General features: G+C 34.0%; 105 protein-coding genes, 8 tRNA genes and 1 pseudogene (1 of these 114 running past the window's edge). 58 read left to right on the top strand and 56 right to left on the bottom strand.

Annotation, left to right across the window (positions count from 1 at the left end; genetic code table 11):
- Nucleotides 1-1,091: the 5' portion of a carboxy terminal-processing peptidase gene (locus F0460_RS07005; RefSeq protein ID WP_150011636.1), read on the bottom strand. It extends 1,054 nt beyond the left edge of the window; only the first 1,091 of its 2,145 coding nucleotides appear in the window; it begins with the start codon at nucleotides 1,089-1,091; its stop codon lies off the left edge, out of view.
- 147 nt (nucleotides 1,092-1,238) lie between these two features.
- Here F0460_RS07005 and surE point away from each other — a divergent pair, with 147 nt between their 5' ends.
- The 5 genes from surE (at nucleotide 1,239) to F0460_RS06980 (ending at nucleotide 6,133) form a co-directional block, all read left to right on the top strand.
- Nucleotides 1,239-2,006: a 5'/3'-nucleotidase SurE gene (gene surE, locus F0460_RS07000; RefSeq protein WP_150011634.1), complete on the top strand. Its 768-nt coding sequence runs from the start codon at nucleotides 1,239-1,241 to the stop codon at nucleotides 2,004-2,006.
- Nucleotides 1,994-2,281 (top strand): hypothetical protein, encoded by a 288-nt coding sequence (locus F0460_RS06995; protein ID WP_190304113.1) that lies wholly within the window; start codon nucleotides 1,994-1,996, stop codon nucleotides 2,279-2,281. Before surE ends, F0460_RS06995 begins: the two co-directional genes overlap by 13 nt.
- Nucleotides 2,281-3,399 carry a lipid-A-disaccharide synthase gene (gene lpxB, locus F0460_RS06990; protein ID WP_150011630.1) on the top strand — a complete coding sequence of 373 codons (1,119 nt, stop codon included), beginning with the start codon at nucleotides 2,281-2,283 and terminating at the stop codon, nucleotides 3,397-3,399. Before F0460_RS06995 ends, lpxB begins: the two co-directional genes overlap by 1 nt.
- 82 nt (nucleotides 3,400-3,481) lie before the next feature.
- A complete protein-coding gene (locus tag F0460_RS06985) occupies nucleotides 3,482-4,093 on the top strand; it encodes a C40 family peptidase (RefSeq protein WP_150011628.1) in 612 nt (203 codons plus the stop codon).
- Nucleotides 4,094-4,144: 51 nt separating this feature from the next.
- Entirely contained in the window at nucleotides 4,145-6,133 is a 1,989-nt protein-coding gene (locus tag F0460_RS06980) for a ComEC/Rec2 family competence protein (RefSeq protein WP_190304112.1), read from the top strand.
- Here the strand turns inward: F0460_RS06980 and F0460_RS06975 are convergent.
- The 6 genes from F0460_RS06975 to F0460_RS06950 all read right to left on the bottom strand — a co-directional run bounded on the left by F0460_RS06975 (nucleotide 6,112) and on the right by F0460_RS06950 (nucleotide 15,682).
- Nucleotides 6,112-6,567, bottom strand: coding sequence for a thioredoxin family protein (locus F0460_RS06975; RefSeq protein WP_150011624.1), 456 nt, complete (start codon nucleotides 6,565-6,567; stop codon nucleotides 6,112-6,114). The genes F0460_RS06980 and F0460_RS06975 overlap by 22 nt on opposite strands.
- 79 nt (nucleotides 6,568-6,646) lie before the next feature.
- Complete coding sequence (locus F0460_RS06970) at nucleotides 6,647-8,413, bottom strand: peptide MFS transporter (protein WP_150011622.1); 1,767 nt, start codon at nucleotides 8,411-8,413, stop codon at nucleotides 6,647-6,649.
- A gap of 40 nt (nucleotides 8,414-8,453) precedes the next feature.
- A complete protein-coding gene (locus F0460_RS06965) occupies nucleotides 8,454-10,202 on the bottom strand; it encodes a peptide MFS transporter (RefSeq protein ID WP_150011620.1) in 1,749 nt (582 codons plus the stop codon).
- Nucleotides 10,203-10,210: 8 nt separating this feature from the next.
- Entirely contained in the window at nucleotides 10,211-11,863 is a 1,653-nt protein-coding gene (locus tag F0460_RS06960) for an MFS transporter (protein ID WP_150011618.1), read from the bottom strand.
- 102 nt (nucleotides 11,864-11,965) lie between these two features.
- Complete coding sequence (locus tag F0460_RS06955) at nucleotides 11,966-13,456, bottom strand: peptide MFS transporter (protein WP_150011616.1); 1,491 nt, start codon at nucleotides 13,454-13,456, stop codon at nucleotides 11,966-11,968.
- 54 nt (nucleotides 13,457-13,510) lie between these two features.
- The gene (locus F0460_RS06950) at nucleotides 13,511-15,682 is read right to left on the bottom strand and encodes a S9 family peptidase (RefSeq protein ID WP_150011614.1); all 2,172 of its coding nucleotides are present in this window, start codon (nucleotides 15,680-15,682) and stop codon (nucleotides 13,511-13,513) included.
- A 940-nt stretch (nucleotides 15,683-16,622) separates the two neighbouring features.
- Here F0460_RS06950 and F0460_RS06945 point away from each other — a divergent pair.
- Both F0460_RS06945 and F0460_RS06940 read left to right on the top strand, forming a co-directional pair.
- Nucleotides 16,623-17,939, top strand: a complete 1,317-nt coding sequence (locus F0460_RS06945; RefSeq protein WP_150011612.1) for a hydroxymethylglutaryl-CoA reductase, degradative — start codon at nucleotides 16,623-16,625, stop codon at nucleotides 17,937-17,939.
- A gap of 2 nt (nucleotides 17,940-17,941) precedes the next feature.
- Nucleotides 17,942-18,844 carry a GYDIA family GHMP kinase gene (locus F0460_RS06940; protein WP_317132140.1) on the top strand — a complete coding sequence of 301 codons (903 nt, stop codon included), beginning with the start codon at nucleotides 17,942-17,944 and terminating at the stop codon, nucleotides 18,842-18,844.
- Nucleotides 18,845-18,910: 66 nt separating this feature from the next.
- Here the strand turns inward: F0460_RS06940 and F0460_RS06935 are convergent, their stop codons facing one another.
- Nucleotides 18,911-19,441, bottom strand: a complete 531-nt coding sequence (locus F0460_RS06935) for a hypothetical protein (protein WP_150011608.1) — start codon at nucleotides 19,439-19,441, stop codon at nucleotides 18,911-18,913.
- Nucleotides 19,442-19,599: 158 nt separating this feature from the next.
- Here F0460_RS06935 and F0460_RS06930 point away from each other — a divergent pair, with 158 nt between their 5' ends.
- Genes F0460_RS06930 through F0460_RS06915 form a run of 4 tightly spaced genes read left to right on the top strand, consistent with a single transcriptional unit; the run spans nucleotide 19,600 to nucleotide 22,866 of the window.
- Nucleotides 19,600-20,820 carry a BaiN/RdsA family NAD(P)/FAD-dependent oxidoreductase gene (locus F0460_RS06930; RefSeq protein WP_150011606.1) on the top strand — a complete coding sequence of 407 codons (1,221 nt, stop codon included), beginning with the start codon at nucleotides 19,600-19,602 and terminating at the stop codon, nucleotides 20,818-20,820.
- 3 nt (nucleotides 20,821-20,823) lie between these two features.
- The gene (locus tag F0460_RS06925; RefSeq protein WP_150011604.1) at nucleotides 20,824-21,906 is read left to right on the top strand and encodes a diphosphomevalonate/mevalonate 3,5-bisphosphate decarboxylase family protein; all 1,083 of its coding nucleotides are present in this window, start codon (nucleotides 20,824-20,826) and stop codon (nucleotides 21,904-21,906) included.
- Nucleotides 21,907-21,921: 15 nt separating this feature from the next.
- Nucleotides 21,922-22,266: a cysteine-rich CWC family protein gene (locus tag F0460_RS06920; protein WP_150011602.1), complete on the top strand. Its 345-nt coding sequence runs from the start codon at nucleotides 21,922-21,924 to the stop codon at nucleotides 22,264-22,266.
- 12 nt (nucleotides 22,267-22,278) lie between these two features.
- Nucleotides 22,279-22,866, top strand: coding sequence for a Crp/Fnr family transcriptional regulator (locus tag F0460_RS06915; RefSeq protein WP_150011600.1), 588 nt, complete (start codon nucleotides 22,279-22,281; stop codon nucleotides 22,864-22,866).
- Nucleotides 22,867-22,922: 56 nt separating this feature from the next.
- On the opposite strand, the gene azu is transcribed toward F0460_RS06915, so the two are convergent.
- Nucleotides 22,923-23,435: an azurin gene (gene azu, locus F0460_RS06910; protein ID WP_150011598.1), complete on the bottom strand. Its 513-nt coding sequence runs from the start codon at nucleotides 23,433-23,435 to the stop codon at nucleotides 22,923-22,925.
- Between the two features lie 120 nt (nucleotides 23,436-23,555).
- Here azu and F0460_RS06905 point away from each other — a divergent pair, with 120 nt between their 5' ends.
- From F0460_RS06905 to F0460_RS06895, 3 genes are all read left to right on the top strand, one after another.
- Nucleotides 23,556-23,933, top strand: a complete 378-nt coding sequence (locus tag F0460_RS06905) for a group III truncated hemoglobin (RefSeq protein ID WP_150011596.1) — start codon at nucleotides 23,556-23,558, stop codon at nucleotides 23,931-23,933.
- Between the two features lie 117 nt (nucleotides 23,934-24,050).
- On the top strand, nucleotides 24,051-24,989 hold the full coding sequence (locus F0460_RS06900; protein WP_150011594.1) for a mevalonate kinase family protein: 939 nt from the start codon (nucleotides 24,051-24,053) through the stop codon (nucleotides 24,987-24,989).
- A 3-nt stretch (nucleotides 24,990-24,992) separates the two neighbouring features.
- On the top strand, nucleotides 24,993-25,919 hold the full coding sequence (locus F0460_RS06895) for a geranylgeranylglycerol-phosphate geranylgeranyltransferase (RefSeq protein WP_150011592.1): 927 nt from the start codon (nucleotides 24,993-24,995) through the stop codon (nucleotides 25,917-25,919).
- On the opposite strand, the gene F0460_RS06890 is transcribed toward F0460_RS06895, so the two are convergent.
- Both F0460_RS06890 and F0460_RS06885 read right to left on the bottom strand, forming a co-directional pair.
- Nucleotides 25,910-26,281 (bottom strand): hypothetical protein, encoded by a 372-nt coding sequence (locus F0460_RS06890; RefSeq protein ID WP_150011590.1) that lies wholly within the window; start codon nucleotides 26,279-26,281, stop codon nucleotides 25,910-25,912. The genes F0460_RS06895 and F0460_RS06890 overlap by 10 nt on opposite strands.
- Before the next feature lie 55 nt (nucleotides 26,282-26,336).
- Nucleotides 26,337-26,810 (bottom strand): hypothetical protein, encoded by a 474-nt coding sequence (locus tag F0460_RS06885; protein WP_150011588.1) that lies wholly within the window; start codon nucleotides 26,808-26,810, stop codon nucleotides 26,337-26,339.
- Nucleotides 26,811-26,881: 71 nt separating this feature from the next.
- On the opposite strand from F0460_RS06885, the gene F0460_RS06880 reads away from it, so the two are divergent.
- From F0460_RS06880 to F0460_RS06870, 3 genes are all read left to right on the top strand, one after another.
- Nucleotides 26,882-27,805 carry a pseudouridine synthase gene (locus F0460_RS06880; protein WP_150011586.1) on the top strand — a complete coding sequence of 308 codons (924 nt, stop codon included), beginning with the start codon at nucleotides 26,882-26,884 and terminating at the stop codon, nucleotides 27,803-27,805.
- A gap of 258 nt (nucleotides 27,806-28,063) precedes the next feature.
- On the top strand, nucleotides 28,064-28,297 hold the full coding sequence (locus F0460_RS06875; RefSeq protein ID WP_150011584.1) for a hypothetical protein: 234 nt from the start codon (nucleotides 28,064-28,066) through the stop codon (nucleotides 28,295-28,297).
- Nucleotides 28,298-28,312: 15 nt separating this feature from the next.
- A complete protein-coding gene (locus F0460_RS06870; protein WP_150011582.1) occupies nucleotides 28,313-28,660 on the top strand; it encodes an FEKKY domain-containing protein in 348 nt (115 codons plus the stop codon).
- 51 nt (nucleotides 28,661-28,711) lie between these two features.
- Here F0460_RS06870 and F0460_RS06865 read toward each other — a convergent pair whose 3' ends face one another.
- The 4 genes from F0460_RS06865 to F0460_RS06850 form a co-directional block, all read right to left on the bottom strand.
- Nucleotides 28,712-30,835: a M3 family metallopeptidase gene (locus F0460_RS06865; RefSeq protein WP_223810781.1), complete on the bottom strand. Its 2,124-nt coding sequence runs from the start codon at nucleotides 30,833-30,835 to the stop codon at nucleotides 28,712-28,714.
- Nucleotides 30,836-30,956: 121 nt separating this feature from the next.
- Nucleotides 30,957-31,478 (bottom strand): YceI family protein, encoded by a 522-nt coding sequence (locus tag F0460_RS06860; protein ID WP_150011578.1) that lies wholly within the window; start codon nucleotides 31,476-31,478, stop codon nucleotides 30,957-30,959.
- A 17-nt stretch (nucleotides 31,479-31,495) separates the two neighbouring features.
- Nucleotides 31,496-32,212, bottom strand: a complete 717-nt coding sequence (locus tag F0460_RS06855; protein WP_150011576.1) for a pirin family protein — start codon at nucleotides 32,210-32,212, stop codon at nucleotides 31,496-31,498.
- Nucleotides 32,213-32,316: 104 nt separating this feature from the next.
- Nucleotides 32,317-32,898 (bottom strand): Crp/Fnr family transcriptional regulator, encoded by a 582-nt coding sequence (locus F0460_RS06850; protein WP_150011574.1) that lies wholly within the window; start codon nucleotides 32,896-32,898, stop codon nucleotides 32,317-32,319.
- 94 nt (nucleotides 32,899-32,992) lie between these two features.
- Here F0460_RS06850 and F0460_RS06845 point away from each other — a divergent pair, with 94 nt between their 5' ends.
- Entirely contained in the window at nucleotides 32,993-33,442 is a 450-nt protein-coding gene (locus F0460_RS06845; protein WP_150011572.1) for a GNAT family N-acetyltransferase, read from the top strand.
- Between the two features lie 13 nt (nucleotides 33,443-33,455).
- A complete protein-coding gene (locus F0460_RS06840; RefSeq protein ID WP_150011570.1) occupies nucleotides 33,456-34,799 on the top strand; it encodes a L,D-transpeptidase scaffold domain-containing protein in 1,344 nt (447 codons plus the stop codon).
- Here F0460_RS06840 and F0460_RS06835 read toward each other — a convergent pair.
- Nucleotides 34,788-35,597 carry a murein L,D-transpeptidase catalytic domain family protein gene (locus F0460_RS06835; RefSeq protein WP_223810780.1) on the bottom strand — a complete coding sequence of 270 codons (810 nt, stop codon included), beginning with the start codon at nucleotides 35,595-35,597 and terminating at the stop codon, nucleotides 34,788-34,790. The two genes, F0460_RS06840 and F0460_RS06835, sit on opposite strands and share 12 nt — an antisense overlap.
- A gap of 181 nt (nucleotides 35,598-35,778) precedes the next feature.
- Here F0460_RS06835 and gpmI point away from each other — a divergent pair, with 181 nt between their 5' ends.
- The 3 genes from gpmI (at nucleotide 35,779) to F0460_RS06820 (ending at nucleotide 39,001) form a co-directional block, all read left to right on the top strand.
- The gene (gene gpmI, locus F0460_RS06830; RefSeq protein ID WP_150011568.1) at nucleotides 35,779-37,296 is read left to right on the top strand and encodes a 2,3-bisphosphoglycerate-independent phosphoglycerate mutase; all 1,518 of its coding nucleotides are present in this window, start codon (nucleotides 35,779-35,781) and stop codon (nucleotides 37,294-37,296) included.
- A gap of 115 nt (nucleotides 37,297-37,411) precedes the next feature.
- Nucleotides 37,412-38,233: a type I methionyl aminopeptidase gene (map, locus tag F0460_RS06825; RefSeq protein WP_150011566.1), complete on the top strand. Its 822-nt coding sequence runs from the start codon at nucleotides 37,412-37,414 to the stop codon at nucleotides 38,231-38,233.
- Nucleotides 38,234-38,236: 3 nt separating this feature from the next.
- Nucleotides 38,237-39,001, top strand: coding sequence for a class I SAM-dependent methyltransferase (locus tag F0460_RS06820; protein ID WP_150011878.1), 765 nt, complete (start codon nucleotides 38,237-38,239; stop codon nucleotides 38,999-39,001).
- Between the two features lie 45 nt (nucleotides 39,002-39,046).
- Here F0460_RS06820 and F0460_RS06815 read toward each other — a convergent pair whose 3' ends face one another.
- From F0460_RS06815 to F0460_RS06790, 6 genes are all read right to left on the bottom strand, one after another.
- The gene (locus tag F0460_RS06815) at nucleotides 39,047-39,916 is read right to left on the bottom strand and encodes a YitT family protein (RefSeq protein ID WP_150011564.1); all 870 of its coding nucleotides are present in this window, start codon (nucleotides 39,914-39,916) and stop codon (nucleotides 39,047-39,049) included.
- A gap of 13 nt (nucleotides 39,917-39,929) precedes the next feature.
- Entirely contained in the window at nucleotides 39,930-42,593 is a 2,664-nt protein-coding gene (locus tag F0460_RS06810; protein ID WP_150011562.1) for an adenylate/guanylate cyclase domain-containing protein, read from the bottom strand.
- A 1-nt stretch (nucleotide 42,594) separates the two neighbouring features.
- Nucleotides 42,595-44,637, bottom strand: coding sequence for an adenylate/guanylate cyclase domain-containing protein (locus F0460_RS06805; RefSeq protein ID WP_150011560.1), 2,043 nt, complete (start codon nucleotides 44,635-44,637; stop codon nucleotides 42,595-42,597).
- A gap of 1 nt (nucleotide 44,638) precedes the next feature.
- Complete coding sequence (locus tag F0460_RS06800) at nucleotides 44,639-46,888, bottom strand: adenylate/guanylate cyclase domain-containing protein (protein ID WP_150011558.1); 2,250 nt, start codon at nucleotides 46,886-46,888, stop codon at nucleotides 44,639-44,641.
- Between the two features lie 225 nt (nucleotides 46,889-47,113).
- Nucleotides 47,114-49,927: a M16 family metallopeptidase gene (locus tag F0460_RS06795; protein ID WP_150011556.1), complete on the bottom strand. Its 2,814-nt coding sequence runs from the start codon at nucleotides 49,925-49,927 to the stop codon at nucleotides 47,114-47,116.
- Nucleotides 49,928-50,048: 121 nt separating this feature from the next.
- Complete coding sequence (locus F0460_RS06790) at nucleotides 50,049-51,782, bottom strand: aromatic amino acid hydroxylase (protein WP_150011554.1); 1,734 nt, start codon at nucleotides 51,780-51,782, stop codon at nucleotides 50,049-50,051.
- Nucleotides 51,783-51,971: 189 nt separating this feature from the next.
- On the opposite strand from F0460_RS06790, the gene F0460_RS06785 reads away from it, so the two are divergent.
- Nucleotides 51,972-52,667, top strand: a complete 696-nt coding sequence (locus F0460_RS06785) for a hypothetical protein (protein ID WP_150011552.1) — start codon at nucleotides 51,972-51,974, stop codon at nucleotides 52,665-52,667.
- A gap of 70 nt (nucleotides 52,668-52,737) precedes the next feature.
- Here F0460_RS06785 and F0460_RS06780 read toward each other — a convergent pair whose 3' ends face one another.
- The gene (locus F0460_RS06780) at nucleotides 52,738-53,247 is read right to left on the bottom strand and encodes a hypothetical protein (protein ID WP_150011550.1); all 510 of its coding nucleotides are present in this window, start codon (nucleotides 53,245-53,247) and stop codon (nucleotides 52,738-52,740) included.
- A 135-nt stretch (nucleotides 53,248-53,382) separates the two neighbouring features.
- On the opposite strand from F0460_RS06780, the gene F0460_RS06775 reads away from it, so the two are divergent.
- The 4 genes from F0460_RS06775 to F0460_RS06760 all read left to right on the top strand — a co-directional run bounded on the left by F0460_RS06775 (nucleotide 53,383) and on the right by F0460_RS06760 (nucleotide 57,303).
- Nucleotides 53,383-54,618 (top strand): type IX secretion system plug protein, encoded by a 1,236-nt coding sequence (locus F0460_RS06775; RefSeq protein WP_190304111.1) that lies wholly within the window; start codon nucleotides 53,383-53,385, stop codon nucleotides 54,616-54,618.
- A 34-nt stretch (nucleotides 54,619-54,652) separates the two neighbouring features.
- On the top strand, nucleotides 54,653-55,039 hold the full coding sequence (apaG, locus tag F0460_RS06770) for a Co2+/Mg2+ efflux protein ApaG (RefSeq protein WP_150011546.1): 387 nt from the start codon (nucleotides 54,653-54,655) through the stop codon (nucleotides 55,037-55,039).
- 14 nt (nucleotides 55,040-55,053) lie between these two features.
- Complete coding sequence (gene pruA / locus F0460_RS06765) at nucleotides 55,054-56,679, top strand: L-glutamate gamma-semialdehyde dehydrogenase (protein ID WP_150011544.1); 1,626 nt, start codon at nucleotides 55,054-55,056, stop codon at nucleotides 56,677-56,679.
- 183 nt (nucleotides 56,680-56,862) lie between these two features.
- Entirely contained in the window at nucleotides 56,863-57,303 is a 441-nt protein-coding gene (locus F0460_RS06760) for a hypothetical protein (protein ID WP_150011542.1), read from the top strand.
- Nucleotides 57,304-57,353: 50 nt separating this feature from the next.
- On the opposite strand, the gene F0460_RS06755 is transcribed toward F0460_RS06760, so the two are convergent.
- The 6 genes from F0460_RS06755 to F0460_RS06730 all read right to left on the bottom strand — a co-directional run bounded on the left by F0460_RS06755 (nucleotide 57,354) and on the right by F0460_RS06730 (nucleotide 64,685).
- Nucleotides 57,354-58,046 (bottom strand): AIM24 family protein, encoded by a 693-nt coding sequence (locus tag F0460_RS06755; protein WP_150011540.1) that lies wholly within the window; start codon nucleotides 58,044-58,046, stop codon nucleotides 57,354-57,356.
- 110 nt (nucleotides 58,047-58,156) lie between these two features.
- Nucleotides 58,157-58,363: a CsbD family protein gene (locus F0460_RS06750; protein WP_150011538.1), complete on the bottom strand. Its 207-nt coding sequence runs from the start codon at nucleotides 58,361-58,363 to the stop codon at nucleotides 58,157-58,159.
- A 117-nt stretch (nucleotides 58,364-58,480) separates the two neighbouring features.
- Nucleotides 58,481-61,657 carry an efflux RND transporter permease subunit gene (locus F0460_RS06745; protein WP_150011536.1) on the bottom strand — a complete coding sequence of 1,059 codons (3,177 nt, stop codon included), beginning with the start codon at nucleotides 61,655-61,657 and terminating at the stop codon, nucleotides 58,481-58,483.
- A 16-nt stretch (nucleotides 61,658-61,673) separates the two neighbouring features.
- Nucleotides 61,674-62,732 carry an efflux RND transporter periplasmic adaptor subunit gene (locus F0460_RS06740; protein WP_150011534.1) on the bottom strand — a complete coding sequence of 353 codons (1,059 nt, stop codon included), beginning with the start codon at nucleotides 62,730-62,732 and terminating at the stop codon, nucleotides 61,674-61,676.
- Nucleotides 62,733-62,750: 18 nt separating this feature from the next.
- A complete protein-coding gene (locus F0460_RS06735) occupies nucleotides 62,751-64,070 on the bottom strand; it encodes a TolC family protein (RefSeq protein ID WP_150011532.1) in 1,320 nt (439 codons plus the stop codon).
- A gap of 6 nt (nucleotides 64,071-64,076) precedes the next feature.
- Nucleotides 64,077-64,685 carry a TetR/AcrR family transcriptional regulator gene (locus F0460_RS06730; RefSeq protein ID WP_150011530.1) on the bottom strand — a complete coding sequence of 203 codons (609 nt, stop codon included), beginning with the start codon at nucleotides 64,683-64,685 and terminating at the stop codon, nucleotides 64,077-64,079.
- Nucleotides 64,686-64,819: 134 nt separating this feature from the next.
- Between F0460_RS06730 and F0460_RS06725 the strand changes: the two genes are divergently transcribed.
- Nucleotides 64,820-65,791, top strand: a complete 972-nt coding sequence (locus F0460_RS06725) for a polyprenyl synthetase family protein (protein ID WP_150011528.1) — start codon at nucleotides 64,820-64,822, stop codon at nucleotides 65,789-65,791.
- Between the two features lie 54 nt (nucleotides 65,792-65,845).
- On the opposite strand, the gene F0460_RS06720 is transcribed toward F0460_RS06725, so the two are convergent.
- Nucleotides 65,846-66,385, bottom strand: coding sequence for a hypothetical protein (locus F0460_RS06720; RefSeq protein WP_150011526.1), 540 nt, complete (start codon nucleotides 66,383-66,385; stop codon nucleotides 65,846-65,848).
- 333 nt (nucleotides 66,386-66,718) lie between these two features.
- Here F0460_RS06720 and F0460_RS06715 point away from each other — a divergent pair, with 333 nt between their 5' ends.
- Together F0460_RS06715 and odhB are read left to right on the top strand one after the other, a co-directional pair.
- Nucleotides 66,719-69,484, top strand: a complete 2,766-nt coding sequence (locus tag F0460_RS06715) for a 2-oxoglutarate dehydrogenase E1 component (protein ID WP_150011524.1) — start codon at nucleotides 66,719-66,721, stop codon at nucleotides 69,482-69,484.
- Nucleotides 69,485-69,529: 45 nt separating this feature from the next.
- Nucleotides 69,530-70,756 carry a 2-oxoglutarate dehydrogenase complex dihydrolipoyllysine-residue succinyltransferase gene (gene odhB / locus F0460_RS06710; protein WP_150011522.1) on the top strand — a complete coding sequence of 409 codons (1,227 nt, stop codon included), beginning with the start codon at nucleotides 69,530-69,532 and terminating at the stop codon, nucleotides 70,754-70,756.
- 53 nt (nucleotides 70,757-70,809) lie between these two features.
- Here the strand turns inward: odhB and F0460_RS06705 are convergent, their stop codons facing one another.
- On the bottom strand, nucleotides 70,810-71,274 hold the full coding sequence (locus F0460_RS06705) for a hypothetical protein (protein ID WP_150011520.1): 465 nt from the start codon (nucleotides 71,272-71,274) through the stop codon (nucleotides 70,810-70,812).
- Between the two features lie 80 nt (nucleotides 71,275-71,354).
- On the opposite strand from F0460_RS06705, the gene F0460_RS06700 reads away from it, so the two are divergent.
- Genes F0460_RS06700 through dgt form a run of 3 tightly spaced genes read left to right on the top strand, consistent with a single transcriptional unit; the run spans nucleotide 71,355 to nucleotide 74,618 of the window.
- Nucleotides 71,355-72,572: a TCR/Tet family MFS transporter gene (locus tag F0460_RS06700; RefSeq protein WP_150011518.1), complete on the top strand. Its 1,218-nt coding sequence runs from the start codon at nucleotides 71,355-71,357 to the stop codon at nucleotides 72,570-72,572.
- Nucleotide 72,573: 1 nt separating this feature from the next.
- The gene (locus F0460_RS06695) at nucleotides 72,574-73,269 is read left to right on the top strand and encodes an AAA family ATPase (protein WP_150011516.1); all 696 of its coding nucleotides are present in this window, start codon (nucleotides 72,574-72,576) and stop codon (nucleotides 73,267-73,269) included.
- 17 nt (nucleotides 73,270-73,286) lie between these two features.
- Nucleotides 73,287-74,618, top strand: coding sequence for a dGTP triphosphohydrolase (gene dgt, locus F0460_RS06690; RefSeq protein ID WP_190304121.1), 1,332 nt, complete (start codon nucleotides 73,287-73,289; stop codon nucleotides 74,616-74,618).
- A gap of 71 nt (nucleotides 74,619-74,689) precedes the next feature.
- Here the strand turns inward: dgt and rpmA are convergent, their stop codons facing one another.
- Together rpmA and rplU are read right to left on the bottom strand one after the other, a co-directional pair.
- A complete protein-coding gene (rpmA, locus tag F0460_RS06685; RefSeq protein WP_091522933.1) occupies nucleotides 74,690-74,950 on the bottom strand; it encodes a 50S ribosomal protein L27 in 261 nt (86 codons plus the stop codon).
- Nucleotides 74,951-74,992: 42 nt separating this feature from the next.
- Nucleotides 74,993-75,304 carry a 50S ribosomal protein L21 gene (rplU, locus tag F0460_RS06680; protein ID WP_124899332.1) on the bottom strand — a complete coding sequence of 104 codons (312 nt, stop codon included), beginning with the start codon at nucleotides 75,302-75,304 and terminating at the stop codon, nucleotides 74,993-74,995.
- Between the two features lie 190 nt (nucleotides 75,305-75,494).
- On the opposite strand from rplU, the gene F0460_RS06675 reads away from it, so the two are divergent.
- Together F0460_RS06675 and F0460_RS06670 are read left to right on the top strand one after the other, a co-directional pair.
- Nucleotides 75,495-76,820 (top strand): M16 family metallopeptidase, encoded by a 1,326-nt coding sequence (locus tag F0460_RS06675; RefSeq protein ID WP_150011514.1) that lies wholly within the window; start codon nucleotides 75,495-75,497, stop codon nucleotides 76,818-76,820.
- Between the two features lie 13 nt (nucleotides 76,821-76,833).
- Nucleotides 76,834-78,888, top strand: coding sequence for a M16 family metallopeptidase (locus F0460_RS06670; protein WP_150011512.1), 2,055 nt, complete (start codon nucleotides 76,834-76,836; stop codon nucleotides 78,886-78,888).
- A 75-nt stretch (nucleotides 78,889-78,963) separates the two neighbouring features.
- On the opposite strand, the gene F0460_RS06665 is transcribed toward F0460_RS06670, so the two are convergent.
- Genes F0460_RS06665 through rbfA form a run of 3 tightly spaced genes read right to left on the bottom strand, consistent with a single transcriptional unit; the run spans nucleotide 78,964 to nucleotide 80,993 of the window.
- Nucleotides 78,964-79,344, bottom strand: coding sequence for a hypothetical protein (locus tag F0460_RS06665; protein WP_150011510.1), 381 nt, complete (start codon nucleotides 79,342-79,344; stop codon nucleotides 78,964-78,966).
- A gap of 54 nt (nucleotides 79,345-79,398) precedes the next feature.
- A complete protein-coding gene (locus F0460_RS06660; RefSeq protein ID WP_150011508.1) occupies nucleotides 79,399-80,598 on the bottom strand; it encodes an ABC transporter permease in 1,200 nt (399 codons plus the stop codon).
- A gap of 2 nt (nucleotides 80,599-80,600) precedes the next feature.
- Nucleotides 80,601-80,993, bottom strand: coding sequence for a 30S ribosome-binding factor RbfA (gene rbfA, locus F0460_RS06655; RefSeq protein WP_150011506.1), 393 nt, complete (start codon nucleotides 80,991-80,993; stop codon nucleotides 80,601-80,603).
- A gap of 67 nt (nucleotides 80,994-81,060) precedes the next feature.
- Between rbfA and mce the strand changes: the two genes are divergently transcribed.
- The 3 genes from mce to F0460_RS06640 all read left to right on the top strand — a co-directional run bounded on the left by mce (nucleotide 81,061) and on the right by F0460_RS06640 (nucleotide 81,704).
- Nucleotides 81,061-81,462, top strand: a complete 402-nt coding sequence (gene mce / locus F0460_RS06650; protein WP_150011874.1) for a methylmalonyl-CoA epimerase — start codon at nucleotides 81,061-81,063, stop codon at nucleotides 81,460-81,462.
- A 68-nt stretch (nucleotides 81,463-81,530) separates the two neighbouring features.
- Nucleotides 81,531-81,604 (top strand) — tRNA-Ile (locus F0460_RS06645).
- Nucleotides 81,605-81,630: 26 nt separating this feature from the next.
- A tRNA-Ile gene (locus F0460_RS06640) sits at nucleotides 81,631-81,704 on the top strand.
- A 234-nt stretch (nucleotides 81,705-81,938) separates the two neighbouring features.
- On the opposite strand, the gene F0460_RS06635 is transcribed toward F0460_RS06640, so the two are convergent.
- From F0460_RS06635 to tamL, 9 genes are all read right to left on the bottom strand, one after another.
- A tRNA-Leu gene (locus tag F0460_RS06635) sits at nucleotides 81,939-82,024 on the bottom strand.
- A 43-nt stretch (nucleotides 82,025-82,067) separates the two neighbouring features.
- Nucleotides 82,068-82,153: transfer RNA gene (locus F0460_RS06630), tRNA-Leu, on the bottom strand.
- Nucleotides 82,154-82,169: 16 nt separating this feature from the next.
- Nucleotides 82,170-82,242, bottom strand: a tRNA-Gly gene (locus tag F0460_RS06625).
- 23 nt (nucleotides 82,243-82,265) lie between these two features.
- A tRNA-Leu gene (locus F0460_RS06620) sits at nucleotides 82,266-82,351 on the bottom strand.
- Nucleotides 82,352-82,367: 16 nt separating this feature from the next.
- Nucleotides 82,368-82,440 (bottom strand) — tRNA-Gly (locus F0460_RS06615).
- A 68-nt stretch (nucleotides 82,441-82,508) separates the two neighbouring features.
- Nucleotides 82,509-82,594: transfer RNA gene (locus F0460_RS06610), tRNA-Leu, on the bottom strand.
- A gap of 210 nt (nucleotides 82,595-82,804) precedes the next feature.
- Nucleotides 82,805-83,659 (bottom strand): acetyl-CoA carboxylase, carboxyltransferase subunit beta, encoded by an 855-nt coding sequence (gene accD, locus F0460_RS06605; protein WP_150011504.1) that lies wholly within the window; start codon nucleotides 83,657-83,659, stop codon nucleotides 82,805-82,807.
- Nucleotides 83,660-83,717: 58 nt separating this feature from the next.
- Nucleotides 83,718-84,785, bottom strand: coding sequence for a class II fructose-bisphosphate aldolase (fbaA, locus tag F0460_RS06600; protein ID WP_150011502.1), 1,068 nt, complete (start codon nucleotides 84,783-84,785; stop codon nucleotides 83,718-83,720).
- A gap of 58 nt (nucleotides 84,786-84,843) precedes the next feature.
- Nucleotides 84,844-87,402: a translocation and assembly module lipoprotein TamL gene (gene tamL / locus F0460_RS06595; protein ID WP_190304110.1), complete on the bottom strand. Its 2,559-nt coding sequence runs from the start codon at nucleotides 87,400-87,402 to the stop codon at nucleotides 84,844-84,846.
- Between the two features lie 36 nt (nucleotides 87,403-87,438).
- On the opposite strand from tamL, the gene F0460_RS06590 reads away from it, so the two are divergent.
- On the top strand, nucleotides 87,439-88,167 hold the full coding sequence (locus F0460_RS06590; protein ID WP_150011500.1) for a TrmH family RNA methyltransferase: 729 nt from the start codon (nucleotides 87,439-87,441) through the stop codon (nucleotides 88,165-88,167).
- Between the two features lie 30 nt (nucleotides 88,168-88,197).
- Here the strand turns inward: F0460_RS06590 and F0460_RS06585 are convergent, their stop codons facing one another.
- The 8 genes from F0460_RS06585 to F0460_RS06550 all read right to left on the bottom strand — a co-directional run bounded on the left by F0460_RS06585 (nucleotide 88,198) and on the right by F0460_RS06550 (nucleotide 96,258).
- Nucleotides 88,198-88,611: a hypothetical protein gene (locus tag F0460_RS06585; RefSeq protein WP_150011498.1), complete on the bottom strand. Its 414-nt coding sequence runs from the start codon at nucleotides 88,609-88,611 to the stop codon at nucleotides 88,198-88,200.
- A gap of 31 nt (nucleotides 88,612-88,642) precedes the next feature.
- A complete protein-coding gene (porT, locus tag F0460_RS06580; protein WP_150011496.1) occupies nucleotides 88,643-89,356 on the bottom strand; it encodes a type IX secretion/gliding motility protein PorT/SprT in 714 nt (237 codons plus the stop codon).
- A gap of 4 nt (nucleotides 89,357-89,360) precedes the next feature.
- Nucleotides 89,361-90,089 (bottom strand): bifunctional demethylmenaquinone methyltransferase/2-methoxy-6-polyprenyl-1,4-benzoquinol methylase UbiE, encoded by a 729-nt coding sequence (ubiE, locus tag F0460_RS06575; RefSeq protein WP_150011494.1) that lies wholly within the window; start codon nucleotides 90,087-90,089, stop codon nucleotides 89,361-89,363.
- A gap of 131 nt (nucleotides 90,090-90,220) precedes the next feature.
- Nucleotides 90,221-90,745, bottom strand: coding sequence for an inorganic diphosphatase (locus tag F0460_RS06570; RefSeq protein WP_150011492.1), 525 nt, complete (start codon nucleotides 90,743-90,745; stop codon nucleotides 90,221-90,223).
- 64 nt (nucleotides 90,746-90,809) lie between these two features.
- Nucleotides 90,810-93,284, bottom strand: coding sequence for a DUF5686 and carboxypeptidase-like regulatory domain-containing protein (locus tag F0460_RS06565; protein WP_150011490.1), 2,475 nt, complete (start codon nucleotides 93,282-93,284; stop codon nucleotides 90,810-90,812).
- Nucleotides 93,285-93,336: 52 nt separating this feature from the next.
- Nucleotides 93,337-94,317 (bottom strand): pyruvate dehydrogenase complex E1 component subunit beta, encoded by a 981-nt coding sequence (locus F0460_RS06560; RefSeq protein WP_150011488.1) that lies wholly within the window; start codon nucleotides 94,315-94,317, stop codon nucleotides 93,337-93,339.
- 498 nt (nucleotides 94,318-94,815) lie between these two features.
- Nucleotides 94,816-95,646: a hypothetical protein gene (locus F0460_RS06555; protein ID WP_150011486.1), complete on the bottom strand. Its 831-nt coding sequence runs from the start codon at nucleotides 95,644-95,646 to the stop codon at nucleotides 94,816-94,818.
- Between the two features lie 3 nt (nucleotides 95,647-95,649).
- Nucleotides 95,650-96,258 (bottom strand): hypothetical protein, encoded by a 609-nt coding sequence (locus F0460_RS06550; RefSeq protein WP_150011484.1) that lies wholly within the window; start codon nucleotides 96,256-96,258, stop codon nucleotides 95,650-95,652.
- Nucleotides 96,259-96,427: 169 nt separating this feature from the next.
- Here F0460_RS06550 and F0460_RS06545 point away from each other — a divergent pair, with 169 nt between their 5' ends.
- The 11 genes and pseudogenes from F0460_RS06545 (at nucleotide 96,428) to F0460_RS06495 (ending at nucleotide 105,003) form a co-directional block, all read left to right on the top strand.
- A complete protein-coding gene (locus F0460_RS06545) occupies nucleotides 96,428-97,174 on the top strand; it encodes an electron transfer flavoprotein subunit beta/FixA family protein (RefSeq protein ID WP_150011482.1) in 747 nt (248 codons plus the stop codon).
- A gap of 29 nt (nucleotides 97,175-97,203) precedes the next feature.
- On the top strand, nucleotides 97,204-98,172 hold the full coding sequence (locus F0460_RS06540) for an electron transfer flavoprotein subunit alpha/FixB family protein (protein WP_150011480.1): 969 nt from the start codon (nucleotides 97,204-97,206) through the stop codon (nucleotides 98,170-98,172).
- Between the two features lie 106 nt (nucleotides 98,173-98,278).
- Nucleotides 98,279-98,934, top strand: a pseudogene (locus F0460_RS06535) (suppressor of fused domain protein).
- Nucleotides 98,935-99,062: 128 nt separating this feature from the next.
- Nucleotides 99,063-99,440, top strand: coding sequence for a hypothetical protein (locus F0460_RS06530; protein ID WP_150011478.1), 378 nt, complete (start codon nucleotides 99,063-99,065; stop codon nucleotides 99,438-99,440).
- 103 nt (nucleotides 99,441-99,543) lie between these two features.
- Entirely contained in the window at nucleotides 99,544-100,218 is a 675-nt protein-coding gene (locus tag F0460_RS06525; protein ID WP_150011476.1) for a bifunctional nuclease family protein, read from the top strand.
- Between the two features lie 3 nt (nucleotides 100,219-100,221).
- Nucleotides 100,222-101,046, top strand: coding sequence for a thymidylate synthase (locus F0460_RS06520; protein ID WP_150011474.1), 825 nt, complete (start codon nucleotides 100,222-100,224; stop codon nucleotides 101,044-101,046).
- Nucleotides 101,046-101,537 (top strand): dihydrofolate reductase, encoded by a 492-nt coding sequence (locus F0460_RS06515; RefSeq protein WP_150011472.1) that lies wholly within the window; start codon nucleotides 101,046-101,048, stop codon nucleotides 101,535-101,537. The genes F0460_RS06520 and F0460_RS06515 overlap by 1 nt, the downstream gene beginning before the upstream one ends.
- 90 nt (nucleotides 101,538-101,627) lie before the next feature.
- Nucleotides 101,628-102,401: a hypothetical protein gene (locus F0460_RS06510; protein ID WP_150011470.1), complete on the top strand. Its 774-nt coding sequence runs from the start codon at nucleotides 101,628-101,630 to the stop codon at nucleotides 102,399-102,401.
- 6 nt (nucleotides 102,402-102,407) lie between these two features.
- The gene (locus F0460_RS06505; protein WP_150011468.1) at nucleotides 102,408-103,022 is read left to right on the top strand and encodes a deoxynucleoside kinase; all 615 of its coding nucleotides are present in this window, start codon (nucleotides 102,408-102,410) and stop codon (nucleotides 103,020-103,022) included.
- A gap of 1 nt (nucleotide 103,023) precedes the next feature.
- Nucleotides 103,024-104,124 (top strand): acyloxyacyl hydrolase, encoded by a 1,101-nt coding sequence (locus F0460_RS06500; protein WP_190304109.1) that lies wholly within the window; start codon nucleotides 103,024-103,026, stop codon nucleotides 104,122-104,124.
- A gap of 147 nt (nucleotides 104,125-104,271) precedes the next feature.
- Nucleotides 104,272-105,003: a GIN domain-containing protein gene (locus tag F0460_RS06495; RefSeq protein ID WP_150011464.1), complete on the top strand. Its 732-nt coding sequence runs from the start codon at nucleotides 104,272-104,274 to the stop codon at nucleotides 105,001-105,003.
- A 64-nt stretch (nucleotides 105,004-105,067) separates the two neighbouring features.
- Here F0460_RS06495 and gldA read toward each other — a convergent pair whose 3' ends face one another.
- Nucleotides 105,068-105,964 (bottom strand): gliding motility-associated ABC transporter ATP-binding subunit GldA, encoded by an 897-nt coding sequence (gene gldA / locus F0460_RS06490; RefSeq protein WP_150011462.1) that lies wholly within the window; start codon nucleotides 105,962-105,964, stop codon nucleotides 105,068-105,070.
- 100 nt (nucleotides 105,965-106,064) lie between these two features.
- Here gldA and F0460_RS06485 point away from each other — a divergent pair, with 100 nt between their 5' ends.
- From F0460_RS06485 to queA, 7 genes are all read left to right on the top strand, one after another.
- Nucleotides 106,065-107,147 (top strand): chorismate mutase, encoded by a 1,083-nt coding sequence (locus F0460_RS06485; RefSeq protein WP_150011460.1) that lies wholly within the window; start codon nucleotides 106,065-106,067, stop codon nucleotides 107,145-107,147.
- A gap of 6 nt (nucleotides 107,148-107,153) precedes the next feature.
- Nucleotides 107,154-108,119: a ribosome small subunit-dependent GTPase A gene (gene rsgA, locus F0460_RS06480; RefSeq protein ID WP_150011458.1), complete on the top strand. Its 966-nt coding sequence runs from the start codon at nucleotides 107,154-107,156 to the stop codon at nucleotides 108,117-108,119.
- Nucleotides 108,120-108,572, top strand: a complete 453-nt coding sequence (dtd, locus tag F0460_RS06475; protein WP_150011456.1) for a D-aminoacyl-tRNA deacylase — start codon at nucleotides 108,120-108,122, stop codon at nucleotides 108,570-108,572. It abuts the gene before it with no gap.
- Between the two features lie 206 nt (nucleotides 108,573-108,778).
- On the top strand, nucleotides 108,779-109,105 hold the full coding sequence (locus tag F0460_RS06470) for a nucleotide pyrophosphohydrolase (RefSeq protein ID WP_150011454.1): 327 nt from the start codon (nucleotides 108,779-108,781) through the stop codon (nucleotides 109,103-109,105).
- Between the two features lie 140 nt (nucleotides 109,106-109,245).
- The gene (locus F0460_RS06465; protein WP_150011452.1) at nucleotides 109,246-109,818 is read left to right on the top strand and encodes an outer membrane beta-barrel protein; all 573 of its coding nucleotides are present in this window, start codon (nucleotides 109,246-109,248) and stop codon (nucleotides 109,816-109,818) included.
- Nucleotides 109,819-109,913: 95 nt separating this feature from the next.
- Entirely contained in the window at nucleotides 109,914-111,152 is a 1,239-nt protein-coding gene (locus tag F0460_RS06460; RefSeq protein ID WP_150011450.1) for a 3-phosphoshikimate 1-carboxyvinyltransferase, read from the top strand.
- A 125-nt stretch (nucleotides 111,153-111,277) separates the two neighbouring features.
- Nucleotides 111,278-112,327: a tRNA preQ1(34) S-adenosylmethionine ribosyltransferase-isomerase QueA gene (gene queA / locus F0460_RS06455; protein WP_150011448.1), complete on the top strand. Its 1,050-nt coding sequence runs from the start codon at nucleotides 111,278-111,280 to the stop codon at nucleotides 112,325-112,327.
- Nucleotides 112,328-112,386: 59 nt separating this feature from the next.
- On the opposite strand, the gene F0460_RS06450 is transcribed toward queA, so the two are convergent.
- Both F0460_RS06450 and F0460_RS06445 read right to left on the bottom strand, forming a co-directional pair.
- A complete protein-coding gene (locus F0460_RS06450) occupies nucleotides 112,387-113,094 on the bottom strand; it encodes a DUF1003 domain-containing protein (RefSeq protein ID WP_150011446.1) in 708 nt (235 codons plus the stop codon).
- Entirely contained in the window at nucleotides 113,094-113,825 is a 732-nt protein-coding gene (locus F0460_RS06445) for an SIMPL domain-containing protein (RefSeq protein WP_150011444.1), read from the bottom strand. The genes F0460_RS06450 and F0460_RS06445 overlap by 1 nt, the downstream gene beginning before the upstream one ends.
- Before the next feature lie 45 nt (nucleotides 113,826-113,870).
- Here F0460_RS06445 and F0460_RS06440 point away from each other — a divergent pair, with 45 nt between their 5' ends.
- Nucleotides 113,871-115,199: a peptide-N-glycosidase F-related protein gene (locus tag F0460_RS06440; protein ID WP_150011442.1), complete on the top strand. Its 1,329-nt coding sequence runs from the start codon at nucleotides 113,871-113,873 to the stop codon at nucleotides 115,197-115,199.
- Nucleotides 115,200-115,343 lie beyond the last annotated feature (144 nt).

The raw sequence follows: 115,343 nt of genomic DNA, 5'->3' as shown, positions 1-115,343 counted from the left end.
GATTTTGCAAAAGTTTCTTCTATTTCGAATTTATCACGAACAATGGCAATCACCTTAACGTTTCCGTCTGCTTTTTTAACAGTCAGCTTAACGGTTGTATTTTTTTTGCCTTTAATCATTTTAACAACTTTTTCCAATCGCATTCCTGCAATATCAACTGGTTGTTCATCGCCTTGAGCTACTTTTAAAATAATATCTCCGTTTTCCAATTCGCCCTGTTTCATGGCAGGACCACCAGGAATAACTTCGGTAATTTCGGTATTCTGATCTTTTTTACGAAGCTGTGCGCCAATTCCTTCCATAGAACCCGCCATACTTTCGTCGAATTTCTGTTTATCGTCCGGTGCTAGATAATTCGTATGCGGATCAAACTGCTCTAATAGCGTATTGATGTAAACCGATAACCATTCTTCACGAGAAATCTCTTCGAAAAATTCAAAAAATTCGTTCAGTGATTTTAAAGTTGTTTCACGCGATTCTTTTTCCAATTCGGTAAAATTTTTCTTTGGTTCTTTACCAATAGAATCTTTTTCCTGAAGCTTTATTTTATCTTCGATACTCGAAAGTACGTTCAACTTCAACTGCTTGCGCCAACGTTCTTTAAGCTCTTCTTTGTTTTTCGCCCACGGTTGTTTTTCGTAATCGGTATCAATCGATTCCTTAACGGTAAAATCTATAGGTTTTGCCAAAATTTCCTTATAATACGTTTTTGCTTCCTGAATTCTGGTTTGAAACAACGGATAACTTTCGTTAAAAAAGTTGATGCGCTGTTCCTTAAACTCATCATCTAACAACGGTTTGTATTTGTTTAAAACCTCAATATCAGATTCCAGTAAATAACGTTTGTTACCATCTATAACCTTTAAATAGTTGGTATATACTTTTTCCGAAAAAGCGTCGTTTAAATCTGCCGGATGATAATGCGCATTTGTAAGCACAAAATTTAAAACACCCATTAAAAACGCTTCTTTTTCTGGATCCGGATCGGCCGATTTTTTAAATGGAATAAAACTCCATAATGCTGCAGCAAGCGCCACAACAAGTATCAATACTTTATAATTTCTCTTCATAAATTGCCAAATAGCAGTCATCAAATAATTTTCAACTAAAGTAAATAAATTCTTATTACAAAAACTATTAAAGGATAAATAAAATTTTGTTAACTGTTTTAAGCGGGTACTTGTTTTAAGGGCTTTTTTAATTAAAATGATTACTTTTACGGTAACAAAAGTTTTTTTATGAAAAAGCCATTGATTTTAGTAACGAACGACGACGGAATTACAGCTCCGGGAATTCGTACTTTAATTAGTATTATGAAAGAAATTGGTCAGGTTGTGGTTGTAGCACCTGATAGTCCGCAATCGGCAATGGGGCACGCAATTACCGTTAACAATACCTTGTTTTTAGAGCAGGTTTATATTGATAAAGACGAGATTAAAGAATTCGCCTGTTCGGGAACACCTGTAGATTGTGTAAAAATTGCAATTGATCAGATTATAAAGGCAAAACCGGATATTTGTGTTTCGGGTATTAATCACGGATCTAATTCAGCTTCAAATGTAATCTATTCAGGAACAATGTCTGCGGCGGTAGAAGCTGGTATGAGCGGAATTCCTGCAATAGGTTTTTCTTTGGCTGATTTTAGTTGGAACGCCGATTTTGAGCCGATTAAAAAATTCGTAAAAAAAATTACGTTGGAAACCCTTAAGAACGGTTTACCCGAAGGTGTTGTTTTAAATGTGAATTTTCCGAAACTGGCAGAAAAAAGCATCAAGGGTATTAAAATATGCCGACAGGCAAAAGCTACTTGGGTTGAAAAGTTTGATGAGCGCACCAATCCACACGGAAAAAAATATTACTGGTTAACCGGAACTTTTGTAAATCACGACAAAGGCGAAGATACGGATGAATGGGCACTTGCCAACGGATATATTTCTGTGGTGCCTGTACAATACGATTTAACTGCTTACCACGCAGTACATCAACTTAATACATGGGAATTGTAATGGATCGATTTTTAAAATTTTTATTGGGAACTTTTTGTGCCTTGGCAGTTTCGTTTGTATGCGGATGCGTTTTGTTTTATCTGTTTACAAAGATGAATCCTTTAGATGGCGGTTTGATCTTTAAAATGACCGATGTATCTACAAAAGCATTTTCGTTGGGATCAATCCCTAATATCGGTTTATTCTATCTGTTTTTAAACCGCGAAAATTACTTTAGTGCACGCGGTGTTATTTTCTCGTTTATACTAATTGCCTTCTACATTATTTTTAGTTAATGAAATATTACATCATAGCTGGCGAAGCTTCGGGCGATTTGCACGGAGCCAATTTAATGAAAGCCCTTTTTAAGGAAGAACCCAATGCAGAAGTGCGTTTTTGGGGAGGCGAATTAATGCAGCAGGTTGGCGGAACGCTGGTAAAACACTATAAAGATTTGGCTTTTATGGGCTTTGCAGAAGTTGCAGCCAATTTAAGAACCATTTTTAAGAATATCGATTTATGTAAGAAGGATATTAAAGCTTTTAACCCCGATGTAATTATTTTTATTGATTATCCCGGTTTTAATATGCGCATTGCCAAATGGGCAAAAAAAGAAGGTTTTGATACGCACTATTATATTTCGCCACAAATCTGGGCTTGGAAAGAAGGTAGAATTAAAGCGATAAAACGCGATGTAAACCAAATGTACACCATTCTTCCTTTTGAAAAAGATTTTTACGAAAACAAGCATAACTATCCGGTACATTATGTAGGACATCCGTTGTTGGATGCTATTGAAACATTCAAAAAAAATCAGTCGGTAGATTTTAGAGGAGTTTATGGTTTGGATGATCGCCCAATCATTGCCTTATTACCAGGAAGCCGCGAACAAGAAATTTCAAAACTGCTTACCGAAATGCTTCGTATTGTGGACTCCTATCCGCAGTTTCAATTCATTATTGCAGGTGCACCAAGTTTAAATGCCGATTTTTATAAGCCATTCATCAAACAAGAAAACGTACAGTTAATCTTAAACGATACCTATAACCTGCTGAATAATTCGTACGCAGCCATAGTAACATCGGGCACGGCAACGCTGGAAACTGCCTTGTTTAATGTACCGCAGGTGGTGGTTTACAAGGGTAACGAAATATCGTATCAAATTGCAAAGCGTGTTATTAAATTAAAGTATATTTCGCTTGTAAATTTAATAATGGATGAACAAATTGTTACCGAATTAATTCAAAAAGAGTGCAATACAGCGAACATAAAAAAAGAATTCGATAAAGTTATCAACAATTTGGATCGATCTAAAATGCTTGCAAAGTACCATGAATTAAGTGAATTGTTAGGCGGTGGTGGTGCAAGCGAACGAGTTATCAACATAATTAAGAAAACTTTAAGAACTTTTTAGGAAGTTTAAGAAAATTAAAAAACCTATATTTGTGTTATACCAAAGCAAAGATTATAAATTCTATTATTCAAAATATTAATTAATGAAAAATTTAGCTTTAACGTTAGTAACTTTGTTTACTGTATGTTTAAGCACAGAGGTTGCTGCGCAAAGCAAAAAACCTACTGTGACAACTACATCAAAGATACAGAAGGCAAAGGAAGAGGCTACAATTGCCAACATTAATAAACAAATGAACGCAATTGATGACCAGTTAGACAATAAAACGTCTAAAAAAGCTGAAAAATTAAAATACTGCTATTTAACCGAACAATTGCTTAACGTAGCAAACGATTATCAGGGAATACGTTACCAATGGGGTGGAATGTCACGCACAGGTATGGATTGTTCAGGTTTTGTTAAAAATGCATTCAATCAGTTTAATATAGAGTTACCAAGAACTTCAAAAGAAATGGCATCACGCGGTGAACGCGTATCTTCTACAGATGCTAAACCTGGTGACTTGATTTTCTTTAAAAATGGTGGTTCAAGAGTGATAAATCACGTGGGAATCGTAATTGAAGTAGACGGAGACGATATTAAGTTTATCCATTCTGCAACATCTAAAGGTGTTTCAATCAATTCAACAAAAGAAGCGTATTACAGTAAAGGGTTTGTACAAATAAACCGCGTTTACGACAGACAAGTATTATAGTTAGTTATTTAATATTCAAATTTTCATATCTTTATTCTAATGAATAAGGTAATGAAATATCCAATTTATCCCATTACATTTTCTTATGTTAGTGGGATTTTTTGTGGCTTTTATTTTAAGCTTCCAAATGCTGTTGTGCTATCGGTTGCTCTTTTATCTTTCATAGCGCTACTTTTTCTTTACATTTTACAACGAAATAAGAGCTTTAACAATAAGTTGAATCTATTTACTATTCTGGCTGTTTTTAGTGCTTTTTCTTCGCTCGGATTTCTTTCGTACAGTTTTAACAACGAACCTGTAATTATCGATAATTTAAATGAAAAGGAATTTACGATAAAAGTTACCGATGTTTTAAAATCGAACGCTTATTCGCACCGAATGTATGCTGATTTGCTATCGCAAAATCATCAGCCTAAAGTTTTGGTTACCTTTTCAAATAAATCGACAATTCCTAAAGTCGGTACGGTTTACAAATTGGTCGGAACAATTAAGAAAGTGCCCGAACCAAGAAACCTTTACGATTTTAATTATAGTGAATATTTACGACTGAAAAATATTCATTATCAGATAACATCTTACCACGAACCTTTTAAAATTACCGAAGAAAAATCTTTTCAATCGATCATTATTAGTGGCAGAAATTATCTAACCGCACAATTCTCCAGATTAGGATATTCAGAGAAAACGCAAGGCTTTATTCAGGCACTTCTCTTTGGTATTAAAACCAATTTGAATGATGAAATTCAGCAGCAGTTTAAAGATTTCGGAATTTTACATGTACTTGCAGTATCGGGAATGCACGTTGTATTATTGTTTTCAACCATTTCGTATATTTTACGAAAATTGCGTGTTTCAAAGAATGCGATAACTGTAATATTGATTGCTTTTCTGTTGATCTTCAGTTTAATGGCTGGGTTTTCAGGATCGGTAGTTCGTGCCGCATTAATGTGTTTAATGACGATTGTTGGGACTTTAACCGAAAGAAGAATTCATACAATCAATCTTTTGGTCGGTAGTATGCTGCTAATTTTGCTTTTTGATCCTAATTATTTGTTCGATGTCGGTTTTCAGTTAAGTTATCTCGCTGTGTTTGCCATTGTGTTTTGTTATCCGGTGGTTCAACATTATTTTACGTTTAAAAACTGGATTTTGAACTATTTCGGTCAGTTGGTTGGTGTATCATTAGTTGCACAGTTGTGCGTTTTGCCATTGAGTATTTATTATTTTAAACAGATTCCGCTGTTATTCTTGATAGGAAATATCATTGCGATTCCAATCACATCAGGTCTTCTCGTTGTGTGGTTTTTGCAGATGCTATTAAGTTTGGTTTCAGTTGAAGTATTGGCATTGATAACTCCAATTTTAAGCTGGATAAGTACTTTTTGCTTTGATGTTTTAGGTAGCCTTTCTGATTATTTTTCAGTGAAAACGATCGATTTTCATTTTGGGATTTTACAGACCATATTGGCTTTGTTGATGATTTTTATGATATTTTGGTTCTTCCGAAAAAAGGAACTAAACAAAGTATATATTTTCCTTTCGATGATAGTTTTGTTTCAATTGATAACCTTAAAAAATATAATTGAAAATAAAAGTAAAGAAGAAATTGTAGTAATGAGCGATGCAGATAATGTGGTCATTCTAAATAGATTAGGAGATCGTATCAATCGAGTTGGGAATGCAAATAAATATACCTTTCAAAGCCTGAAAAATTATGAACTACACACAAATTCTAAAGTAGCAACTATTGATTCTTTGGGGAATTCTTTTGTGTTGAAAGATAAAAAATGGCTGGTTATTGATAGTTTGGAAGTATATCCGAAACAGCAGTTTGATTATGTTGTATTATATCAGAATCCAAAAATAAATTTAGACCGATTGATGCACGATGTTCAACCCAAAATGATTTTACTACAAAATGGTAATTATCAGTACTTGGTTGAGGAATATGTGGAGTATTTTAAGGAAAGAAAAATCCCTTACCACGATATGCGTAATAAGGGAAGTTATGTGGTTAATTATAGTTCTGGTAATAATTGATCTGGTGTTTTGTAACCAACGATACCTTTTGTTATTTTTCCTTCCGAATCAATAACAGCCATTGTTGGATAGCCCGGAACTTGCAAGTAACTTGTGAATTGATGTATTCCGTTTCTTGAAGTTTTTCTTGCTTCCTGATAATCTGGGTTTTTGTATAATTTTCCGCCAAACTGAAACTCGTCGTTACCTTCGGCATTGAATTTTACGGCGTTGTATTTTTCGTTGATTTCTTTAACAACCTTTGCATCAGAAAATGTGTTTTTATCCAACATCTTACAAGGTCCGCACCAAACGGTGTAAATATCAATAAAAATAGGTTTTTTGTTCTTTTTTTGTGCTGTAAGGGCATCTTTCATGCTCATCCATTTAATTTCTTGAGCCTGGCTAACAAAACAAGCCATAGTAAATAATACTAATAATATGCTTTTTTTCATTGTTTAAAAATTAATACGTAAATATAAAAAAAATCCGATAGCAAAAACTATCGGATTTGTTATTTTCAAAAAGCATGCCTTATTTAACGCCATGCATTAGTTTTTTTAGCATCGGGTTTAACATCATTACCAATAATCCCGCTGCAATTGGTACAATTGTAAAGATTAAAAAGAATGTTGATAAAGAGTATTGTGCCGTAATGTTTTCGATTTCGCCACCAACAGCTGCTGCCAATTTGTTTCCAATGGCAATTGCAAGGTACCAGATACCGAACATGAAAGCAATCATACGTGCAGGTACTAATTTTGAAACGTATGATAAACCTACAGGCGATAAGAATAATTCTCCTAAAGTATGGAACAAATAAGCTAAAACCAACCAAATCATTGAAACTTTAACTCCTGTTTGGATTCCGTATGAACCGTAAGCTAATAATCCAAAACCTATTGCCATAATAATTAAACCAAGTCCGTATTTTACGGCTGCAGGCGGATTGAATTTTGAATCCCATATTTTAGAAACAGAAGAAGCTAATGCAATGATAAAGAATGAGTTTAGAATTGAAAACCAAGTAGGATCAATCTCTGAAGCAGATTTACTGAATTCGTTGTTTAACATCCAGATAGCTACACCCCAAACACCTAAAAACGTAATTGCTAATACAATGTTTGATGCCGGTGCTTTACCAAAAGTTTGCTTTGCCAATAAGAAAAGAACCCAAGAAATAATAACTAAGGGAACTACCGTTAACAATGTATTTATAATGTTGAATGTTGTTAACGATGGTCCGAATAATGTACGATCTACATTATCACGAGCGAAAATTACCAAAGATGATGCACCTTGTTCAAAACTCATCCAAAAGAAAATCGTAAAGAAGGCGAAAATGGTAACAGCGATCATTCGGTCTCTAACAACAGGTGAATATCTAACAACGCGCGATACAACTAAAATCAAGAATAAAACCAAACCTATTACAATAACTGCAATTGATCCGTCCATTCCGAATAATTTTTTAGGTAATATGTGAATGCCTCCAATTTTAGATAAAGGATCATTAAAAGCATATAAAAGTCCAATTATTGTTGATAAAGCAATTAAAACATAATCAAAAACAGTAAACGGATTTGCTTTGTCTTCTTCGCCTTCTTTTAATTCTGCTTTTGCAGCTTCAGCCTTTGCTAAAGTTGCTTCTTTTGTTGGTACTTCACCAATGTTTCCAAATAATGGTTTTGCCAACCAGAACTGTAATGTTCCCAATAACATGAAAATACCAGCCAAACCAAAACCGTAATGCCAGCCTAAATTGTTTGCCAAATATCCGCAAAGCATCATTCCGAAGAAAGCACCAGCATTAACACCCATGTAGAAAATAGTGTAAGCACCGTCTTTCTTTTCAGGAAACGATTTGTACATTTCAGATAATATCGAAGTCATGTTTGGTTTAAAGAAACCTGTTCCTATCACTAAACAAGCTAACCCTAAGTACATAAAAATAGGAGTATCAAAAGCCATAAACGCGTGACCTAAAGTCATAATGATCGATCCTATTACAACTGCCCAACGATAACCAATGTATTTATCTGCTATGATTCCACCAAAAATAGGCGTAATGTATAACAACATAGCATACGTACCATACAATGCACCTGCGTTTTCGGCATTCCAACCCCAACCAGGATTGTTGCCTGTAATGGCTGCCGTTAAAAATAGAATTAATAAAACACGCATTCCGTAGAATGAAAAACGTTCCCACATTTCGGTAAAGAAAAGAACGAATAATCCGGAAGGATGACCTAAAACTTTCGATTTAAAAAAATCGGGATTAGCTGTTTCTGCTGACATTCAATATAATTTTAATTTTCAATCTTGAAAGATAACCAATTTATTTAATTCCGTGCATTAATTTTTTAATTAATGGATTTAGCACCATTACCAATATCGCAGCTGCTGCCGGAATTGCCGTGAATAAGAAAAAGAAATGACTTAACGAATATTCTTCTTGAATGGTTTCTACCTGACCACCTAAAACTGCTGCAACTTTCTGTGCTATAGCAATTGCCAGATACCAGATACCAAACATAAATGCCAACATACGTGCAGGAACTAATTTAGAAACGTATGATAAACCAACTGGCGATATAAACAATTCGCCTAACGTGTGGAATAAGTATGTTAATACTAAAAAGGCCATCGAAATTTTAACACCTTCACCAATTTCCGATGCTCCTAATCCTAAAACAAGGAAGCCGATTGCGACAAGTAATAATCCGAAACCGTATTTAAATGCAGCTGAAGGATTGTATTTTGATTCCCATAATTTAGAAACAGTTGATGCCAACGCAATAATAAAGAACGAGTTTAATGTTGAAAACCACGAAACGGTAATTTCTGATGCTTCTTTAGAAAATTCATTTTTAAGCATCCATAAAGCGGCTCCCCAAATTAATACGAAACATGAAATTAGTACAATGTTTGATAAAGCAATTTTTTTCCAAGTAGCTAAAGCAAGCTTCACCAATACCCATGAAATAATTGCTAACGGAACAATGGTTAACAATCCGTTTACGATATTAAATGTGGTTAAAGCTGTTCCTGTTAAACTTCTGTCGATATAATCACGAGCTACCAAAACTAAAGATGTTGCTCCTTGTTCAAAACTCATGAAGAAGAAAATTAAGAAAAATGCCAATAAAACAACGGCAAACATTCTATCGCGTACAACTTTATCATATCTTAAAATACGTGAAACCAACATGTAGATAAATAAAGCCAATGCAATAAATATCATGATATACTGCCCACGTAAAACAGGAGTATCTAAAAAGGCAAACATATCTATGATTCCGTTTTTCGACAATGGATCATTAAAAGCGTATAAGAAACCAATGATCCCAACAACGGTCATTAAAATATAATCTAACGATGTGAATGGATTTCGTTTATCCGTATCGGCAGCATTTTTCGCAGCAACAGCTTCTTCAGACTTATCTAAAATACCTAAATTACCCATTAACGGTTTTGCAAAAGCAAACTGAAGTGTTCCTAATAACATGAAAATTCCTGCTAGACCAAAGCCCCAATGCCAACCTTGCGTTTCTGCAATGTATCCGCACAACATCATTCCAAAGAACGCACCAGCATTTACACCCATATAAAAAATAGTATAAGCACCGTCTTTCTTTTGAGGCAAATCTTTATACATTTCTCCTAAAATCGATGGCATATTTGGTTTGAAAAAACCGGTTCCAATTACTAAACACGCCAAACCAATGAAGAACATTACCGGAGTATCAAAAGCCATTGCAGCATGCCCAATGGTCATAATAATGGCACCGATGATTACCGCCATACGCGATCCTATATATTTATCTGCAATTACACCACCAAAAATAGGTGTTAGGTAAAGCATCATTGCATACGTTCCATATAATGCGCCAGCTTGTTCTGCGCTCCATGCCCAACCCGATTTTGGATCGCCTGCGATCACAGCAGCTGTTAAGAACTGAATTAATAATACGCGCATTCCGTAGAACGAAAAGCGTTCCCACATTTCGGTAAAGAAAAGTACAAATAATCCCGATCGCTGTCCTAAAACATTCGATTTATAAAACTCTGTAGGAGTAGTTTCCATATGTTAAGTTAGTTTTTAATTGTTCTTTGTTTTTTTTCCAATGGTCTGATAATTAATCGGTCATAAATGGTTAACGATACAATTGAAAATATTCCGATTGCCACGATTACAAACCATATTTTATTAGGATTATAAGTTTCCCACAACATGTTGGTCATATCCCAATGGCTCATTCCCAGTTTTTGTTCTGCTAAAGTAAAATATTCGTTTTTAGAAAAAGGAAAATGTACCTGACTGATATTTATACTTTTTGAAGTCGCAAAATCTGTAAAAGATTGCTTAACAACAGCCCAATCAATTGTTTCGGCTTTTAGATTGAATTGTTTTTCAAAGGCCGAAATAGACATATTCAATGTTTTTGATCCTTCCTCAATAAATTGTTCTTTGGTTACAACTTCGGGCATTGCAATGTTTCTTCCTGCCATTTCTTTCTTCAATAACGATAATTTATCCGACCAAGATTGATACAGACTTCCTGAAATAAAACTTGTTACAAAATAACTTGCCGCTACGGGTAAAAAGTATGTTCCCTGATATAAACCTTCTTTTCCTTTTGGTGTAATTAAGGCGATAAATGATGATACTGTTGGACTTGACATCATTTCACCGATTGCAAAAATCATGGTTCCAATAATGGTAAACCAAACGTTACCCGAGTAAAATGTTAAACCGATACCGATTGTTGCAATTACAGCTCCACGAATTACCGCGTTGATATGACGCATTTTAATTACGAAAAACGAAATAGTAATCTGGAAAAGAATAATCATCAATGAATCAATATTTGTAAACCATTCTGGTTTTACTTGTCCGTCTTGAGTTAACAAACCTCCTAAAGCAGGAAGGTTTTCATTCAGCCAATTGCTTATTGCTGCTGAATTTACCCAATCTTCGATAAAGTTTGGAAGTGTGTTGAATAATTGGTTGAACATTGTCCAGAAACCTATCATTAGCAATAATAAAATTCCCAAACGAATATCTTTCAAAGCTTCAAAAATACCTAATATCGATTCTTTAATGGCTTCACCAATTGAATTTTTAGGTTTTTCAACCTTTGGTTCTTTATAAAAAAGTAATAAAATGATTAAATTGATACCGATTACGATAGCGGCCTGAATAAAGATAATCTTCCAACCATAAGTAGTTCTTAAACCCGATGACATTGCCGGACCAATAAATCCACCAATATTAACCATCATATAGAAAATACCAAAGCCCATGGTTCCTGTAGTTTCGTCGGTATTTCTGGCAACAATTGCCGATGCTACCGGCTTAAAAAACGCTGCACCAACCGCTACCAATAGGAAAACCATATAAACACTCCAATACGTGTTTACTTCGCCTAAAAGGTAATAACCGGAAATCATGATGATGTAAGCAATAGTCAAAGATACTTTATAACCGATTCGATCTGCAATAACCCCGAAAACCAAAGGAAGAAAATAAAGTATTCCTACAATATTCCCCATGATGTTTCCTTTCTGCACGTGATCAAAACCTAAACCGCCGGTATCGGTTGATCCAACCAAATAAAGTCCTAGAAGTGTATAAATTCCGTACCAAGCCCAACGTTCCATTAGTTCCATGAAGCTGGCAATCCAGAAATTTTTATTGAAAGATCCTACCGTTTTAAAGAATGAAGGTTTTGTATTGTCTGACATATTTTTAAGAAAGTTTAAAACTTACAAATAAAGCAAAATATTTAAAATGATGCACAAAAAAAGCGACTAAAATAGTCGCTTTAAAATATAGTGGGTTAAAAATTATTTAACTTCCTGCATTAGCTTTCTAATAATTGGCGAAATTGCTATTAACACAACTCCTGCAATCAATGCGTAAATTGCCAATTGATAATATCCTTCTGTGTACAGATTTAATTTTTCTAAATTTGATGCGTTTGCATTTGGTGACGACATATTTGCACCTAATAAACCTGCTGCGTATTGCCCGTAAGCAGATGCTAAAAACCACAATCCCATCATCATACCAACCAAACGATTAGGTGATAATTTTGTCATAATTGATAAACCGATTGGCGATAAACACAATTCGCCTAATGTCATTATTAAATAGGCAGATGTAAATATGTTTAATGAAGTGATTCCGTCTGGACCAGCGAAGAATTTTGTTGAATAAAGAATAAAAAATGATCCTGCTAAAAATAAAAAGCCCATGCCAAATTTAACAACGGTGTTTGGCTCTAATCTTTTTTTGCTTAACGCAACCCAGATTAAACCTACTAACGGAGCAAAAAGAATTACAAAGAATGCATTTGATATGTTGTTTACAATATTTGGATCAATAGTGAAAAACAATAACTTATCTGTTAAATTGTCTTTTGCAAATAATGATAATGATCCACCACTTTGTTCAAAAAAAGCAAAGAAAATAATTGAAAAAGCTATAAATAATAAGGCAGCAAACATTTTCTTTTTAGCTGCCGACGATTCCATTCGCGATACTTCGTAGAAAAAGTAAATTAAGGCAACCGGACCAATAGAATACATGAAATAATCGGTGTACTGCGTATCTACAATCATAGCGTGGATTAAAGGAATACTTAAAGCTGCACCTACATAAACGGCTATTTCTCTTGTGCTTCTTTTTTTAGCAGGCATGTGTTCTAAAGGGGAGTTTCCAATTGGACCTAAAGATTTTTTAGTTGCTAAAAATAAAATGATTCCTATAAACATTGCTACTGCTGCAGCGAAAAATGCATAATTCCAACCAACCGATTTTCCTAAATACACACACAAAGCACCACCTAATAAGGCACCAATGTTAATTCCCGAATAAAATAAACTAAAACCGGCATCACGTCTTGGATCTCCTTCACGGTATAATTCACCTACCATAGAAGAAATGTTCGGTTTAAAAAATCCGGTTCCTATAATACTTAAGGTAATTCCGTAATAAAAGAAATCGTGTGGATTTAAACCAATTAATATGTTTCCTGTAATCATTACAATTCCTCCGAAAAACAATGATTTTTTAAATCCTAAAATTTTATCTGCAAAAATACCTCCAATAAAAGTAAAGGCATAGACAAAGGCTTGTATTGCACCGTATTTTAAATTGGCATCTTTACCCGAAAGCAGTAAAACATCAACCATAAAAATGGCTAATACACCGCGCATACCGTAAAAACAGAAACGTTCCCACATTTCTACCATAAAAAGATACCATAATTGCTTAGGATATTTACCCTCAAAATTATGTATTGCTTCTAACTGTTGATCTTCAGTTGTTGTCATATTTGAAATAGTTATTTCTTAAAAAGTTGTTAAGAAGTCAAATGTAATAAAATATTACAATTTCTCTAAAATGTAATCGGTCATTTTTGTATATAATTGTTCGCGTGTTTTACCGCCGTAAATTCCGTGGTTTTTATCAGGATAAATTAACCAGTCGAAATTCTTGTTCAATGAAACCAGCTTGTTGATTAAAAGCATGGCATTTTGAACATGCACATTATCGTCTGCCGTACCGTGAATCAGTAAAAAGTTTCCTTTTAATTTATCGGCATGTGTAATTGGCGAATTGTTATCGTAACCCGAAGCATTTTCCTGCGGAGTCGTCATAAAACGTTCTGTGTAAACCGAATCGTAAAAACGCCACGATGTTACCGGAGCAACTGCAATAGCGGTTTTAAACACATCGTTTCCTTGAAAAAGTGCATTGCTGCTCATAAATCCGCCGAAACTCCAACCCCAGATTCCAATTCTGTTTGCATCAACAAACGATTCTTTCGCTAATTGTTTTGCAACGAAAATCTGATCTTGAACTTCGAATTTTCCTAATTCTTTCTGCGTTACCTTTTTAAAATCGGCACCTTTAAAACCGGTTCCACGACCATCAACACACACAATTATGTATCCTTTTTGAGATAACATCATGTGCCAGTAATCGTTAGAATCGTTCCAAGAATCGGCAACTTCCTGCGATCCCGGACCTGAATATTGATACAACAACACCGGATATTTCTTTTTAGCATCGAAATTTTTAGGCTTTATAATGTATCCGTTTAAATCGTTTCCAACCTCATTTTTAAAAGTGGTAAATTCTTTTTTAGGCAGATCAAACTTTTTCAACTTGTCTTCTAAAGCCGAATTATTTAAAATTTCTTTGACGTTTTTTCCGGTCGATGCATCAACAAGCGAATAAGACGGCGCTTTGGTACTTGACGAATGATTATTGATGAAATACTTAAAATCGGGACTGAAAGTTGCGCTGTTGGTTCCGCTTTGTGCCGATAACTGTTTTTTACTCGATCCGTTTAACTGAATGCTGTACACATCGCGCTTTGTAGAACCATTTTCAACCGACTGATAATAAATGGTTTCGTTGCTTTTATTGTAACCATAATAATTTGTAACCTCCCAATTTCCGGTAGTTACCTGTTTTTTTAAAGATCCGTCGTTATTATAATGATAAATATGGTTGTAACCGTCTTTTTCGCTTGTCCATATAAAACTGTTGTCGTTTAAAAAGGTCAAATTATCGGTCACATCTACATATGCTTTGTCTTTTTCGGTAAGAATGGTTGAAGTTTTGCCAGAATTAGAATCAACAAACAACAAATTCAACTGATTTTGATGACGGTTTTGTGTTTGTACACTTAAAACATTGGAGTTGTTGGTGAATTTTATTCGTGGAATGTAGTAAGCTGTTTCGGCATTTAAAGCTACGTTTTGAGTTGATGCTTTTGAAACATCATACAAATGCAAGCTCACTTTTGAATTGTTTTCGCCCGCTTTAGGGTATTTGAAAACCTGTTGCTGCGGATACAAATCTTCGCCGTAAATATCCATTGAAAAAACAGGGACATCGCTTTCATCAAACTTAATATATGCCAGTTTTGTACCATCGGCATTCCAATCAAAAGCGCGTACGAACGCAAATTCTTCCTCGTAAACCCAGTCTGTAATACCGTTTATAATGGCATTTTTCTTCCCGTCTTTGGTAATCTGCGTCGTTTTTTTAGTAGCAACATCAAAAACATACAAATTGTTTTCAAACGCGTAAGCTATTTTCGATCCGTTTTTGTTCAACAAAGGCTCCTGAATGGCATTCTCGCTGATTTTTATAAGCGATTTTGAAGCGATATCGAACAAATAATAAACCGATGTAAACGAATGACGGTAAATAGGATTGCTGTTGGTTGCGATTAAAATTTTATCGTCGGTTTTATTGATAGAATAATCAGAAATTTCTTTGATTTCAGGAAAATCGGCAGTAGAAAATAACGTTTGAACCTTTTCTAAGGTAGTAAAATCAAACGCATCAATAGTAAAGGTTTTAGTGTTTCGGTTATAATCTAAAACGCTGTATTGGTTTTTGGTATGTAGCGTATTTAAAGCGTTTAGTTGGTTGGTTCTAAAAGTTCCGTTCCAAATTTGGGCAACTTCTATCTGTTGTTGCGCCTGTATAGTAGTGATTGGTGCTGCAATAAGTGTTGACAGCAGTAAAATTTTCTTCATAAATAAAGCTGAAAATTAAAAAGGGCAAATTACTTCTTTTTTTTGAGTTTTGAATATAAAAAGGAATTTGATAGTTAATATAGGTTTTTTTCGAAAATTTGTAAATATAAAAACACAAGTAGCTCATTTATGTTTTTATATTTCATTAGTATCAATCAAGTTTATAAATGCTATCATAATAATTATAAATAGTTTGATAGTCAAAGAAGATGACGGTATCTTTCTTTATGATTTTTAAAATAGATTGTCCACTATTTTTACGAAGTGTATCACCAATATCAATTTTTACATAAAGTAAACTGTCAATATGACTTTTAGATTTATTATTCAAAACGTAATATGGTGTATTTCTATTAGATGCATCTAATCCTTTTTCAATAATAATACTATTAAAATGTTCATTTACATTATATTCATGCGATTTTTTTAGGTTTTCATTATCGTCTCCAACTCTAAAAACAAAGAAAATTAAAATAAAAATATTACAGCCTGGGAAATGTGAATTATAGCTTTGTTATTTTCGTAGAATTTGTTTAAACTCATTAAAAGAATTTTTTTAGTAGGACAAATAAATTTCAGCATTGAAAAGTAAGTACTAATATATTCTTTTATATGAAGGTTATATTAATAATTAAAATTATGAGTAAACCTATCTCAAACACAAATGAAACAATCATCTCCTTTCATCAATCTTTAAAAGCATACCCACAAACTAGAAAAAACACCTTCATTTAGGTTAAATAAATAGTCGGTTGGGGTTGTAACCTTTATATAGCATTCTAGAACCTCAGCTAACTAATAAACTTAAGAGGCGGATGCGTAAAATACATGTTTCATCGAGTATTTTACATCTTAGTATCAAAATAAATCAATGCATTCGTAGTAAATCAAAACATAAAACCCAAAACCAAAAAAACGTATCTTTGCAAAAAAAATCCGCATGAATATTGTTAATGGTTTTTCTAAACTTACAAAAGAACAAAAAATAAACTGGCTGGTTGAAACCTACTTTAAGAACGACCAAACTGTGGTTCAGTTGTTGAAATCGTACTGGAATAGCAACGAAGAACTGCAAAAACTGCACGATGAGTTTATAGAAAACACCATTACCAATTTTTACCTCCCAATGGGTATTGCACCCAACTTTGTAATTAACGGCAAAACCTACACGGTGCCAATGGTTATTGAAGAAAGTTCGGTAGTTGCGGCGGCATCAAACGCGTCTAAATTCTGGAGTAAACGTGGTGGTTTCAAGGCAACGGTTTTATCTACCGAAAAGATTGGAAACGTACATTTTATGTTTGGCGGATCAAAGCAGAATCTGGTGCAGTTTATAGAAAAATTGCAACCTGTTTTCAGATCGCGTACTTCAAACATTACCCGAAACATGGAAAAACGCGGCGGCGGAATTCTTTCTATTGTGTTGAAAGATAAAACTGCCGAGCTTGAAAATTACTATCAACTACACGCTACGTTTGATACAAAAGACAGCATGGGCGCTAATTTTATTAACTCGTGTTTAGAAGAATTTGCGAATGTTTTGCGTGAAGAAGTATCTAATTTTGATTTGTTTACTACCGAAGAAAAGGAATCGTTACAAATTGTAATGTCGATCTTATCGAACTACGTTCCAAATTGTTTGGTTCGTGCAGAAGTTTCTTGCAAAATAGCCGATTTAAAATCAAAAGAAATAGAAAATCCTCAGGAATTTGCTGAGAAGTTTGTTCAGGCGGTTCGCATTGCCGAAATAGAAACGTATCGTGCCGTAACCCACAATAAAGGAATTATGAATGGGGTAGATGCGGTGGTTTTGGCAACTGGAAACGATTTCAGGGCGATTGAAGCCGGTGTGCACGCTTTTGCTGCAAAAGATGGAAAATACACATCGCTTTCGCATGCTGAAATTGTAGGTGACGAATTCCGTTTTTGGATGAATCTTCCGTTGGCATTGGGAACTGTTGGCGGATTAACAAATCTGCATCCGATGGTAAAATTCGCGATGAAGTTATTAGAAAAACCAAAAGCCGATAATTTAATGAAGATTATTGCAGTTGCCGGATTGGCGCAAAATTTTGCAGCCATAAAATCGTTGACAACCACAGGTATTCAGAAAGGACACATGAAAATGCACTTAATGAATATTTTGAATCAGTTTAATGCATCGGCAGATGAAAAAGTGACGGTTTTACAGCATTTCGCAGAAAAAACGGTTTCGCACAGTGCAGTTGTCGATTTTATTGAAGGTTTACGTAAATAATTATGGAATTTTACAGCAACGGCAAACTGTTTATTTTAGGTGAATACTATGTGTTAGAAGGCGCAAAGGTTTTTGCGTTGCCTACAAAATTCGGACAATATTTAAATGTTTTTCCTTTAAAAACGAAAACCTTAAGCTGGAAAAGTTACGATGCCGATGGATCTGTTTGGTATAATGATGAAATTGCTGTTAGTGATATTATATCAAACAATCAGTCAAGTGATGATAAAGTTCGAAACACGCTTATTGATATTCTGCATCATGCACATTTAATGAATCCTTCCATATTAGAAAATAACGGATTTTTGGTTGAAACCAAATTGACATTTCCACGAAATTGGGGATTGGGAACATCATCTACCTTAATAAACAATATTGCGCAATGGTTTCAGATTGATGCTTTTAAATTACTGCAAAAATCGTTTGGAGGAAGTGGTTTCGATATTGCTTGTGCACAAAACAACGCACCTGTAACGTATCAGGTTGTAAATAATGAACCTGTTTTTGAGCAGGTCAATTTCAATCCAACGTTTAAAGATCAAATCTATTTTGTGTATCTGAACATAAAGCGTGACAGTAAAGATGCTATTGCAAATTTCAGAAAAAAACAAAAGAATTTATCAGAGGAAATAAAGCAGGTTACACAAATGACAGATGAGCTGTTGCACATTCAAGATTTGGAAACATTTATAGCTTTTTTTAAAACATATGAACAAAATCTGGGCGAAATTTTAGAAACACCAACCATTCAAAAAGAACTGTTTCCAGATTTTAACGGATTGGTAAAAAGCCTTGGTGGCTGGGGCGGTGATTTTGTTATGGTTGCATCAGAACATAATCCTACAGAATATTTTAAAGACAAAGGATACAACATTATTATTCCTTACAATGATATGATTTTATAAAAAAAGACACCAATAAATGATGTCTTTTTCAGTTGTTTGTTGTAAAAAAAGGTATTAGATAGGTTGTTATTTTTCCGGACGCAACTTATCGCTAAATGTAATTTTATAAGGTTTGTCTTCATTAACATTGCCTTTCATTACATAAATAAACTTGTGTTTGCGCGCCTTGTCTGTATTAATGTAAATTGTTTTCTTGGTAGCTTTATCGTAAATACTGGTAACTTCGGTGTTAACAATACGCATGTTTTTAGCCAAACCGGTCTTTTTATTGGTTAAAACCATTCCTTTGTAAAGAGTGCTTTTGTCGTTTTTAACTACAACTTCTTCACCGGTAAATCCTTGCGTAAAAAATAAAATAGAATATTCTTTATCTGTAGCACTGTACGATTCTAAAAATTTGATCTGTGCACTTTCTGTAACAGATCTAAAATCGTTTTTAATCTGTTCGGTATAAAAAACTTCTTCTTTGTCTTTTCTAACCAGTTCTTTCTTGTCTTTTTCGTTTTTACCGTCGTCTTTTACCGTGTTTTTTTTAGATGTTTTACACGATACAATACTTAAAACGGCAATAAGAAAAATTAAACTTTTATATTTCATAATAAATTTCATCTATAGGGAATATGATTCATTATCTTTGTAAGATACAAATTTATAAGCATAAATCGTTCCAAACAAGTAAAATTAAGATTTAGTTGCAATTAGAACTTTTCATGTTATTAGAATCCACATTTTGTAGAAAATTATTGTAGAAATTTATGCACAATTTTGATGTTATTGTTGTAGGTGGTGGTGCCTCGGGCTTTTTTACCGCAATTAATCTGGCTGAACAAAATCCGGATTTGCGAATTGCAATTTTAGAACGAAGTAACGAAGTACTTTCTAAAGTCAAAATTTCGGGTGGTGGTCGTTGTAATGTAACCCACGCCTGTTTTATACCTAATGTTTTAGCGAAATTTTATCCTCGGGGCGAAAAAGAACTCAAAGGTCCTTTTCATACGTTTTGTACGGGCGATGTTATGGAATGGTTCAGCGAACGCGATGTTGCATTAAAGATTGAAGAAGACGGACGAGTTTTTCCGGAATCGGATAATTCCCAAACCATTATCGATTGTTTTTTGAACGAAGCAGAAAACTTCAACATTAAAATCATAAAACAAACCATTACTCAGCAACTTTCTAAAGAAGACGATTTTTGGAAGATCGAAACTTCTAAAGATACTTATCAGGCAAAACAGCTGGTTATGGCAACCGGCAGCAACGTTAAAATCTGGGATTTGCTAAAAACCGCGGATCATTCAATTATAAATCCGGTTCCTTCGTTATTTACCTTCAATATTAAAGACGATCGAATTAAAGATTTAATGGGCGTTTCAACCGAAATGGTTTCGTTAAAAGTGAAAGGATCCAATCTAAAAGCAAACGGACCTTTATTAATAACGCATTGGGGAATGAGCGGCCCGGCAATTTTAAGACTTTCGGCTTGGGGTGCACGTGAATTGTTCGATAAGAATTATCATTTTCAGGTAATAGTCAATTGGACAAACGATTTTGTTTTCGATGAGGTTTTAGAAGAATTAATGCAGCAAAAACAGCAACATTCTAAAAAAACAATTATAAAGCATCCGTTGTACAATCTTACGCACCGTTTGTGGCAGCAACTCGTTAAAGCATCTATAATAACGGAAGATTTAACATGGGCAGATGTTTCTAAAAAACAGTTGGTAAATCTGGCAGAACAGTTAACGCAAAGTGAATTTAACGTGAACGGGAAAAGTACTTTTAAAGACGAATTTGTAACTGCCGGCGGAATTGATTTAAAAGAAGTGAATTTTAAAACAATGGAAAGCAAATTGCACGATAATTTGTATTTTACCGGCGAAATTTTAAATATCGATGCCATTACCGGAGGCTTTAATTTTCAAAATGCTTGGACAACAGGTTTTCTGGCAGCGAATGCCATTGCAGCAAAATATTAAATTATGACAACTTTAGATACATTCAAAACCAATAATTACTCAAAAATAAACAACAAAGGTTCGTTTACATTTTCGGCACCCAGTAATATAGCTTTGGTAAAATATTGGGGCAAAAAAGAGAACCAGATTCCAGCAAATCCGTCGTTGAGTTTTACGCTGAACAATTGTAAAACGGTTACAACTTTGCAATACGAACCAAAAACAGAAAAAAATATTTCGTTCGATTTACTGTTTGAAGGTCAGCCTAAAGAATCATTTCGACCAAAAATTCAGAAATATTTTGAACGAATTCAGGAATTGTGTCCGTATATTTTGGATTATCATTTTACAATAGATACTAAAAATACGTTTCCGCACAGTTCCGGAATTGCTTCATCGGCTTCGGGAATGGCGGCTTTGTCTGCAAATATCATTGCGTTAGAAAAGTTGGTAAATCCTAGCGAAACCGAAGATTATTACCTGCAAAAAGCATCATTACTGGCTCGTTTAGGATCGGGAAGTGCATGTAGAAGCATCAAAGGAAACATTGTAGTTTGGGGCGAAACAGAAAGTGTCGAAGATAGTTCTGATTTGTTCGGAGTTGAATTTCCGTACGAAGTAAACTCGGTTTTCGAAAATTATCAAGATACTATTTTATTGGTTGATAAAGGCGAAAAACAGGTTTCTAGCACGGTTGGTCATGAATTAATGCATAATCATCCGTTTGCAGAGCGTCGTTTTCAGCAGGCACATCAAAATATTTCAAAGTTGAAAGCTATTTTAAAATCGGGCAATTTAACCGAATTTATTGCATTGGTAGAAAGCGAAGCATTAACACTGCATTCCATGATGATGACATCGATGCCGTATTTTATTTTAATGAAACCAAATACTTTGGAAATCATCAATCAAATCTGGAAGTTCAGAGAAATAACCAACGTTCCGGTTTGTTTTACGTTAGATGCCGGAGCAAATGTACATGTGTTGTATCCGAATAAATATAAAGAAGAAGTTCAGAAATTTATTGCGAATGAATTAGCAAAATACTGTCAGAACAATCAGTTTATACATGATGAAATGGGCTTGGGTGCTGAAGATTTATCATGAAAAATCGACTTTAAAATGCAGAAACAAAACTGTACACACTGCCACAAACCAATGATTTGCAATGCGAATGACATTGCAAATTGCGATTGCCAGAAAGTGGAACTTTTAGATGAGACCGTTGCGTTTTTGTATAAAAAAACACAGCACGATTGTTTGTGTAACGATTGTTTAAAAAAGTTCGATGAGCTTACAAAGTTTTCATTGACCAACAAGTTTCCAAAACGACCAACTGAAATGGTTGAAGGAGTGCATTTTTACATGGAAAATGGCTTTTTTGTTTTTACCGAAACCTATCATTTTTTAAAAGGACGCTGTTGTAAAAACGGTTGCCGTCATTGTGTTTACGGAATTCATAAATAATTATCTGATAAAATGAAACCACAACTTTCTATCGATCTGCTTTTGTCTTTTGGTGCTGTTTGTAACGAGTACGAAAAAGGGAAGGTGCTTTTTCATGAAGGTGACGAAGCTGCGTTTTATTATCAGGTGGTTTATGGCAGCGTAAAAATGTATAATACAAACGACGATGGAAAGGAATTTACGCAAGGATATTTTTCAAACGGACAAAGTTTTGGCGAACCGCCTTTGTTTATGAACGAAAAATATCCGGCATCGGCAATGATCTTTCAAAAATCGGAAATCATCAAACTGTCAAAAGATAAATTCCTGAAAATATTGGATAGATTTCCAAACATTCAGAAAGAATTTCTAAATCTTATGGCGTGCCGTATCTATACAAAAGCAACTTCTTCAAAAGACATCATCAATCAAAAAGCAGAATTCAGGGTACAATCTTTTTTAGATTCTTACAAGAAATCAACCGAAAAAGAACACATTGATTTAACCCGACAAGAAATTGCGAATTTTACAGGTTTGCGAGTTGAAACAGTCATTCGCGCGTTGGGAAAAATAAAAAAGAACAATATCGTAGAAATTAAAAGTCAGAAAATTTACTATTAATAAATAAAGGTATCGCAAATTGTCGATCCCTTTGTTATTCAAGTGTTTTCTAAAATTTATTCTGCAATTAATTTTCCTTTCATAATTGCAGAATGCCCAGGGAAAGAACATAGAAAGTCGTAAGTACCAGCTTCTGTAATAGTAAATTCAACCGTTGCCGATTCTCCACCACCAATTAAACCGGTATGTGCAATAATATCTTTTCCGGCATCGGCAGGAATATGGTTGTTGTCTTTAGCAGCCGCAGCTTTTTCGGCAAAAGCAGTAAAATCAACACCTTTATTCAGTAAAACAAAATTGTGTCCCATAACTTCTTTCGCCATTTTACCGGTATGTTTCAACGTTAAAGCAACCGTTTTACCTACAGGAACTTTAATTTCGGTATTGTTAAACTGCATGGCATCGTTACTTTCTAATTCAACAGTAAAAGCGTCACTTGCCGGTGCGGCAGTAGTTTGTTCTGTTTCTGTAGTTGTAGGATTTGTTGTAGCTGGTGTTTCTTTTTTATTACAAGATGCAGCCAAAACAACAATTGACAATAATGCTAAATGTTTTATAAATTTTTTCATGTTTTGTGTTTTAAAATTCTTATGTAAAGATAAAGGATACAAAATTAGTGGTATATGACTTTAATCATAAACGATCAATTTTTAATGATGCAATTTTGATTGAATATTTAAAGAGATACAATGGAAAAGAAAGATATTTTATCGCGTGCAGATATCGAATTATTGGTCAATATTTTTTATGATAAAGTGAAGCAAGATGCCATTTTAGGATATTTGTTTAACGATGTAGCCAAAACAAACTGGCAGGTTCATTTACCTAAAATGTACGATTTATGGGAAGTTGTTCTCTTTGCAAAAGGTTCGTTTAAAGGAAATCCTATGTTGGTTCACAGGCAGCTTCATGAGAAAAGTGCCTTAAGCGAAACACATTTTAATCATTGGCTTGTTATTTTTAAAGAAACGGTCGATGAACTTTTTGAAGGCGAAAATGCCGAAAACATAAAGTACAGTGCAGCCAACATTGCTGGTAATTTAATGTATAAGTTATTGTCGCTTTAAAGTTTTTTTATTTGATAATCAGTCGGTTGAAAGGCGTTTTTGAGCAATTGAAATATTTAACAAACAGCACTTTTGTATTAAAAAATTAACTACATTTGTTATACAAAATAAAACGATATGAAAGGACCGTTATTTTACTCGAAAATCTTGCTATTCGGCGAATACGGAATCATTAAAGATTCTAAAGGCTTGGCAATTCCGTATAATTTTTACAACGGTGCATTAAAAATTGATGACAATCCGAGTGAAATTGCATTGAAATCTAACCAAAGTTTAAAAGCATTTGCTTCTTATTTAAATCAGTTAACGTTGAACGAACTCGAATTGGTTCAGTTTGATATAGATGCGTTAAATAAAGATATTGAAGCGGGTATGTACTTTGATTCAAGCATTCCGCAAGGATACGGTGTGGGAAGCAGTGGTGCTTTGGTTGCTGCGATTTATGATAAATATGCTTCGGAAAAAATTACGGTTTTAGAGAATTTAAATCGTGAAAAACTGTTGACCTTGAAAAAGATTTTCGGTAGAATGGAATCGTTTTTTCACGGAACATCTTCAGGTTTGGATCCATTGAACAGCTATTTAAGCCTGCCAATTTTGATCAATTCAAAAGATCATATCGAACCAACGGGAATTCCGTCGCAAAAAGAAGAAGGCGCAGGAGCTGTTTTCTTGCTTGATTCTGAAATGGTTGGCGAAACCGCACCAATGGTCAATATTTTTATGGATAATTTAAAGAACGAAGGCTTCCGCAATATGATGAAATCGCAGTTTGCTAAATATACCGATGCCGCAGTTGAAAATTTCTTAAAAGGCGATTTTAAAACGCTTTATACTAATACAAAAGAACTTTCTAAAATAGCATTAAGTCATTTTAAACCAATGATTCCCGAAAAGTTCCATAACGTTTGGCAGCAGGGAATCGATAGCAACGATTACTATTTAAAATTGTGCGGATCGGGCGGTGGAGGCTACATTTTAGGTTTTGCCCCAGACTACAACAAAGCAAAAGAAGCGTTGAAAGATTACAAATTAGAATTGGTTTACAGATTTTAAAAAATGACACAAACACGACAACTTAAAAGAACTTTATTAAAATTTCTCAGTTTCTTTTCGGTAGTTCGTGGATACAATATCGCCGTTGTGGTGTTGGCACAATATCTTTCGGCAATCTTTATTTTTGGCTCTCAATCGAGAGCCATTAGTGTTTTAACCGATGGCGGTTTGTTTTTGATAATCTTTAGCAGTTCGCTGGCAATTGCATCGGGTTACATCATCAATAACTTTTATGATACCGAGAAAGATCTTATAAACCGACCGTATAAATCGAACCTTGACAAGAAAATAAGTAAAGAAACGCAGTTTCGGGTGTATTTCTTTCTCAATTTTTTAAGTGTGGCTATTGCCTGGCTGGTTTCGTGGCGTGCTGCGTTTTTTTATGCGGTGTATATTTTTCTGCTTTGGTTTTATTCGCACAAGTTAAAACGTTTTCCTATTGTTGGAAATATAACGGCATCGGTATTGGTTTTGCTTCCATTTTTTGGAATTTTAATGCACTTTCAAAATTTTAGTTGGGGAATTTTCGCACACGGATTTTATCTGTATCTTATACTTTTTATTAGAGAATCGGTTAAAGATTTGGAAAATTTAAAAGGCGATTTTGCCAATAATTATCAAACAATTCCGGTACGTTTTGGCAGTAATGTTTCTAAAAGTTTAATTACTTTTTTGGTGTTGTTAACCTTACTGCCTGCATTTGCTTTAATTGCGTACTACAAAGTAGGTTACATGCAATATTACTTTTATATAAGCAGCGGATTGTTGCTGGCGTTTTTAATATTCTTATATCAGGCATCAACACAAATGGAATATAAAAAACTGCATATTCTTTTAAAACTGATTATTCTTTTCGGAGTTCTTTCAATTATATTGATTGATCCAAATGTAATCATCAACGGAAAAAATCTGGTAATTCCTTATTTATAAGCAAGTGTTTTGTTGCTTGATCTTAACAAATATTTCCATATCATTAAAAACGAAATTAGAATCGTTCCAAGAAAATAGGCAAGTCCTATAAATAATAACCTTTGTGCATCGCTGTTAAAACTTTCAAATTCATTTACTTCAGACAAAAGCGCTAAAATCATATACATTGATAATAGCATCAACACAGACGGTATTATTATTCCAATAATCTTATTTTTAAAAATTATCTGAAAAATTAAAACAACTAACAATCCAATTGCAATCGGATTTAATAAGTTGGAAGTCCCGTGCCAATAGAATAATACGGCGATGATTAGCAGATATTCTACTAAATTCGATAAGAAAGAAATACTATTTTTCATAAAACGCTTGTTTTTAATTACTAACGAATGTTCTACAAAAAATAGTATCTTGAAATTATAAATTAGTTGTTGTGTCAGTCGTGTTTGTTGTATGATTTATTGGAGGCACAATTATCGGTTTTGGTTTTACACGAGCAAAAAAGAAAAATAAACACGTAACAAACCAGCCTGCCCAGAATAAATATCCGCCTGCATGAAACTGACTGTTCATGTATTTATGACTTGTTGAGGTAAAATCGTAAAAGGTGTACAACAACCCAATTAACCCAATGATTACAAAAATTAGGTTTACCAGACTAAAGTTTTTATACGTTGTTGTACGTTTAACAGCCCATAAAATGGCAATTAGCAGTAACTGAACAATAAAAACCGCCGCAAAACCTTTGTACCAGTGTTTCATAAAACCATATTCGGTATAAACGGTTGATACGCCAATACGACCGATTAACGACATTTTAGATAGCAGAATTCCGGCAACCAAACTAATTACTGCCTGAATTAAAATAAGAATGATCCATTTGTTTCTCATAACATATTTACAATTTAAAACTTATGGTAAAGATGCTAAATATTCTCTTATCTTTGTAAAAATTTTTGATAATGAATAAGCAAGGCGGAAACAGCGGCAATAGAAATAATAAAAAATCATCTTTTACAAAAAAAGGTTCGTCTGACAAAAACAAAACAGGTGACAAATCTGTATCGGGTTCAAAATTCAGCAAACCATATAAAAAAGACGATAAGCCGTTTAAGAAGTGGACTAATGATAAACCTGCGTCATCATCACCATCAGCAGCAAAACCTGCAGTTTTAAAAAGCGAAGATATTCGATTAAATAAATATGTGTCTAATTCAGGTGTGTGTTCACGTCGCGATGCCGATTTGTACATTCAGTCTGGAAACGTTACCGTGAACGGTGAAGCGATTACAGAAATGGGTTACAAAGTAAAACCGGGCGATAAAGTAGTTTTTGACGGTGTTTTGTTGAATCCTGAAAAAAAGGTTTATGTTTTATTGAACAAGCCTAAAGGTTTTTCTACAGCCGACGATGAAAATGTGTCAAGTGCATATGATTTGGTTCGAAATGCATCAACATCGATATTACGTCCTGTAGGTAGAATGGATAAAAGTACAGTTGGTTTGTTGTTGTTTACAAACGATAACGAAATGATTCAGAAATTCACCAACACTGCACAACATTCATCAAAACTATATCATGTTTCGTTAGATAAAAACTTAAAGTACGAAGATTTAGAAAAGGTACAAACCGGAGTTTATATCAATGAACATAAGGTTTGGATTGAAGAAATTTCGTATGTGGAAAACCAGCCAAAAAGTGAAGTAGGCGTGAAGCTGAAAACATCGAACGTAAAGGTGGTTCGCGCTATTTTTGAAAAGCTAGACTACAACGTTATAAAGTTAGACCGTGTTATGTATGCCGGTTTAACTAAATGGGGAATTGCTCGCGGACAGTGGCGCTTTCTTACAGAACAAGAAGTGATTAACTTAAAGAATTTAAAATAGTAAAAAAGCGTTTCAATTTTGAAACGCTTTTTTGTTATATTGCAGAAAATTATAACCTTATGAAAAAGTATATTTTTATAATATTCACATTCTTTAGTTGCTTGTCTATAAAGGCACAAGAGCTAAAAACCTTATCATATACATAATGGTAAATATGAACACTTTTTAACTAAAGATTTAGTAAATACCAATTTTAAAAAGATATTAAAATCACCTAAAAAATACCAAGGAAAACATATTAATCTAGAAGGTTTTTTAGTGATTGATGATTCAAAAGTTATTCTGTTTAAAAATGAGAATGAATATCAAAATTATTTAAAGGGGTTGAAAGTTCAAATTTATAAATTATTTTTAACTAATGAAGAGGCTGATTTTCTAAAAAGTAGCTGTAATAAAATAAAAGCAAATATTTACGGAACATTTGATAAAAATTCAAAAGAGCCAGATAGTTACAATGGAAGTTTTTCGAATATATGTATTATACCTATTTAATATAAAATTAACCTTATGAACAAATATGTTTTAATGATTGCTTTACTGACTTTACAGTTAAGTTATGGTCAAAGTCAAGAACAGCATGTAACGGAGGAAAATATCGAAGTTTCTAAACCAAAAGCATTAGCAAGCTTTATTGTTTTTAGTATTATCGATCAAAGTAACGCAGAAGAATTTATTAAGTTTAAAGAAAAGTATAACGTTGATATTAAATTTGAAAGTTGTGCTGTTGATGTTTCTTTATTCGGTAAAGCCAGAACAAATAATAAAAAATTGGCTGATGTTTTAACAGAGCAATACGGTAAAGTTTGGATGGATGAACTTCCTTGTACTTTAGTTGGTGTTGATATGGAACAATAAATAACTTTAAAGAATAAAAAAGCTCGATTTTAAAATCGAGCTTTTTGTTTATTAGTTTAATCCGCGTTTTTTCAACAACGGTTCAATTTTCGGGTCAGCACCACGGAATTTTCTGTATAATTCTGCTGGATCTTCTGTTCCGCCTTTTTCTAAAACATATTTACGGAACATCAGTGCTTTTTCAGAATTGAACAAGCCCGCTGTTTTAAATGCTTCAAACGCATCGGTATCTAAAACGGCACTCCAAATGTAGCTGTAATATCCTGCTGAATATCCACCTGCAAAAATGTGACTGAAATACGTACTTCTATAACGTGGAATAATTGCATCGATCAAACCTGCTTCTTTCATTGCATTGATTTCAAACGTATTTACATCGTCTTTAATTTCTTCGGTCGCTGTGTGGTATTTCATATCTAAAAACGATGCCGCCAAATATTCTGTGGTAGCAAAACCTTGATCAAAAGTTCCGGCTTTTTTCATTTTTTCGATTAACGCATCAGGAATAACTTCGCCCGTTTTGTAATGTTTTGCATACATTTTCAACACTTCAGGTTCGGCAGCCCAGTTTTCCATAATTTGCGATGGAAGTTCAACAAAATCTCTTGGAACATTTGTTCCTGCCAAACTTCTGTAATTCACATTTGATAATAATCCGTGTAACGCATGACCAAATTCATGGAAAAACGTTGTTGTTTCGTCAAAAGTTAATAAAGACGGAGTAGTTGCTGTTGGTTTTGTGAAGTTACAAACGATAGAAATTACCGGATTTTTACGTTTACCGTTTTCCATTTGCTGGTCGCGGTACGATGTCATCCAGGCACCACCACGTTTTGATTCGCGCGGATGCATATCCATATAAAGTAATCCCAATGTTTTTTTGTTGGCATCGAAAACTTCCCAAACCGTAACATCGGCATGATATTTAGGAACGTTTGTCAACTCTTTATAAGTTAATCCCCACAATTTGTTGGTTACATCGAAAATTCCTTTGCGAACATTTTCTAAACTTAAATAAGGTTTTAATTCCTGTTCGTCTAAATTGTAACGCTCTTTACGAATTTTCTCTGCGTAATAACGCCAATCTGCAGGCGCAACATCTTCATTAATTCCTTCTTTACGCATTAAAGCCTGTATGTCTGTGGCTTCTTGTTTTGCCTTATTTACAGCCGGTGTCCATAATTTCATCAGCAACGTATTCACAGCTTCCGGATTTTTTGCCATACTTTCTTCTAACACATATTCTGCGTGGTTTTTATAACCCAACAACTGTGCTTTCTGCATACGAAAATTGGCAATTTTAAGGACATTCTCTTTATTGTCGTTTCCGTTGTTTTGATTTCCACGAACCTGATAAGCATTCCAGATTGTTTTACGCAGTTCGCGATTATCGGCATACTGCAAAAACGGCATTACGCTTGAATTACTTAAGGTGAAAACATACTTACCTTCTTTATTTTTTGCCTTCGCTTCTTCGGCTGCGGCTTCGATTAATTCAGCTGGTAAACCTGCCAAATTTTCTTTTTTATCGATAACCAATTCGTAATTATTAGTTTCGTTTAATAAATTATCGCCGTATTTTAATGATAAAACCGATAATTCGCTATTCAGTTTTTTTAGCTTGTCTTTATTTTCTGCCGAAAGATTTGCACCACTGCGAACAAAACGTTTGTAGGTTTCATCTAACAACATTTGTTGTTCGGCACTTAATTTTAATGTTTCTGGTTTTGTGATTTGATATTGATTGTAAACGGTTTTTACTTTTTGAAAAAGAGCATCGTTTAAATAGATGTTATCATTGTGCTCTGAAAGGGTAGGAGCCATTTCTTGTGACAGTTTCTGCAACTCGTCATTTGTATTCGCGCTTGTTAAATTGTAAAGTACGGTGGTAACTTTGCTTAATGTTTCGCCCGAATTATCAATCGCTGCGATCACGTTTTCAAACGATGGTTGTTCTTTGTTGTCAACAATTGCCTGAATGTCTTTTTGGTGGTCTTTAATTCCTTCTAAAATAGCGGGTTTAAAGTGACTGTTTTGTATTTTATCGAACGGAGGAACTTCAAACGGAGTGTTCCATTCGGCGATTAAAGGGTTATCTTGTCCTGATGTCATTACGGTATTTTCCTTTTTATTACACGATTGTTGTGCAGCTGCGCCAACTAATAAGCACAGCATAATGATTGTTTTACGATTCATTACTTATGTTTTGCTGCAATTTACTAAAACTATCGGCATAAAAAAAGTACAATCTGTTGAAAGATTGTACTTTACAAAAAACAATTAATAACGAACTCTTTTATTTTTGTTCAACAAGCTGAATTTCTGCGTTTAACTTAACATCTTCGCCTACTAAAACACCACCGGTTTCTAACGCAGCGTTGTAAGTTAAGCCAAAATCTTTACGGTTAATTTTACCGTCTAGGTTTAAACCTACTTTGGTATTTCCCCAAGGATCGGTCATTAAACCACTGAATTCTGCATTTAAAGTAACCGGTTTTGTGATGCCTTTTATTGTTAAATCTCCAGTGATTTCGTAGTCGCTTCCGTTTCCTTGAATGTTTGTAGATTTAAAATTTAAAGTAGGAAATTGCTCTGCATCAAAGAAATCGGCACTTTTTAAGTGATTATCTCTGTCTGCATTGTTTGTGAAAATCGAATTGATTTTTGCTTCAAACTGTAAATTAGCCTCTTTTAAATCATCGTTAAAATCGATATCAGCCGAATAATCGTTGAATAATCCTTTAACGTTGGTAAACATCATGTGTTTTACCTTAAAACCAACTTCGCTGTGTGTTGGGTCAATTGTCCATTTTTTCATATTATAAATTTTTTAAATTAATTTTGATTCATTGGAACTTCAATAATCAGAAATTCACTTTTATCGTTTGTTTTAATTGATACATTTTCGGTTTCCCAGATTCCGATAGCATCGCGGGTTTCCATTGAATTTCCATCGACTTCCATTGATCCGCTTAAAAGAAAAATGTAGATTCCGTTGTTTTTAGGATCTTCAACAGTAATCGTTGTTTCTTTGCTAGAATCGAACTTTGCCATTTTAAACCAAGCGTTTTGCTGTAATCTTAAAGTACCTTCGGCTGTTTCTGGTTGAATCAGCGTTTTAATTTCATTATCGTTTACAGCATATTCCATTTGACCATAACGTGGTGTAATGTTCATTTTGTTAGGAACGATCCATATTTGAAGAAATTTTACCGCTTCGGTTGCGCTTCCGTTCATTTCGCTGTGAGTAACTCCTGTACCGGCACTCATAAACTGAATTTCGCCTTTTTGAATAACACCTTCAGATCCGGTACTGTCTTTATGAGCCAGTTTTCCCTCTAAAGGAATTGAAACAATTTCCATGTTTTGGTGCGGATGTGCGCCAAAGCCTCTTCCTGCTGCTACGTAATCATCATTCAGAACTCGTAAAGATCCAAAATTAACTCGCTCCGGATTGAAATATCCTGCAAATGAAAAGGTATGATAAGATTTTAACCAATCGTGATCGGCATATCCTCTTGTTGCTGCTTTGTGTATAGTATATTTTGCCATTGTTATGCGTTTTTAATTTGATAATGTAAAGGTACATTACCCAGATTAATTGGCTGTTAATCTATATTAAGAAATAAAAAACGCTGGTTTTTAGTGGTTTATGTTTATTTTTTGCGCAACAGGTTACTTTTCATTTTACTGAAAAACTCGGGCGTAACACCAATAAACGATGCTATGTATTTTTGTGGCAGGCAGTTAATAATGTCCGGATACTTTTGCAGGAACTTTTCATAACGTTCTTCTGCAGTTAACGCCATTTTATCTAAAATACGTTGTTGGTTGGCAATTAAATTGTTTTCGGTAAGTATTCTAAAGAAACGTTCCAATTTTGGGACTTCAGTAAATAATCTTTCTGCATCGCTTCTTTGTAGAATAAGCACATCACAATCTTCCATTACATCAACATACAGAACGGCAGGTTTTCCTGTTAGGTAACTGTACATATCGGCAACCCACCAACCCGGCGTGGCAAAACTTAAAATATGAATAGTTCCGTTATCGTCAATGGTATAACTGCGTAAAATTCCCTTTAAAACAAAATAGGTAAAATGCGCTTCATCGCCCGGTTTTATTGCAATTGTTTTAGCTTTAAGACTGGCTTTATCAAAAGCATTAAAAATAATATCGTCTTCTTCTGAAGTTAACGAAACGTGTTTGGATATGTTTTGAAGCAGTAAATTTTTCATTTGTATGCCCTGTTGATTTTACGATCATAAAAATAGCGAATAATTATGATAACATCTATTTTATTTAGTACCTTGTTGCAAATATAAATTTTGCATGTTAACATTTAAACAGATAAAAGCAGACGATGTTATTAACATTCGTCATACCGTATTAAAAGAAGGTCAGCCTATAGAAGTTTGTCATTTTGAAGGCGATTTAGATGAAGGTACCAAGCATTTTGGTGCATTTTTAAACAATACGCTGGTTGGTGCAGTAACTATGATGGCAAAAAATACAAACAATTATAAAGTATATCCGGTTTATCGTTTAACAGGTTTGTCTATTCTGCCGGAACATCAGCATAAAAATATAGGAAAACGCTTATTGCATTTTGCCGAAGAAAACATTTCTCGCAAAGGATCCGTTATGATTTGGTGTTTTGCCCGTGATTATGCTGTGAATTTTTACAAAAAAAATGGATACACGTTAAATGTACAGCAGATCGTAATTCCGTACATTGGTTCTCATAGAATTATGTTTAAATTTGTAGCGAAAGAAGATTAACCGTTTTTATAGAATGAATATTAGAAAAATTATTGTTGGGGCACTTATTTTTTCTGCATGTACAAGTAACAATTCTAAACAGAATTTATCGAATGCAGAAAAAACAGTAAGGGTTGAAAAGATTATGCTGTTTGGGAAAGATGAAAATGTTGTAAAGTTTTATACCGACAATAATTTTGAAACAATTTGGCAAGACAGTTTAAGCAGAAACGAATTGATTTCGGCTATTATTGATAGCAGATTCGATGGTGTTATGCCTGAAAAATATCCCTTAAAAAAACTGATTTCTGCTCATTACAACTACAATGTTTTGAGCGTTGCCGAATTACAGAAAGCCGATGTTGCTTTTAGCGAAAATTTTTTCCGAATTGCAAAACAACTGGCTACAGGTAAGGTAAATCCTAAAAAAATGTATGGTGATTGGGAACCTTATATTCCCGAAAACGATTATGCGGCATTGTTGAACAAATCGTTGACAGATCAAAAGGTTTATGATGCTTTAGAGGATATTAAACCTAAAAGCGAATTGTACAAGAAATACAAGAAAGCGTTTGCAAAATATGTTCCTATAACTTCAAAAGATACATTGTCTGCCGAAGGATTACTGCGTAAAAAAGTTTGGGTAAATTTTGAACGTACTAAATGGTTAGAACCCGATTTAGGCGAAAATTATGTTTGGATTAATTTACCGCAATACGATTTACAAGTGGTTGAAAACGGATCGGTAACCGATTCGTACAAAGTAATCATTGGTAAAAAAGAACGTAAAACGCCCATACTTTCTTCTTCTTTCAATGGAATTATCGTAAATCCAAAATGGACGGTTCCGCCAACAATCCTTAAGAACGATCTGGTTCCAAAAGCATCAGCAAATCGAGGTTATTTCGTATCGAACCGTTTAACGATCTTCGATAAAAAATCAGGAAAACAAGTAAGTCCAGATAATTGGAATCCTGCTAATTATGGATCGTACCGATATGTTCAGCAAACGGGTCGTTTGAATTCTTTGGGGCAGATCAAGTTCGATTTCCCTAACAAACACATGGTTTATTTGCACGATACCAATAACAGAACACGTTTTGTAGAAAGCAATCGGGCATTGAGTTCGGGCTGTGTTCGTGTGGAAGATCCTTTCAGACTGGCAGAAAAAATATTTAAGATCGAAGGAAAAAATATATCAAAAAGTGAAATTGATACATTGGCAGTAAAAGAGAAGACTAAAAACTTTAAGTTAAATAAAAAAGTAAACGTCCACCAAGTCTATTTTACAGCCGTAATCAATGATGCCGGTGATGTAAAAATCCTTAACGACGTTTACTCTTTAGATAATAAACTTTATAAAAGATTAATTCAATAAATTAGATGTTGTAAGATAACCTCTTTGGTCTGCATGGTAAATAAACAAACAGCTTTCGTTTTTAATAAGTTTAATAATATCATGTGCAACGGCGTAAGGTAAAGCCGGGCAGCCAAGACTTCTGCCTAAATATCCTTGATTTTTTCCCACATTTTCGTTGGCATAATCTGCAGCATGTATTACAATATCGCGCTCGCGTGCATTACTGTTTATACCTGCTTCTAAACCATCTAATCGTAACGATAAACCGTGTTTTCCCATATAGGTTTCTGCAGTGGTGTAAAAACCAAGGCTGCTTTTGTACGATTCACGTGCGTTAGAAAAATCGTTCGCATATTCCATACCGCTGTTTCTTCCGTGCGAAACTACTGTCTGATAAAGAATTTCGTGCGATTTCATATCAATAACCCACATTCTACGTTCGGTAGATGATTTGGTGAAATCAATAATTGTAAGGAGTTCTTTGTTTAATTTACCTTCTCCTTTAAGTTTGTAGTAACCTTTGAATGCAGCTTTAAAGCTTTCCATTTCAGGCTTGTCGAATTTTTTCTCATCTAAATCTAAATATTCCGATAAAACCATTTTATCAAAAGCACTTAAATTACTCGACGCATTAGATTTTAAATTTGTTTTTGTTACAGCGGCAATCTCTTTCGATTTTATAGTAGATGATTTTGTAACTACTGTAACTTTTTTACCATTTCCATTTCCATTGTTATCTCCGTTCGGATCGTTAATTGTCATTGGTTTGAACGATAACAGACCCACCATCATTAAAGGCAATAATTTAAAATTCATTTGTTCTTATATTAATGTTGTTTAAACTTCTGAACGTAAATATAATAACTTTATTACAAACCAAACCGTTAATTTAATGTTTAATAAACATATTTAACATTTATTTTTAGTAAAATGTTAAAAAAACAGACCGAAATCTAAAATTCTATGAGTAAATTTGAACCATATTTTTAATCGAAAAATGAACAAAAAAGTCCTTTTAATGATATTAGATGGTTGGGGAAATTCACCCGACCCAAAAGTATCTGCCATAGATCATGCCAACACACCTTTTATAGATAGTTTATACAAGAAATATCCTTTTGCACAGTTACGAACCGATGGTTTAAATGTTGGTTTGCCTGACGGACAGATGGGAAATTCCGAAGTTGGACACATGAATTTGGGTGCTGGCAGAATTGTATATCAGGATTTGGCAAAGATTAATCTTGCCGTTCAAAACCAAACTTTAAGTGCCGAACCTGTTTTGCAGGAAGCGTTTAATTATGCAAAAATCAACAATAAGCCGGTTCATTTTTTAGGATTGGTTTCTGATGGAGGTGTGCATTCGCATATCAATCATTTATTCGGATTGTTAGATGCAGCCAATGATTTTGGTTTGAACGATGTTTTTGTACATGCCTTTACCGATGGTCGCGATGTTGATCCAAAATCAGGTGCAGGTCATATTGATAATCTGGTGAAATACATGGCAGATTCTCCGGCAAAATTGGCATCTGTTGTTGGTAGATATTACGCAATGGATCGCGACAAACGTTGGGAACGCGTTAAAAAAGCGTATGATTTATTGGTAAAAGGTATCGGAATGCCTTCGCGAAATGCAGTTTTAAGTATATCAGACAGTTATTTAAAAGATGTTACCGACGAATTTATCGACCCGATTGTAATGGTTAATGATGACAATAAACCTGTTACTACTATTAATGACGGCGATGTTGTGATCTTTTTTAACTTTAGAACCGATCGCGGCAGACAGTTAACCGAAGTGTTATCGCAGGTGAATTTATCTGAATTCGGTATGGAAAAATTAGATTTGTACTACGTTACACTTACTAATTACGATGAAAGCTATAACAATGTAAAAGTTGTTTACAATAAAGACAATGTAACTAATACGTTGGGCGAAGTTTTAGAAAGTGCTGGTAAAAAGCAGATTCGCATGGCAGAGACCGAGAAATATCCGCATGTAACCTTTTTCTTTTCAGGTGGACGTGAAGAACCTTTTAACGGAGAATCACGTATTTTATGTCCGTCACCAAAAGTTGCAACATACGATTTAAAACCCGAAATGAGTGCTTACGATTTGAAAGATGCATTACTACCTGAATTAAACAAAGCCGAAGCCGATTTTATTGTAATTAATTTTGCGAATGGAGATATGGTTGGGCATACAGGCAGCATGAGTGCGGCTATAAAAGCGTGCGAAACGGTAGATATTTGTACACAACAAGTTGTGAATGCAGCCATTTTAAATGATTATACGGTTATTGTTTTGGCAGATCACGGCAATTGTGAAACTATGTTCAACGAAGATGGAAGTCCAAATACAGCTCACACAACAAATCCAGTTCCTGTTATTTTAATAGATAAAGATATTAAAGAAATTCATAACGGTGTTTTGGCAGATATTGCTCCAACAGTTCTAAAATTAATGGGTGTTCCACAACCAGATGTTATGACCGCGAAAGCGTTGGTTTAAACTTTAAGAAAAGTAAATAATAATGAATTGCCCGAAATTATTTTCGGGCTTTTTTTATAAAAAACAAAAATTTAATTAATAAACCGTAAATTTGCATTTCAAAACAATAAAGTAAATGATTGTAATTAAATCTAGAGAAGAAATAGAAATCATGCGCACTGCTGCGTTATTGGTTTCTAAAACTTTAGGAATGTTAGCTTCAGAAATTAAACCGGGTGTTACCACCTTACATTTAGATAAATTAGCAGAACAATATATTAGAGATCACGGCGGTGTACCTGGCTTTTTAGGCTTGTACGGTTGTCCTTGTACATTGCTTACAAGTGTAAATGAGCAGATTGTACACGGTTTACCAAATGATCGTGCGTTGCAAGATGGTGATGTTATTTCGTGTGATTTAGGTGCAATTGTAAACGAATATTACGGCGATCATTGCTATACTTTTGAAGTAGGCGAAGTTGCTGCTGAAACAAAAAAATTATTACAGGTTACAAAAGAATCATTATATACAGGTATTCGCGAATTTAAAATAGGAAACAGGGTAGAAGACGTAGGTTCTGCTATTCAACGTTATGCCGAAGGTCACGGATATTCAGTAGTTCGCGAATTAGTAGGTCACGGATTGGGTAAAAAAATGCACGAAGGTCCAGAAATGCCGAATTACGGTAAAAAAGGTCGTGGAAAATTGTTTCAAGAAGGAATGACTGTTGCTATTGAACCTATGATTAATATGGGAACCAAAAATATTAAGCAGTTAAAAGACGGTTGGACAATTGTTACACGCGATGGAAAGCCTGCTGCTCATTTTGAACACGATGTTGCTTTGGTTGATGGAAAGCCAGAATTGCTTTCAACATTTGCATATATTTACAAGGCTTTGGGAATTGTATCGAACGAAGAAGACGAGTTTCGTAAGCAGCCTTTAGTTTTATCTTAAATGATTAAAAAAGTTTTTAAAACGATATTAAATACCATACCTCGCCCCATTTTAATTAGGGCGAGTTATTTTGTTAGACCTATTTTGGCTTTGGCTTTAAAGGGAAATTGTTTTACAGACCCTATCGACGGAAAATCGTTTAGAACTTTTCTTCCTTACGGTTATGGAAATCAGCGTAACAACGTTCTTTCGCCAAGTACATTGTCTTTAGAACGCCATCGCTTACTTTGGTTGTATTTAAAAAATGAAACTGATTTTTTTTCAAAAGATTCAAAAGTATTGCATTTTGCTCCAGAACAGGCATTTTACAATCGATTTAAAAAGCAGAAAAATCTAAATTACACCACAACAGATTTAGAATCGCCTTTGGCTGATGTGAAAGCCGATATTTGCAACCTGCCTTTTGAAAGTTATTCATACGATGTTATTTTATGCAATCACGTGTTGGAACATATTCCTGATGATACTAAAGCAATGCAGGAACTGTATCGTGTTTTAAAATCAGGCGGTATGGCAATTTTGCAGATTCCGCAAGATTTATCAAGAGAAAAAACGTTTGAAGATAATTCTATTACCGATAAAAAAGAACGTGCTAAAATTTTCGGACAATATGATCACGTTCGAGTTTATGGCAGAGATTATTTTGATAAATTACGAAGTATTGGTTTCAAAGTCGATGAGGTTGATTACACTGCGAAATTATCAAAAGAAGAAGTAGAAAAATACTGTTTGGCAAAAGGAGAAATTATTCCAGTCTGCTACAAGTAAAGAATAAAAAAAGTCCTGATGCTTTATTGTATCAGGACTTTTATTTTAATGCGCATGTTTTTTCTTTAAAATTCCACCCGCAGTTTCTTTAATAGAACTCGAAAAGATAAATGCTTTTTCGTCGATTTCATGTATCGCATTTTTAAGTTTTCTAACTTCTAAGCGAGTAACAACCGTGTAAACAATATCGGTTTCGGTACTTACTTCAAAACTATCTTTCATAAAACCACGTTCGCCTTTGTAAACGGTAATTCCTTTTCCCATTTGTAATACCAAGAAAGCCTTCACTTCATCACTTTTTGATGATATAATGGTTACTCCGGTAAATTCCTCGAAACCTTCCACAACATAATCAATTGTTTTCGATGCCACAAAATAAGTTAACATAGAATAAAAAGCGGCTTCTAATCCGAAGAAAATTCCGGCAATTAAGAAAATCAAAATATTAATTCCAAGAATAATTTCACTCATTGAAAAACCGACTTTTTTACCTGTGTAAACCGCCAAAACTTCAATTCCGTCTAAAGCAATTCCGCTCTTCATACCAAAACCAACTCCTAATCCAATAAAAAATCCACCGAAAACCGAAACGATCAATTTATCGTGTGAAACTTCAGGAAAAGGAATAAATAGCAAGCAAAGTCCAAGAATTATTACCGAAATGATCGATTTTATCGCGAATGATTTCCCTATTAATTTTCCACCTAAAAGCAAAAATGGAATGTTTAATGCAACAAATATCAAAGCGATATTTATGTTGTATTTTTTGTACAGAAGCAATGCGATACCTGTCACACCACCGTCGAAAAAATGATTGGGAATAAGCAGACTTTTTAATGCGAAACTAATGCAGAGAATACCAAGCAGCATAAAAGCGTAATCTTTAAAACTATCTTTTGATAATATATTTTTCATTTTTTAAGGTTGACTAAAGTAGTTGTGATTTTATATGTCCTAAATTGATTCTCTTTTTCTCGTTTCGTAATCTTTTGGCAGATTCGGTAAAATAACTGTGCTTTTCAAAGAACGAAACCTGAATTTTGTTCCATGCGTTAAGTTCCGATATTTTATTTTCTGCCTTTAGTTCTTCAAAAAGTCCGTTTGATATTTCTTCGAAATCGGTTCTTCCTAAATAATCCAAGTCGGCATCAGCTAAAATCTGTTCCAAATGATTTTTCGGAGTTTGAGGAATTCTCGTTGCCATGATCATTCCTTTTATTTTCTCGATCTGATTAAAACTGTAACCGAAATCCGGTAAATATTCCTCGGCAAATTTGCACGAAATCAATTCATGACCATCGGCTTTTACAATAAAGCCCGAATCATGGAAAAGCGCAGCTACTTTAAGCAATTCGGTATCTTCGGCACTTATTCCTTCTAATTTTGCATAACGCATGGCAGCATCATAAACATCTAAAATATGGCTGATGTTATGGTAATGCAGGTGCTTTGGCAGCTCTTCGGTTAGTTTGTTCAAGATAAATTCTTTTGCCCTTTCTAAATTCACGCTTTTCTCTTTAATTTCTGCAAAGTACATATTTACTTGAGAATCTTCCAATTTTTCGGGACGTAATTCTGTACTAAAATTTTTATGAACCAGCTTATAGGTGTTTTCGCTGATGTTGACTTTTCCAATTGATCCGTTAACTTCCATTTCGGCAGCAAGGTTTACAGCGGTTCCCCAAACATCGTATGAGAATTTTTTTATACCGACAATTCCTGCAACCACTTCGCCGGAATTAATTCCAATACGCATTTCAAAATACTCTTTGCCTTCGCTAATGCGTTTTTGTTTGTATTCTTCCATAAAATCGCGAATTTCCAACGCAGCATAAACCATTTTAATGGCGTGCTTTTCATCTTTTACAGGAAGTCCGCTTACCGCCATATACGCATCTCCAATAGTTTTTATTTTTTCGATACCGTATTTGCTGATAATTCTGTCGAATTCTTTAAAACAATAGTTCAACTCTTCGATCAATTCGGTTGATGATACTTTTTCTGAAAGCTTTGTGAAATCTTTAAAATCGGTAAAAAGAATGGTGACGCTGTCAAAGAATTTCGATTGTGTTTTTCCTTTTTCTTTTAATTCCAAAGCAACTTCTTCCGGTAAAATATTTAAAAGCAACACTTCCGATTTTTGTCGTTCAATTTCTAACGTTTTGTTTTGAAGCTGAATTTCGCTTTTTTGCTTTTCGATTTCTGATTTTCTGTTATCAACCTGAACTTCTAATTCTTTATTGATGTTTTCTATGATGGTTTGCTTTTCTTTTTCTTGATTTAGGTTTTGTTGCGTTAGATCTTCAATTTCGATCACTTTCTGCTCATTTTCATTATTAATGTGAGAAAAATACCAAGCCAAATAAGCCGACATAGAGAAAGGAATACTGAAAATTGATAAGATCATTCCAATAACAATTATAGCAAATGCAATTCCTGTAGCAGTATCATCGTTTTGAAAATGAATACCGTCATCTTTCATAATTACTAATGCAAAAACTACTAACGCAAGAGTAAAAAAGATGGTTAACAAAATACCGCTTGCCAATATACGGGCACCTTTTACTTTTTTTATAATTGCTTTGATTAGTAAAACCGATGCTTCTAAAAACGCATAAGTATAAACTAAAAGAGTAATAAAACCTGCAATGTCTGGATTCCAAAATAAAATTAATAGACCAATAATGGATACTGCTAAAAATATTTTGAACCTTAATTTATTCTTTGCAAACAGCGAATTAACCAATCCGCTTAATGAGAATGCTGATAAATAGGTTAATATAATGAAACTGATCCCTGTGAATTGAATCGCATTCATATTAAAGCCTTTCATGAATAAATAAATCAGTGCAAAAAAGCTTCCGCCCATACTTAAACTAAAAAGGCTGAAATATAAATTGGGAATAAATTCCCTGTAAAATAAAAACAAGATCAGGTGAAAAACCGCAAGCGTAACAAACACCGAACCTATAATTGATAAAATAGTAGTTACATTTTGCATTGCATTGGCTTGTGCTATTGCATTTTCTTGTTTTGTTATTTGTACTTCTAAATCAAGATAATTGGTTGTTGATTTTATCTGTGAATCTTGAAATTCTATTGCAATTGTTTGCTTGCCTGCTTTTGTGAACATGAAATCAACAAAATTACCTTTAATCACAAATCTTTTTATATGTTGTTGTTCTTCTTGATCTTTGGTTTTAAGCTTTCCAAAAGTCTTATAAAATTTTCCGTTAATGTACACAGAATAAACTCCCGGAGCCATTTCTACATTCAAACTTAAAGGAATACCAACCAAAGTAGAATCAATTTCAAAAGTATTTCTTAACCAAGCTTTCCCATTAAAATCTACTTTTTTGCCAATTATTCCTTTTAAAGAATCGTACTTTACTAATGTCCAATCAGCATCATTAAAGTCAGCATTTTTCCACGATTTATTTGTTCCTGTTTTGAATTTCCAGTTATCGGTTATGTTAAAGAAAACGCCGCGTTCAGGGAAAATTTTCTCTGTGTAAAGACTCATTGAATCATTTGTTTGTGAAAACGAAACAAACGATATTAAAAGCAGATATATGTATAATAACTTTTTCATCTTAATTTGTTTTAGTTTCTACAAAATACATTTTTGCCAATCCTTTTCCTTTAATTTCCAGCTCTCCACGATAACTGAAATCGAAATATGATTTTGCCAATTCATAAGTTGTTGATCCAACATTGATCTTTCCGTTTTCACTTTTGGCTTTCATACGGGCAGCGGTGTTTACAGCATCGCCCCAAATATCGTAAGCGAACTTTTTAATACCAACAATTCCAGCAACTACTTCGCCCGAATTAATTCCGATTTTAATTTCAAAATAAGGCTTGTCTGCTTTTCTTCTTTCTTCTTGATAGGTTGTGATAAAATCGCACATTTCTAACGCAACTTCGATCATTTTTTTTGCGTGATTATCATTTATCAACGGAAGCCCGCTTACTGCCATATACGAATAACTGATTGTTTTAATTTTTTCGATCTGATGTTTGGTTGTAATATTGTCAAAAGCTTTGAAACAATGGTTCAGTTCATCTAACAATTCTTGTGAATTTAATCGTTGCGAAACCGAATCTAAATTGGTGAAATCAGAGAATAAAATAGAAACACTGCTGAATTGTTTTACTTTACTTTCGCCACTTTCCTTCAATTCGTCGGCAATATCTTTTGGAAGGATATTTAACAATAAATCTTCCGATTTTTGTTTTTCAGAAAGTAGTTCTATCTGTTGTTTTTCAATTTGTTGTTTCTGGATTTCAATTTCTTTTGTACGTTCTTTTACTTCGGTTTCCAAGAAATTCATTTTGTTTTCTAACAAACCTTTTCGTTCTTTTTCCTGATTTAAAGCTTGTTCAGACAACGAGTTTACTTGTTTTAACTGTACTTTCAGTTTTCTGTTTACCGATGCAAAGTTTGATGCTAAAAACGCAGACATGGCAAAAGGTGTGCTGAAAAAAGAAAGTATCATAAGAATAATAATTATAGAAATTGTAACCGTGTTTAGCTTTTGCATGCCGAACATTATTCCGACAAAAACTCCTAAAATTAATGCGAAAGAAAAACTGCAAACAAGACCAATCGCTATAATCTTTGCTCCGGCTTTTTTATTTATAGCTGCAATTACAACAATAATTATTGCTTCTAACATCGTTGTTGATGTTATAATGGAACATAAAAACATGAAGTTCTTTGAAACTGTAAAAGTTAAAATCAGCGAAACAGCCGCTAAAGTTAAAAGCACATAAAAGAATATTTTATTTTTATTGAAAAGGAAATTTACTGTTGCACTTATGGCTAAACCACCAATTAATGAAAATATTATAGATGATGGCGATGCCATATCTGTAAACTGTACGCCGTCTATACCCGACTTAAATACCGTAGCGTATCCTAACAAAATGCTCAATCCCGAGCAAAAGTTGAAAATACCGAATAACAGGTTGGCTATGAATTTTCGGTAGAAACCAAACAGTATAAAATGAATAACACCTAAGGTAAGAAACATCATTCCTACAGCTGTCATTGCTAACCATAAGTAGTGGTTTACTTCTGTTTTTTCGACATATTTTTCGGTGGTTACCAAAGATAATTTAAAACCGTTGCTACTAAATACCGATTCATTATCAGTGTAAAGAGAATCTTTGTAATGAACAGCGAATACGTGTTCACCTGAAGTCTTGAATGCAATAACAACCGGATGGTTTTTCTCGTTATCGGGATTTGAAATCATTTCAGCTTTCCCAAAAATACCTTTATATTCGCCATCAATATAAACTGTAGCGTCTGCTTTTGAATTAAAAATAAGCGAAATAGGTACATTTACTAAAGAGGAATCTATCTGTATTTTCTGTCTGAACCAAATTTCACCTTTGTATGCCGGATCTTTCATATTAAAAAACACAGCACTCTGTGGTTGCCAGTTTTCATCATTAAAATCAGTGTCTTTCCATGATAAATTGTTGCCAACTTTGGCTTTCCAATCTTTTTTTAGTTTAATTTCCTTTTCAAGATCTTGTAAAGAAAAGACCTTTTTTGCCTGAATATTCTCTTGCGAAAAACAAATATTCACAGCAAGTAATATTAGAAACAGTAGTATTTTTTTCACTTTATGTTTTTTTATTATCTACAAAATACATTTTAATCTTTCCTTTTCCTTTAGCCTCCAATTCCCCCCTGAATTCAAAGTAGAAATCATCTTTAACAAGATTATAAGTTGATTCACTTATATTTACTTTTCCTATTTCGCCATTACTTTCCATTCGTGAAGCCGTATTTACAGCATCGCCCCAAATATCATAAGCAAATTTCTTAATTCCTACGATTCCTGCAACTACTTCTCCAGAATTTATTCCAATACGCATTTCAAAGAAAGATTTGCTTTCACTTTGACGTTTTAATTTATAATCTTCAATAAAATCGCGAATTTCTATAGCTGCTTGAACCATTTTTTGTGCATGATTTCCATATTTGGCGGGTAATCCGCAAACAGCCATATAAGAGTCGCCAATAGTTTTAATTTTTTCAACTCCATGTTTTGCTACAATTTCATCAAAGGCTTTAAAGCAATAATTAAGCTCTTCTATAAGTTCCTTTGAAGGAATTTTTTCTGATAGTTTCGTGAAATCTTTAAAATCGGTAAACATAATCGAAACGCTTTCAAAATGTCGTGCTTCCGATGTACCTTTTTCCTTTAACTCTTTTGCTACTTCCTCAGGTAAAATATTTAAGAGCAAATTATCAGATTTTTGTTTTTCTTCTGATATAATTTTATGATCTTTCTTTTTTTGTGAATAAGCGAAGGCTGCAAAACTTGCCAGAATTACAAAAACCCCAAATCCTATCAAAGCTAAATTTCGTTTGTTTTTTTCTTTAGTTAATTCTTCTCTAGCTAATGCATCTTTAGTCTTTTGTTCTGCGTTTCTGATTTTTTCCTGTTGATCAAACTCAAACTGCATCTGATTTTGAACCAAAAGCTCTCGGTTCTCTATTACTTCTAAACTGTCCTTATAAATAATATGCTGTTTGTAGTATTCTAAAGCTTTGCTTTTATCGGCTTGTAAATCAGAAATCTCAGATAAGTTTAGATAAGTGTTATTCAACATTAAAATATCGTCTTTTTTTATTGCCTTATTTATTACTTTATTTAGGTACTGTTTACTTAATTCTAAAAGCTGGTATTTGTCTTTATATGCGCCTTCATTTGTAGTTTTGTTTATATTTTGAGCTAATTTTAAGTAAGTAGTTCCAATACAGTACTCTTGATCGTCTATTAGTTTATAGGGTTTATTTAATGGGCATTCGTGATATGCTTTTAGATGAAATTCTAATGCTTTTTGGTAGTTTTCTAAATCATAATATATATTTCCAATTCTTGAATATACGGCTTCTTTTACTAAACATTCTTTTATGTTTTTTGTATTTTCAATAGCCAAATTAATATTTTGAGATATTTTTTCAGGTTGATTTAACTTTTGATATACGGTTGATTTACTAATGTATATTAAAGAAATATTATTGTGGTCTTTTAGTTTTAAGAAAAAATCTAAAGCTAAATTATGGTAAGTGAAACTTTTGTCATATTCATTTAATTCGCTGTATATATTAGCAATGTTTGAGAGTAAGTATCCATAATGATGGCTTTTGGTATCGTTATATTGCTTGTGTAATTTAGCAGATTTTTGGTAATGCTCTAATGCTTTTTTAAACTTATTTTGCTTGGCATATAAATTAGCCATTAGGTTGTAAGTATTTACTAATTCAAAACTATTTTCATTGAAAAGATGAGTGAATTTTTTATAATATTCAAGTGCTTGGTTATAATCTTTGGTCTCGCTTTGATAAAAAAAACCAAACTGTAAATACAGATCTGAAAGATATTTTTTGTTATTACTTTTTCTGAAAAAATATTCAGCTTTTAAAAAGTTCTGAATTATTTTCTTGTTATCATTTCTTGTCCAATAATAGAAAGCTTTTTCATAATAACCTTTTCCTAAAACAGTATTATCATTTTTTTTATTACCTAATTCAAGTATTTTATTTATAAAATCTAATTGCTGTAATGTGTCATTTTTTCCTTCGTGGAATGTACTTATATTGGCATAAGCTTCAGCAATAGCTATAGGTTTGTTTAACTTTTCAGCAAGTTTTATAGCATCTTCGTTAAATTCAAAATTTTTTTTATTTGAGTATACAGCATAATCTTTCCCTAAACCTAATGAAATATTAAGTTTTTCAGAATCATTTTTAGCCTTATGAAGTTTTACTTCTAAGGAATCTAACTTTATCTGTATATATTTATCTTGAGAAAAACCAAAGGTTGAAATCAAAAAAACAAATAAAACTATTATTTTTTTCACTTTATGTTTATGAGTTTAAGTATAAAAATCGAATTGTTAAATAAAGTATAAAAATAAGTAAATAACGTGCAACTTTATCGTTTTGAGTGGAAAATATATACTTGAATTTATGATTTAGGTATTTGTTAATATGATTAAAAAATAAAAAAAGATCTTTAATTTTTAAATAAACAAAAAACTCCGATTGAATTTCAATCGGAGTTTTTTGTTGAAGTATTATAAAAACTACTTTTTAGCAGTTTCTGGTTTTAATACCGCAATAACACGGTTTTTAGTAAGATATTTTTTAGCTACTTCCTGAACATCTTTCATAGTTAAAGCTTTTAAGTTCTTTTCGAAATCTAATGCTTTTTCAGGGCTTTCTTGTGTTGTAAAAGCTTCTGTTAAAACACCTAACCAGTAATTATTTTCTTTTAAAGATTTGGTGTAATCTGTCATTTCACCTTCTTTAAATTTATCTAAATCTTTAGCTTCTGGTCCGTTTTGCTGAATTTTTTCAACTTCTTTCAAAGTTAATTCAATTAATTTATCAGCATCTTTTGGATTTGTAGGATACGAAATAGAGAAGTTGTACGATCCGTAAGGCAATTTACTTAAGCTACCTTGAGCACCGGCACCATAAACACCACCTTCTTTTTCACGTAATTCTTCAATTAACTTAATAGTTAAAATTTCACCTAAAGCTTGCATTGCAAGATTTTCTTTTGCAGAGTACGTTGTTTCGCCCGCGTAAGAAATTCTAACGGTAGCTTTATCATCGTTTCCTTTGAAAACCTCTTTTTTATGAACACCATCTTTACCACGGAAACCTGTATCTTTATAAGTTTCTTTACGGTTTAAAGCTGGTAACGAAGCCAAATATTTTTCAGAAAACGTTTTCATTTGTTCGTCTGTAACATTTCCTACAAAGAAAAATTCAAAATCGCTTGCATCGGCAAAACGCTCTTTAAACAAGTCGTATGCTTTTTTGTAATCTGTGTTATCCCAATCTTTTTCAGTAGGAATTGGCGATGAATAACGCGCATTGTGTCCATACATGAAATTTGAAACTTCGATTTGGAAAAATACTTCTGGCATTGCCATAATGTTTGCCATGTAAGATTTTGTTTTGTTCTTTTCAGACTCAAACGCTTTTTCATCGAAATTTAAATCAGTAAAATAAGCATGAACCGATTGGAACAAGAATTCTAAATCTTTAGGTGTTGCATTACCAGAGAAACCTTCGGTTATACCACCAACATATGGTGAAACACGGTACAATTTACCTGTATTGAATTTGGTTAATGCATTTTGATCCATACCTGCAATACCTGCTTGTGGTACAGAGCCTGATGCATGTTGCGTTTTCTTGAAAGTATCGTTGTCTAATAAGTTAGTACCACCAAAACTTCTTGCACCAAATAAAATTTCATCGTTTTTAAAGTCGGTCTTTTTGTAAGTTACTTTAGCACCGTTTGATAACGTTAAAGTTGTTGTTCCTAACTTATCATTTTTAGTTGTATTAGTAACTTTACCTGCTTTAATTTCGTTACGAATTAATGATTCTGCAACAGCAGCATCTTGGTAAGGAGTGATTTCAACTTTTGATACATCTAAAGCTGCTAAAACATCTTTTTCAGTTGGTGTTTTTAAACCTTCTTTTTCAGGTCCGGTTAAAATAATTACACGGTTTTCGTCTTTAATGTACGATTGAATTACGTTGTTAACATCTTTTAATGTAATTGTAGGTAGTAATTCTTTTGCTAATTTGTATTCGTAATCTATTGACGGCATTGCTTCACCTTCTAAAAAGTGACTTTGGTAAATACCTAAATATTTAGACGAGTTGTTTTTATCGCGATCGTTAAATGCTTTTTCGTAATAAGCTAATGTTTCTGTTTTAGCACGATCTAATTCCGATTGTGTAAATCCGAATTTTCTAGCACGCTCGTTTTCAATTGCCAATACTTTTAATGCTTCTAACTGCTTGTCTTCTGCAGTCATTGCTATTGATTGGAACGCTTCTTTACCACGACCTAACATTCCACCATGATAACTGTAACCATAAACAAACGGAGGAGTAGGGCTGTTGGTGTATTCTTCTAAGCGTGAATTTATCATGCTAGAGAATAAATTTTCAACAAAATCGGTTTTATAGTCACCAACTGTTGTAGATGGTTCTGGCGTTCCTTGATCTTTATAGAAAATTTGTACGTTAGAAGATGTTGCTTCTTTATCGGTATTGATAGATACAAAAGTTTCTTTGTGGTTAGGAATTTCAAATTCTTTACGCTCTTTTTGATTTGTAGGATTTTTATATTTACCAAAATGGCTTTTTACTTTAGCTTCCATTTCATCAACATTAATATCACCTACAACAATGATTGCCATTAAGTTAGGGCGGTACCAATCTTTATAAAACTGACGGATTTCTTCTGGTTTGAATGTTTCTAAATTCTCTTTAGTACCAATAGGTAAACGTTTTGCGTATAACGAATTGTGAAGCATTTTTGGTAAATAATTCTTCATCATACGTTCGCCCGAACCTAATCGTGTGCGGTATTCTTCAATAACAACTCCACGCTCATCGTCGATATCTTTTGTTTCTAAATTAGCGTTGAAAGCCCAATCTTCTAAAATTTGGAAACCTTTGTCTAATTTTACAGGATCATCAGACGGAATTGGTAAGAAATAAACCGTTTCGTCAAAACTTGTGTAAGCATTTAAATGCTGACCAAATTTTACACCAATACTTTGTAAGTAATTGATTAATTCGTTTTTAGGGAAGGTTTTAGTACCATTAAAAACCATGTGCTCCATAAAATGCGCCAAACCAACTTGTTTGTCGGTTTCTAAAATAGATCCGGCATTTAAAACCATACGTAAATCTACTTTATTCTCTGGTTTTGCGTTTTTACGGATATAATAAGTTAAACCGTTGTCTAATTTTCCAATGCGAACATCAGGGTCATTTGGTATTTTTTGATTTAAATCTGCAACTTGTGCCCAAATTGATGCAGGTAAGATCAAAAGACCTAAAGTAATTTTTTTTAAGTTCATTTGTGGTGTTTTAAATTTCTCAAAAATATAAACAATTATTTTAAAACAAAATTAGAAAGTAATAAGAAAGTGTTAAAAAACAAAAAGACTTTCATTATTGAAAGTCTTTTTAAGAAAAATGTTATAATAAATTTAAACCGTTAGCAACTAAATGTGCTATTTCGGGTCTGTTTGCTTTTACTTTTAATAAATGATCTAAAGCTTTATTGTAAACAGTCAAATTGTTTTGTTTTGCTAATTCAACGATTTCTAATGTTAGCAACCAATCTTGCGGATGATTTTGGATCAGATCAGATAAAATAACTTCTAAATCTTCGGTTGAATGCTGCTCGCGATAGGTTCTTACTTTTTCGTACAGATTTTCTAAAGCTTCACGTTCGGTAGATTTTGTCGCTTTAATGGTTTTAGTAGTAGGAACGTGCGTGATCATATCAAAACTGTTGATGTCAGCCGGACCCGAAAAAGCTGAAACTATTTTCTTGCCAATAGCCATATCGTACGTTCCCCATTCAGGTTGAAACAAAATAGTAGCATTATGAGTAACGGTACAATTCTTAAAACTGATGATGATAATTTCGCCCTGAAGATTTCTTGAACCTGTGATAATTTCACCAGAAACTTTAATATCTCCTTCAAATTCTAGTTCAATATGCTTGCCTTCATATATATTGTATGCCTGCAAATCGCGTGGACTCATATCTTCTATGGTAAGATTGATGTTTTTTAGACGACCAATCGGGCTTCCAAATCCTTCAGAATGATATTCCGTTCCGTGATTTACCAATTCTTTTTCTCGGTAAGCTAAAGCTGTTTTTCCTGAGGTTTGAATGTAAACCGGCTTTCCTTCATCTTCAATAACATTTGTGAAAACACCCGAAACCTGTAAACCTGTAGATAGCTCGATAGTTCCTAACGCTTTAGAATGAATCAATTTTTTAATTCCGCTTAAGCCACCAGTTCGCAATGCCATTTTATTGGCAAATTCTTCTAAAACCATGCTTAACTCTGCGAAATCTTTTGTTACATATAATTGAGGTTGCGGTTTTGTAATATCGAACCCTTGGTAAGCAGCGTCTATACTATAAGGTAACTTTTCAACTTTATCGGTCATGCACCATTCGCTTTCACCAATTGATGATAACAAACCGGCACCATATATTTTAGGATTTTCAACAGTTCCTATTAAACCGTATTCAACAGTCCACCAATGTAAATTACGAATCAATGCCATTTCCGATGGTTCTGTTGATTTTGCTTGTAAATCTTCAACTTTAGATCGAATTCTAATCAACTCGCTTTCTGGTGTTCCTTCAGCTTCTTCTAAAATAGATAATTCACGGATTGCTTCGTAAATTTCATAGTCGTGTGCAGATGAAATAGCTTTACACCCAATTTCACCAAATCTGCGCAAATATTCTGCGTATTCTGGATTGGCAATAATAGGAGCGTGACCGGCACCTTCGTGGATAATATCCGGAGCGGGTGTGTATTCGATATTTTCTAACTGACGGATATCTGAAGCAATAACCAACACATTATATGCCTGAAACTCCATAAAAGCATTCGGCGGAATAAAACCGTCAACAGCAACTGCAGTCCAACCAATTTCCTTTAAAATACGGTTCATACCATACATACTAGGTATGCTTTCAATAGAAATCCCTGTTTTTTGTAAACCTTCTAAATAAGAAGAATGTGCAACTTTTGATAGATAATCCACATTTTTACGCATTACATAACGCCACACTGCTTGATTTATGGCAGTATAATCTTCATAACTCTGTGGTTTAATAAACTGTTTAAGGTGTTCTGGTAAACGATCAATTAACGGATTGGTTTCAAAATGCTCGTTCATATTTAATTGTTGTTAGTATTTTAATAAGTTTTTGATTTTCAAAAATAGTGCATTTTTATTACTTTTCGATCATTAATCACATATTTGAATTGTGTTAAAAAAAGCATTTTTTTTTGTGAAGTATTGTTTTTTAAAAATTAATACTTAAATTAGCCTTGTAAATTAACAATAAAATAATATAAATCTATTATGAAAAAAGTATTTTTATCTTTAGCAACAATCGCTTTTGTTGCTGCGGGATCTTTAACAGTAACTTCTTGTGGAGGTGATGATTCAGTTGCACCAGGACCAGGACCAGGACCAGGACCAGGAGAAGAATTAACAGAAAATTTTATTCAAGTAAATAATGATCAAGAAGAAATTGCTTTTTCATTATACGCAGTTCATGTTGATGGAGCTGGACAAGATGCGCCTATTAAAGAATATACTTTAGAGGATGGTACAGTTGTAGCTGCTTTTGAATTTATTTCACACAATGGTTCGGCAATTACACCAATTGGTGCAACAAGCACTTGGTCTACTTTATTAACTAAAGTTGATACATCAATTCCAGTAGGTACAACAGGTAGATATGTTTTTCCTTTTACAACTGAAGGATCTACTTTATTAGGTGGTTTTACAACTACTATGAATGATACAGATTATTCATATGGTGCGTCTGCTGAATTTGATGTAACTGAATTAACTTATGCTACAGAAAGTGCAGCAGGAAGTATGACTTATACATTATCTGGAACAGATGCTGATGATACATCTATTACATTAAAAACTAATTTGAAAGGGGCAATTGAAGGTATGTACTCTTTAAACGCAAGTGCTGCTAAAGGATTACAAAGAATTTCACCTAAAGATGCTAAATTAACAGTTAGAAAATCTTTAAACTAATAATTTAAATTTAGTTTATAATAGAGAGGCAATATTTATTGCCTCTCTTTTTTATAAATATGTTGAAATATTATAATCCAGAACGTTTTTTAAGTACTGTCCCTTCTTCAACTGCTTTTTTTCCAGCTTCGTGAATTTCCTCTTTAGTTTTTACAGCTTCTTTTTTTACATCCTCTTTAGCTTTTTCTACTTTCTTTTCTGTATTCTTTACAGTTGTTTTAACAGCATTACCAGCTTTGTTAGCAGCAGCAGTAGCTTCTTGTTTAACTTCCTCTGCAGTAGAAAGTGCTTCACCTTTTAAAGTTGCTAATGCAGATTTTGCATCGTTTAATTTTTTAGTTGCAGCTTGTTTTTCTTCTACAGTTACAGCTTTTTTCAATTCTTCTTCAGCTTCTTTGATTTTAGCTTCTAAAGTAGGTACAGTTTCAGCTACTTCTTCTTTTACAACGTTTAAAGTATCTTCAACTTTTTCTGTAATTGAATCTAATTTGTTCTCTAAATTTTCTTGAGCAGCATCTTTTTTACAAGATGTGAAAACTAATCCACCAATAACTGCTAATGATAAAACGATTTTTTTCATAATAAATATTTATTTAAATTAATTGCAAAATAAAACATTTTTATCGAGTGATTTTTAAAAATCGAAAAAAAACTTTTAAAATTGAACGTTTTATAAATGATTAGTATCTTTACAAGAATCCGAATTTTATCAGCTATGAAAAAAATTGTACTTCTCATTCTATTATATGTATCAATAATTCCTGCGTTTGCTGCTGGTGATCCTTATTATATCAAGTCGGTTTCTTTCAATCAGGGCAATGAATCGCTTATTCCGATTTTTCGTTTGAATGAAACTTTCCGATTTTCGTTTGATGATTTAATGGGTAGCGAAACGGATTATTACTATAAAATTGTGCATTGTACACGTGATTGGAAACAATCGGATTTGAAAGTAACCGAATATTTAAGCGGAATGCAGAATTTACGTATAACTACTTTTGAAACATCGTTCAATACCTTGCAGGCTTTTGTTCATTATAAACTTTCGTTACCAAACCGCGATACTAAATTTATGATTTCGGGAAATTATAAGCTGGAGATTTATAATAATGCAAACGAAAAAGTTATAGAACGTCGGTTTGTTTTGTACGAAGATTTGGCATCGGTTTCTATGGAAATTAAAAAAACTCGAAACTTAAAAGTAGCTGCTGCAAAGCAAAATGTTTATATGACGATCGATTTTGGAACTACCGTACTTCAAAATCCTAAAAAGAATGTAAATGTGGTGCTGTTGCAAAACGGACAATGGTACAATGCGCTTACTGGTTTAAATCCTCAATATGTAATTGGTAATCAGTTTCAATATCAGTACGATGAAGAAACAAACTTTTGGGGAGGAAATGAATTTTTGTTTTTTGACAATAGCGACATTAAGCAGGTAAATAATAATGTAGAGAAAATTACTCGCAGTGATTTGTTCGAAATTACTTTAAGAGAGAAATATCCGCTAAAAGAAAGTAACTTTTATACTTTTTATCAGGATATAAATGGTGGATTTAAAACCCGGAATGTCTTGCGTGAAAATCATAATACCGAAGCCGATTATGCCTGGGTTTACTTTAATTATCATTTAGATAAATTACCATCATCACAAAAATTATACATTGTGGGTATGTTCAATAATTATCAGTTGAACAGCGATTACGAAGTAAAGTTCGATGAAGCTACACAAACCTACACTACCGCATTGCTTTTAAAACAAGGATTTACAAATTACAAATACATTATTGCAAAGGCTGATGGTACAGTTTTAGATGAGTTGAATCCCGATGGAAATTACTTTGAAACAGAAAACCAGTACAATGCATTGGTTTATTATAAGAACGATTCAGATCGTTATGAGAGAATTATTGGTCTTGGTAAAGCCGACAGTAAACTTATTACCAATTAAAAATTTATTTGTAATTTTGAATAAATTCTAAAATATGGTTTCAAAAATCACAAGAGGAATAAAAATTATTGTAAAAGTGCAGTATGTTAAACAAAGTTTGCATTTAAATAATCTTGTGAACTTTTTTAACTACGAAATTAGTATAGAAAACCAAGGTAACGATGTTGTACAGCTTTTACGCAGGTATTGGCTTATAAAAGATTCGTTCAATAATGATGAAGTGGTGGAGGGCGACGGCGTAATTGGTCAAAAACCAATTGTAAATCCAAACGAAACGTTTCAGTACACATCAGGATCGTATATTCAAGGCTTTATAGGCAGTATGCAGGGCTACTTTACCTTTGTTAACTTTAGCACATCGCAAATATTTCATGTAAGAATACCATTGTTTAATATGAGTGTTCCGTATATATTCAACTAAAATAATAAAAACAAATGTCAACAGGATTTTTTAACGTTCCAGTGGCTGTAAACGAGCCGGTTAAAACGTATGCTCCGGGAACTCCAGAGCGCGAACAAGTGCAGCAAGCATTTAAAGAAATGTATCAATCAACGGTTGATATTCCATTATACATTGGTGGAAAAGAAGTAAGAACAGGATCTACCAAAAATCTTTTTCCTCCGTTTGATCACCAACATCATTTAGGAACATACCATACAGCAACACAAGATTTAATTCAAGATGCTATCAACGCAGCTTTAGATGCACGCGTAAAATGGTCGCAAATGGCATGGGAACACCGCGCAGCAATCTTTTTAAAGGCTGCTGAATTAATTGCAGGTCCTTACCGTGCAAAATTAAACGCTGCAACAATGATTGCACAAGGAAAAACGGTTCATCAGGCAGAAATTGATTCGGCTTGTGAATTGATCGATTTCTTACGTTTCAACGTGCAGTATATGACCGAAATATACAAGCAACAGCCTATTTCGGCAAAAGGAATTTGGAATAGAGTAGAGCAACGCCCGTTAGAAGGTTTTGTTTACGCAATTACACCATTTAACTTTACGGCAATTGCTGGTAATTTACCTTCTTGTGTAGCAATGATGGGGAATGTTGTGGTTTGGAAACCGGCTGCAACGCAAATTTATTCGGCAAATGTAATTGTTGAAATCTTCAAAAAAGCAGGTTTGCCAGACGGCGTTATCAACGTAATTTATGGTGATTCTTCTATGATTACCAACACTATTTTAGAATCGGCTGATTTTGCAGGAATTCACTTTACAGGATCAACAGGCGTTTTTAACGATTTCTGGAAAACAATAGGAAACAACATTAGTAAATACAAAACATATCCACGTATTGTTGGAGAAACAGGCGGAAAAGATTTCGTTTGGGCACATCCATCATCGAACGCAAAAGAAGTGGCTACGGCTTTATCTCGTGGAGCTTTTGAATACCAAGGACAAAAATGTTCTGCAGCTTCACGTGCTTATATTCCTGTATCTTTATGGGAAAAAGTTAAAGGTTATGTAATTACAGATTTAAACTCGTTCAAAATGGGATCTCCAGAAGATATGAGCAACTTTATGTCGGCAGTAATTTCAGAAGGATCTTTCGATAAATTAGCAAAAGCAATCGATGCTGCAAAAGCATCAAACGAAGCAGAAGTTATTGTAGGTGGTGGTTACGATAAATCTAAAGGCTGGTTTATTGAGCCAACGGTTATTGTAACAACAAATCCAATGTACGATACAATGGAACGTGAATTGTTTGGTCCGGTTTTAACTGTTTATATTTATGAAGACGATAAATGGGAAGATAGCTTGAAATTGGTTGACAGTACATCTGAATACGCGTTAACCGGAGCAATTTTCTCTGGATGCCGTTATGCAATTGAAACAGCTACAAAAGCGTTGGAAAATGCAGCCGGTAACTTCTATATTAACGATAAGCCGACAGGTGCAGTTGTAGGACAACAACCATTTGGTGGTGCAAGAGGATCGGGAACTAACGACAAAGCAGGTTCTATGATTAACTTGTTACGTTGGGTTTCTCCACGAACTATTAAAGAAACATTTGTACCAGATACAGATTACAGATATCCGTTTTTAGGATAATATCATATAAAAAACCAGCTGAAAAGCTGGTTTTTTGCTAAAGATTTAATCGAGCTTTTGCTATTACAGTTTAAATAGTTCTTAGAATTGTACTTTATTAATGAATATAGTATTAACTTTTTAAATGAAAACAATTATTTACAATATATATTTAGCATTGAATGCATAGTAATCTTTTTATCAATGGAAGAAATAATAAAATATAACGAAAATCTTATTTCAATTAAAGGAACTTTTAATAGACCTTTCTTTTATGAATTGCTTTCGAAGTACTCTTTTAATAAGTATTTTTCTTATATGTATTCGTCGTATAATGAATATTTATTAAGCAAGGACGATTGTAATTATATTGATTTAGATAAAGATGAACAATTTATTTTATTAGATAAATATAATAATAGCGTTGTAGCAGATATATTAGAAGCGTCATTTTGTAACTATCAATTTTTTAAAATTATTTTATCAAATGAAAGCTTAAATCATGATGAAGTTAGGTTAATAAAAGCAGTAAATAATACCTTAAAATTTCATTATGACGTAAATTTCTTTTTTTATAAATCGGTTGAGAATGATGTTTTATGGATATTAAAAGATAAAAATATTGATTTTCCTGAAAATTTATAAAAAATAATATCATAAAAAAACCAGCTGAAAAGCTGGTTTTTTGTTTTTATTTATTTCTGTTGAAAATATACTTCTTCGTAAGGTTGAATTAAAACCCAGCCATCGCCTTGAAACATCATTTGGAATTCTTCGCCGCTGCCGCGTCCTAATAAACTTTTAAACGAAACATTGGTTTTTAATTCGGGCTTTAAATTGCCAGACCATGCAACGGTTGCATTAGGATCGGTAAATACAGGTTCGCCCGGTTTTACCAACAAAGTTAACGGATCGCCGTGTGTAGAAATTGCTACGTGACCATTTCCCGTTAAACGCACCTGGAACAATCCGCCAGACATCATCCCAGCAATGCTTTTAAGCATTGTGATTTCGTTTTTAATGGTTTGATCGTGTGCTAAAATATCGTTTCCGTTTACACAGATCGATTCGCCTTCTAGCTTTAATATCTGTACTTTTTTACCAGAATCGGCAACATACAAACGACCGGTTCCGCTGGCTTTCATTAGTTTTGCACCTTCGCCTGTAAGCGTTTTCTTGATAAGATTCCCTAAACCACCAGAAAGCATACCTTCACGTTCGAATTTAATGTTTCCAACGTATCCAACCATACTTCCGTTTTTGGTCCAAACGAATTGGTTGTTCAAATTGATCTCTAACATTTGAGGTTTTTCTAACTCAAAATAATCGTGTTCTCTTTCGTTTTGTCGTGTTTTTTCAACAAAAGCAGCCAGTGTATACTCGCTCATAGTCTTTTTTATTAATTGATTGTGTATTAAAAATAATAAAAAAATCATTTGAAAAACAAAAAGAGATAACAATTTGTTATCTCTTTTAAAATTAAGTATTTAATGAACGATTAAAGATGGTTGTCTTCGTCTTGCCAATCTCTAATTTCCTGTTCAATGTCTTCTTTTGTTCTGCCGGTTTTTTCTTGAATCTTACCAATGTATTCATCAAATTTACCTTCGGCAAAAGCCTGATCATCATCAAACCATTCTCCGTATTTTTGTTTAACGGATCCTTTGATTTTGTTCCATTTTCCTTCTAATTCTAATCTGTTCATAGCAATATGATTTAAATTAATAATACTAAAGTTAGAAAATGTAATTTAAACGGGCTGTTAAATATATGGTAAATAAAAAACGACCCGAAAGTCGTTTCTTAAAATATAATGAAAAAATTAGTTTTGTTTTTCACCGAATTCGTCAACGAAATTCTCGTTTTCTTCGTAATCGGCAACCATTAATTCTGAATAATCGGCTTTTTTACCTTTTCTGAATCTGCGACCAATTCCATCGAAAATAGCATAAACAACCGGTACAATAATTAAGGTTAAGAATAATGATGATATTAAACCACCAATAATTACAATTGCCAAACCACGGTTAAAATCAGATCCGTCTCCTTGTGCCATTGCAATAGGTAACATACCAATAACCATTGCAATTGTTGTCATTAAGATAGGACGGAAACGAGCGTGGTTGGCTGCTACCAAGGCATCGTACGTGCTGTAACCCAATTCTTTTTTATGGTTGGCAAAGTCCACAAGCATGATGGCATTCTTGGCTACCAGACCAATTAACATAATGATACCCAAAATGGTGAAAATGTTTAATGTTTGGTTGGTTAATGCCATGAATAATAATGCACCAATGAACGATAATGGAATAGAGAACAAAATGATGAACGGTTTAGAGAAACTGTCGTACAAAACAACCATTACTGCGTAAACCAACAAGATCGATGCTAATAAAGCGATTCCTAATGTACCAAAACCTTCGTCTTGGTTTTCTTTGTTACCACCCCATTTAAAGGTTACACCCGGTTTTAATTTTAGTTTAGTAAATTCTGCTTCCCATTCTGTTGCAATGGTTCCTTCTGATTTACCCACAACCTGTGCTTGAATAGAAACCGCTGGCGATTTATCACGACGTTCTAATAACGATGGACCAGAACCGTAAGTAATATCTGCAAACTGCTCTAACATGATTGACTGACCACTGTTGTTGATAAATTTCACTGCTTTAACATCGTCAATAGTACCACGACCAATTTCGTCGTAACGTAAATTAATATCGTATTCTGTATCTTCCGCACGGTATTTCATGTCTGTATTTCCGGCAAATGCTGTCTGCATGGTCATACCCACAGTTGCAACATTTAAACCTAAAGCATTCATTTTATCACGATCTAATTTTACAACAACTTCAGGATTTCCGTCTTCAGATGTTAAACGAACCTCGCGAGAACCTGGAATTTTCTCTAATAAATCGGCTGCTTTACGAGCGTATTCTAAAGCGTCTTCCTGGCTTGATGCAATTACGGTTAACATTAAAGGAGCTTGTTCTGCACCCATAATACCAACTTCAACCGTTTTAACTTTTGCACCCACTAAAACGCCTTCCATTTCGCGTTTTAATTTTGCAGAATATACTTTAGTTGACTCTTTATGCTTGTGACCGTCTTCTAGGTAAATCTGAATTTCAGATTTGTATTTTGTTCCTGAAGTCGTCATCATACCATCAGAAGCCTGACCAACCGTAGTAATCATTTTTTCGATTTCAGGTTTTTTCGATAAGTAAGCTTCAGCTTTTTGTGTTAACAAGTTAGTTTGTTCAATAGAAGCATCTTTAGGTAATTCAAACTGAATTAAAAATTCTTCTTTATCACTGGTAGGGAAGAATCCTCCACCAATATATCCACCAACTGCTAAACCAATCGATGCAAAGAATAATAACAATGTTAATAATAACGTAATGATTTTGTTTTTACGGTTCTTTAAAGACCATTCTAAAATTCCAGAAATTCCGTTTGTAAGTTTAGATAAACCTGCTTCAAATCCATATAAAATCTTTCCGAAAAAAGAATGCTTACTAATGTGAGATACTTTACCAATCCTTGAATATAGCCAAGGAACAACTGTAAAGGAAACAATTAATGACAACATTGTAGCAATTACAACCGTAACACAGAACTGACGTAAAATATCGGAAACCAAACCGCTTGACATTGCAATTGGTAAGAATACCACCACGATTACCAAGGTAATTGCTGTTACGGTAAAACCAATTTCTTTAGCACCATCAAACGCAGCACGTACTTTGTTTTTGCCCATTTCCATGTGGCGGTGAATATTCTCGATAACCACAATAGCATCATCCACCAGAATACCTACTACAAGCGATAAACCTAACAATGTCATTAAGTTTAGCGTGTAGCCTAATAAATTTAAACCAATAAAGGTTGCTACTAACGATAAGGGAATGGCAATGGTTGCAATGGCAGCATCGCGCAAACTGTGTAAAAAGAACAACATGATAAATGCTACCAAGACTACAGCAATAACTAAATCTAACATTACGTGGTCTGCAGCACTAATGGTATAATCGGTAGAATCCGATGCTACACCTACTTGTATGTTTTGTTGCTTATAATCTTCCTGAATTGTTGCAATGGTGTTTTTTACGGCTTCTGAAACTTCCACCGCATTTGCATCAGACTGTTTGAACACCTGCATTAAGATGGTGTTTTTCTGATCGATACGTGCAATCTTTTCTACCTCTTTAATACCGTCTTGTACATCGGCGATATCGCTTAAACGAATTGATGTACCTGTTGGTGTTGTAATTGGCAGGTTACGCATTTGATCTAACGAAGCAAATTTACCAGATAAACGAATGGTTGTTTGATTGCTTTGTGTTTTAATGTTTCCGGTTGGGAAATCCATGTTTGATGAAGCCAAAATCTGTTGAATTTGACTGATTGTTAGTCCGTAACCTGCTAATTTTTCAGGTTTTACACTTACTTGAATTTCACGTTCTTCACCACCAACCAAATCAACTTTAGCTACACCGTTAATACGCGCAAAAACCGGCTGTATTTTTTGGTCTAACAAATTATAAAGTTCTTTTTCTGTAAGGTTTGATGTTACCGAAAGGTTCATAATGGCAACGTCATCTAAAGAGAATTTACTTAAAGACGGCGTTTCGGCATCGTCGGGTAAATCGTTTATTACCGCATTAATCTTTCGTTGGGCATCGGTAAGCAAAAAGTTGACATCGGCACCCGTGTTAAGTGTGATCATTACAACCGATACACTTTCCATAGATTTTGATTCGATCTTTTTAACGTTTTCCAAAGAAGAAACCGCATCTTCAATTACCTTGGTAACCGAAGTTTCTACTTCAGACGGAGCAGCTCCCGGATATATTGTTTGAACCGTAATTACGTTTACGTCGAATTTTGGGATTAATTCGTACCCCATACTAAAGTACGAAGCAATACCCCCAAGTATCAGCATCAAAAATACTACGATGATGATACTGGGTCTTTTTATTGATATTTCAGATATTTTCATTGATAGGTATCCTTAATTATTTAATGATTTCAACGGCTGTTCCGTTAGCTAAATTTATTTGACCAGAAGTGATTACCTGTGCACCTTTTTCGATTCCTGAAATTACTTCGATCATATCGCCAAAAGTTCTACCTGCAACAACTTTAGTTAACACCGCTTTACCGTTTTTATAAACAAAAACCTGGCTGCTGCTAACACTTCCAACAAACGCTGTACGCGGAATGGTTAATACGTTTGCCATTTGGCTGTTTCCAAAATAAGCGTTACCGTACATACCTGCTTTTAAATCGTTTGCAGAATTATTTTGAATTTCTAATTCAACTGGGAAGTTTAAACTTGCATCGGCTTTAGGAGCAATAAATGAAACTTTACCTGTAAATTCTTTATCTGCAACAACCGGTGACTGTACTTTAATAGAATGACCCATTTTTAAAGAACCAACATTTTTCTCGTCAACATTTACCTTTAATTTTAAGGTTGATACATTTACGATTTCGAATAATTCGGTTCCTGGATTTGCGTATGCTCCCGGTTCAACACTCTTTTTATTTACGATACCAGAAAACGATGCTTTAATGTTAACATCGCCAGCTGTAAGTTGCGCACTTTGTAAGTTGTTTTTAGCGTTAACCAATTGCAGTTTCATTTGATCTAACTGTTGTTTTGTAACACCGCCTGTTGCGTAAGCACTTTCAAAACGGGCAACTTCAGCTTTTGCATTGTTATAAACTGCTTGCGCATTGCTAACACCTACATTTTGCTTGTCTGCTTTAATAACTGCCAACGTTTGACCTGCACTAACGTAAGATCCTTCTTTAACCATTACTCGAGAAACAATTCCTGGAGTTTCAGCAGAAATCTTAACCTCTTGCTTTGGAACAAAAACACCGTTTGCAATATATTCACCGCTTACATCATTAAAATCTGCTGTTTCTACACGTACTGCTACTGCAGTGTTTTTTTGAGCCACTACTGCAGTTTCGGCTGCGCTTTTTTCTTGATTTTTATTTAAAACGTACATAATTCCTGCTAAAGCTGCAATTACTACTATTCCTGTTATAATTATTTTTTTCATGTTTAAATGCAATTAGTTTTATTCTTGTGTTAATGATTTTAATTCTCCTTTAGCCTTAATTAATGCTATTTCGGCTACTTTATAATCTAGTAAAGCATTTGTGTGATTGTTCTGTGCATCGGCATATTGTGTTTCTGCATCTAACAAATCAGTTAAGGTTGCTAAACCAAATTTGTAATTGTTTTCTATATTTGTTAATACTTCTTTAGCTAGATTAACATTCTCTTTTTGAACGTTTAATGTGATTAGTGAGTTGTTAATTTGTGTAATGGCATTTTTTAAAGACATATCTAATGCTAAACGTGTATCGCGTTTGTCTGCTTCTAAAAGATCAATCTTGGTTTGAGCTTGTTTAACTTTAGCTTTAACCGATCCACCATTAAAAATAGGAATGCTTAAGTTCAAACCAATTGCTGAAGCTCCAGACCAAGCTGCACCTGGACTTTTTGCAAACCATGGAAAGTCATTTCCAAAACCAACGTAACCGAAATTCGCAGTCATACTTAGGCTTGGATAACTTTCTGCATTTATAGCTTTCTTATTTAAAGCTAATAATTCACCTTGTTTTTCCAACAACTTAATCTCTGTTCTGTTTTCAATGTTTACAGATTCATCTACTAATGCATGTTTTGAAACTTCAAACGTATTATCAGGTAATTCTATATCCTGATTCATATCCATACCTATTAGGTATTTCAAAGCGTTTTCTTGCAACTGTAATGCATTTATTAATTGCTGACGATTACCTTTTAAATTGTTTAGTGTAACATCAATACGGTCTAAATCAATTTTCTTTGCCAAACCGTTGTCGAACAAACTTTTTATAACATCACGAACGCGACTAGTATTTTCAATTGTTTTGTCAACTGTTGTTAATTGCGACTCTGTTTTATAAGCTTCAAAATAACTGTTTGCAACTTTTTCTATAACTTGTTCTTCTGTTAGCTCTGCATTAATTTTATAAAACTCACGTGTAGTTTTTGCTGCTTTCAAACCTGTAAAAACAGCCTGATTAAAGATTTGCTGGTTTAAAGAAACCATTGCACTTGACTGCCAAGGTGTTCCCATTTGTATAACCTGAACTTGATCCCCCATCACTAATGCCATCTGTTGAATTATGGCATTGTATGTTAGGCCTGCGGTCGCAGTAATTTGCGGTAAGGCACTTGCGCGAACTTCATCTATCTGGTATTCGCTGTTTTGTACCTCTAAACGGGCTTTAACGGCTTCGGCTTTATTTTGCAAAGCGTAATTAACCGCATCTTTAAGCGTTAATTGTTCTTGTGCCTGGGCAAAGAATCCTAAAAACGCTAGTAAAATTGAAATTCTATATTTCATTGGTATTTATGATTTTTGTAATAATTGTTCTAATATTTCTAATCCTTTCGGGGTAACTATTCCTCTTAAATGGTATTCCAATAATTTGTAATTCAACTCGTCTATAGATTGGTTACTTTGCAGATTTATAAAAATCTCATCGTTAAAAAACGCTGTAGTACTTGCAAAAAAGATCTTTCCTACAAAATCTATATCTATTTCTTTTCTATAATAACCTTGTTCAACACCATCGCGTAGGTTTCGAAGAATCGTAAAATCGTAATTTTCGTGTTTCTTTCGCTGAATGCGCTCTGCTAATTTTGGATAGTATTTGTTAAACTGATAGATCGTACTTGCCTGAATATTCTGCCCGAACAAATCACCTAAACAGCTTTTCATTTCAAAATGCTCGTGAATTGGTGTTTTACAATTTCCAGCAATGCTCTTCATTTTATCGGTTGCAGATATAAAGACATAATCAACGGTTGCTTTTACCAATTCATCTTTAGCCGAAAAATGCTGATAAATCGTTTTTTTTGATATTCCTAATTCTTTAGCGATATCATCCATAGTAACCGCTTTAAAGCCGTTTTTAATGAATAATTCTAAAGATTTTTTTAATACAGTCTCTTTCATTAAGTCAAAAAGTTTCGGCAAAGGTAAGTAGGAAACTTTAAATACCAAAAAAGTTTCCAAAGTTTTTTTTTTAATTTTATTTACATGATTAATTAGCTTACATTTGTATTCTTGAAACGAAGTTTACACCTTTTATGAATAATTTCATTGAATACAAAAGCGCTGTCGCCGATTATATAAATCAAATTAATTTTAAGAAAGAACCAAAGGAACTTTACGAACCAATAGGGTATATTGCCAATTTGGGAGGTAAACGTTTACGTCCGTTGCTTACCCTTTTTGCAGCCGAGGTTTTTGGGGCACAACCTACCGATGCCATTCATGCAGCAGTTGCTATTGAGTTGTTTCATAATTTTTCGTTGATTCATGACGATATTATGGACGAAGCGCCGTTAAGAAGAGGTAATAAAACCGTTCACGAAAAATGGAATCTGAATACCGGGATTTTATCGGGCGATGCCATGCTGATTTTGGCTTATCAGTATTTCGAGAATTACGAACCTGCTATTTTTAAGGATCTTGCGAAATTGTTCAGTAAAACAGCGTTGGAAGTTTGTGAAGGACAACAGTTAGATATCAATTTCGAAACTCGCAACAATGTTAGTATTCCGGAATACATTAAAATGATTGAATACAAAACGGCGGTTTTAGTAGGTGCTGCTTTAGAAATGGGAGCTATTGTTGCTAAAACTACCGAAAATAACAAAATTGCGATTTATAATTTTGGTCGAGATCTTGGGATTGCGTTTCAGTTGCAAGACGATTATTTAGATGCTTTTGGCGAAACTGCAACATTTGGAAAACAAATTGGCGGCGATATTTTAGAGAATAAAAAAACGTATTTGTATTTAAGATCTTTAGAAAATGCTTCAGCTACCGATAAAACCGAATTACTAAACTGGTTTTTATCAAAAGAAGGGGGACAAGAAAAAATTGAAGCTGTTAAATCGTTATTCGAAAAAACAAATGCTACAAACGATACCCAGCTTTTAATAGAAGAATATACGCAGAAAGCATTATTGCAGTTAGAAACATTAGAAATACCTTATCACTTTAAAGAAGAACTAAAAGAATTCGCTTTATCATTAATGAGCAGAACTGTATAAATAAAAAATCCGAAACAAACGTTTCGGATTTTTTTTTGTCTAACATATATCATTCTAAAAGAAAACGCGGATAAAAGGCATCCAAGCTTGGTTGTAAACCAAATCGTCTTTTTTGTATAAAACATTATAGCGAACACCAATTGTTACATTTTCTGTAGTGTAACCAGCGCCTAAAAACAAAGCGGTGTTCCAAAAATTATCATTAATGGTGTTGATTTTAGAAAAATCAGTATAAATAGTATTGTTCACACGTAATTGTTCCAATTCTGCCGAAAGCTGAATCATTTCTGCCGGACTATAAATTCCTAAAATATTTGCACCATACGATGTACTTTCGTAAAAACCTTTCGATCTTAAATAATTAAACTGCAATCCCAAACCTGCTGAAAATTGTTCGGTAATTGGTTTTAAAGCCATAGGCGAAACCGCAATATTGGTAAATCCGCTACCAAAAGCCAAGCCTAATCCGCCACCAAATTGCATATCGCTAAAAAAAGTAGTGGTACGCGGTTGGTAGGTATCTTGATTTTCTTGTGCAAACGAATTAAATCCAATTAAAAAGCAAGTTGTAAGTGTGTAAAATATTTTTTTCATAAGGGAATCAAATTTTCGCTAAGATATTAATTAAACAGTTAAATGTATCTTAATTGTTAAAATTGTGTGTCAATTAACAATAATGTATCCTACTGCGAATAATGAAAAAATGAATTTAAAAAACACCAATAAACAATAAAGTTCATAAAAATAAAGCGATTAAAAACGGTATCCGTAAAAAACTATTTTATAAGCACATACTGTAAAAATCAAAAATGCAAATTCAAGTAAAAAATAAAGTATAAAACTATTTAAAATGTTGTAATATTAATTGAAACTATTGTATTTTTGTGAAAATTTTTTAACGAAAAAAAGAGTCATTAGACAAATATTATGGATAGGTTTTCCTTTTTAAACGCTGCACATACCTCATTTTTTGCCGATTTATACGATCAGTACCTAACAAGTCCTGATAGTGTTGAACCAAGTTGGAGAAGTTTTTTTCAAGGGTTCGATTTTGCAAATGAGTTCAATGGCGGCCCGGTAGAACAATTATCAAATGCATACCAAGGTTCTGGCGAATCGGCAGTTATCGCTGATTCGGTTAAAAAAGAATTTGCGGTTTTAAAGTTGATCGATGCTTACAGAACGCACGGTCACTTATTAACAAAAACAAATCCCCTAATAGAGAAAACTGGCGAAGCTCCTGATTTTTCTATCGAAAAATTTGGTCTTACACAAGCCGATTTAAACGTTACTTTTGATGCTGCACAAAGCATTCACTTACAAAAAAGTACCTTACAGCAAATTATAGATCATTTACAGAATACCTATTGTACTACTTTGGGTATTGAATATATGTATATCCCGAGCGAAGAAAAAGTTCAGTGGATTTCTAAATACGTTGAATCTAAAATTTCAGATTTAACTACAGATCAGCAGAAACATATATTAGAAAAACTGGTTCAGGCTGCCGCTTTCGAGAATTTCTTTCATACAAAATATGTAGGTCAGAAACGTTTTTCTTTGGAAGGATTAGAAGCTACTATTCCTGCGTTAGATGCTATGATTGAAGCTGCCGGATCAGCTGGTGTAGAAGATGTTGTTATTGGAATGGCACACCGTGGGCGTTTAAATATCTTGGCGAACATTATGCAGAAACCTGCGCAGAATATCTTTACAGAATTCGACGGGAAAGATTATGCAGATGTTGCCGATACGTTTGATGGCGATGTGAAATACCATTTAGGATACACATCTAACCGTGAAACAAAATCAGGAAATAAAGTTACATTAAATTTAGCACCAAATCCATCGCATTTAGAAACCGTTGGTGCGGTTATAGAAGGTGTGGTTCGTGCTAAACAAGATAAATTATACGCAGACGATTTCTCTAAAGTATTGCCAATTGCCTTACATGGAGATGCTGCAGTAGCAGGGCAGGGTATTGTGTACGAAATTGTTCAAATGAGCAAGTTGCGTGCTTACCAAACGGCTGGTACAATTCACGTGGTTTTAAACAATCAAGTTGGTTTTACAACAAGTTATAAAGATGCACGTTCGGGCGTTTATTCTACCGATATTGCTAAAGTTGTTGCAGCGCCTGTTGTACACGTAAATGCAGATGATACCGAAGCGGCGGTTAAAGCAATGTTGTTTGCTTTGGCGTACCGTATGGAATTTAAAGAAGATGTTTTTGTTGATTTGGTAGGATACCGTAAATACGGACATAACGAAGGTGACGAACCACGTTTTACACAGCCAATTTTATACAAATTGATCTCTAAACATCAAAATGCACGTAACATTTACAGCGCTCGATTAATTGAAAATAAAATTATCGACGATGCTTTTGTTGGATCTTTAGAAGATAAATACAAAGAAATTTTAGAAGAAAATCTAACAGCAGCAAAAGCGACAGAAAAAGCAGTGATTATTCCGTTCATGGAAAAAGAATGGGAGGGATACCATATTGCAAATGTTGACCGTATGCTGCAAACGTATGATACCAAAGTATCGCGCGAAATGTTAGACGATGTAGCACCTGTTTTAACAGCATTGCCTACAGATATTAAATTCATCAGCAAAATATCTAAATTAATCAAGGATCGTTATACAATGTATTACGAAACCAACCGTTTAGATTGGGCTATGGGTGAATTATTAGCTTACGGAACGTTGATTTCAGAAGGTTACGATGTTCGTTTTACAGGACAGGATGTACAACGCGGAACGTTTTCGCACCGTCATGCCGTTATTAAAAACGAAGAAACAGAAGAAGAATATGTACCTTTAAACAACATAAAATCACAAAACGGACAAATGCGTATTTATAACTCGCATTTATCAGAATATGCTGTTTTAGGTTTTGAATACGGATATGCTATGGCAAATCCAAAAGCATTAACAATTTGGGAAGCACAGTTCGGAGATTTCTCTAACGGTGCTCAAATTATGATCGACCAATATATCGCAGCTGGCGAAGACAAATGGGGAAGCCAAAACGGTATTGTTATGTTGTTGCCACATGGTTACGAACATCAGGGAGCAGAACATTCATCGGCACGTTTAGAGCGTTACTTACAACTTTGTGCAAACCATAATATGTATGTAGCAAACTGTACAACGCCTGCAAACCATTTCCACATGTTGCGTCGCCAAATGGTTACCGATTTTAGAAAGCCATTGGTAATCATGTCGCCAAAATCATTGTTACGTCATCCAGAAGCTACTTCAACTATCGAAGAATTAACAAACGGATCGTTCCAAACAATTGTTGATGATCCAAAAGTTCAAGATAAATCGGCAGTTAAAACACTGGTTTTTGTTTCAGGTAAATTCTATTACGATTTACAGGCAGAAAAAGAAAATTTAGGCAGAAACGATGTTGCTTTTGTTAGAGTTGAACAATTGTTTCCGTTAGATAACGATAAATTAAAAGAAGTAATTGCTTCTTACCCGAATGTTGAAGATTATGTTTGGGCACAAGAAGAACCTAAAAACATGGGCGCATACGGTTATATGCTAATGAATTTTGATTTGGTTAAATTCCGTTTGGCATCACCAGCAGCCGCAGCCGCACCTGCAGCAGGTTCATCAGTTCGATCTAAAGCAAGATATGCAAAAGCAATTGCTAAAGTATTCGATAAAAATTTATAATTTTAGAAAGTTTTTCAAATAACACAATATTAAATTAATATACTCATGAGTATCTTAGAAATGAAAGTTCCTTCGCCAGGAGAGTCAATCACAGAAGTGGAAATTGCTACTTGGTTAGTAAAAGACGGAGACTATGTAGAGAAAGACCAAGCAATTGCTGAGGTTGATTCTGACAAAGCAACTTTAGAATTACCTGCTGAAGCTAGTGGTATTATTACTTTAAAAGCGGAAGAAGGAGATGCTGTGGCTGTTGGTCAGGTAGTTTGTTTAATCGATACAGGTGCTGCAAAACCATCGGGTAGCGCACCGGCTGCCGAAGCTCCAAAAGCTGAAGAGAAAAAAGAAGAAGTAAAAGCTGCACCGGCGGCTCCTGCGTCTGCACCAGCTGCTACGTATGCAACAGGATCTGCATCGCCCGCTGCCAAAAAAATATTAGACGAGAAAAGCATCGATGCTGCATCTGTTCAAGGTACAGGTAAAGATGGTCGTGTAACTAAAGAAGATGCTTTAAACGCAACACCTTCAATGGGAACACCAACCGGTGGACCTCGTGGAACAGAGCGCAAAAAAATGTCTATGTTACGCAGAAAAGTAGCAGAGCGTTTGGTTGAAGCTAAAAATACAACAGCAATGTTAACTACTTTTAATGAAGTTAACTTAACTGAAGTAAATAAATTACGTACCGAATTTAAAGATGCGTTCAAAGCAAAACATAATGCATCGTTAGGCTTTATGTCGTTCTTTACAAAAGCGGTAACTCGTGCATTGCAGTTATTCCCTGATGTAAACTCAATGATCGATGGTCAAGAGCAGATCAAGTTTGATTTTGCCGATATTTCTATCGCGGTTTCAGGACCAAAAGGATTAATGGTTCCGGTTGTTCGCAATGCAGAATTATTATCTTTCCGTGGTGTTGAAGCTGAAATCAAACGTTTGGCAACAAGAGCTCGTGACGGACAAATTACGGTTGACGAAATGACAGGTGGAACGTTTACAATTACCAATGGTGGTGTATTTGGTTCTATGTTGTCAACTCCAATTATCAACCCACCTCAATCAGGTATTTTAGGAATGCACAATATCATCGAACGTCCAGTTGCAGTTAACGGGCAAGTAGTTATTGCGCCAATGATGTACATTGCATTATCTTATGACCACAGAATTATCGATGGTCGTGAGTCTGTTGGTTTCTTGGTTGCTGTTAAAGAAGCTTTAGAAAATCCAATGGAGTTGTTAATGAACAACGATCCTAAAAAAGCATTGGAATTATAATATTTTATTGTTTTTTATATTGTTAAAAGTCTTTCCAATTGGGAAGACTTTTTTTATTGAAATAATTTATCAAGCACTAAACTGTTTTCATCTGTCATTAATCTTTTTTCGTTAGTAGAAGCATCAAGATAGTTTAATTGCGAACATTCAAAACAAATTTTAAAGATACCTACGATTTTATTCTTCTTTTTTAGGATTAAAAAATCTCGATATATAGGCAAACATTTGGTGTTGTCAATTGTGTTTTGGTTAGATGTTAATACTTTGTGTAATTTTATATAATCAGATTTATCAACTTCAGATCTCACAAATCCAAATTCTGTAAATTGATCAATAATTAAGGTGTCAGAAATATTTTGAATCGCTTCTCCAGATAAAATGTCGCTAATATCCATTTCATTAACTGCTAAAGTATCTAGTTTGTAATGAATTATTTCATCAAACGTAGCAGTTTGTAATTGTTGGTCTTTACAGGATATCAAACAAAAAATCAAAAATAAAAAAGTAAAAATTCTCATAATAAATATAGATACTTTAAAATACTAATTTATAAAAAGTGCTTGTGTTTTCGTAGCTTTGTTTTCTAATTTTAAAAAACATGAGTTCCAAGAAATCAGCTGCAATTGGTTTTATATTCATTACAATGTTAATCGATATTATAGGAATAGGTATTATTATTCCTGTAATTCCCAAACTATTGAAAGAGTTAAATCATTCCGATATTAGCGAAGCTGCACAATTAGGCGGTTGGCTGGCATTTGCCTATGCATTTACGCAGTTTTTGTGTGCGCCGTTAATGGGCAGTTTGTCTGATAAATACGGCAGAAGACCTGTTTTACTGATTTCGTTGCTAGCATTCGCTGTCGATTATTTGGTACTGGCATTAGCACCAAATGTACCTTGGTTATTTGTGGGTAGAATCATTGCAGGTATAACCGGAGCCAGTATTTCTACAGCAATGGCTTATATATCAGATGTTAGTACACCCGAAAATAAAGCCAAGAATTTTGGTTTGGTCGGTGCTGCTTTTGGAATTGGCTTCATCATTGGTCCAGTAATTGGCGGTTTGTTGGGACAGTTTGGTTCACGCGTTCCTTTTTACGCTGCGGCTGCTTTGTGTTTTGTGAATTTTGTGTATGGATATTTTGTTCTGCCCGAATCATTAACTCCTGAAAAACGTAGGATTTTTGAATGGAAAGCTGCAAATCCTATTGGTGCTTTGGCTCGATTAAAGAAATTTCCGAATATTATAGGCTTGGTTTCCGCAATGTTTTTTATGTATTTTGCATCGCACGCTGTAAACGGAAACTGGAGTTTTTATACCATGTACCGATACAATTGGGACGAACGTATGGTAGGTATTTCGCTTGGTGTTGTTGGTCTTTTGGTGGCGTTAGTGCATGGTGTTTTGGTTCGGTTTGTGAATCCACGAATAGGTAACGGGAAAAGTATTTTAATAGGATATTCCATAAACTCCATCGGTTTATTGTTGATTGCTTTTGCTTCGCAAGAATGGATGGTTTTTGTATTCTTGATTCCTTATTGTTTGGGTGGTTTGGCAGGTCCGGCAATTCAGTCGGAAATCACTAATCATGTTCCTGCAAACGAACAAGGGCAAATTCAGGGAACATTGGCAAGTTTAAATAGTGCCACAGCGACTTTTGGACCATTGGTAATGACAAGTATTTTTTATTTCTTTACGCACGATTCGGCTCCGTTTAAATTTCCGGGTGCACCTTTTGTTTTGGCATCAATCTTAATGGTTTGTGCGTTTTTCATGGCTTACAAAGGATTAAAGAAAACACAATCTATATAAAATGAGTAGTTTTTATTATATCGACAGAAGCAACGTTTCGTTTGAAGATTTCATTGCTTCGCCCGAAATTAAAAGTCATTTAATGGCGTTTTTGCACGAGCAGCAGTTTAAGCATTTGTTCGATCAGTATAAAATACCAATTTCGAACAAATTGTTGTTGTATGGCGACAGCGGTACAGGAAAAACCATGACTGCAAAAGTTATTGCCAATCATTTGAATAAAAAACTGATGATTGTGAATTTGGCAACCATTATCTCATCGAAATTGGGCGAAACTGCTAAAAATTTAGATTTGTTGTTTAAGGAATCGCAGTACGAAAGCATGGTTTTGCTTTTGGATGAATTTGATTCGTTAGGACAGATCCGCGATTACGATAATAAAGATAATTCGGAAATGAAACGTGTAGTAAATGCTATTATTCAGTTGATGGATTATTTTCCACAGAAATCGATCTTAATTGCAGCTACAAATCAGGTTCATATGATTGATGAAGCCTTGAAACGCCGTTTTGAATGGCAGGTTTCGTACGAAAAACCTTCGAATGAATTATTAGATGATTTGTACGATACCCTTAAAATTCCGATTCCCGAGAAATATCATCCCCAAAAACGTTTATATCAGGCATCGTATGCACAAGCTAAAGACTATTTTTATAAACAGGTAAAACAAAATATTATAAACGAACAATTGTCTTAAAAATGACAAATACCATAATGGACTGGAAACAGTTACTTTCTTTAAAAAAATTTGGCGATACAAAAGTTCGCGAACGTAAAAACGAAAATCCATCAAGAATTGGTTTTGAAGTAGATTATGATCGAATTATTTTCTCGAACGCATTCCGTAGTTTGCAAGATAAAACACAGGTAATTCCGCTATCAAAAACCGATTTTGTACACACTCGTTTAACGCACAGTTTAGAAGTTTCTGTTGTTGGTCGATCTATCGGTCGGTTGGCAGGTGCACAGATTATCGAAAAATATACCGAATTAACAGATTTAGGTTATACCATTAATGATTTTGGATCCATAGTTGCTGCAGCTTGTTTGTGTCACGATATTGGAAATCCGCCGTTTGGACATTCAGGTGAAAAAGCTATCGGAGATTTTTTCAAGCACGGAGCAGGCGAACATTTTAGATTAGATTTAGAGCCAGCACAATGGCAAGATTTGATTGATTTTGAAGGAAATGCTAACGGATATCATATTTTAACCGATTCACGTCCGGGTGCCGAAGGTGGTTTGCGCATTTCGTATGCAACGTTGGGTGCTTTTATGAAATATCCAAAAGAGAGTTTGCCTAAAAAACCGACAAACGAAATTTCCGATAAAAAATACGGTTTTTTTCAGGCAGATAAATCAAGTTTTTTAGATGTTGCCGATACACTTGGTTTGTTGAAAAGGGAAGGGGAGACGTTGCGTTATTTACGTCATCCGTTAACGTATTTGGTAGAAGCTGCCGATGATATTTGTTACACGATTATTGATTTTGAAGACGGAATTAATTTAGGCTGGATTCCTGAAGAACATGCGTTAGAATTTTTAATAAAGATTGTAAAAAACAACATCAATTCTGTAAAATATGCGCAATTACAAACAAAGGCCGAGCGTGTAAGTTATTTGCGTGCGTTGGCAATTGGCAGTTTAATTAACGATGTGGTACGTGTGTTTATGGAAAACGAAGAAGAAATTTTAAAAGGAAATTTCCCGTTTGCATTAACAGACAAATGTGCATATGTGGCGCAAATGAAAGATATTATCACCATAAGTATTTCTAATGTTTACGAAAGTAAAGAAGTGATAGAAAAAGAAGTGGTTGGTTATAAAGTGCTGCACACATTGCTGGAAAAATTTATTGCTGCAGCCAACAATAAGTTCAACGGTACAGCTACACATTACGATGAACTGATTTTAAAACTCTTGCCTGAACAATATCAAACCGAAAACGAAAGTCTGTATTTACGTTTGTTAAACGTATGTAGATTTATTTCGTTGTTAACAGATGGTAAAGCATTGGAGTTGTATCATTCTATTGTGGGGAGATAACTTACAGATAAGTTTATAAAATAAAAAAAGCATCTCATTGAGATGCTTTTAATTTTTTCAGTCTAAGAAGATTAAGCTTCAAATGGTACAATAGAAACGAAAGATTTGTTATCTCTCTTTTTCACGAATTGTACAACTCCGTCAACTTTAGCATGTAAAGTATGATCTTTCCCCATGTAAACGTTTTCACCTGGGTTATGTTTTGAACCTCTTTGTCTTACAATGATGTTACCAGCAATAGCTGCTTGTCCACCATAAATCTTAACGCCTAAACGTTTCGATTCAGATTCTCTACCATTCTTAGAACTACCGACACCTTTCTTGTGAGCCATGATGTTTGGTTTTTAAAATTGTTAATACTTTCTAGTTACAGATTAAATAGTGATTCCCTCGATTACGATTTGAGTCAATGCTTGTCTGTGACCGTTTTTCTTTTTGTATCCTTTTCTTCTTTTCTTTTTGAAAACGATAACTTTGTCACCTTGAAGGTGCTTTAAAACTTTCGCTCCTACTGAAGCTCCTGTTATAGCTGGGGCGCCTAAAGTTACTGTTCCTGCATTGTCAACTAAAAGAACTTTGTCAAAAGTAACATTTGCTCCTTCTTCAGTTGCCAAACGGTTTACATAAACTTTTTGGTCTTTGCTAACTTTGAATTGTTGCCCTGCTATCTCTACGATTGCGTACATAACAATTAAATTAAGATTAATTTTTAAGACTGCAAATATACAAAAAATATCTAAAAATCAAATGTAAGTACTTCGTTTTTAAAAAATTAATTCGTTCAAATAAAATAATTAAAAAAAATAAGAATATAAATGTAACAAAATCACGAAATTGCGCACTAATTAAAAAATCAAATTAATTTAAATCGAAGTTATGAGAAAATCTCTAACGGCTTTAGCGTCTGCACTTTTACTTAGTAGTGTTGCAGTTGCACAAAAAGTTGAGTTTGAAGAGTATACACTTGACAATGGTTTGCATGTAGTTTTACATCAAGACAAATCGGCGCCAGTTGTAGTTACTTCTGTAATGTACCACGTAGGTGCAAAAGATGAAAACCCAGAGCGTACTGGATTTGCGCACTTTTTTGAACACCTTTTGTTTGAAGGTACAGAAAATATTGAAAGAGGTGAGTGGTTTAAGTTGGTAACTTCTAACGGAGGGCACAATAACGCAAACACTTCAGACGACCGTACGTATTATTATGAAGTATTTCCATCGAACAATTTAGAATTGGCTATCTGGATGGAATCTGACCGTTTATTACAACCAATTATCAACCAAATTGGTGTTGATACGCAAAACGAAGTTGTAAAAGAAGAAAAACGCTTACGTGTAGATAACAGCCCTTACGGAAACTGGATCACAGAAGTTAAGAAAAATCTTTTCAAAAAACACCCTTACCGTTGGGCGCCAATTGGTTCTATGGATCATTTAGATGCTGCTACTTTAGATGAGTTTCAAGCATTCAACAAAAAATTCTATGTTCCAAACAACGCTGTTTTAGTAATTGCTGGTGATATCGAGTTTGCAAAAACTAAAGATTTGATTCAGAAATATTTCGGAGTGATTAAAAAAGGAGCAGCAGTTCCTCGCGTAAACATTCAGGAAGATCCAATCACAAAAACAATTCATGCAACGGCAGAAGATGCTAACATTCAAATTCCAATGTACATTACCGCTTATAGAACACCATCTATGAAAACGCGTGATGCAAGAGTTTTGGATATGATTTCATCTTACCTTTCTGGCGGAAAATCATCGCCAATGCAAAAGAAAATCGTTGACGAAAAGAAAATGGCTTTACAGTTGTTTGCTTTCAACTATGCACAAGAAGATTACGGAATGTACTTAATTGCTGGTTTACCAATGGGTGATACTACGCGTGAGGCATTACAAAAAGAAATTGATGCTGAAATTACAAAATTACAAACCGAGTTAATTTCTGATAGAGATTACCAAAAGTTACAAAACGATTTTGAAAACCGTTACGTAAGCCAAAATTCTGATTTAGAAGGATTGGCAGAGAACTTGGCTTCAAACTACTTATTATATGGCGATATCAATTTAATTAACGAAGAAATCGAAATTTATCGTTCAATTACAAGAGAAGAAATTCGCGATGTTGCTAAAAAGTATTTACAAAGCAATTCTCGTTTATTATTAGATTACGTACCGGCAAAAGAAGATTCAGCTAAATAAGAAAGTAAACAAAATGAAAAAAATATTATTATTCGCATCAGCTTTGTTACTAACTGTTAGTGCCGAAGCTCAAATAAAACGCCCACAACCGCAACCAGGCCCAATGCCTACTGTTAACGTGCAAAAACCACAAGAGTTTACACTTAAAAACGGTTTAAAGGTAATGGTTGTAGAAGATCATAAATTACCACGCGTAAGTTATATGTTAACTATTGATACACCACCTTATGCAGAAGGCGCAAAAGCAGGAGTATCAAGCTTAACAAGTGCAGTTGTTGGTAATGGAACAGCAAAAACATCTAAAGAAAAATTCAATGATGAAATTGATTTCTTAGGAGCAAGTGTTAATTTTTGGAATACAGGAGCATCTGCAAGCGGATTGTCTAAATACAGTTCTCGTTTGTTAGAATTAATGGCAGAAGGATCATTAAGCCCTTTATTCTCTCAAGAAGAATTCGATAAATCAAAACAACAAGCTATTGAAGGATTAAAAGCTGATGAAAAATCGGTTTCTTCTGTAGCTGGTCGTGTAACAAATGCATTGTTGTTCGGTACAAACCATCCAAACGGAGAATTTGTAACAGAGCAAACATTAAACAACGTAACGTTGGCAGATGTTAAACAAAACTATACATCATATTTTGTGCCCGAAACTGCTTACTTGGTAGTTGTTGGTGATGTAAAGTTTAAAGATGTTAAAAAACAAGTTGAGAAATTATTCAAAGACTGGAAAAAAGCATCTGCACCAGTTGCTAAATATGCAGAACCAAACGATGTTGCTAAAACACAAGTTGATTTTGTTGATATGCCAAACGCAGTTCAGTCAGAAATTTCTTTAGTTAATACCGTAAACCTAAAATTAACTGATAAAGATTATTTTGCAGGATTAATTGCAAACCAAATCTTAGGTGGTGGTGGTGAAGGTCGTTTGTTTTTAAACTTACGTGAAGCACACGGATGGACTTACGGAGCTTATTCTTCATTAGGATCAGGTAAATACACATCTAAATTTACTTCATCTGCATCAGTTCGTAACGTTGTTACCGATTCTGCTGTTGTTGAATTTGTAAACGAATTACAAAAAATCAGAACACAACCTGTAACGCAAGCAGAATTAGATCTTGCTAAAGCAAAATACATTGGAAACTTTGTAATGGAAATTCAAAAACCAGGTACAATTGCAAGTTTTGCATTAAGAACAAAAACGCAAAGCTTACCTGCAGATTTCTATGAAAACTACATTAAAAACATTCAGGCAGTGACTGTTGCAGATGTTCAACGTGTAGCAAACAAATTCTTTAAGAAAGACAACCAGCGTATTGTAATTGTTGGTAAAGGTTCAGATGTTGCTGGTACTTTAGATCGTTTAGGATACCCTGTTAATTACTATGACCGTTTTGCAAATCCGGTAGAAAAACCAGTTTTCAAAAAAGCTGCTCCTGCAGGCGTAACTTCTGCAACAGTAATTGAAAACCATGTGAAAGCAATTGGTGGTGAGAAAAAACTGAAAGAAGTTAAGTCTTTAAGCGTTGTTTCTAAAGGATCTATGCAAGGAATGGAATTAACCATGACTCAAAAACAAACCAACAAAGGACAATCTATGATGGTTATAAACGGTATGGGTATGGATTTAATGAAACAAGTAGTAACACCAACTATGGGTTATGCTTCAATGCAAGGTCAAAGAGAAGATTTAAAAGGTGATGCTTTAAAAGATGCTCAAGCTTCTGCTAAAATGTTCGATGAATTAGAAGATTTAAAAAATGCAGCTTCATTCCAGTTAACAGGAATTGAAAATTTTAATGGAGAAGAGGCTTATGTTCTAAAGAAAGATAAAGAAACTGTTTATTACAGTGTTGCTTCTGGATTAAAAATTGCTGCTTCTGAAACAATGGAAGCACAAGGACAAACCATTGAGATGACATCTACTTATTCTGATTACAAAGAAGTAAAAGGAATTAAAGTAGCACATACTAGTTCATTGCCATTAGCACCAGGAATGTCGGTAGAATTCAAAGTTTCTGAAGTTAAAGTAAATGAAGGCGTAACAGACGCAGATTTTAAATAGTATTTTTAGAAAATACTATAAAAAGAAAAACCAGTAGTTTTAAGCTACTGGTTTTTTTTATGAAAACGATTTTTATTAAAAAGGTTTCTGTGCAAATTGTACAGTAATTATTTCACTATCAACAAACCCAGCTCTTTTTGCTTGAACTTTTACGTTGGCAATAGTTGTGTGTGTGTAAGTATCACCATTAATTTTAACACCATCAACATAATAAGTAGCATCAGCTATTGTGCTAGACCCACTCATTGTGGTAAATTTAACGGGTTTATTCAATTCACTAAAGTAAAGATTTTTGTCTTTGATATAAGTTGCATTTGATGTAACTTTTAACTGTTGGCCAACATTTGGATTTGGATTAGGTGTTGGTATTTCTACAACTGCATCATCTCCTGAACATGAAGTAAAACCAATTGTTGAAAAGGAAGCTATTGCGATAAAGAACAAGATCTTTTTCATTGTATTATATATTAGTGGGTTAATTATTAAAATAAAGTTATAAAAATACAAAAATTATTCATTCATCAAAATTTTTATTCTACTTGCAGCAATATAAGATGCAATAATACTTAAAATTAAGATTGTTATGGTAACTATTGCAACGTTTTTCCAACTGAAAACAATTGGGTAAGGAAAATCATCGGCTATTTTTACAAACCCGAAATGTTGTTGTAATAAAGTAATAGTTATTCCCAAGATCAATCCAACAACAACGCCACTAACAGAAAGAATCAAACCTTGATAAAGAAAAATGCGTTTTAGTTTTTTTTGCGAAAAACCAATATCATACAACGTTTTAATATGTGCTTTCTTTTCTAAAATAATCATTATTAAGGCACCGGTTAAGCAAAACAGAGTTACAATAATAATTAACGTAAAAATAAGGTAAATTGCTAAACTTTCGGTTTTCAGCATTTTGTACAGACCTTCATTTAATTGAGATCTGTTTTTGATTATTTCCTTCGGAAAAATATCTTTCAATAAAGAAGTCAATTCTCTTTCCGAAGTTCCGTTTATCAACTTAAATTCAATTTTAGAAAATTCGTTTGCTTTAAAACTCAATAAATCTTTCCCAACATTAATATCGGCATAAATATATTTGTTGTCTGTTTCAATATTGTTCAGGCTGTAAATTCCTGAAGGATACAAAGGCAGTTTAATGTAAGCATCTTCTGGCATCGTAATCATGCCTTTGCCAGGTTTCATGGCTAAAACTTCCAAAAGCTTTTCGTTAGAATACATTCCTGCCGAAAGTTCATTGGCTAAAACGCTACCCATAACAGCATCGTTCGTATTAGGCTGAATCCATTTTCCGTGCAGAATATTTTCTGTAATGGCAACCGTTTTCGGATAATTACTATCAACAGCCTTTAAAATGGCAACAATCTGTTTATCGCCATAAGTAAAAATAACACGGTCTTCAATAATGTTTGAATGATTTGCAATTTTACCTAATGACTTCAGTTTTTCCTGTTGATTCGAAGTTACGGTAATACTTTTTCCTTTTGATGGAAGAATAACCAAATCAGGATCTATTACATTGGTGAACGAAATCAACGAGTTTTCCAAGCCGCTAAAAACCGATAATACCACAAACAAAGCCATACTGCTTACAATGATTCCGATAGCCGAAATGCGCGTAATAATATTTATGGCTTTCGTTTTACTTTTACTGAAAGCGTATCGTTTGGCTATGTAAAAAACGGTATTCAAACTTATTTTTTCTTTCTGCGAGCCAATAACTCACGGTTTTCAATCGGGTTTTCGTCGCCTTTTAAAGCACTGTCAATTTTTTCGATATAATCTAAACTGTCATCAACATAAAAAATTAAATTTGGAACTTTTCGTAACTGATTTTTAACACGCTGCGCCAGATCATGCTTAATTAACGGAGCGTTAGATTTGATGGCTTTTAATAATTCGGCACCTTTTTCGGTAGGAAAAATACTTAAATATACTTTGGCGATAGATAAATCGGTAGTAATATTTACTTTTGAAACCGTTATGATTAAGTTTGAAAGTCCGTTTTTACGAACCTCACCTTGTAATATATCAACCAAGTCAGCTTGCAGTAAAGCCCCCATTTTTTTTTGTCTGTTTGTTTCCATTGTGCAAAAATACGAAATTCATACAGATATATATTTATCTTTACAGAAACAAAATTTTTAGTTTATGATGCGGAAAATTGAACATATTGGTATTGCCGTAAAAAGTTTAGAAGAATCGAATGTTTTATTTGAAAAATTATTGGGACAGCCGGCTTATAAAGAAGAAGAAGTTGTAAGCGAAGGTGTGAAAACATCTTTTTTTATGAACGGACCCAACAAAATTGAACTTTTAGAAGCTACAAATCCTGATTCGCCAATTGCAAAATTTTTAGAAAAAAAAGGCGAAGGAATTCATCACATAGCTTTTGATGTGGAAGATATTTTGGTTGAAATTGAACGACTAAAAAGCGAAGGTTTCACCGTTTTAAACGAAACACCAAAGAAAGGAGCTGATAATAAATTAGTTGCATTTTTGCACCCTAAAACAACAAACGGAGTTTTAATAGAACTGTGTCAGGAAATAAAATAAAAACGCGAAACTACTTGTAAAAATTAAGAATTTAACTTAATATTGCACTCGCTAACGTCAAAGTAGCTGGTCCTATAGCTCAGTTGGTTAGAGCACCTGACTCATAATCAGGTGGTCCCTGGTTCGAGCCCAGGTGGGACCACAACAAACCAAAGTTGTAAAAATATTGGTCCTATAGCTCAGTTGGTTAGAGCAACTGACTCATAATCAGTAGGTCCCTGGTTCGAGCCCAGGTGGGACCACTTTGAAAATAAAGCCTTTACAGAGATGTGAAGGCTTTTTTATTTACTGTAATTTTTTTATATTTCTACATGTAGAAATATTTGTACTAAAATTTCTGTTGATATTACAAAAGTTTACGAATTGTCTTGTTTAAGGAGTAAAAAATAAAGTAGATGAACTTTCTAATGTTGGTATGTAAAATAAGAACAGATTATAAAAACAAAAAAATCCTGAATGTAAATTCAGGATTTTTGTACTCAAGGCGGGACTTGAACCCGCACGAACATTACTGCTCACTGGATTTTAAGTCCAGCGTGTCTACCAATTCCACCACTCAAGCGTAGGTAAAAAAAATCTATTTATAAGTCTTGAATATTATCTTGTACTCAAGGCGGGACTTGAACCCGCACGAGCATTACTGCTCACTGGATTTTAAGTCCAGCGTGTCTACCAATTCCACCACTCAAGCAGATAAATAGATTTTGAGCGAAAAACGGGATTCGAACCCGCGACCTCAACCTTGGCAAGGTTGCGCTCTACCAACTGAGCTATTTTCGCGTAATAATATAAAAAAACGTTAGTACTCAAGGCGGGACTTGAACCCGCACGAGCATTACTGCTCACTGGATTTTAAGTCCAGCGTGTCTACCAATTCCACCACTCAAGCAGTTGTAGTAACGTTGAGCGAAAAACGGGATTCGAACCCGCGACCTCAACCTTGGCAAGGTTGCGCTCTACCAACTGAGCTATTTTCGCATATTATTTTTATGTAAAGAACTAGATTGCAAATTTTAAAAATATTTTCAATATCTGCAAAATAAAAGTACTCAAGGCGGGACTTGAACCCGCACGAACATTACTGCTCACTGGATTTTAAGTCCAGCGTGTCTACCAATTCCACCACTCAAGCGAATCAAAACAAACCATAAGTCTGTATTGCGACTGCAAATATAGAACGATTATTTTATTTTACAAGGGTTTTAAAAAACTAATTTGTAATTATTTTTTAAAGTTTTGATAATGTTTAAACTAGCTTTTACTTTTTTATTATGCTATTACAAATTTATCTTACAAAGAATGTTTAATAAGCAAAAAAGCATTGCAATAGCAATGCTTTTTGTTATCGTAATGGTCTGTTTAAAACCAAATCAATGTATAAGTTTACTCTGTTTTTTAACTGTTTTCTATGAACTACAAAGTCTAAAAAACCGTGTTCTAACAAAAATTCCGATGTTTGAAAACCATCCGGTAAATCTTTACCGGTTGTGTCCTTTACAATACGTGGACCTGCAAAACCGATTAATGCACCAGGTTCTGCAATATTAATATCGCCCAACATTGCGTATGATGCCGTTGTTCCACCAGTTGTTGGATCGGTACATAATGAAATGTAAGGAATTTTAGCATCTGCCAACTGCGCTAATTTTGCCGATGTTTTTGCCATTTGCATTAACGAATATGCTGCTTCCATCATACGTGCACCGCCCGATTTTGAAATCATCATGAACGGAATGTTGTTTTTGATGGAATAATCGATTCCGCGGGCAATTTTTTCACCTACTACAGAGCCCATAGATCCACCGATAAAAGCAAAATCCATACAGGCAACAACTAAATCTGCTCCTTTAGATTTTCCTACCGCAACGCGAACTGCATCTTTTAAATTGGTTTTGTCTTTAGCTTCTTTTAAACGGTCGCTGTACTTTTTGGTATCAACGAATTTTAAAGGATCTTTCGCTGTTATAGAACCAAATAATTCTTTGAACTTATTGTCATCGAATAAAATTTCAAAATATTCTTTACTTCCAATTCTTACGTGGTAATCGTCTTCCGGAGAAATCCATAAGTTTTTAGCCAGCTCTTCCGATTCTATAATTTTTCCCGTTGGCGATTTGTACCATAAACCTTTGGGAGTGTCTTTTTTATCTTCGGTAGGGGTTGTAATTCCTTTTTCTTTTCTTTTAAACCAAGCCATAGTCTTAAATTATGATTTATAAATTACGAATTGTGTATTTAATTGTAATTCGTAATTTTTATAATGTGTTAACGTTGTTTAAATCGGCAAAAGCTTGCTCTAAACGTTTGTTGAATGTTAATTCGCCATCACGCATCCATTTACGTGGATCGTAATATTTTTTGTTAGGAACATCGTCTCCTTCAGGATTTCCAATTTGCGTCATTAAATAATCTTTCTTCGCAAGAATATAATCACGAGCACCTTCGGTAAAAGCAAACTGTAAATCGGTATCGATATTCATTTTAATTACACCATAAGATATTGCTTCGCGAATTTCTTCTAAAGTTGATCCAGATCCACCGTGAAAAACAAAATCTACCGGATTGCTTTTAGTGCTGAATTTATCTTGAACGTATTTTTGTGAATTATCTAAAATTTTCGGAGTTAATTTTACGTTTCCTGGTTTGTAAACACCGTGTACGTTACCAAAAGCAGCTGCAACGGTAAAACGCGGAGATACTTTCATTAATTCTTCGTAAGCGTAAGCCACTTCTTCTGGTTGTGTGTATAGTTTTGATGAATCTACGTGTGAATTATCAACACCATCTTCTTCACCACCTGTAATTCCTAATTCAATTTCTAAAGTCATACCAATTTTGCTCATACGCTCTAGGTATTTTTTTGAAATTTCGATGTTTTCTTCGATTGGTTCCTCTGATAAATCAATCATGTGCGATGAAAACAAAGGCTTACCATTTTCTTTATAGAATTTTTCGCTGGCATCTAACAAACCATCAATCCAAGGTAATAATTTTTTTGCGCAATGATCTGTATGTAAAATTACGGTAGCACCGTATAATTCTGCCAACTCGTGAATTTGTTTTGCACCTGCAATAGATCCTGCAATAGCTGCACGCTCGTTTTCGTTGCTTAACCCTTTTCCTGCCATAAACAAACCACCACCATTAGAAAACTGAATGATAACCGGTGCGTTTAATTTTGCAGCTGTTTCTAATACACCGTTGATAGTACTAGACGATGTTACGTTTACAGCCGGTAAGGCAAAACCTTTTTCTTTTGCGTAATTAAATATTTCCTGAACTTGATCGCCGGTTGCAACACCAGGCTTAATGTTATGTGCCATATTTAGGTTGTGAGTTTTATTTTTAAACTTTGTTTAGCTTACAAAAGTAATAATTTTATTAAAACGGATAATTAATTCCGACATTTAAAACGGTTTTACTTAAATTCCATTCTTTAAACCATTTGCGGTTGGCTTCGTTTGCGGGGTTATAGGTTTTAAAACCTAAATCTAAACGCACGACAAAAAAGCTGAAATCGTAACGAATTCCCAATCCTGTTCCCAACGCAAGGTCTTTTAAAGATTTTAATCCGTTAAAAGTCATTTCTTCATCTGTAATATTGTCTAAAGCATTCCAGATGTTTCCGGCATCGGCAAAAAGTGCCATATTCCAAGGACCCGAAACGTTAAAACGATATTCGGCATTAAATGCAAGTTTCATGTTTGCTTCATTAAAATCTAATGCACCGCCGCTGCGACCAGGTCCTAAACGGTACGATTGCCATGCACGGTTATCGTTAGATCCACCGGCAAAATAACTGCGTGAAAACGGAATGTTATCACTATTGCCATACGGAATGGCAATTCCACCAAAAGCACGTACTGCCAACACATTCTTATTTCCTAAATCAAAATACTTTATAAAATCTACTTCGCCTTTAATATATTGCGAATAAGCTACATCTAAAATGGTGTGCTTGCCGTTAGTGTTTGTTTTGCTGCTTGATTTCGCAAGGGCATTTAAAATGTTTCCTGCTGATTCTACTTTGGTTCTAAATGTAAAGAAATCTTGATCTTTAAGGTTAAAACGGTTAGAGTAGGTGTACACCACATTACTTGCCAAGATAAGGTTGTTTTCCGTTAAACGGTCTTTTCTTTCGTCAATACTTAAAACAGATCTTGTATCCTGCTCATTTGCGTTTGTATTTCCGTTCAATACATCCTGAATAAAGGCATCGGTACTGCCGTTTTCAATAATAAGATTTCCGTTTTCGTCTAAATAATCGGGATTGACATTTGTTCTGTCAGCAATTACATTCAACGTATTATATGAAGATCGATATACCTTAAAGTAATTGCCCGGATTCATGTTGCGGATAAACTGCAGGTTAAAAACATCGAAACTTATGGTGTTTCTTCTTTTGTATGACCAGGAGTAATTATAAATTCCGGTTAGATTCTGCTTATCTAAACCAATATTCTGCTGATTGAAAAAACCTACGCTTAATGTGGTATTTGGAAACGATGTTCGATCTACCAGCTTATCGATAATATTCGGGAAGAACAAAAAGCGCGGAATGGTTAGTTTTACATCGGCACCATATTCTAGAATATCAAAAAAAGTATTGTGATCGCTACGGTATTTTGATGCAGATGAACCAATGTTGCCTCTAAAACTTACATCGAGAATTTCGGCTCCTTTAAAGATGTTTCTAAATACAAAGCCAACACTTCCTTGAATACCAAAATCTTGAATGTTGGAATGGTTTAAATCGATCGACGGATTAAAAGTAATACGCTTTTTAGGATTCAGCGTAATATTTGCAATCAACGATTTTCCCAAACTATCACGCGTGTCGGGAACATATTCAATGGTTGGATAGTTGAAAACCTTTAAGTTACTTAAAGAACGCGATGTAATTAAACGACGAATATCTGAAAAAGAGCCGTCTTCATCGATAAAAACAGCATTTCTCAACACTTTTGGTTTGTAGCTTAACGGACCTTTACTGTAAATATTTAAATTTTTGTATTGAACGGAATCAGTGATGGTTTGAAATTCTGCCGAAGTATTGCTTGTGTATAGATTTACTTTGCTGATTTTATACAGCTTAAAAGGTTCGGTAACCAGCGTATCACCTTGCTTAATATTTTTATTGTCGATATTCAGATAAATATCCGTAGTATGGTTGTTCTTTAAAGTATCGGCTTCATAATTAATATAGGTTTTCTGAAAATCGTAAGCGCCGTTGTTTCTAAAAAAAGTTGTAATACGCTCACGTTCTTCGTCTAATTTTGCAGCGTTGTACTGTTCGCCTTTTTTTACAACGCTTGCACGCGTGTTGGTTTTGTAAAGAGAATCTAATTCGGGCGATTTTACAATTACCGCAATACTGTCATAAACATAAGGTTTTCCTGTATTAATAGTATAATGCGCACTGATTTTTTTATCTTTTAAACTGTCTAATTTGTATGAAATTTTAGTATTGAAATATCCTTGGTTGAAATAATGGTTTTTTAAACGAATAACAGACTTTCGAGTTCTTTCACCATCATAAATAACAGGTGCTTCGCCCAATTCTTTAAGTGTTCTTCCCATTCCCGAAACAAAAAACGATGTTCCCAAACGATCTACCTGCTTTGCAGAAAGCAGTTTAGCCAAAAAGCGTTCGGTATTTTTATGCTTATCTAACCACGCCTGATAGGTAGAATCGGGGTTTACCTTTGCCATATTGTACATGTGCAAACGCAGGCGGTAACCAAGAAAGTTGCTGTTAGGCTGCTGATAAAGCTGTTTAACAATGGCTTCGCTGGTTTCTTTTTTGTTGTTTACTAAAATTTCATTTTCAGTTAGCAGTCGTTCATTAGCTGGTACGCGCTTTGTTAACGAACAAGCTAAAAAGATGCTTGAAATTACAGTAATAAACACTAATTTTGATAAAATATTTCTCAAGGACATAACAATTTCAATTTGTAAAATTACAATTTTTCACGAATGCTTACTAAAAACCAAATCAAATATATAACGCAATTAAAACAAAAAAAATTCCGCGATTTAAATAAAGTTTTTGTTGCCGAAGGATTTAAGGTGATTAACGAACTGCTGAACTCTACTTTGCTGCTAGAACATATCTATATCACCAAGCAGTTAAACTTTACTGTTTCGAAAGAATTTGTGACGGAAATTACCGAAGCCGACCTTAAGAAAATATCGTCTTTAACAACACCTAACGACTGTTTGGCTGTTTTTAAAATGAAAGAAGATAGATTGCCAAAACCCAGCGGATTAAAAATTGCTTTAGACAATGTGCGCGATCCCGGTAATTTAGGAACCATTATTCGTTTATGCGATTGGTTTGGTATTGCCGATTTAGTTTGCAGCAATGAAACGGTTGATGTTTACAACACCAAAGTAGTACAGGCAACCATGGGATCGTTAACGCGTGTAAATATTTTTTATACCAATTTGGCTGATTATTTAAAAGACGCAAACGAACCTGTTTACGGCACTTTTATGGACGGAACCAATATTTACAAAACCGATTTACCAACCAGCGGAATTATTGTAATGGGGAACGAAGCCAACGGAATATCCGCAGAAATTGAAGCTTTATTAACAGCTAAAATAGCCATTCCACGTTTTGGCGATTTACAACAAACCGAAAGTTTAAACGTTGCTACTGCAACTGCTATAATTTTAAGTGAGTTTAAAAGGGGGAATTAGATATTATTGGATTGTCAATTAAAACAAACCTTACAATTGTATTTCGTATATAAAAACTGATTGAGTTTTCTCATTGTAAAAATACATTGACCCTTGATCTGAATCAGTGTTTGATTTATATGCTACAAATTCTTTTGAAGGTTTGAACCATTTTGGAAAATCATTGTTATAAAAGCTCTCGTTTTGATATGTATCAATAACTAATTCATTTTCTTTTGAAAATTTAGTCCACCAATATGAATCAATTTTCAATTCCAAATAGATTATATATTCGTGTGAAAAATGTGAAGATTCCCAATATTTTCCATTAACTACTTCTACTTTAGAATTCATGTCAGATTTATTCCAATATGAATATGCTTCTTTTGAGTTAGTTGTATTTTTCTCAATACAACTTGAAAAAGTGATTAGTAGAAAAAGAATGATAGAAAATTTTAATTTCATTTCTTGTCTAAAAGCTTATAACTAACAACTATTAATGAAACGTAAAGTTTATAAACAAACCGCGTGTTTTCATAGATTCTATATCGCCTGTCCAAGGACTGTTAGGGTTTTTGTCGCGAATTAACTCATCTTGTAAACCAAACACACCGCGAACCGATGGAGTAAATTTAAAATGCTCGAAATAAAAATCGATACCCAAACCTAATTCATAGTTTGCAGTCCATTTTTTCATTCTGAAACGTCCTTGGTAATTATCGTCTTTAGAAGTTTCGTTACTACTTAAATTCAACGATTGCGATATTCCCGTTAAAATGTACGGACGAATATTTCCGGCTCTTAGCGCAGAAAATTTCAATAATACAGGAAAGTGTATGTAGGTTGAAGCTACATCGCGCACACGCTGATCAGGATTTGTAATATGCGGAAAAATAAGGTTACGGCGCGTGTAATATAAACCTGGCTCAAAACGTAAATCCAAATATTCCATTAAACGTAAATTTCCAACCAAACCAACATTAAAACCAGTTGTAGGTTCAACCAGAATTTCGTCGCTTCCGTTTTTTTCGTAGAAACTCTTCTTATAATCAAACTTGAAATTGTACGAGCTAAATCCTAAATAATAACCGTAATGCACACGCTGCTGATCCCATTGTTGCTGGTTGCGGTAAGGGTTTTTTCCAAACATACCCTGTGCAAACGAATTTGCGGTTAAAAGAAAACAAGTAGCAATTAAAAGGTTTTTCATACGATTATTTTGATGCTGAATAAATTGTTGCAACGCCCATTGTTTGCGGATTGTGTTTTACATTTTTAAAGTTCACTTTTTGTAAAATGGCATTTAATTTTTCGCCGTAAGGGAAATTTTTTGCCGATTCTGACAAGTATTCGTACGCTTTTTTATCTTTAGAAAACACTTTGCCCATTAACGGCATAAAGGTTTTCATGTAAAAACTGTATCCTTGTTTAAACGGAAACTTTGTTGGAACCGAGGTTTCTAAGATAACAAAAATTCCGTTAGGTTTTAATACACGCAAAATTTCAGACAAACCTTTTTCAAGATTTTCAAAATTACGTATACCAAAGGCAACGGTAATTGCATCAAAAGTATTGTCTTGAAAAGGTAAATTTTCAGAATCGCCCTGAATCATTTCAATTTTATTCTGCAAGCCTAGTGCATTAACTTTTGTTTTACCAACTTCTAACATTCCTGCCGAAAGATCTAAACCAACAATACGTTTTGCGTTAGATTTTGATAGCAGAATAGCCAAATCGCCCGTTCCTGTTGCAATATCTAAAATAGATTCCGGATTGGTATCAGAAACCATTTTCAATACATTACGTCTCCATCCTTGATCGGTTCCCAGCGAAATCATTCGGTTTAAACTGTCGTAATTACCAGAAATAGTGTCAAACATTTGTTCGACCTGCTGTTTTTTACCAAGGTTAGAATCTTTATAGGGATTGATTTGATCGGCCATTTTAAATTGAAATTTTTACAAATATAATTATAATAAAGATAGTATAGAAGTGTACGAATTTAATTAAGATAAATACATTTGAACTTTCTGTGAACAAAAAATCCCAAAACTTATGTTTTGGGATTTTTGTTTTATCTTATACTAAAAGATTTTTGTTTTTCTGCTGGTAACTGACCAAAACGCTCTTGGCATTCTTTAATCATTGCAATGGCTGCAGCTTTATCGCCAAAACCGTTGATTTCAACTTTCTTGTTTTCTAAATCTTTATATACTTTAAAGAAATGCTCAATTTCTTTGATAAGGTGCTTGTTGATATCACTTAAATCGTTTAATTCGCGCATTAAAGGATCACCGGTTGGTACACAGATAATTTTTTCATCGTTTCCTTTGTCGTCAGCCATATAAAACACACCAATTGGCTTAACTTCCATTAACAAACCTGGAATAGTAGGTTCTGTAGTTAAAACCAAAACATCTAACGGATCGTTGTCTAAAGCCAATGTTTCAGGAATAAAACCGTAATCTGTTGGGTATTTCATTGATGAGAATAATAAACGGTCGAATCTCATCATTTTTAAATCAAAATCGAACTCGTATTTATTTCTGCTTCCTGCAGGAATTTCGATGAATACATCGAATTGTTCAACGTTTGTCATATCTGTATATTTCTTTATTTCAAAATTGGTTGCAAAAGTACGTTAAAATTCAGTTTTTTACAAATTAAAAATGAAAACCGAACACAGCTTTTACACCCATTTTACGAACATCGGGATTTTCAAGATAATTTCCGCGCCAAGTAACATCAATTCTTAAGCATTTAAAAATGTTGCCCACGCCTACAAAATACTCGTAATATACTTTATCGCTTGGTGCAATGTATGGAATATTAGATGCGTTTAATGCTACATTTTCTTTAGAAACATCGCCCCAAACTCCGCGAATTCCGACAAATTCACGTAAGCCTAATTTTCTGATTCCTGGAATTCTAGAGAAAATTCGACCGTTAAAATTGTGTTCTAAATGCAACGCAATATATTCATCTGTAATAAATTCGTAATAATTCATTTGGCTAAACGCGTTGTCTATAATAAAGTATGATTGATTTCCAGGAATCACGCTCATTAAACCCAACGGCACGGTTCCGTATGTTTTACCGGCTTCTAAAGTAGGTGTGAATCTACCAAAACCGCCGACTAATATTGGGTGACGATATAATAGCTGAATCTTTTTATAATCGAAATCGCTGCCCAACATTCCTTTTACACCTAACGAATAATTAAAGAAAACGCGGGCATAATTGTAATCAACATCGGTTCTGTCAACGCCAAAACCAACTGTTTTTCTGCGTGGTGTATAATCAACCGAAAGATTAATTTCAGATTGATTTAAATCGGTTTGAATGTCTCCTGCTTCATCATAATATCCCAAAGAAAAAGTAGGTGATGCCGATTTAAGCGTTTTATAATTGAATGCAGCGGAGAATTTTAAATTCTTTAAAGGTTCAATTTCCAAACCTGCCGATGTTAGATTTATGTTTGATAATTTAGAATTATCGCCACTCGCCAATAATGCACTCGATGCAAAACTTCGACCTAAAACATCGGTAATAGGCGATAGGGTAGCGGCGATTTGTTCAACATCTCTACGGTTTCCAGCGAAGAAAATAAAGCGCGAATCTTTATCAAGCATAAACCTGCCCGAAATACCGTACTTAAATTTATCGTCTTTAAAACCATAAGCGGTGTATCCTTCCAAACGCCACATATCGTTTTGTCCGAAATAGGTTCTACCGCCGGCTCTTAAACGGAAACCTTCAATATCGTTAAATCCAAACGAAGAAAAAATAGGTCCGTAATCAAAATTGCCAATCTGTATGTAATCGCTCGCCAAAATGGTTCCTAAATTCACGTAGGTTTGAAAGCGTTTGTTTTGTTTCAGTTCGCCTAACATGGTGTAAATACCTTTTTCTTCTTCCGATAAAGGTTCAAAACGATATCCTTCCCAAAACTCATCAGGTCGGTTCATTAAGGCTTCGTTATAACTGTTTACTTCGCTTTTATAGAAGTTTACGGGTTTCTTTTTATCGAACTCAAACTGCTTGTAATACGTGGTTCTTTTACCGTACATTCCTTTTGATTTTTCATTCTGGCGGATACTGAAATCGGTCATTAAATGATCTTTCGTAAGCAGGAAAACAGAATCGTTCAAAACATCAAACTCCTGTTCAATATAAATATCGCGCACCCAGTTAATATTGGCATCTTTGCTGATTGCCATATTTATTTTTTTGATTGCCCAAGTACCTTCGTTCACCCAAAAATCGCCCTTAAACGTTAATTCGCCCTTTCTGCGAGGGTAATACACAATGTTGTAACATTTTTTGCCATCAATATCAGCCGTATCGGTCAGCACATAATTATAAACGTTTATTCCGGTACGTGAAAGCGGACTCACAAAATCTTTATCGAACAATTTCAGGTAGTTGTTGTAAATGTCGTATTCAACGTACAAATCTTTAAGGAACGCCATAATGTGCTGGTTGTTCTCGAACCCGGAATTCTTGTTGCCCGAAACAATTTCTTTTTTTAGCTTTGATACATTATCGCCATAAACATTAGATGCCTGTTCGTTTATGAAAATTGGTAGATAGGTTTTTCCGGTAATTTTAGAAGTATCAACTTTATCAAAAATAAATTCCATGCCCTTGAACATTTTGCTTTTCATGTAAGCACTGTCGATAGAATTTAAATCAAATTCAATTTTTTCATATTTCTGATAATTGTACTGATCGAATTTATGCAGACCGTTTTTACGACGGTTCTCCCAGATTTTTCGAAGGATGTCTAACGCAGGATTGTCTTTCTTTGATGTTTTGCCCGTAAATATTTTAATCTCTGAAAGTACTGTGTCTTCTTTTAGTTCGATCTTTAAATCGAGATTTACCGCTTTTGTAAGGGGTAAGAAAACATCGTCGTAGCCGGTAAAAGATATTACCAAGGTATCTTGCTTGCTTGCAGATTCTAGATAAAACTTACCATCTTCATTTGTAATAACGCCCTCTGTAGTGTTTTTAAAGTACACACTTGTGTAAGATAATGGTTGTTGTTTTTCATCGATAACCACACCGCTTACCTTGGTTTGGGCAGCTATTTGTAAGGTTATAAATGTAAAAAGAACGAGTAACAATTTTTTCATAACAAAAAACTCCAACCTTTTGGTTGGAGTTACAAATGTAAATGAAATTTTATTATTTTTTGTACATAACTTTTTTAACAGCTTTTACAACATCTTGTGCATTTGGCAACCATTCTTTTAACAGAACAGGTGAGTAAGGCGCAGGTGTGTCGGCAGTTGTGATACGTTGTACAGGTGCATCTAAATAATCAAAAGCGCGCTCTTGAACCATGTAGGTAATTTCTGAAGCAACCGATGCAAACGGCCAAGCTTCTTCTAAAACAACCAAACGGTTTGTTTTTTGTACCGATTTAATAATTGAATCATAATCCATTGGGCGAACAGTACGCAAATCAATGATTTCACAAGAAATATTTTCTTTAGCCAATTCGTCTGCAGCAATGTAAGCTTCTTTGATAATTTTTCCGAAAGATACAATAGTAACATCGGTCCCTTCGCGTTTAATATCAGCAACGCCTAACGGAATAGTGTATTCGCCTTCAGGAACTTCGCCTTTATCGCCATACATTTGTTCCGATTCCATAAAGATAACAGGATCGTTATCGCGGATTGCAGATTTTAATAATCCTTTTGCATCATAAGGGTTTGATGGAACTACAACTTTTAACCCCGGAGTATTTGCAAACCAGTTTTCAAAAGCTTGTGAGTGCGTAGCACCTAACTGACCAGCCGATGCTGTTGGGCCACGAAAAACGATAGGCATGTTAAACTGACCGCCACTCATTTGACGCATTTTTGCTGCGTTGTTAATAATTTGATCGATACCAACTAAAGAGAAGTTAAACGTCATAAATTCTACAATAGGGCGTAAACCGTTCATAGCCGAACCTGCTGCAATACCTGCAAAACCTAGTTCTGCAATTGGTGTGTCAATAACACGTTTTGCACCAAACTCGTCTAACATTCCTTTACTGGCTTTGTAAGCTCCGTTATATTCGGCAACTTCTTCACCCATTAAATATATTGTATAGTCGCGGCGCATTTCTTCGCTCATTGCTTCGCAAATAGCCTCTCTAAATTGAATTGTTTTCATAATATCATTATTGATAGGTGCACAAAAATATAAAATTATAATTTGTTAGCCTTTATTTTTATGAATAAAAAAATGTTATTGATTTTATAAATGATTTGTGAACAGATTAATTAAAAAAAATCATCCTTAAAAATAAAATATGATTTTAATTTGTAAGATTAATTTTTTGAAATGTTATGGATAAAAAAAGACAATCTTTTTTATTAACAATTATAACAACAATTTTTACCTTATTATGGTTAGCCTTCTTTGTTCTTTCATCATTTAGTAATGTGTTAGACGACCCTGGTGTCGGGTTAACTATATTATTGATGCTTTTTGCCTTTTTTACGTTTATATTTCCGTTTGCAGGTTTGTATTTATGGTATTCAGATAATTTCAGATTAAAATCCAAATACTTAATTGTACTTGTTTTTTCACTAACTCCTTGGTTGATAGTTTTATTAATTTCGGTGAGAAATATGATTCTTGGATGGTTAGTTGGTTGATTTCCGATTTTTACTTTACACCTTTATATATAAATACATCGCCGTTCCATTCGTAGATTAAATTTTTGCTGGTAACATTTTGCTTGTCATCAACCAAAGAAATTTTCAGCGTATTATTCTCCAAGGTAATTAATTCAACCGGACGTTCTGGTCTGTCAACTACGCTGAAAAAATCGTATTCAACCGAAATTTTATCCAATGTGTTGGTTTTTGTTTTAAAAACGGCTGCGCTTTGTAAATTTTCTGTACCAATTTTATAAGCATTAATGTGTTGAACAGAATATTTACTTGAAAGGATGCTGTTTGAAATTACCAAATAAATACTTTCGTTGCTTTTATTTTGAACGGTATAAATCTTTGAAAAATAGGCTTGCGAATCATTCGATGCCAGACTTTCATTAACGGTGATATTTCCATTGGCATCAAACTGATAAATCTGATTAAAAAAACGCATGGTTCCACCCGAATTATTATCCCAGCTGTAAACGCGGAGTTTTTTATCTGCCGATGTTGCCATTTTCAAAGCATTTTCTTTCTGCAATTTTTCAAACGGATAATTCAACGTGCTGTTGTTGTTCTTAATTAAATAGGATAACGAATCGGAAAACTGCTGGCTGCTTGACGCAAGCAAACTGTCGTTTCGCATATTTCCCATTGAGTTGGAAATATTATTATGAATTTTTAGCAATTTGTTTTCTTCTGCCGATAAATCAACAGTGTCGGTTTTTTCAGCGGTTTTATTGTTTTCTGTCGAAGAATTAGTGATGGTTTTAGTTTCGTCTGCTTTTTTGTTGCAGGCAAAAACCAATAAAGTCAGTAATAAATAATAGGTCTTTTTCATAGTTTAAAATCCAAGTTTTTTAAGTTCTTTTTTAATAGCATCGGCAGTTTTAAATTTTGCTTTATGATTTTTATCGTCTTGAAATCCTTCAAAATTCTGATTAAAAATATCGAATTTCGGGTTGCTCAACAAAGTGAATTTTTCAGGAACATTCTTTATCGAAATATCGTCATAAATATAAACGCCGTATTCAGTACCATCGTATAAATATTGTAAACGATGCGTGTTTGCCGTTAAAATAATCAATTCTTTTTGTTTGTCATTATCGGCATTGTCAAAAAATATGCTTAAAATTTTGGTATCCACATTATCATCTTCAAAATGATCAATCAGAATTTTTCTGTCCGTTTTTCCATCGTTCCAAATAAAATAACCATTCACAGCCTGTCTTTCGTAAACAATATCCTTGTATTCGTGCGTAAGATCTTCGGTGTAAAAAACAATAGCAGCTTTTGGAAAATCCCAAACCGATGTTTCTATAACCGCATGAGCCAGACTGCTGTTTTTCGGCATAAACTTTTTAGCAATCGATTTTACATCTGTTTCCTGTGAAAAACCAATGGTTGTTGTTAATAAAAATGCGGTTAAACAAACGTTTTTTAATAAGATCATTCTATAAAAAGTTATTTTTCAGGTATAGTAAAGATAGCCTATTCAGAAGAAGATTAGATAGTAATATTAAAATTTTAAGAAATAATTTATATGCACGCATAGTATTGTTATTTGAAATTTTTTTTATCTTCGTAGCTAATTAAGAATTAATCTAAAAAACGTAAAATAAATGAAAATATTAGTTTGCATCAGCCATGTGCCTGATACTACTGCAAAGATTAACTTCACAAACGGTGATACGGAATTTGATACAAACGGTGTTCAATTTGTAATTAATCCTAATGATGAATTTGGTTTAACACGCGCAATTTGGTTTAAGGAAAAACAAGGAGCTCACGTAACTGTTGTAAACGTTGGTGGAGCCGATACAGAAGCTACTATTCGTAAAGCATTGGCAATTGGTGCCGATGAAGCTATCCGTGTAAATGCAGTTCCAACCGATGGTTTTTCTGTTGCAAAACAGTTGGCAGAAGTTGTAAAAGCAGGTAGTTATGATGTAGTTATTTGTGGAAAAGAATCGTTAGATTATAATGGTGGAATGGTTCCGGGAATGTTGGCATCTTTATTAGGATTTAATTTTGTGAATTCTTGCGTAGGTGTCGAGGTTGATGGATCTAATGCAACTTTGGTTCGTGAGATCGACGGTGGTAAAGAAACATTAACTACTAATTTACCATTGGTAATTGGCGGACAAAAAGGTATTGTTGAAGAAAAAGATTTACGTATTCCAAACATGCGCGGAATTATGACAGCTCGTACTAAAGCATTAAACGTTTTAGAACCGGTTGCTGCAGATGCTAAAACAAAAGCGGTAAAGTTTGAAAAACCTGCACCAAAATCGGCAGTAAAATTAATCAGCCCTGATAATTTAGACGAGTTGATTAACTTATTACACAACGAAGCTAAAGTAATCTAATTCTAAAATCAATTTAAAATTTAAAAAGTATGTCAGTTTTAATATATACAGAGTTTGCAGAAGGTAAATTTAAAAAAGTAGCTTTAGAATTAGCTTCTTATGCAAAAAAAGTAGCAGAATCATTAGGAACAACACTTACGGCAGTTGCAGTTAATGCTGGTGATGTTTCTGAATTAGGAAAATACGGTGTTGATAAAGTACTAAAAGTAACCGATAGTAAATTAGACAAGTTTAACGCAAAAGCGTATGCCGATGTTGTTAAACAAGCAGCACAAAAAGAAGGCGCAAAAGTTGTTGTTTTATCATCAACTACCGATTCTTTATACTTGGCACCAATCGTTGCAGTTGGTTTAGATGCTGGTTATGCATCAAACGTTGTAGCGTTACCAGTTTCAACAAGTCCATTCCAAGTTAAGCGTAATGCTTTTTCTAGCAAAGGATTTAACGTTACAGAATTAACTTCAGACGTGAAAGTAATTGCATTGGCTAAAAACTCATTTGGTTTGGCTGAAGCATCTGGGGCAGCATCGACAGAAGATTTCGCAGTAAGTTTGAACGATGCCGATTTTAATATCCACATTCAAAGTCAGGAAAAAGCATCAGGACAAGTTTCTATTGCCGATGCTGAAATCGTGGTTTCTGGTGGTCGTGGTTTAAAAGGACCTGAAAACTGGGGAATGATCGAAGAATTGGCGAGCGTTTTAGGAGCAGCAACAGCTTGTTCTAAACCGGTTTCGGATTTAGATTGGAGACCTCACTCTGAACACGTTGGTCAAACAGGAAAACCAGTAGCATCAAACTTATATATTGCAGTTGGTATTTCTGGTGCAATTCAGCACATTGCGGGTATCAACGCATCAAAAGTAAAAGTGGTTATCAACACAGATCCAGAAGCGCCTTTCTTTAAAGTTGCCGATTATGGAATTGTTGGTGATGCATTCCAAATTTTACCTGAATTAACAAAAAAGTTAAAAGAATTCAAAGCGAATAACAACTAAGATTTTCTTTAAATATTATATTCAAACAGCCGTTTTTTTACGGCTGTTTTTTTGTTCATATTATTGATTTTGTTATATTTAGGATAAATACTAATTATGTAAAAAAATAAATTTAGAAGATTATAAACAAAAATTTACCGAAGATGATGCAGTAGGCTGGCTGTCGATCGATGAAAAAGTAAATGAAATTTATGGGCAACAAGAACCACAGCATTTTGGCACAATAATAAAGTATATGCTGGGTGGAAAAGATCCGCTTGATGGTATAAGTGTTTATGAAAGTCAAAACCAAGAAGACCATTAACATATTGTTAACATATTGTTTCTTACGGACTTTCGGAATTGTATTATGATGAAGAAAGTGCGGGAAAAGAATTTAGTAAATACGGATTTGAATTTACTTTTAGATTAAAAAAGAAAGAAGGTGACGATTTTAATTGGGCTATGAACCTAATGCAAAATTTAGCACGCTACGTTTTTGAAACAGGAAAATGGTTCGAAGAGTTTCATTTTATTCCCACCAACAGTCCAATTCGTTTAGATTACGATACCAATTTAACAGCAATTGCCTTTGTATTAGATCCGGAACTAGGTAAAATTCAAACTCCACACGGAGAAGTTCAGTTTCTACAGATGATTGGTATTACAACAGAGGAATATGAGCTACTAAAGCAAAATCCTAAACTAGCCGAAACAGAAAAGCTTTTACATCAATTGAAATTAGACAACGCACTTTTGATTACAGATTTAGATAGAAAATAAAAGCAAGCTTTTTCCAATTAAATAACAATTAAAACGTGTCATTCTGAACTTGTTTCAGAATCTCATCTTGTAATTTAAACAATCGTAATTTTTACGGCTGTTTTTGTGTATTTGAAATAAAATAGATTATGATTAAATATTTAAAATTTTTGATGTTGTTTATTTGTATGACTTTCTTATACGGTTGTCCCAATATTGATGACGCTAAATATAAATTTAAAATTAGAAATCAATCAACAGATAGTATTTACTTTTATCAAGCGGAAAATTTTGATTATTTTCCAGAATACTTAAATTCAGGATTTATAATTGCACCTAATAATCAAGTGCCTTCAGCAACAAATTTTAGTTATGGTAAGATATATGTTTGGATATTTGATAAAAACGTTATTGATAATAATGTTTTTAAAGATGTGATAAATAATGATATGTATTTAAAACGGTATGAACTAACTTTAGATGATTTACAACGTATGAATTGGCAAGTTGTCTACGATGAAGATTAATTACTTAAACAGTAAAACAAAACAAAATTATTTTCTATATAAACCCTGTTAAATTTAAAAATGTATCTTTGTTTAATAGCGTTTTTTAGCTATTTTTATCAGCATGAGTTTAGTAAAATTAACAATAAAAGGAATTTCATACAGTCATACGCAAAACGGAGCTTATGCTTTGATTTTGAATGAAGTAGATGGTGATCGTAAACTGCCAATCGTGATAGGTGCGTTTGAAGCACAAGCTATTGCCATTGCCATTGAAGAAGATTTAAAGCCGCCACGTCCGTTAACGCACGATTTGTTTAAAACTTTTTGCGACCGGTTTGATATCGTTGTAAAACAGGTAATCATTCATAAATTGGTAGACGGTGTTTTCTTTTCAAGCATTATCTGCGAACGCGACGGTATCGAGGAAATTATCGATGCACGTACGTCTGATGCCATTTCACTGGCATTGCGTTTTGATGCGCCTATTTTTACCTATCAGAATATATTGGATAAAGCAGGAATTTATCTTCGCGAACAGGAAGAAGCAGATGCAAAAGATGAGGAATATGGTGATGATGACGATGATTTTGATGCAGATGACGACGATGACGACAATGATGAAGAATTAAGCGATGTTATTGATGAATTTCTAAATATTGCTCCTGTAGAAAAAGGCAATGAGTTTGCCGATTATTCGCTTCAGGAATTAAACGATATGTTGGAAATAGCAGTAATGAACGAAGATTACGAAAAAGCAGCTCGTTTACGTGATGAACTTTCAAAAAGAAACCTTTAAAAAATGAAACAGTATTTAGATTTAGTTAAACACGTTTTAAAAGAAGGTGTTCAAAAAGGCGACAGAACAGGTACCGGAACTAAAAGTGTTTTTGGTTACCAAATGCGTTTTGATTTAGCCGAAGGTTTCCCAATGGTTACAACCAAAAAAGTCCATTTAAAATCAATCATTCATGAATTGCTTTGGTTTTTAAAAGGCGATACCAATATAGGTTATTTAAAAGAAAACGGTGTTCGAATTTGGGATGAATGGGCGAATGATAATGGCGATTTAGGCCCAATTTACGGTTATCAGTGGCGTAATTGGAACGGCGAAGAAATAGATCAAATTAAAGAATTAATCGAAACATTAAAGACAAATCCAAACAGCCGTAGAATGTTAATTTCGGCTTGGAATCCTTCTGTTTTGCCCGATACATCTGTTTCTTTTGATGAAAATGTTGCCAACGGAAAAGCAGCTTTGCCTCCGTGTCACGCATTTTTTCAGTTTTATGTTGCCGATGGTAAATTGTCGTGCCAACTGTATCAGCGTTCGGCAGACATCTTTTTGGGCGTTCCGTTCAATATTGCATCTTACGCGCTATTTACTATGATGGTTGCACAGGTTTGCGGTTTAGGTTATGGCGATTTTATCCATACGTTTGGCGATGCGCACATATACAACAATCATTTTGAACAGGTTGAATTGCAGTTGTCAAGAGAACCACGTCCGTTGCCAAAAATGATCTTAAATCCAGAAATAAAAGATATTTTCGATTTTACATTTGAAGATTTTACGTTGGTAGATTACGATCCGCATCCGGCAATTAAAGGTCAGGTTTCAGTATAATGAAGATTAGTTTAGTAGCAGCAATTGCACAAAATAAAGCAATAGGAAAAGACAACGATTTGTTGTGGCATTTACCTGCTGATTTTAAACATTTTAAAGAAACAACAAGCGGACATTTTATTTTAATGGGGCGCAAAACGTTTAAATCTTTTCCTAAACCTTTGCCAAATCGTACACATTTAATTATTACCAGACAGAAAAATTACAATGTTCCGGATGATTGTTTTGCATTTGCTTCGGTAAGCGATGCTTTACAATTTGCAAAACAGCAAAATCAAGAGACTGTTTATGTAATTGGCGGTGGAGAAATTTATAAGGAAACAATCAGTGTTGCTAACGAATTAGTAATTACACATGTAAATGCCGTGTTTGAAGATGCTGATGCCTTTTTTCCTGAAATAGCATCTGATTGGAAAATGATTTCAGAAGAATTTCATAAATCCGACGAAAAAAATAAATTCGATTTTACTATAAAGATTTATCAAAAGTAAAGGATATGTTGTCATTCCGACGTTAGGATGAATCTATTAGAGATTCTTCATTTCACTTTGTTGCATTCAGAATGACAAAATAATATAAAAATGAAAAAATTAACCACAGCTTTTATTGCATTTTTTACTGCATTCTCGGTAAATGCACAAATGGCTGTGTTTAAAAAAGAACTGGTTCGTCCGCCACAATTAACTTATTACGGATTGAATCATTTGGGCGATACTTCATCCATTGTAAGTAACGAAATTGCCAAAGAAACTCTTTTAAAAACATTTACTTTTAAAGATCCGTTTTTAGGAAACATTGCGCAATACGATGAACGAAATCCTTTAAAACAATTGGTTTTTTATAAAAATACGCAACAATTGGTTTTTTTAGACAATCAGTTAAGTGTAAAAGAAAAGATCGTTTTAACAGATCGTTTCTCTGAAATCGATGCCGTTTATGCAGCTTTAACTTCACAGGCTTCCATTTGGATTTTCGATTACGCAAGCAAGCGCTGGTGTATTGTTTCATCGCAGCAAGATCAACCATCGTTCGTCAGCAATCCTATAACAACCTATTCTTTTTTAACAACTTACGGCAATTTTGCTTACTGGCAAAAGGATGATGTTGTGTACGGAATTGATATCTACGGAAAAGTAATTCAAGAACAAAATTTACCTAAAAAAGCACAATTGTTAGCAATTAATGGCGATTTGTTGGTGTATGTATCAAACAATAAATTATTTTTGTTAAACACTAAAAATAAAGAAACAGAAAAATTGGCAGAAGTTCAGTCAACCATTGATTCTGTTATTTTTAACGCAAACAGTTTAAGTGTTTTAACAACAGATAAATTGTATTTATACCATATAAACTAATAAAATATGCAAGTTGCAATTGCCGGAAACATTGGTGCAGGAAAAACTACGTTAACCAGATTATTAGCCAAACATTACAAGTGGGATGCACATTACGAAGATGTAGTTGATAATCCGTATTTAGATGATTTTTATCATTCAATGGATCGTTGGTCGTTTAATTTGCAGATTTACTTCTTAAACAGTCGTTTTCGTCAAGTTTTGGCAATGAAATCGAGCGGAAAAAATACCATTCAAGATCGAACCATTTACGAAGATGCCCATATTTTTGCTCCGAACTTACACGCAATGGGGTTGATGTCTAACCGTGATTTCAATAATTATAAACAGTTATTTGAATTGATGGAAGATTTGGTTGGTGCACCTGATTTGTTGATTTATTTAAGAAGCTCGATTCCGAATTTAGTAGGACAGATTCATAAACGTGGACGTGAATACGAAAATTCTATATCGATTGATTATTTGAATAAACTGAACGAACGTTACGAAGAATGGATCAAAAGCTATACAAAAGGTAAGTTGTTGATTATAGATGTTGATCCTATTAATTTTGTTGATAATCCTGAAGATTTAGGACAAGTTATCAACCGAATTGATGCCGAAATTAACGGTTTGTTTTAATATGAACAGGCTTTTAAGTTTGCGGTTTATAATTTGTAATCTGTTTTTTCTGGTTGCTTGTTTTTCAGCAATTGGTCAGGAAAACTGGAGCGCATCGTTACAAACCTATCAAGGTGCTATTTTACCGCACAGCGAAAATATTGCCCATTTAATAACCAATAAACCTACAGGTTTTCTGTTTTCGGTAAACCATAAAGTCGATGGATCTAAAGAGTGGCATCATACCTACCGTTTTCCCGAAGTCGGTTTTTCTTTTCATACACAAAACAATCACAACGAAACTTTGGGCGATTTGTACGGCTTGTATGCACATTATAATTTTTACTTTTTAAATAGACGATTACAGTTTCGTGTAGGGCAGGGAGTTTCTTACGCAACGAATCCATTTGATAAAGAAACTAATTTTCGAAATGTAGCTTACGGATCTAAATTTATGCCATCCACGTATTTTATGTTGGGGTATGATCAACCTAGAATCTGGCAAAATATCGGGATAAATGCAGGATTGCTGTTTGTGCATCATTCAAATGCCACCATAAAAGCGCCAAATACAAGTACTAATACGTTGGGAGTGAATGTTGGTTTAACCTATCATTTTTCTGATGAAGATCAAACAGGTAAAGCCAATTCTTATGTAGATTATCCGCAGCAAATTCGATACAACCTTTTGTTCAGAACAGGCGTTAACGAAAGTCATATCATCGGAATGGGACAAAAACCGTTCTATCATATTACCGCAATTGTAGAAAAACCTTTGAATAATTATGGAGCGGCACAGTTAGGAGCCGAAGTTTTCCTGTCGAATTCATTAAAAGAGCTTATTCCGTTTTTGGCGACTTCATTTCCCGAAGAAGGAATGGATAAAAATACCGATTGGAAACGTGTGGGCGTTTTTGTAGGCTACGAATGGTATCTGAACAAACTAACCGCCGAAGGAAATATTGGTTATTACGTCCATGATGAATATAAGAAAAACGGATCGCTTTACCAACGTTTAGGCTTGCGTTATTATGTAACTCCGAATGTTTTTGGAGTGATGTCGTTAAAAACGCATTTTGCTAAAGCAGAAGCTTTTGAAGTTGGTGTTGGATATAAGTTGTAGATTGTATGTTTTAAGTTATAAGTTTGTCATTCTGAAAGAAACGAAGTGGATTGAAGAATCTCTAATAGATTCCTCCTTCGTCGGAATGACAAATTGTGATATATATTCAGAAGAAAATCTGTGCATCAGTGGTTAAAAAATAGAGTTATGAAAAAAAGTATCGTTTTATTGTTGTTGATAATTGCCGGATGCGCTGGTGAAGATGCTTGTTTTTCAAAAAAAGGAGATGCCGTTTCACAAGAACATCAGTTATCAGGATTTCATACCGTTGATATTCCCATGAATGTTTCAGCAGAAATTATTCCGAGCACCACTTTTAAAATGGAAATTCAATCGTTTGAAAATAGAATTGAAGCAATTTCATTTGAAGTTAAAGATTCAATCCTTACAATAAAAAACGAAATTTCGTGCCAAATGCTTAAAAGTCATGAAATCGCGGTTTTAAAAATTTATACTCCAAATTTAAAAAGAATCCATTCTCGTACGCAGTTTAATGTAGTTTCAAATGATACGTTACGTTATCCGAATTTATATCTGCTAACAAGTATTCCGAACGAAGAAAGTGCATCGACCAACTTTAATTTAAAACTAAACAACAATTCGGTAACGGTAGAAGATAACCAGGTAGGAAGCTTTATTTTAAAAGGAAAAACCAATGTTTTGGATGTAAAATTATACGGAGCTAATGGCTCGGTTGATGCTAAATTATTAAAGGCTAAAACAGTTTTGTCTTATCACCGAAGTAACCAAAATATTCATGTGTTTGCAAAAAATAAATTAGAAGGCGTTATTGCATCTGTCGGAAATATTTATGTGTACAACAAACCCGATACCGTAAAAATTGAACGTTTATATACTGGAAATGTTGTTTATAAATAGTTTTTAGTTATAAGTTTTAGGTTGTAAGTTTAGTCATAGAACCTAAAACTTATAACATAGAACACTATAACGTTTTCTCTCTAAAAATAGTTTCCAGATTTTTATTTTTAAGCTGCATAGATAAAATCTTAACATCTAATTCTTTAGCAAAATCAAAAAGGGCAGGGCGCATGTCTGCATCTGCATTAAAAATAAGTTCCCACTGCATATCGTGTATGTTGTGAAACGATTTTAAGTTAGGCAAACGCTTAATAAATTCTTCTTCAATTTTAACATCGAACTCAATTTCAATTACCTGATCGTTTTCATTGCTAAACATCTGTTGCAATTTGTTATCGGCAACAATAACTCCGCTTTTAATAATAATCACTCGGTCGCAGATTGCTTCCACTTCCTGCATAATGTGTGTCGATAAAAAAACGGTTTTGTCTTTACCAATATTTTTTATCAAATCACGAATTTCAGTCAGCTGGTTCGGGTCCAATCCTGTAGTAGGTTCATCTAAAATCAACACTTCCGGATCATGCAGTAAAGCTGTTGCCAAACCAACACGCTGACGGTATCCTTTAGATAATTGCCCGATTTTTTTATGAGCTTCGGGCGATAAACCTGTAAGCTGAATCACTTCGTCAATACGTTTTTTGTCAACCTTATAAACATCGGCATTAAATGCCAAATATTCGCGAACGTACAAATCTAAATAAAGCGGGTTGTGTTCGGGCAAATAACCAATAGATTTCTGAACTTCTTTCGGGTGCGTATTCACATTAAAACCATTTACAATTGCGGTGCCGTTGTCAGCTTCAATATAGGTGGTTAAAATTTTCATTAATGTAGATTTTCCGGCACCATTCGGACCCAGAAAACCGACAATTTCCCCTTTGTTAATTTTAAAATCAATGGTGTCTAACGCCTTTTGCGTTCCGTAATTTTTAGAGATATTTTGTACTTCTATCGACATAGAATTTCTTGTTTTACACAAAAGTAAGTATTTTTTATATTAGTTGGCTATATCTGTAAAACTATACCGTATTTTACTGAAATATCTGTAAATTTGCGGTATGACGAAAGTAAGTGAAAAAGCTTTGTGGTTTAAGCAATTATCGGGTAACAAACCTTTGATAATCGCGGGTCCGTGCAGTGCCGAAACTCCTGATCAGGTGTTGGAAATTGCGCACGGAATTAAAGATCAGGCAACCATTTATCGTGCAGGAATCTGGAAACCAAGAACACGTCCGGGTGGTTTTGAAGGTGTTGGCACTATCGGCTTAAAATGGTTGCAACAAGTGAAGGCAGAAACAGGTATGCTTTTGGCTACCGAAGTTGCTACTGCAGAACATGTGGAGTTGGCTTTAGCACACGATATCGATGTTTTGTGGATTGGCGCACGTACAACCGTGAACCCTTTTGCTGTTCAGGAAATTGCCGATGCGTTGAAAGGAACCGATAAAATTGTTTTTATAAAGAATCCGGTAAACCCTGATTTAAGCTTGTGGATTGGTGGTTTTGAACGTTTGCAGAATGCAGGAATCGAGAAGTTAGGATTTATTCACCGTGGATTTTCAAGCTACGAAAAAATAAAATATCGTAATAAACCCGAATGGCAGATTCCGATTGATTTGCAGATTCGTTTTCCGGAAATTCCGCTGATTAATGATCCGTCACACATAACGGGAAATCGAGAATTGATTCAACAAGTGGCTCAAAAAGCGCTGGATCTAAATTTCGACGGTTTGATGATTGAAACTCATTGCACGCCCGATTTGGCTTGGAGCGATGCTGCACAACAGGTAACACCGAATCAATTACAGGAAATCTTATCGAATCTGGTATTGCGCGATTCGTTGAATTTAGAAGATTCGTATGTACACGAAATGAACATGTTTCGAACAAGAATCGACGAAATTGATACACAGATTTTAAAATTATTGAAAGACCGTATGCAGATTGCCGATGAGATTGGTTTGCTTAAAAAAGCTAAAAACGTAGCTGTTTTACAACCCGAACGTTGGCAGGAAGTTCTTATAAAAATGCGCCGCGAAGGCAAAGAAAATAAATTGGGCGAAGCTTTTATTACATCGTTATTCAAGGCAATTCACGATGAAAGTATCACAAGACAAGACCATATAATCAACAGAAAATAAAAGTGAATGACAGGAATTGTTTATAAATCTACAGGAAGCTGGTACACCGTAAAAGCTGATACAAACGAGTTTTTTGAGTGTAGAATTAAAGGGAAATTCAGAATGAAGGGTATTAAAAGTACCAACCCAATTGCCGTTGGCGATAAGGTAGATTTTGATCTGGATACCACTGCAGATGTAGTTACGGGTGTTATCACCAACATTCACGAACGCAAAAATTATTTAATTCGCAAATCGGTAAATCTGTCCAAACAGGTGCATATTATTGCTGCAAACGTAGATATTTTGTTTATTTTGGTAACTATTGATAATCCGGTTACCACCACAAGTTTTATTGATCGATTGCTGGTAACTGCCGAAGCGTATGGAATTGAAGCCATTTTGGTTTTTAATAAGGTAGATACTTTTTCTGAAGAAACATTAGACGATCAACTGTTCTTACAATATACGTACGATAAAATTGGCTACAAATGTTTGCGTGTTTCTGCCGCTACCGGTAAAGGATTAGATGCGTTAAAAGAAACCATGACTAATAAAGTATCCATGTTTACCGGGCATTCGGGTGTTGGAAAATCAACATTGGTTAATGCTTTAGAACCTGGTTTGAATTTAAAGACCAAGGAAATATCAGAACAACATCAGCAAGGACAACACACCACGACTTTTGCCGAAATGTACGATTTAAGTTTTGATGCCAAAATTATTGATACACCGGGGATTCGTGGTTTTGGGATTGTTGATATGGAACCACAGGAAATTGGTAATTATTTTCCGGAATTTTTCAAGCTGAAAGATCAATGCAAATTCAATAACTGTCTGCATCGCGAAGAACCACATTGTGCGGTTAAAGATGCATTAGATGACGATGAAATTTCATGGTCGCGCTACAAAAGTTATACGCAGATGTTAGATGGCGACGAAGAAAATTACCGCGCAGATACTTACGGAAACGGTAAAAATCCCGACGCATAAATGAAAGCAGTAATACAGCGCGTTTCGCAAGCATCGGTAACAATAAACCACAAAAAAGTAGCAGATATTGGTTTAGGATTACTGATTTTAGTAGGAATTGAAGATGCTGATTCCACCGAAGATATTGATTGGTTAACCGCAAAAATTTCGCAACTCCGAATTTTTAATGATGAAAATGAAGTCATGAATAAATCGGTTCAAGATGTAAATGGCGATATCATTGTAGTGAGTCAGTTTACGTTGCATGCATCAACCAAAAAAGGAAACAGACCGTCTTATCTAAAAGCATCAAAACCAGATATTGCCATTCCGTTATACGAAGCTTTTGTTGCATCAATGGAAAAATCAATAGGAAAAAAAGTTCAAACCGGACAATTTGGCGCAGATATGAAAGTCAGCCTTCTAAACGATGGTCCGGTTACTATTATAATCGATACAAAGAATAAAGAGTAATGCTTAAAAAATTCCTTTTATATACCTTAATATATGTTGTGATTTCGTTTTTAATGAGTTACAATGAAATTCAATGTGCAATAAATGGCGAAGAATTATGCTGGTATAATTTAATAGGGAAATATTTGATTTTTTTATTACTGCTTTATATTTATGATAGATTAATTAAACCACGAATTTTTAAAAAACAGAAGCAATAAATTATTATGGATATTAAAAACGCACAACTAAATGTTGATAATTGGATAAAAGAACACGGTGTTCGTTATTTTAACGAATTAACAAATATGGCACAGCTTACTGAAGAAGTAGGAGAGGTTGCCCGTATTATTGCCCGCAGATATGGCGAACAATCTGAAAAAGAAAGCGATAAAAACAAAGATTTAGGCGAAGAATTAGCCGATGTTGTTTTTGTGGTTTTATGTTTGGCAAACCAAACCGGTGTAAACTTACAAGAAGCATTCGATAAAAAAATGGATTTAAAAACCAATCGCGATCACGATCGTCATCATAACAACGAAAAATTAAAATAATCGTTTTTTCTTTTAAAAGGTGCAGCAATTTTGTTTTCATGAGTACTATAAACATGCTATTTTGCATGGTAAACGCTAAAGAAATAGTGTTTTATTTTAAAAACTGAATAAATTTGCACAAAATTTAAAGAAAAAAAGTAATGAAAAAAATTATGTTAGTGTTGGCACTTGCTGTAACTGCTATGGCAAATGCACAAGAAGGAACTATTTTAGTGGGCGGTAATGTTGGTTTGTCATCAGACAAAATTAGCGATAATAAACAAAGTTCATTTGAGTTTTCGCCTACAGTTGGTTATCAGTTTAACGAGAACATGACAGTTGGTTTACAAGCTTCAGTTTTAAATTCAAATTATGAATTTGTTGGTGGAGAAAATAAAGATAACGGTTTAAAAATTGGGGCATTTTACCGTTACGCAAAACCGTTAAGCGAATTGTTTTCAGTTTTTGCAGATGTTTCTGCTGGATACCAAACAGTTAAAACAGAAAACACAATGACTGGTTTGCCAACTACAACTTTAAAATCTAATGGTTTTTACGCAGGTGTAACTCCGGCTTTGTTTATTAACATGAAAAACAGTTTTGGTTTAAACTTTTCTATCGGTGGTATTCAGTACAGCTCTTTGAAAAGCGACACTACGCCATCTGTTAAGTCATCAAGTTTTGATTTTAATTTTGGAAAAACCGTTAATATCGGTATATCTAAAAACTTCTAATTTACAGAAAATAAAAATGAAGAATCGGGCAAATGTGCCCGATTTTTTTATAAATTGTTTAGTAATTTTGATTCCAAATTAAGCTGCTAAAAGCTATGAACGATATATTACTGAATAAAAGCGAACTAAAAAACAATCAGGAAATTATAATTTCGGGCTCAAAATCCGAAACAAACCGTTTGCTTTTGCTTCAGGCATTATATCCGAACTTAAAAATTGAAAATGCTTCAAATTCTGATGATTCCGAAGTAATGAAAAATGCTTTGCAATCATTGGGGAAGTCAAGCGAAATCAACGTATATCACGCAGGTACAGCCATGCGGTTTTTAACATCGTTTTACGCAATTCAAGAAGGTTTGGAAGTTGTTATTTCAGGATCCGACAGAATGCACGAACGCCCAACAAAAATTTTGGTTGATGCTTTGAATCAATTAGGAACCGATATTTCGTATTTAAAAGAAGAAGGTTATCCACCAATAAAAATCATCGGAAAAAAAATCCAAGGCAATAAAGTTTCGATAGATGCCAATGTAAGCAGCCAATATATTACATCGTTAATGTTGATCGGATCTAGCTTACCAAACAAACTCGAAATTCAGTTAAAAGGAACAATTACATCAATTCCATACATAAAAATGACGCTTTCGGTGTTGCAGTCGTTAGGAATTAAAGCCGAATTTAAAAAAAATATTATAAAAATTCCATATACAAAAAAGCTTTCAAACGATACTTTTGTGGTAGAATCAGATTGGTCGTCTGCATCGTATTTTTACAGTTTAATGGCGTTGTCAAAGATTGATACGCAAATTACGTTGGGATATTTCAAACAAGACAGTTTGCAGGGCGATGCAGTTTTGGCTGAAATCTATCAGAATTTCGGAGTTCAAACTACATTTATTGACAATAAAATCATTATTAAAAAGGTTGAAAATTCTTCAATTAAAAATTTAAATCTTAATTTAAACAATGCACCCGATATTGCTCAAACTATTATTGTTACTTGTTTAGGCTTGGGAATTACCTGCAATTTGATGGGATTGCATACGTTGAAAATAAAAGAAACCGATCGTTTACAGGCTTTAAAAAACGAATTAGAAAAATTTGGAGCAGATGTTTCAATTTCTCACGATTCTATTCAGTTGAATAATTCGGTTATTTTTCAAAATGATCCTATTAAAATAGAAACCTATCAAGACCACCGAATGGCAATGGCATTCGCTCCGCTGGTTTTAAAACAATCTTTAATCATAAAAAATGCCCCTGTTGTTTCAAAATCGTATCCTGATTTTTGGAATGATTTAAAAGCAATAGGATTAAGTGTTAATCATCTGTAAATAAGTTAATTAAATTTTCATTTTTAAAATAAACAGCTATTTACTTGACAACCCCTATTTTGAAGTTGTATATTTGCAAGCTTAATTTTTTTAATTAAGATAACACTTAACGGACTTTTATTTTTATGAAGTTATCAAATTTTAATTTTAATTTACCTACCGAACTACTTGCAGAATTTCCTGCGGAAAATCGTGACGAGTCTCGTTTAATGGTAGTTAACCGTAAAACAGGTACAATTGAACACAAATTTTTCAAAGATTTAATCGATTATTTTAATGAAGGCGATGTAATGGTATTGAACAATACCAAGGTTTTTCCTGCGCGTTTGTACGGAAATAAAGAAAAAACAGGTGCCCGTATCGAAGTTTTCTTGTTGCGCGAATTAAATGCAGAACAGCGTTTATGGGATGTTTTGGTTGATCCTGCCCGTAAAATACGTATTGGTAATAAATTATATTTTGGCGATGACGATTCGTTGGTTGCCGAAGTTATTGATAACACAACATCGCGCGGACGTACATTACGCTTTTTGTACGATGGATCTTACGAAGAATTTCGTTTAAAATTACGTGAGTTGGGTGAAACGCCGATTCCGAAATATATTAACCGCGAAGTTACTCCGGAAGACGAAGATCGTTACCAAACAATTTATGCTACCGAAGAAGGTGCTGTTGCTGCACCAACTGCAGGTTTGCACTTTTCTAAACATTTGTTGAAACGTTTGGAAATTAAAGGTGTTGATTTTGCAAAAATCACTTTACATATTGGTTTGGGAACTTTTAACCCTGTTGAGGTTGAAGATTTATCTAAACACAAAATGGATTCTGAAGAGTTGATTATAACGCAGGAAGCTTGCGATATCGTGAATCAGGCAAAAGCAAAAAAAAGTAAAATATGTGCTGTAGGAACTACGTCAATGCGTGCATTGGAAAGTTCAGTTTCATCAAACCACACATTAAATACGTATGAAGGTTGGACAAACAAATTCGTTTTTCCACCGTACGATTTCAGCATTGCCGATTGTATGATTACAAACTTCCACATGCCAAAATCAACTTTATTAATGATGATTTCTGCTTTTACAGGTCATGATTTAATGATGAAAGCTTATGACGAAGCCATTAAAGAAGGATATAAGTTTTATTCGTATGGCGATGCCATGCTAATTTTGTAGTTTTTTTATTTAGTTATATAGTTAAAAGAAAACTCATCGTAAAGATGAGTTTTTTTTGTTTATAGCTGTTTATTCTTTTTTACTTCTTCTAAAATCGTGTGCATTAATTCGGTTTGAACTTTTTGTATCTCCATTAATTCTTTTTGTTGATGCATAATTAATTGATCTATTTTTTCATGTAGAATTCTAATTTCTAATTCCGATTTTAAATTGATCATATAATCGTTCTTTGCACGCTCACGATCTTTGGTTTCCTGCCTGTTTTGCGACATCATAATAATAGGAGCTTGCAAAGCGGCTACACAAGAAAGAATTAAATTCAGTAAGATGAATGGATACGGATCAAAACCTTTATTCATAAAAACAAATGCATTTGCTCCAATCCAAAGAAGCAGAAAAAAAACGAATGATAAAATAAAGGTCCAACTTCCACCAAAATCAGCAACTTTATCGGCTATTCTTCCTCCAATGGATTCATTTTTTATATCGGTTTTTAACGATTCATCACTAATTATTTCTGATTTTGAAATAGAATTTACAACCTGCTTTTTTAAATCGTTTAATTCACCAATTTCGTTTACAAGTTTTTCTGAAATATACTTTTGTCGATAGAAGTTTAATTCGTCAACCGATAGCTTTGCATTTTCATCGAACAAATTATGTTCTTGTTTTATAAAATCAAAAATTGATTTTCGAATGGTTTTCGCTCTCACCATTTCATCTAACGGAAATTCCTTTCCTGAAATATCGCTAATAAATGTCTTCATTAATCTATGCTGTAAAACAATTTTATGGTAATAGTTGCCGTTTTGTTTTTTGATGCCGTATTAAAAGATCCACCCCAAGAATATTCTTCGGATGAATTTTGAGCTACAATCTGAAAAACACCCATGTCAGATTTTTTTAAACTTCCTAAATCAGATTCTGCATTTTCTGCAATTTTTTCGGCACGCAAACGGGCATCTTTTGTAGCTGCGGCAATCATTTCTAATTTTAAGGCAGCCAATTTTGTATAGTAATATTCAGGTGTACTAGAGTAAAGTTCAACACCCGAATTAATCAGTTCAGAAACCGATCTTGATACATTTTCTACCTTTTCAACTTCTTTACTTTCTACCTGAACATTTTGCGACAACGAATATCCGTTAAAAGTTTGCGATCGAACATTAGAATTTTCATCGTAAGTAGTAGCATATTCTTTATTGATACTTACCGATGAAAACACAATTTCGCTTTCTTTAATACCTTTCGATGTCAGATAATTTTTAATCGCATTTCTGTCGGTTTCCAAAGATGCATAAGCCTCCTTCAATTCAAAACTCTTTTTAGAAAAGCTGCTGTTCCAAACAATTAAATCAGAAACAAAATCTTTCGTTCCCAAACCGGTAACACTAATTGTATCGTTACTGTTATTACGATTTTTAAAAGCATTAGTCAAAAAAGCGGTAGATATTATCAATCCTAAAGCTATAATTGTAGCAGTTATATAATTTTTCATGATTTTTTTTATAATTTTAGCAGATTAAATATAAGTAATTAATATATGATAAAAAAGTACTTTTTATTTTCTCTAATTTGTTTAACAGTTAGTTTAAATGTTTTTGCCCAAAATTACCAGTTGAATGCTTTTAACAATGTTGTTTTTTACGACGGCTATGCAGCAACAAAAACAACTGCAACTCCTGCAGGAATTGTTCGTTTGGATAATTCAAGATACGCTCGAAAAATTACTGCAACAGAAATTGCGAGCTTTAATAATACTCTTTCATTAGAAGTAAAAATTAACGCACTTTGCGATAATTACGATCGTCAGGGTGGTGTTTTCTTTGCATTTGTTCCAACAGGGGAAAATATTACTTCTCCTAACAAAAAAACAATTGAGATCGGTAGATACATTACACCGTTCATGAATATGAACGTAGCACCTAATGAAGTTACTTACCAATACGATTTAAATCACTTAATTGGCATTTTTAAAGATGCTACTTTTTTACAGAACAATGATATTTGGGTAGAGTTTTTCTTATTTGGTGTTCCTTATGCAGCTCAAACTCAAATAGCGGGCTGTTCAGGAAGAGAAGATGTTTTTCAAGGAACCGTAAATTTTACATCAACTGTTAATGCAACTGTAGCTCAACATTATCTACCAAAACCATTGTGGAGTAGAAAACGTATAAACAAAACAACTGATAGCGATTTTCCCGGAACGGCAGCACGAATGGTTTCTTTTTCAACAGATCAAGATTTGGTAGATGCACATGTACAGCTTATAACTTCTGCACACGGAGCTAATAATGGTGGCGAAGAGTATGTTCGTAGAGAGCATTTGGTTTATTTTGATGATGTGGAAATTTTAAAATACACTCCTGGTGGTTTAAGTTGTGAACCTTTCCGTAAGTACAATACACAGGCAAACGGAATTTATGGTAGTTCAGTACAGTCTACTGCTTGGTGGGCAGCTTGGAACAATTGGTGTCCGGGTGATAAAATTCCAAACAGACTTATTCAATTAGGTAATGTAGCTACAGGAAATCACTCATTTAAAATAAGCATACCTACGGGTAAGTTTCCTCATAGTAATGACGAAATTATTTTATCAGCCTTCATCTATTCTAAAGATAACGCATTATTAGATAACAAAAAGGTCGAAATAATAGATTATGTAGTTTATCCAAACCCAACAACAGATCAAATTACAATCAATGCTACCGTTGATGTTAAAAAAACAACCCTTATAGATTTAAACGGAAAAGTCTTGCTAAATGGATCTAGTAAAACATTAAATATTCAAAATTTACCTGCAAGTACCTATATTTTAAATATCGAATTTACAAACGGAGTAAAAACAACAGAAAAAATAGTTAAAAACTAATTAGTTTTCTCCAGTAAATCAAATCCCGTTAGTTCACTAGCGGGATTTTTTTGTTTTTGGGCGTTCCCCTTACATTTAGTTTCAAAACAAAATCTGGAAAAATCATCATAGAAGCTAACATAAAATTCGATTAAGTATTTGGTG

This window comes from Paenimyroides baculatum (assembly GCF_008629655.1).
Taxonomy (GTDB): domain Bacteria; phylum Bacteroidota; class Bacteroidia; order Flavobacteriales; family Flavobacteriaceae; genus Flavobacterium; species Flavobacterium baculatum.
The sequence above is the reverse complement of the archived record's forward strand: the minus strand, read 5'-3'. Positions and strand labels throughout refer to the sequence as shown.

Excerpts from the sequence above, each read along its gene's own strand:
- F0460_RS06465 (WP_150011452.1), top strand. The coding sequence starts at position 109,246 with ATGAAAAAAATTATGTTAGTGTTGGCACTTGCTGTAACTGCTATGGCA.
- F0460_RS06440 (WP_150011442.1), top strand. The coding sequence starts at position 113,871 with ATGATAAAAAAGTACTTTTTATTTTCTCTAATTTGTTTAACAGTTAGT.
- F0460_RS06665 (WP_150011510.1), bottom strand. The coding sequence starts at position 79,344 with ATGAAAAAGATCTTGTTCTTTATCGCAATAGCTTCCTTTTCAACAATT.
- F0460_RS06565 (WP_150011490.1), bottom strand. The coding sequence starts at position 93,284 with ATGAAAAAATTGTTACTCGTTCTTTTTACATTTATAACCTTACAAATA.
- F0460_RS06905 (WP_150011596.1), top strand. The coding sequence starts at position 23,556 with ATGGAAAAGAAAGATATTTTATCGCGTGCAGATATCGAATTATTGGTC.
- F0460_RS06520 (WP_150011474.1), top strand. The coding sequence starts at position 100,222 with ATGAAACAGTATTTAGATTTAGTTAAACACGTTTTAAAAGAAGGTGTT.
- gpmI (WP_150011568.1), top strand. The coding sequence starts at position 35,779 with ATGAACAAAAAAGTCCTTTTAATGATATTAGATGGTTGGGGAAATTCA.
- F0460_RS06730 (WP_150011530.1), bottom strand. The coding sequence starts at position 64,685 with ATGAAAGAGACTGTATTAAAAAAATCTTTAGAATTATTCATTAAAAAC.
- F0460_RS06950 (WP_150011614.1), bottom strand. The coding sequence starts at position 15,682 with ATGAAGAAAATTTTACTGCTGTCAACACTTATTGCAGCACCAATCACT.
- F0460_RS06780 (WP_150011550.1), bottom strand. The coding sequence starts at position 53,247 with ATGAAAAAAATCGTTTTATCATTAGCAGTTATTGGTGGATTAGTTTTC.
- F0460_RS06695 (WP_150011516.1), top strand. The coding sequence starts at position 72,574 with ATGAGTAGTTTTTATTATATCGACAGAAGCAACGTTTCGTTTGAAGAT.
- F0460_RS06585 (WP_150011498.1), bottom strand. The coding sequence starts at position 88,611 with ATGAAATTAAAATTTTCTATCATTCTTTTTCTACTAATCACTTTTTCA.
- F0460_RS06855 (WP_150011576.1), bottom strand. The coding sequence starts at position 32,212 with ATGGCAAAATATACTATACACAAAGCAGCAACAAGAGGATATGCCGAT.
- F0460_RS06785 (WP_150011552.1), top strand. The coding sequence starts at position 51,972 with ATGAAAAAAGTATTTTTATCTTTAGCAACAATCGCTTTTGTTGCTGCG.
- F0460_RS06670 (WP_150011512.1), top strand. The coding sequence starts at position 76,834 with ATGAAAAAAATATTATTATTCGCATCAGCTTTGTTACTAACTGTTAGT.
- F0460_RS06940 (WP_317132140.1), top strand. The coding sequence starts at position 17,942 with ATGGAATTTTACAGCAACGGCAAACTGTTTATTTTAGGTGAATACTAT.
- F0460_RS06555 (WP_150011486.1), bottom strand. The coding sequence starts at position 95,646 with ATGAAAAAGACCTATTATTTATTACTGACTTTATTGGTTTTTGCCTGC.
- pruA (WP_150011544.1), top strand. The coding sequence starts at position 55,054 with ATGTCAACAGGATTTTTTAACGTTCCAGTGGCTGTAAACGAGCCGGTT.
- rsgA (WP_150011458.1), top strand. The coding sequence starts at position 107,154 with ATGACAGGAATTGTTTATAAATCTACAGGAAGCTGGTACACCGTAAAA.
- F0460_RS06935 (WP_150011608.1), bottom strand. The coding sequence starts at position 19,441 with ATGAAATATAAAAGTTTAATTTTTCTTATTGCCGTTTTAAGTATTGTA.
- surE (WP_150011634.1), top strand. The coding sequence starts at position 1,239 with ATGAAAAAGCCATTGATTTTAGTAACGAACGACGACGGAATTACAGCT.
- F0460_RS06675 (WP_150011514.1), top strand. The coding sequence starts at position 75,495 with ATGAGAAAATCTCTAACGGCTTTAGCGTCTGCACTTTTACTTAGTAGT.
- F0460_RS06895 (WP_150011592.1), top strand. The coding sequence starts at position 24,993 with ATGACACAAACACGACAACTTAAAAGAACTTTATTAAAATTTCTCAGT.
- F0460_RS06735 (WP_150011532.1), bottom strand. The coding sequence starts at position 64,070 with ATGAAATATAGAATTTCAATTTTACTAGCGTTTTTAGGATTCTTTGCC.
- F0460_RS06995 (WP_190304113.1), top strand. The coding sequence starts at position 1,994 with ATGGGAATTGTAATGGATCGATTTTTAAAATTTTTATTGGGAACTTTT.
- F0460_RS06945 (WP_150011612.1), top strand. The coding sequence starts at position 16,623 with ATGAATATTGTTAATGGTTTTTCTAAACTTACAAAAGAACAAAAAATA.
- F0460_RS06755 (WP_150011540.1), bottom strand. The coding sequence starts at position 58,046 with ATGAGCGAGTATACACTGGCTGCTTTTGTTGAAAAAACACGACAAAAC.
- accD (WP_150011504.1), bottom strand. The coding sequence starts at position 83,659 with ATGGCTTGGTTTAAAAGAAAAGAAAAAGGAATTACAACCCCTACCGAA.
- dtd (WP_150011456.1), top strand. The coding sequence starts at position 108,120 with ATGAAAGCAGTAATACAGCGCGTTTCGCAAGCATCGGTAACAATAAAC.
- azu (WP_150011598.1), bottom strand. The coding sequence starts at position 23,435 with ATGAAAAAATTTATAAAACATTTAGCATTATTGTCAATTGTTGTTTTG.
- F0460_RS06460 (WP_150011450.1), top strand. The coding sequence starts at position 109,914 with ATGAACGATATATTACTGAATAAAAGCGAACTAAAAAACAATCAGGAA.
- F0460_RS06980 (WP_190304112.1), top strand. The coding sequence starts at position 4,145 with ATGAAATATCCAATTTATCCCATTACATTTTCTTATGTTAGTGGGATT.
- F0460_RS06545 (WP_150011482.1), top strand. The coding sequence starts at position 96,428 with ATGAAAATATTAGTTTGCATCAGCCATGTGCCTGATACTACTGCAAAG.
- F0460_RS06840 (WP_150011570.1), top strand. The coding sequence starts at position 33,456 with ATGAATATTAGAAAAATTATTGTTGGGGCACTTATTTTTTCTGCATGT.
- F0460_RS06775 (WP_190304111.1), top strand. The coding sequence starts at position 53,383 with ATGAAAAAAATTGTACTTCTCATTCTATTATATGTATCAATAATTCCT.
- F0460_RS06975 (WP_150011624.1), bottom strand. The coding sequence starts at position 6,567 with ATGAAAAAAAGCATATTATTAGTATTATTTACTATGGCTTGTTTTGTT.
- F0460_RS06960 (WP_150011618.1), bottom strand. The coding sequence starts at position 11,863 with ATGTCAGACAATACAAAACCTTCATTCTTTAAAACGGTAGGATCTTTC.
- F0460_RS06880 (WP_150011586.1), top strand. The coding sequence starts at position 26,882 with ATGAATAAGCAAGGCGGAAACAGCGGCAATAGAAATAATAAAAAATCA.
- lpxB (WP_150011630.1), top strand. The coding sequence starts at position 2,281 with ATGAAATATTACATCATAGCTGGCGAAGCTTCGGGCGATTTGCACGGA.
- F0460_RS06715 (WP_150011524.1), top strand. The coding sequence starts at position 66,719 with ATGGATAGGTTTTCCTTTTTAAACGCTGCACATACCTCATTTTTTGCC.
- F0460_RS06530 (WP_150011478.1), top strand. The coding sequence starts at position 99,063 with ATGATTAAATATTTAAAATTTTTGATGTTGTTTATTTGTATGACTTTC.
- F0460_RS06590 (WP_150011500.1), top strand. The coding sequence starts at position 87,439 with ATGCTTACTAAAAACCAAATCAAATATATAACGCAATTAAAACAAAAA.
- apaG (WP_150011546.1), top strand. The coding sequence starts at position 54,653 with ATGGTTTCAAAAATCACAAGAGGAATAAAAATTATTGTAAAAGTGCAG.
- mce (WP_150011874.1), top strand. The coding sequence starts at position 81,061 with ATGCGGAAAATTGAACATATTGGTATTGCCGTAAAAAGTTTAGAAGAA.
- map (WP_150011566.1), top strand. The coding sequence starts at position 37,412 with ATGATTGTAATTAAATCTAGAGAAGAAATAGAAATCATGCGCACTGCT.
- F0460_RS06540 (WP_150011480.1), top strand. The coding sequence starts at position 97,204 with ATGTCAGTTTTAATATATACAGAGTTTGCAGAAGGTAAATTTAAAAAA.
- F0460_RS06930 (WP_150011606.1), top strand. The coding sequence starts at position 19,600 with ATGCACAATTTTGATGTTATTGTTGTAGGTGGTGGTGCCTCGGGCTTT.
- F0460_RS06560 (WP_150011488.1), bottom strand. The coding sequence starts at position 94,317 with ATGAAAACAATTCAATTTAGAGAGGCTATTTGCGAAGCAATGAGCGAA.
- F0460_RS06885 (WP_150011588.1), bottom strand. The coding sequence starts at position 26,810 with ATGAGAAACAAATGGATCATTCTTATTTTAATTCAGGCAGTAATTAGT.
- rplU (WP_124899332.1), bottom strand. The coding sequence starts at position 75,304 with ATGTACGCAATCGTAGAGATAGCAGGGCAACAATTCAAAGTTAGCAAA.
- F0460_RS06515 (WP_150011472.1), top strand. The coding sequence starts at position 101,046 with ATGAAGATTAGTTTAGTAGCAGCAATTGCACAAAATAAAGCAATAGGA.
- F0460_RS06750 (WP_150011538.1), bottom strand. The coding sequence starts at position 58,363 with ATGAACAGATTAGAATTAGAAGGAAAATGGAACAAAATCAAAGGATCC.
- F0460_RS06505 (WP_150011468.1), top strand. The coding sequence starts at position 102,408 with ATGCAAGTTGCAATTGCCGGAAACATTGGTGCAGGAAAAACTACGTTA.
- F0460_RS06570 (WP_150011492.1), bottom strand. The coding sequence starts at position 90,745 with ATGACAAACGTTGAACAATTCGATGTATTCATCGAAATTCCTGCAGGA.
- F0460_RS06860 (WP_150011578.1), bottom strand. The coding sequence starts at position 31,478 with ATGAAAAAATGGACAATTGACCCAACACACAGCGAAGTTGGTTTTAAG.
- F0460_RS06725 (WP_150011528.1), top strand. The coding sequence starts at position 64,820 with ATGAATAATTTCATTGAATACAAAAGCGCTGTCGCCGATTATATAAAT.
- odhB (WP_150011522.1), top strand. The coding sequence starts at position 69,530 with ATGAGTATCTTAGAAATGAAAGTTCCTTCGCCAGGAGAGTCAATCACA.
- F0460_RS06915 (WP_150011600.1), top strand. The coding sequence starts at position 22,279 with ATGAAACCACAACTTTCTATCGATCTGCTTTTGTCTTTTGGTGCTGTT.
- F0460_RS06470 (WP_150011454.1), top strand. The coding sequence starts at position 108,779 with ATGGATATTAAAAACGCACAACTAAATGTTGATAATTGGATAAAAGAA.
- F0460_RS06965 (WP_150011620.1), bottom strand. The coding sequence starts at position 10,202 with ATGGAAACTACTCCTACAGAGTTTTATAAATCGAATGTTTTAGGACAG.
- F0460_RS06700 (WP_150011518.1), top strand. The coding sequence starts at position 71,355 with ATGAGTTCCAAGAAATCAGCTGCAATTGGTTTTATATTCATTACAATG.
- F0460_RS06920 (WP_150011602.1), top strand. The coding sequence starts at position 21,922 with ATGCAGAAACAAAACTGTACACACTGCCACAAACCAATGATTTGCAAT.
- F0460_RS06445 (WP_150011444.1), bottom strand. The coding sequence starts at position 113,825 with ATGAAAAATTATATAACTGCTACAATTATAGCTTTAGGATTGATAATA.
- F0460_RS06525 (WP_150011476.1), top strand. The coding sequence starts at position 99,544 with ATGAGTTTAGTAAAATTAACAATAAAAGGAATTTCATACAGTCATACG.
- F0460_RS06890 (WP_150011590.1), bottom strand. The coding sequence starts at position 26,281 with ATGAAAAATAGTATTTCTTTCTTATCGAATTTAGTAGAATATCTGCTA.
- F0460_RS06900 (WP_150011594.1), top strand. The coding sequence starts at position 24,051 with ATGAAAGGACCGTTATTTTACTCGAAAATCTTGCTATTCGGCGAATAC.
- F0460_RS06815 (WP_150011564.1), bottom strand. The coding sequence starts at position 39,916 with ATGAAAAATATATTATCAAAAGATAGTTTTAAAGATTACGCTTTTATG.
- F0460_RS06450 (WP_150011446.1), bottom strand. The coding sequence starts at position 113,094 with ATGAAGACATTTATTAGCGATATTTCAGGAAAGGAATTTCCGTTAGAT.
- ubiE (WP_150011494.1), bottom strand. The coding sequence starts at position 90,089 with ATGGCCGATCAAATCAATCCCTATAAAGATTCTAACCTTGGTAAAAAA.
- F0460_RS06510 (WP_150011470.1), top strand. The coding sequence starts at position 101,628 with ATGAAAAAATTAACCACAGCTTTTATTGCATTTTTTACTGCATTCTCG.
- F0460_RS06485 (WP_150011460.1), top strand. The coding sequence starts at position 106,065 with ATGACGAAAGTAAGTGAAAAAGCTTTGTGGTTTAAGCAATTATCGGGT.
- F0460_RS06720 (WP_150011526.1), bottom strand. The coding sequence starts at position 66,385 with ATGAAAAAAATATTTTACACACTTACAACTTGCTTTTTAATTGGATTT.
- F0460_RS06865 (WP_223810781.1), bottom strand. The coding sequence starts at position 30,835 with ATGCTGTGCTTATTAGTTGGCGCAGCTGCACAACAATCGTGTAATAAA.
- F0460_RS06495 (WP_150011464.1), top strand. The coding sequence starts at position 104,272 with ATGAAAAAAAGTATCGTTTTATTGTTGTTGATAATTGCCGGATGCGCT.
- queA (WP_150011448.1), top strand. The coding sequence starts at position 111,278 with ATGAAGTTATCAAATTTTAATTTTAATTTACCTACCGAACTACTTGCA.
- gldA (WP_150011462.1), bottom strand. The coding sequence starts at position 105,964 with ATGTCGATAGAAGTACAAAATATCTCTAAAAATTACGGAACGCAAAAG.
- F0460_RS06740 (WP_150011534.1), bottom strand. The coding sequence starts at position 62,732 with ATGAAAAAAATAATTATAACAGGAATAGTAGTAATTGCAGCTTTAGCA.
- F0460_RS06925 (WP_150011604.1), top strand. The coding sequence starts at position 20,824 with ATGACAACTTTAGATACATTCAAAACCAATAATTACTCAAAAATAAAC.
- F0460_RS06985 (WP_150011628.1), top strand. The coding sequence starts at position 3,482 with ATGAAAAATTTAGCTTTAACGTTAGTAACTTTGTTTACTGTATGTTTA.
- F0460_RS06705 (WP_150011520.1), bottom strand. The coding sequence starts at position 71,274 with ATGAGAATTTTTACTTTTTTATTTTTGATTTTTTGTTTGATATCCTGT.
- F0460_RS06795 (WP_150011556.1), bottom strand. The coding sequence starts at position 49,927 with ATGAACTTAAAAAAAATTACTTTAGGTCTTTTGATCTTACCTGCATCA.
- F0460_RS06810 (WP_150011562.1), bottom strand. The coding sequence starts at position 42,593 with ATGAAAAAGTTATTATACATATATCTGCTTTTAATATCGTTTGTTTCG.
- F0460_RS06760 (WP_150011542.1), top strand. The coding sequence starts at position 56,863 with ATGGAAGAAATAATAAAATATAACGAAAATCTTATTTCAATTAAAGGA.
- F0460_RS06870 (WP_150011582.1), top strand. The coding sequence starts at position 28,313 with ATGAACAAATATGTTTTAATGATTGCTTTACTGACTTTACAGTTAAGT.
- rbfA (WP_150011506.1), bottom strand. The coding sequence starts at position 80,993 with ATGGAAACAAACAGACAAAAAAAAATGGGGGCTTTACTGCAAGCTGAC.
- fbaA (WP_150011502.1), bottom strand. The coding sequence starts at position 84,785 with ATGGCACATAACATTAAGCCTGGTGTTGCAACCGGCGATCAAGTTCAG.
- F0460_RS06745 (WP_150011536.1), bottom strand. The coding sequence starts at position 61,657 with ATGAAAATATCTGAAATATCAATAAAAAGACCCAGTATCATCATCGTA.
- F0460_RS06500 (WP_190304109.1), top strand. The coding sequence starts at position 103,024 with ATGAACAGGCTTTTAAGTTTGCGGTTTATAATTTGTAATCTGTTTTTT.
- dgt (WP_190304121.1), top strand. The coding sequence starts at position 73,287 with ATGGACTGGAAACAGTTACTTTCTTTAAAAAAATTTGGCGATACAAAA.
- F0460_RS06790 (WP_150011554.1), bottom strand. The coding sequence starts at position 51,782 with ATGAACGAGCATTTTGAAACCAATCCGTTAATTGATCGTTTACCAGAA.
- F0460_RS06550 (WP_150011484.1), bottom strand. The coding sequence starts at position 96,258 with ATGATCTTATTAAAAAACGTTTGTTTAACCGCATTTTTATTAACAACA.
- F0460_RS06850 (WP_150011574.1), bottom strand. The coding sequence starts at position 32,898 with ATGAAAAATTTACTGCTTCAAAACATATCCAAACACGTTTCGTTAACT.
- rpmA (WP_091522933.1), bottom strand. The coding sequence starts at position 74,950 with ATGGCTCACAAGAAAGGTGTCGGTAGTTCTAAGAATGGTAGAGAATCT.
- F0460_RS06845 (WP_150011572.1), top strand. The coding sequence starts at position 32,993 with ATGTTAACATTTAAACAGATAAAAGCAGACGATGTTATTAACATTCGT.
- F0460_RS06970 (WP_150011622.1), bottom strand. The coding sequence starts at position 8,413 with ATGTCAGCAGAAACAGCTAATCCCGATTTTTTTAAATCGAAAGTTTTA.
- F0460_RS06955 (WP_150011616.1), bottom strand. The coding sequence starts at position 13,456 with ATGACAACAACTGAAGATCAACAGTTAGAAGCAATACATAATTTTGAG.
- tamL (WP_190304110.1), bottom strand. The coding sequence starts at position 87,402 with ATGTCCTTGAGAAATATTTTATCAAAATTAGTGTTTATTACTGTAATT.
- F0460_RS06835 (WP_223810780.1), bottom strand. The coding sequence starts at position 35,597 with ATGAATTTTAAATTATTGCCTTTAATGATGGTGGGTCTGTTATCGTTC.
- porT (WP_150011496.1), bottom strand. The coding sequence starts at position 89,356 with ATGAAAAACCTTTTAATTGCTACTTGTTTTCTTTTAACCGCAAATTCG.